We start from the raw sequence: 90698 nt of genomic DNA on the forward strand, positions 1-90698 counted from the left end.
CGACTTGCTGAGTATCACTGCCTGGAAACACCCGAAGCATCGCATCCGCCAGCAACCTGCCCGCCACTCGACTTTCCCCCAGCTCGAGTGCCAGCAATTGCTTGTCAGCCTGCATCCCGGACCAGATATCACGCATTACCGGCTCTGCCTGAGCGATGTCGTAATACTGCTCCAGCAGGTCCGAATAGGCCTCGTGCAACCCTTGCGCATCCTGGACCGCTACCAATGCCGTTTCTATGCAACGGCGACTCTCTGCGTTGAAACGCTCGGCCAGCGTGCGGATCACCGAGCTCTTGTCCGGAAAATACTGATAAAGCGAGCCGATCGAAATCTCCGAGCGTTCGGCAATTTCACTCATCTTCAGCGAATCGCTGCCCTTGGTTGCAATCAGCTTCGTTGCAACGGCCAGAATTCGCTCCTGCCGCTCGCGACTGCGCTGCTGCGTGGGGTTGCGTCGGGTCGGCTCTGAAACCCTCTGCTCGCGCTCTGTGGTGGTTTTCTTCGGCACTGACGCGCTCTCCGATCAATAACATGACATGCACTCACCTTAGCACCGCCCATCAACACACCCAAATAGGTATAGCCGTACGTCGGTTTCCGCTCTTTCGTTAGTTGACTGCATAACGTGAGCGTTTATCATCTTTATAACGTGAGTATCACTCACATTAACCCGATGGAGATGAACGCGATGAAGACCTCTCAAGACCGCATCCTCATTCTCGGTGCGACCGGTAAAACAGGGAGCAGGATTACTCAACGTCTGAAAAATGCAGGATTGCCCGTGCGCCGGGGCTCTCGCGGCGCCAATCCACCGTTCGACTGGGAGGATCGCAGCACCTGGGAGGCAGCGCTTGATGGCATCGACACCGTATACATTTCCTATCAACCGGACCTCGCCGTACCAGGTGCCGTCGAAACGGTGCAGGCGTTTACCGACCTGGCCGTGAAAAACGGCGTTGGCAAACTGGTGTTGCTGTCCGGACGCGGAGAGGCCGAAGCGGAGGACGCCGAACGCGTCATACAGAACAGTGGCGTCGACTGGACCATCCTGCGCTGCAGCTGGTTCTTCCAGAACTTCAGTGAGGCGCATTTTCTGGAGCCGAATATTCAGGGAGAGCTGGCCCTTCCCGTCGGCAGTATCGCCGAGCCCTTTGTCGACGTGGAAGACATCGCCGAGATTGCTGTGCTGGCGCTGACCCAACCCGGACACTCCGGCCAGCTTTATGAACTGACCGGGCCACGGGCGCTGACGTTTGCCGAGGCGGTCGATGAGATCGCCCGAGGGACCGGCCGCGATATCCGCTTCGTCGCTGTGCCGCCGAATGCCTATGAAGAGGCGTTGGAACAGGCGCAACTGCCAGCTGAATTGATCGACCTGGTGTTGTACCTCTTCACCACAGTGCTCGACGGGCGCAACACGCCCCTTGCCGATGGCGTCCAGCGCGCACTGGGCCGGCCCGCCCGGGACTTCAGCGATTATGTGCGGCGCACCGCGGATACGGGTGTTTGGGCGAACGAAGGTTTAGCTAAAAAATACGGCAAACATCACGAATGAGATCAATACTCATCCTGTCATGTTGTGGGCACTATGATGGGACGCCGATTTGGCTTGGCGCAGTAACACGCGAGGTGACGCCGTGTTCTTGAAAGTGATTTTCATCTACTGGCCTTTGCTGTCGGTCATCATCGCCGTAGCGCTGAGCCGACTTGTCCATAACGCCAAGGTTGCTGATCGGGCGCTAGGGGCACAGTAGTTTTCAAGCGTGATTGCGGAGCAATCTCTAAAATTGCGGACCAGAAACAAACAAGGGTTTGCATCAGCTTTCGCCCGCAAACCCTTGATTTTAAAATTGATTATTGGCGTTCCGAGGCGAGTCGTCAGTGCGTCACCCTCGACGGCCAAAACCTCCTGAGTCCATTCGATCCTGGCATTGATCTCGGCCAAGTCGGTCGCCAATTGCAGGTCATAGGTTCCCCACATGGTCGATGGCCTCATGCTGATAATCATCTCGAAAATTTGCCGTGCACGAGGCTCAAGCGTGCGAGTCGGCATCAAAGCAAGCGGCAACGCCTGCATCGACTCAACCTTGCGTTGATCGAAGTATCAGGTTCCTTACGGGTTTCTGCTTGTCTTCTGGCCATAAGCCCCCTCCGGATACAAACTCGCGTCAATAACTGAAGCATCAAGGACGATTCCATGCAGGACATACGCTGCGGCCACTGCTGCCGCAAACTCTGGTCGCAGGTTATCGACGAATGCCCCCCTTCGAGTTCCTGGCTGACGCCGCGCCAGTGGACGCAATACCTCCAGCGTCTCAATCGATCCAGTGGCCACGCCCCGCGGATGCCTGGGCTGCCAATACTCTACTGGCAGACAAAGCCGCTTCCCAAATCGCTATGGGCTGTACCACTTTCGTCGCTCACCCGAACGGATGGGATCAGATGGCTGAGCGGCAGCGAGCGTCTGAGGATGATGGGGTTTGCCTCGGACTGGATGCGGCCAACCTTGCAGAGGCTTTTGGTGCCGGAAACGCCGTTGTTACGCAGGTGGCGGAGTGGGTTGGGAGAAAGTTGATTCAGGCAGAGTGATAACAGGGCACCGGCGCGTTGAAGCGCTAGGCCGCAACGCGCAATAAGGTTAAGAAAAATTAAGCAGTGATTCGATGCATCTCCCTCGGTATCGAAATGTTTTACGAAGGTTTCCCGTATTTTGAGAATCTAACGATCAGCAGATCGAGGATAACTCGTGTTATTTCCGAACCTTCTCTGACACTCAACTTTATCAACAAAGCAATACAATCAACCGCCAAGTTTTATTGCAAGTACGCTTTGGATAATTATTAATTTTGATTTTATGTAACGCCATACCAGCGACGACGGCTCCTCACACATCATCGCTCTGACAAACGCCTCGTAATTCACCTGACCATCTCCATCGATATCCACCTCCCTGATCATTTCCTCGATCTCTTCGTCGGAAAGTCTTTCCCCTAAGTTTGTCATCACATGACGAAGTTCTGCCGCGCTGATGAAGCCATTGCCGTCCTTGTCAAACACTCTAAAAACTTCTCTTATCTCTTCTTCAGAATCAGTGCCTTCCATCTTAGCGGCCATCACCGAGAGAAACTCAGCAAAATCAAGGGTTCCATTACCATCAACATCCACCTCGCCTATCATATCCTGGAGTTCTGCTTCGGTAGGATTCTGACCTAAAGACCCCAGCACGCTGCCAAGCTCTTTAGTAGTAATAGTGCCACCACCATCTTTATCAATATAACTGAAGACTTTTTTAAATTCTGCTATCTGTTCTTCTGTTAGCTGATTCGCACCGGCGGCCATGTTATTAGTCCTCTATAAAAATGTTTTAACCTCACTTATTGTGGGCTCTAACACACCGTTGTCTACTGTTAGAAATAACAGGATAGCTATATCAATTCGCAGTAAAAAATAATTTTTTATATTGGTGCACCATGGATGCGACAACCGCTCACATCCGCTTCACTCCGAAAGCCTGCTGGAAGATTGGGGGTTTTACGGCGCACGTCTCCAGGTAATCAGTGACGACCTCTTCAAATAAATCTCGAAGCTCCCATAGCCCCCGGGATTTAGAGACTGCTGGACTTTTCAGAAAAAAAACCGCCTCAGTCGATACTGAAGCGGTCAATTTTTATGAGACGGCACATTCGTGTCTCAGCCAGCCTTACCGGGAACATCGGTGAAGTCGTAGATTCCCTTAAACAGATTCACGTGGATCCTGGCGCAGGTGTCTGGATTTTTACGGATGTAAACGACCTCATCTGCGACCGGACCACAGGTGGTCACCTTGGTCGCGTCGGCGAGCACTGCATATCGAAGCAAAACATCTGCCGGCGACAAGGCGAGCATTCCTAGGCCAAGGAGCGAGCCAACGAAGAATATTTCCAACGCAGGGACCCGCTCTTTTTCTCGGGTGTTGGGCTTCGCTTCAAGACCAGTGAGCTTTTTAGCTCCCAGCAGAAAAAACATGTAAAGGCTGATCAGTATCATTGATAAGGGAATGGAGTAAATGAATCCACCGATGGTGGATGCGTACCTGATGTTCTCCACTTCAATACCCGTTCTGGCATTGATCGACTTCTCAGCGATGATTTTGCAAACGTAGAGAATGACAGCGGTGTAAACGAGGGAGCTGGGCCAATTTCGTACAAAAACACTGAGCTTTCCACGGTTGCAAATGGCAAAAATCGCACCGCATGACAAAACTGTCGTGAAAATCAGAATGGTCTGCGTGTCATGCTCAAGGAATTGCGCGAGCCATAACGCAAGGATCAGCAAACAGGCCTTCACAATGCTCTTCAGTTCGATACTCATGACTCTGAAGAAACCTTGTGCACAAATTCCAACTCGATGCCAGCGTCACGTAAAACCGGCGTAGCGCGATCAATGAACGTCTCAGCTTCATTCGAAAGCGGGTATTTGCCGATGATGCGAATAACAGGCGCCTTCCCTTGTGCCGATGGCAGCGATTCGAAAACCTCCCCGCTTTCGTAAAAGGCGAGGTAGGTATTGATCTTTTCTTGCAGCATCAATAGATGCTCGCCCTCTTCGGCTTTCTCCCAGCCGAGGTGATCCGCAATCACAAGTATGACCTTATCGGGCTCCGCTTTTGGGACTGCGCAAATATCGACGACTTTTGTTTCCAGGATGGACATAGCTGTTCCCTCAGGGTGTCGGGTTTGGTCGAAGGCGACCTTACAGGAAGGATGGAAGCGGGGATGTAAGACATCTCTTAAAATGGCCGCGGGGTGACTTAAAACGCTTTATGCTCGGCCGTTAATTGCCTTCGGAGGTTGCGGGAAAAAGAGCAGCCCTTTACCTTCCCGCGTCACCGCAAACTCAGCGACCAGGCGTGGAAGCCCGAAGAAATCAAAGGCAATTAACCCAAACGCGCCCAATCCTCTGATGCGGGCTCAGTCCTGCATTATGCTTGGGCCATCTCTTTTCTAAGGTAGAGATTTTTTCAGGCATTGACCCGCCAAAACAGTAGTGCGTCAAGCATCTATCATAACGAGAAAGCTATATGCTTAATTCCAAAAAATTAGCATGCAATACCATTTTTTTAATTTTCAGGAGAGTTGTTATGTGGATGAAACACCTAAAAAAACTCCATCCCCAACAATAAAAAACCTCGACAAAACCCTCCACAGCTTCTTTACTCATTCTAAATTTCGTTTTAACTATTGCGCACACGATCAAAGATCCTCAACGACCTTAAAAATCGATATTTTGCCGTGGAAACATGCGCTTTTTATTTTCGGTAAATGACGAAGAAAATGCTGTTCCCATCACTTTTTTAGAGGAACAGAGGTCATGATACAGCTCGCTTGGGTTCTTGGACTGGGCATCATTGGGCAGCTTTTCTTCGGCTCCGTGGGTGGCACTGTTGGAGGCGCGTTGGGTTATGCAATTGGATTGATGATGGCCAGTCCATCGCCTCCTCAGTCGTCACCCGATAAGACTTCTCCCGCTCAGGCCTCCCCAGATCAGGCCTCACCTGACAGTAGCTCATACGACCAAGCTTCACCTAATAAGACCTCAACTGGCCAAGCAAGTGGGAAAGACCATGGAACAGAGGCGCTGCGGCTTTTTTTGTTGATTTGCATACTCGGTGGCGGCTTTCTTTTTGTACGGCAGTTTGTTTGGCCTGGCAATAACAATGACATGCCCATGCCTCCAACCCCGGATCTCCCCGTTGAGAAATTAAGACCAGAGGTTATACCAAGTGTAAATATCTGGTCCACACCAGCGTGCCTTGACCAATACTTCGGCCAGGCAATATCCACCGGACAGGCCATCCCACCAGAGGTTACCTACTTTTGCGCCTACCCTTGGCAAGCAAAAGAACTAGAACTGTTGATTAAGGCTCTAGAAACACATGGCGTGACATCAATAACGATATTGGAGCAGCTAAAGAACCCGCCCCCAGATATAGAACAATTAATCGAATATCGAAAAATGACACTAGATGCACCAATGCCATCGAGTGTGCGCTCAGCGTATCAAATTTTCCAAATTTTGCCACTCGTCTGGGGTGCGCAGCAAACTAAACCGGGTCATCTAAAAGTGCTTAATGACTACTTCAAGAACGATTTTGTAAAAAAGCTAATGGATGCTTCCAAGGATATAAAATGGTCTGCGCAGGTTACTGAGCAGGGATTAATAAGGGAACATGACTTTGGCGTCGAGGGCGAATCGGTACGTCTCTTTACCTCAGAAACTGTTGCTGTCTCGATCGGTGAAATGGCAGAAATCATATTAGGAATATCGGGTGGCGAGAGCATACAAAGTAGTATCAAGCAAAAGTTTCCAAGCAACGACAATAGCTTACAAAACATAGCGAGCAATCTTGCGTCGCAGGGGCTACACGCGAAGCACCTAGGCCAGCTGTACTTAATTGAGAGCTATATCCTTTCACTGCGGTCGGATGCACAAAAGGCACGTGCTAATAACGAACTGATGCCCGCCTTTCGTCCGGTTGATCGGCAGGGCCAACGCCAAAGTGCACCGCTAGAAATTTATTGGTTGAAGAATGCTCCCCTGGCTTGGTGTGGAGGCGCTAGCGTGACCGAGGCAGGACAATACTGCGAACATGAAGATCGCGTGTATTCTCGTGTCGCTGCGGAAGCAACTGCCGGTCCAGGATCAGTGAAAAGTATGTTTGATGGAGTCGGTGCCGTTCTTTTACATGAGTTGGCACATGCCTACTACAACCCGCAGCGATCTGATGACTATCCATTTGTGGTCGAGGGGCTTGTCACTGCCTTTGGAGAGAGATCCATGAGGGCGATGCTTGCTGCGGTCCCTTATATGCAATCCTTGAATGCGGACATATTGAAGTTCTATAGCAATGCTGTGGGGGAGTCTAGCGTGGTCGTGCAATCTGCCGGGGGCAAACACAACAAGGAGCTAGATCTTGCTGGAGTGTCAAAAAAATATATTGCAACTACAGACTATACACCGTACGCGAAAAAGGCGATGTGTACACTGATGTCGAATCCTATAGAAGTAGAAAAGGTCAAGGCATTCCTTTCAATGTCAAATGTAACCTTCAGATCACAGACAGTTGAGCACTTGAATCTGGCATATGCCTACGGTTGGGGAATTTTCAACTTTGGTCTTGATGCTGCAGAGTTGAATGCTAGTGTTTCGCAAGAACAGCGCGATGCAAGTGTAGTTCAGCGCGTCGCAATCGCCATGAAACAAAATCAAAAACCGGATACTGAGCTGAACACCAAACTTGTTGACCTTACTGTCGACATCAACGCGCTGATAAAGCGTGAATTTGCTAACAGGAGTATAAAATGCCCAAAAAATTAGCGACACCTCCGAAGTCGGAAAAAATTGGGTTAAAAGAGATGATAGTTGGTGGTGGAGCGGCCCTTGGATTTGTAGCCGCCTTGATTTCCAACTATCAAAATATCATCGACTTTGTCTTTAGGCCGGATAACGTTAAAGTAGGCTGGCTGTCCGTAGGGGACCCTGCGACATTGCAAAAATGTATTTTTGTAAATGGTTCAAATATTTTCAAATTGTCGGGTGGTCGAGAGGTTCAATTGGCAAATACGCCGTGCCTGACTGAACTTCGGGCCCTGCTTTCGGACGCAACGCAAAATGCCGAAATACAAGAGCAAAAAATCAACTCCAGCTATTTTCTACTTGTCGAAAACCAAGGTCAGCAGATTGATCAACTGCGTATCAAGCCTACTGATAGCAATAGTGATCAGGATATGATTTTTCGGGACGTAAACAAGGGAGCGTCAATAGCAATATGCATGGGCTACGATGGAAACGCTGGAACCCCTTCAAAAATGAACAGCGTTGTTGAAATCGAGGTTAAGCGCAACGCAACTAGAGAATTTGATGTTAACGTTCCAAAAAAGACACACGGCACGCCTATAGCCGTTTCAGATTGCGGGCCTATAGTGTGGAACTACCCGGATTGATACGCGTTTTGCCATTTACTACCCAGGGTACCGCCTAACGCCGACCGTATGAAGTCAAGATCCCTCGTCCGCGTCTGCTAATGTTGTTTGCGCAATAGACAGCATTGGCTAGCGTTTCGCAAACAATTGTTACGACGTGTGCCGATCACACCGATGCGGCGCGCCCAGACAAAACTCAAACAAAAACCCGGCGCTTGGCCGGGCTCCTTTGGCGCTATCAGCGCCATTCATTAAAATAGCTTTCCCTTATAACTCCAGCTATCCGAGCGCGCTCGCCAGCACCCGCGCAACATGACAGATATAATCCTGATCTAGCTCAGACACATCTCTATACCATGTAAGAAGATTCCACTCATCTTGGGTCAGCTCAGAATTTTCGCTATCGATTCTATCCCCGCGAATGTTCTCTTTATTATCCTGATCCAACATTTTCACTACTCCATTAAGTGTATTGCAGATGCAACGTTACTTAGGCGTGCGAAAAATAAAACTGAAATCCGTCGTAACGAATGTTGTAAATATCGACGAGTTATTTCCTGGTGTTCGAAAGAATGGTGACTTCGGACATGGCATTCACGATACGATGCACTGCTTTTTGGTCATATCCGGACAGCGTTCTGAACTGATAGATCATCTGTTTTTCTGCCTCGTCCAATCCTTCAGCAGCCCGCTTCAAACGTTCGTCTGTCAAGACGTACAGCACATCGACGCCTGCGTTTTCCACGGCGATGAGGTAAGCAGAATCGGGGTTTCGCTCGCCTTTTACATAGCTGCCTTGGGTGTTGCGAGTGATACCACCGAGCTGCGCAAAGGCATCCTGATTGAAGCCCAGCAATGTCCTTTCCTCGCGCAAGCGATCGCCTACGCCAACGTCAAAGTCTTCTTCAGATGCACAATTTCTCAAGCATTCACCCTTTGCAAGCACAACTGCTTGGTCATAACGGCGGCAAATAACCACGGATGCCCACGAATGGACGCTATGCCCGCCCCTCTTACCCCCGAGCAAGCCCGAGCAGCACTCGATCGAAAAGGGATTAGCCTTGCCGAGTTTTCCCGCCAGCACGAACTAAACAGCGACTTGGTCAGCGATTTACTCAACGGCCGAAAAAAGGGGCGCCGCGGTCAGGCGCATCGCGCCGTGGTGCTACTGGGTATCAAGGAAGGCTCAGTCAGTTGATGAGGTACACAGCGCAAGGAAGCACCCATTGAGCACTTATAAACTGGTTTGCCCTCACTGCCACTCTCGAATGCGGATACGCACCAGCGAAGGAACCCATATTTTTGCAATGCACCAAAGAAGCCTGCGGCTGGTCGGTACGCGCTGAATTCGAGATGACTCATGAGATGAGCCCCAGCGGTATCGCCAACCCTACCGTCAAGCTCGCACTGGCTGACACGGCGTTGCGTCGTGAAGCCATGAAACACGGCAGCGACCAGCTGGAACTGCTGCCAAGCCAAGGATTGGAGACCGCACAATGACCCTCACGCAAGATTCTTTTCAGGATTACCGCACCAGCATGCAGGAAGCCGCTCATGCGTATCTGCTACGTCACCAGGCGCAATACCTGTCGGACTCCGATCAGCTCTTTGAAAGCCGCGTACGCCATCTGATCGTGGCCCTTGAAGTGCCCACCAACACAGCAACAAAGCTGGTGCACTTGGCGTGGAGTGAGATCCAGGCAGCCGCCTGATAAACACCATGTCACCCCCAGTTCAACAAGCCTCACACCTATGCCGCAATAGGTATGGGTGAGGTGCGCCAAAAATTTGAGGTAAGCATGGAAAACGACGTGAATATCTTCACCACCCCGCCCCGTGAACAGGCGGGAATGTTGCTTGAAACGCTTCGAGCGGAGTATGCCGACCAGTTCAATGCGCACTGGTATGAGGAGCGCTTCATTGCGGTGTCCGAACATTTGCGGCATGACTCACTGATCGCTACCTGCGGTACCGCTCAAAAGACCGCCCCTGTCCGCGCAAATCGTGAGAGGCACTCCTCAGCTCGATTTGGAACTTCGCTCGCCAGAGCGGTTACACCTCACTGGCAAACCCTTGTTCAGGGATAAAAGGGAACAAAGAGACCGGGCGAGACATTTACGTCGAGGATGACCTTCTATTAAAGGTCTATCAGCACGCAGAGCAACCGCTGAAAGATGCCTTGGATCTGTTCTATCTCACGGCACAACGGGTTGCCGCTACGTTAAAGATGGACGAGCGAGACATTCGCGATGGACAGCTTTCGGTGCAACAAGGGAAAACAGGCGTAAAACGACGCATTGAGGTAGTCGGCGAACTGAAAGTTGTAATTTCCCGGATTATGGCGCGCAAAGCCGGCTACAAGATTCGATCTACTCGCCTTGTCGTCCTGGAAAACGGTCAGCCTTTGACGACCAGCATGCTCAGGAAGCGATTTGATGATGCGCGAGAAGCGGCGGGCATTCCGAAAGCTGACTTTCAGATGCGTGATTTGAGGGCGAAGGCGGCGACAGATAAGGAGGAGTCGACAGGCAATATTCGAGCAGCACGCGATCAACTGGGGCACACCACCGTTGGGATGACGGAACAGTACATTCGAATGCGCAAAGGGATGAAGGTCACACCCACAAAATGACGGGTGGTCGAGGATTGCGGAGCAGAGGTTAGTTTTTGCGGAGCAAAGAAATAAGGGCTTACGTGAGGTATATCACGTAAGCCCTTGATATTCATGGTGCCCGAAGCCGGAATCGAACCGGCACGCCCTTACGAGCGGGGGATTTTAAGTCCCATGCGTCTACCAGTTTCGCCATTCGGGCGGTAGCGCGGTGAAGCAGTCTGAGACTGACAAATGAAGACCTGGCAGTTCTGACGCTTGTGCAACAGAGGGGGAAATATATACACCCCGCCCCGGTGAAGCAAGTTCGCAGTTGACCCTTTCAAGACAAAATCTTGCAGGGCTGCGGAAATAAAAAAGCTCCGTAAATCATAGATCTACGGAGCTTGTTTATAGTGGAGGCCGAGGTCGGAATCGAACCGGCGTAGGTGGATTTGCAATCCACTGCATAACCATTTTGCTACTCGGCCTCAAACATTTGCTGTCAGTAGCACAACAACAAATGTGTTCAAACTTGGAGCGGGAAACGAGACTCGAACTCGCGACCCCGACCTTGGCAAGGTCGTGCTCTACCAACTGAGCTATTCCCGCGTCTTGGTGTGGCGCATTCTATAGAATCCAGAAGCCCCGTCAACCCCTTGATTCAAAAAAGTTTTATTTCTTTTCAACGTCGGTCTTCAGATGTGGCCAGGCAGCCCGCAAGTACTGGACCATGGACCACAATGTCAGGCCCGCAGACACCAGCAACAAGGCATAACCGATCAAGACCCAGAAGGTAAAGTCTGACGGATTGGCCAGCAGGATCACCAGCGCTAGCATTTGCGCGGCGGTTTTCCATTTGCCCAGGTTCGATACGGCGACGTGAGCACGGGCGCCGAGTTCGGCCATCCATTCGCGTAATGCCGAAACGACAATTTCGCGACCGATGATGACGGCGGCCGGCAGCGTGAGCCACAGGTTGCCATGTTCCTGCACCAGCAAGACCAGTGCGACGGCGACCATCAGCTTGTCAGCCACAGGATCAAGGAACGCCCCGAACGGAGTGCTTTGCTCCAGGCGTCGAGCCAGATAACCATCCAGCCAGTCTGTGGCGGCAGCAAAGGCGAAGACCGAGGCGGAGGCCACGTAGCTCCATTGGTAAGGCAGGTAGAACAGCAAAATGAAGATCGGGATGAGCAGGACGCGTAGAACGGTAATCAGATTAGGGATATTCATCGGCACAACTGGCTACGAGGTGAGTTGGCATTCTACTCGCTGTGCAGATTTGCATAAATCAACTCTGCGAGCTTTTTACTGATCCCGGGTGCTTTGGCGATCTCTTCGATGCTGGCACGAGACAGCTCCTGCAATCCACCAAAATGTTTCAATAAATCGCGACGTCGTGTCGGCCCGACGCCGGCGACGCCTTCCAGCGTGGACGTGCGACGGGTTTTGCCACGGCGAGCGCGGTGCCCGGTAATGGCGAAACGGTGAGCTTCGTCGCGTATTTGCTGAATCAAATGCAGCGCGGGGGAATCACCGCGCAAGGTGAATTCGTGGGCCGCGTCGTTGAGGTACAAGGTTTCAAAACCGGCCTTGCGCGTCGCCCCTTTGGCCACGCCCAACAGAATCAGGTCCGGCACCGCCAGCTCATTCAGCACATCACGCGCCATGGACAACTGACCTTTGCCGCCGTCCACCAACAGAATATCCGGCAGCTTGCCCTCTCCGTCCTTCAGCTTGCTGAAGCGACGGGTCAAGGCCTGATGCATCGCGGCGTAGTCATCCCCCGCCGTTACGCCTTCGATGTTGTAGCGGCGATAATCGGATTTGATCGGGCCTTCCGGGCCAAACACCACGCAAGACGCCACGGTGGCTTCGCCGCTGGAATGGCTGATGTCGTAGCACTCCAGGCGCTGCGGTGGCTCGTCCAGGTTCAAGACTTCCGCCAGCGCTTCGAAACGTGCCGCGACGTGCTGACGGTTCGCCAGGCGCGCACTCAAGGCCTGCTCGGCGTTCGTGACCGCCAGTTGCTGCCAGCGCGCTCGCGTGCCACGCACCCGATGACTGATGGTCAGTTCACGCCCGCGCAGGGCTTCGATGGCCTCAATCAGTGTCGGGAAGTCTTCATGAACCACGTTGACGATCAGTTCGCTCGGCAAATCGCGCTCGGGGCTGGTGATGAAGTATTGCCCGAGGAAGGCGGCCATGACTTCGGAAACGTCTTCGTCGATACCGGTTTGCGGGAAGAAGTTCTTGCTGCCCAATACCCGACCGCCGCGCACGCTGATCAAGTGGACGCACGCGCCACCCGGATTGACGAAGGCGGCGATCACGTCGATATCGCCGGTGCCGCCCTCCATGCTTTGCTGGTCCTGGACTCGACGCAACAATGAAATCTGGTCGCGCAATTCGGCGGCGCGCTCGAACTCGAGGTTGATCGCTGCCTCTTCCATGCCCGCGGACAACTCGTCCGTCAGCGCATTGCTGCGGCCCTCAAGGAACATCACCGAGTGGCGCACGTCTTCGGCATACACCTCGGGCTCGACCAGCCCCACACACGGCGCCTTGCAACGCTTGATCTGATATTGAAGGCAAGGTCGGGTGCGGTTCTTGTAATAGCTGTCTTCACACTGGCGGACAAAAAAGGTCTTTTGCAGAAGACTCAGGCTTTCGCGAATCGCCCCGGCGCTCGGGTACGGCCCAAAGTATTTGCCCTTGGCCTTCTTCGCACCGCGATGAATGCTCAAGCGCGGGAACTGGCCGTCCGAGAGAAAGACGTAAGGGTACGATTTGTCATCACGCAGCAGGATGTTGTACGGCGGGCGCCATTCCTTGATCAGCGTCTGCTCAAGCAACAGGGCTTCGGTTTCGTTGGCGGTGATGGTGGTTTCGACCTGAGCGATACGCGCCACCAGCGCTGCGGTCTTGGGTGCCAGACCGGATTTGCGGAAGTAGCTCGACAGGCGATTTTTCAGGTTCTTGGCTTTGCCGACGTACAACAGGCGCGCATCGCTGTCGAACATGCGATACACACCGGGGCGCCCACTGACCGTCGACAGAAAGGCGCTTGGATCGAAGACTTCAGTCATTGTCAGAGGCTGGCATCGACCATGCCGTGACGCACCGCCAACAGCGTCAGCTCGACATCACTGCTGATCGAAAGCTTCTCGAAAATGCGGTAACGGTAAGTGTTGACCGTTTTCGGTGACAGGCAAAGCTTGTCGGAAATGATCTGGACCTTCTGGCAGCCGACAATCATCAACGCGATCTGGATCTCGCGCTCGGACAATGCATCGAAAGGCGAATCGTTGGTTGGCTGAAAGGACTTGATCGCCAGTTGCTGGGCAATCTGCGGGCTGATATAGCGTTGACCGGCAAACACCAGGCGAATCGCCTGGACCATTTCCGGCAGCCCTGCGCCCTTGGTCAGGTATCCGGCGGCGCCCGCCTGCAGCAACCGCGTCGGAAACGGATCTTCCTCACAGACGGTGACCGCGACAACTTTGATATCCGGATGACTGCGCAACAGTTTACGCGTGGCTTCAAGACCGCCGATACCGGGCATCTTGACGTCCATCAACACCACATCGGGTTTCAACTCACGCGCTTTCAGCAGGGATTCTTCCCCTGATTCAGCCTGGCCGACTACTTGCAGGCCATCGATGTCAGCCAGCATTCGTGTAATGCCTGTACGAACGAGATCATGGTCATCGACTACTAGCACCCTAATCAAGCAGACACCTCGCGAATTGGTCTTATTGGGTTGCCGGACACCTTAGCAAAAAGCAACTGGCAGACCTAGCGGCAAGCGTCATATAAAAAGTATCAATACATCTTGAAAGGCTTGTCGCCAGCGCGTTTCAGCGATGAAGCCTGCCGATATCACGCTGCATTCTCAGGAAACACTCGTCCTGACCGACCACCTTCAGCCCTTTTCGTTCGTAAAGCTTTTTTGCCGGATTATTTTCAAAAACGGTAAGCCGTAACGCCGGGCGTCGCTCCTTGCACGCCAGCGCAAAGACTTGATCGATTGCCCAACCACCTGCGCCCTGCCCCTGATACGCTTCGAGCACATGCAGTTCGCGGATGTACAAGGCGTTCGCATCGCGACTCAGACTGACAAAACCCAGCACCGCGTCATCGAGCACAATCATGCGGCTCTCGCGCCCCGCCCAGGCGACATCAAACGCCTGATCCAGCCAAAGCAGATCGTGCTGGATGTAATAGCGCAGCATGTTGTCGCAGGTCAGTTTCCGGGCGAAGTCGAGATCGGAGGATGACGCCAGACGCCAGTCGAAACGCATTCATGCCTCCGTAACGTCAATAACTGTGCCGCTCCAGCTACCCGCCTCGCGGCGCGCCACCACTGTTACATTCCCAGTACCCGGCGCCGCAGCAATCAGCGAACCGTCCGACGCCCAGATGGCACTGCGTCCTGCAGACTCCCAGCCTCCGGTCGCACCACCGTGGTTGGCCATCAGCACCGTCATTGAATGCGTGCTGGCGTAACCTTGCAGAAGCGCGGTGTCCGGGACATAGCCGTTTTCCGTGATCAGCACACCGGCGGCATACAGGTCGGCGCCCTGCTCTGCGGCAGCGGCAGCGTGACTGGCGTGAGAAAAATCGGCACACACCGCCAGCGCGACGCTATCGCCACCGATGGTCAACATCGAGCCACCGGTGCCTGGCGCAAACGCCACTTCCTCGCCGGGGTGCAGATGCTGTTTGCTGTAGACCTCGAGTGAACCATCGGCGCCCAGCACCAACGCACCAATCAATACTGGCGAATCGTCCGACAGCCGAATCGGCATGCCGACCACACTGGTGACACCGACTTCCCGGGCGAAATCCCGCAACGGTTGCAACACCTCGGCATCCGGCGCGATGGCCAATTCGGCTGCCAGGCCCCGCTCATACCCGGTCAACGACAATTCCGGAAAAACCAGCAACTGAACGCCCTGCTCCGCGGCAACCTGCATGAAGCGCTGATGCAGGGCAATGTTGGCGGCGAGATCACCGGCGACCGAGATCGATTGAGCGGCGGCAATGGTCAATGGCGTCATGTTTCGTCCTTGTGACGTTCGAGGATGGGCAAAACACAAAGTGTGTCATAAAGCAGGATGCACTCAAGCGATAGAAAACGCCGTCTGCAATCGATAGCATTTTCTGATTGAAACCGCGCACCGGCCTCTAGTAAGCTCGGCGCATCCATCGGAGACAGACCATGTTCAACACCCTCTCACAGCTTCCAACTGCCAGCGCTCAGCGTTCGGTGGCGGCTGCGCGAGTGAATGACGTCTGTGCTTCGGTCAGCTTTTATTTTGGGTATTGGTTTAGCCACTGGCGCGCCTGATACCCACACGGCGCCCACTTTAAACGGGTCGCCGCCAGAGTTTTCCAAACCCCCGGTCGGCCTCCCGACCGGGGGTTTTGTTTTTTCAGCCCCGAACACTTTTGCGACACACCAGACACTTTGAGGATTCACGACATGAACTACGCCACTTATTACCGTTACGACAGTTTTACCGCCTGGCGATTTACCAGCCTCCGCTCGGGACAACCTGCCGCCTCCGATCGGTCACCCACAGGTGGCAAGCACACACACGCAGCCAATCCGGCCAATTGTCGAACACCCCAGTAGGGCCGAGCGCGCGGGAACGAACCCGCCGCCAGCCCAGGAAGCCATGCCATGAACTCGTCCGTCTCTGCTCTGCCGCTGTCCACCTTGAACCCTGCCAATGAAGCGCTGACCCTGCGTCTGCCCAGCTCATTGCAACTCAAGCAGCAACTGCCCCTCAGCAACGCCCTGAGCCGCCAAGTCGCCGCTCACCGCGACGCGGTCCGCGCGATCCTCAACGGTGAAGACTCCCGTTTGCTGGTGATCGTCGGCCCTTGCTCGATTCACGACCCGCAGTCCGCCCTCGAATACGCCGCCAACCTTGCCCGACTCGCCACCGACGTCAGCGATGAAATGTTGCTGGTGATGCGCGCCTACGTCGAAAAACCACGCACCACGGTCGGCTGGAAAGGCCTGGCCTACGACCCGCACCTGGATGGCAGTGATGACATGGCTGGCGGTTTGACGCTGTCGCGTGAACTGATGCGCGAAATGGTCCGCCTCGGTTTGCCGATTGCCACCGAACTGCTACAACCCATGGCCGCCGGCTACTTTGACGACCTGCTGAGCTGGGTGGCGATTGGTGCTCGTACCACCGAATCACAGATCCACCGGGAAATGGCCAGCGGCCTGAACATGCCGGTCGGCTTCAAGAACGGCACCGATGGCGGCGTGACCGTGGCCAGCGACGCCATGCGCTCGGCCGCCCATCCGCACCGACATTTCGGCGTCGACAGCCAGGGACATCCGGCAATCATTCAGACGCCTGGCAATCCCGACACGCACTTGGTGTTGCGCGGCGGACATCAGGGGCCGAACTACGACCGCGACAGCGTCGGCCAGGTGAACCGTGATTTGACCCGACTGAAGATCCCGGCGCGGATCATGGTCGACTGCAGCCACGCGAACAGTGGCAAAGACCCGGCGCGGCAGCCGGAAGTGTTCAATGACGTACTTGAACAACGCCTGCAAGGTGACCGTTCGCTGATCGGGATGATGATCGAGAGTCATCTGTTCGAAGGTTGCCAACCCTTGAGTGCATCGCTGCGCTACGGCGTCTCGGTGACCGACGGCTGTCTTGGCTGGAACGGGACAGAGGAATTGTTGCGCCAGGCCGCCGACCGGCTTCGAGCGCAGCGCGGGCAAATGCCAGTCAGCTAGCCTGACACTGACCTGTGGCGAGGGAGCTTGCTCCCTCGCCACAAGATCACCAGCACAGGACATCACTGACAGGCAAAACCGTTTCCTGAGTAGGCCATCGCAGGAAAACGCGCTGTTACAGATCAAAAGATGTCGAAACATTCAGAACAAGACCTCAACCACATTCGAACTTTCCTACATTTTCTATACCTTTTTCATCAGCTTACAGCGGACTCTTCATACATCGCCGACGCGCTGGGGTGCTTTAGAGTGAGCCCATCTGCACACCTCTGAACGACCGCGAAAAAGGAATGAACATGCTACGGAATGCAACTACTCAGTACCCTATCCTGTTGATCCACGGGCTTTTCGGCTTTGATCGCATCGGCACTGCCGAACTCTTCCATGACGTCAAGCAGTCCCTGCGAAGTGCGGGAGCCAGGGTGTTCATCCCGCACCTGTCGGCTACCCATAGCAACGAAGTACGTGGCGACCAGCTGCTGGCACAGATCGAACGGGTGCTGGAAGGTACCGGCGCCGGCAAGGTCAACCTGATCGGCCACAGCCAGGGAGCATTGGCGGCACGTTATGCGGCGGCGATAGCGCCCCATGCGGTGGCTTCGGTGACTTCGGTCAGTGGCCCGAACCACGGCTCGGAACTGGCCGATTTCCTGCGCAAGGCGCTGACGCCCGGCCGTCTTCCGGAACATGTCGCGGCGACGGTGGCGACACTGTTCGCCGATTTTGTATCGCTGCTCAGCGGCAATCTGCACTTGCCGCAGAACGCCGTCGCCGCGCTCAATGCGCTGACCACCGAAGGCGTCGGCGCTTTCAACGACAAGTACCCCCAAGGGCTGCCGAAAACCTGGGGCGGCAAGGGCCGCGATGTGGTGAACGGCGTGCGTTATTACTCGTGGAGCGGCACGTTACAGGGAACGTTTCTCGACGAGGGCCTGAAAGCGCTCGATCCACTGCACGGATTCCTCCGGGCCTTCTCCCACTACTTCACCACGGAAGCGGAGCAGAATGACGGTTTAGTCGGCCGCTACAGCTCCCACCTGGGGAAAGTCATCCGCTCCGACTACCCGCTGGATCACCTGAGCAGCCTCGGTCATACAGGCGGCCTGACTCGCAAAGCCATCGATCCCGTGACGTTGTATGTGCAGCATGCCGAGCGCCTGAGAAACGCGGGCCTATAATCTGTCCGGAACTTTGACGAGAAATAGGTCACTGAATCCGGTAGGCTCCGCACTTTACTGAATATTGAAAGGAGAATTTCCCATGGCTAAAGCCACTGCCCGTCACATCCTGGTTGCCTCGGAAGCCAAGTGCAACGAACTCAAGGCCCAGATCGAAGGCGGCGCTGATTTCGCCGAAATCGCCAAAGCCAACTCCACCTGCCCATCCAGCCGTCAAGGCGGCGACCTGGGTTCGTTCGGTCCTGGCCAGATGGTCAAGGAATTCGACACCGTGGTGTTCAGCGCTCCAATCAACGTCGTACAAGGCCCAGTGAAAACCCAGTTCGGTTATCACTTGCTGGAAGTGACCAGTCGTCAGGACTGATCGATCCGCCAGGCTTTACCCATAACGGCCCGCCTTTTGGTGGGCCGTTGTGTTTCGGATACGTTTTTAGACTGGCGAGGGAAGCGCCGCTAGCGTACAAATTGTGCTTTTCGATCCTCCGGCTCTAAGGCTGACAATGCGACTGGCTTTCCCCACTTTATTGTTCACTGCCGTGGCGCTGCTATTCGGCGCCGCTGGTGTGAATGCCGCACCGCAACATGCGTTGACCGTGTACGGAGAAGCCGCGAAGTATCCCGCCGGTTTCAGTCATTTTGCCTACACCAATCCGCAAGCCCCCAAGGGCGGCACGATGCGTCGCTCGGCGATTGAAATTGGCCACTTCGACCATATCCTGCCGTACATCGACAAGGGCATTGGCGTCACGCAAATCGACGGTTTGCTGTACGCGCCACTGGCCCAGCGCTCGCTGGATGAGCCTTACACCGTGTACGGCCTCGTCGCACAAAAGATGGAGCGCCCTGACGACGGTCTGTTCCTGCGGTTCTATCTCAACCCCAAGGCACGCTTTGCCGACGGCACGCCGATCACTGCCGAAGACGTGCGCTACACCTACGACCTGCTGATGACCCAGGGCAGCCTGCGCTATCGCACCCAGTTCGCGGACGTCAAAGGCGTGGAAGTTGAATCGCCTCTGGTCGTGCGGTTCGATTTCAAAAGCAACGAGAACCGCACCCTGCCTCTCGACATCGCGACGCTGCCGGTGTTTCCCGAGCATTGGTGGAAGACCCGCGACTTCGCCAACGGCGGCGGGTACGAGGCGCCTTTGGGCAGTGGTCCTTACAAAGTAGGCAAAGTCGACTCCGGTCGCAGCATCACCTTCGAGCGCGACGCCAATTGGTGGGGCAAGGATCTGCCGGTCAGCCGCGGCCTCTACAACTTCGATCATTTCAGCATCGAATACTTCGGCGACACCGACGTGGCGCGCCAGGTGCTGCGTGGCGGCGCCTATGATTACAACCGCGAATTCTCCGCCACCGGCTACTCCATCGGCTACGAGAGCCCGGCCCTGAGCGACGGCCGCCTGCAAAAGGCGCATCTGGCGCAAGACGCACCGCAACCGGCGCAAGGGTTTGTCTTCAACTTGCAGAACCCGATTTTCCAGGATCGCCGGGTGCGCCAGGCCCTGGCCATGCTCTGGGATTTCGAATGGAGCAACCGGCAGATGATGCGTGACATGTACATCCGCCAGCAGAGTTACTTTTCCAACACCGACCTGGCGGCGCAGCACCTTCCCGATGCGGCGGAACTGGCGATTCTTGAACCGTTGCGTGGCCAGATCCCCGACGAGGTGTTCACCCAGGTCTTCGAAGCACCGAAAACCGATGGCAGCGGTGTGATTCGCGACAAACAATTGCAAGCACTGGACCTGCTCGAACAGGCCGGCTGGAAACCCGATGGCGATCAACTGGTCAACGCCGAGGGCGAGCCGCTGAGCTTTACCTTCCTGGTCAGCCAGAACGGCATGGACCGACTGTTGCTGCCTTATAAACGCACCCTGAAGCAGATCGGCATCGACCTGAACATCCGCCGTATCGATTCGTCCCAGTACGTGAATCGCCTGATGAGCCGCGACTACGACATGATCGTCACCGGCTATCCGGTCACCACCTCCCCCGGCGGCGAGCTGTTCAATTACTTCGGCTCGATCTCGGCCAACGACCCCGGCGCCAATAACTACATGGTGCTGAAGAATCCGGCGGTCGACACCCTGATCACCGGCGTGGTCCGCGCCACCTCCCAGCCGGAGATGCTGCGTTACGCCCACGCGCTCGACCGGGTGCTGCAATGGAACTATTACTGGATTCCCAACTATTACCCGCCAGGCACCTCGACGGTCTGGTGGAACCGCTTCGGTCGGCCGAACGAGCAGGCCAGCAATGACGAAGCCATCGAGAGCTGGTGGGAAATCAGCACCACGCCGCTGACCAACCAGCAAATGACCGCCGAGCAAATCAGCCGTGGCAGACCCGGAGGACCACACTGATGTGGGCTTACATACTGCGGCGCTTGCTGCTGATCATCCCGACGCTGGTGATCATTCTGTTGGTCAACTTTGTCATCGTCCAGGCCGCGCCGGGCGGTCCGGTGGAACAGGCGATTGCGCACCTGCAAGGCATCGGCGGTGCGACGGTTGGCGGCGGTTCCGGCGAAACCATGCACGGCACCTCGCGCGCCAGCCGAGGCCTGGACCCGCAACTGATCAAGGACATCGAAAAACAATACGGTTTCGATAAACCTGCGCATGAGCGCTTGTGGCTGATGCTCACCAGTTACGCCCGGCTCGATTTCGGCAAGAGCTTCTTCCGTGGCGCCACGGTCACCGACCTGATCCTCGAAAAAATGCCGGTGACCATTTCCCTCGGGCTGTGGGCGACCCTGATCACCTACCTGGTGTCGATCCCCCTGGGTATCCGCAAAGCCGTGCACCACGGCAGCCATTTCGACATCTGGAGCAGCACCGCGATCATCATCGGCTACGCCATGCCGGCGTTTCTGTTCGCGATGTTCCTGATCGTGGTGTTTGCCGGCGGTACCTCGTTGAACTGGTTCCCGGTGCGCGGGCTGGTCTCGGACAACTTCGACTCGCTGTCCACCGTGGGCAAAATCGCCGACTACTTCTGGCACCTGGTGTTGCCAGTGACGTCGCTGGTGATTGGCGGTTTCGCCACCCTGACCATCCTCACCAAAAACTCGTTCCTCAATGAAATCACCCGCCAATACGTGATCACCGCCCGGGCCAAAGGCATGAGCGAACGCCGAGTGCTGTACGGACACGTGTTCCGCAATGCGATGTTGCTGGTGGTGTCGGGCATTCCGCAGGCGTTCATCAGCGTGTTTTTCGCCGGTTCCTTGCTGATCGAAGTGATTTTCTCCCTCGATGGCCTCGGCCGCATGAGTTACGAAGCCGCGGTCTCGCGCGACTATCCGGTGGTGTTCGGCTCGCTGTTTATCTTCACCCTGTTCGGCCTGCTGATAAAACTCGTCGGCGACCTCTGCTACACACTGGTCGACCCGCGCATCGACTTCGCCGCGAGGAATGCCTGATGTTCAAGCTCTCGCCGTTGGGGCGTCGCCGTTTTGAACGTTTCAAGAAAAACCGCCGGGGCTGGTGGTCGCTGTGGTTGTTCATTGGTCTGTTTGCGCTGACCCTGGGTGGCGAATTGATCGCCAACGACAAGCCGCTGGTGGTCAGCTATCAGGGGCAATGGTATTTCCCGGTATTCAAACGCCACACCGAGCAGGCGTTCGGCGGGCAATTGCCGTTCCAGGCGGATTACCGCAGCGACTATGTGCAGAAGCTGATTAAAAAGGACGGCGGCTGGATGCTGTTCCCACCGATCCCGTTCAGTGACGACACGCCCAACTATGACCTCAACAAACCGGCACCGAGCCCGCCCTCGAATGTGAACTGGCTGGGCACCGACGATCAGGCCCGGGATGTGTTGGCCCGGGTGATTTTCGGTGCGCGGGTGTCGATCCTGTTTGCACTGATGCTGACCTTCGTCAGCGCCCTGATTGGCATTGCCGCCGGGGCCCTTCAAGGCTACTACGGCGGCTGGGTCGACCTGATCGGCCAGCGCTTGCTGGAAGTCTGGTCCGGGCTGCCGGTGCTGTACCTGCTGATCATTCTGTCCGGGTTCGTCGAGCCGAATTTCTGGTGGTTGCTGGGGATGATGGCGCTGTTTACCTGGCTGGCGCTGGTCGACGTGGTGCGCGCCGAGTTCCTGCGCGGGCGCAACCTGGAATACGTCAAAGCCGCCCGGGCGCTGGGCCTGTCGGATCGCAAAGTGATCGTGCGGCACATTCTGCCCAACGCGATGAACGCGACCCTGAGTTACCTGCCGTTCATTCTGACCGGGGCGATTACCACCCTGACGGCACTGGACTTCCTCGGTTTCGGCATGCCGGCCGGCAGCGCATCCCTGGGCGAGCTGATCGGTCAGGGCAAGCAGAACCTGCAAGCGCCATGGCTGGGGCTGACGGCGTTTTTCACCCTGGCGCTGATCCTTTCTTTACTGGTGTTTATCGGCGAGGCATTACGTGATGCTTTCGATCCGAGATCCTGACGCGGACGGTTGATATGAGTACCCCCCTGATCGAAATCCGTGACCTCAGCGTCGCCTTCAGCGGTGAAACCGTGGTGCGCAACCTGTGCCTGGACATCCGCCCCGGCGAATGCCTGGCGCTGGTCGGCGAGTCGGGCTCCGGTAAATCAGTGACGGCGCATTCGATCCTGCAATTACTGCCCGAAACCGGTACCGAATCGACCGGCAGCATCCGTTATCGCGGCAAGGAATTGCTCGGTGCCTCGGCCAAAGTGCTGCGTGAGTTGCGTGGCAACCGCATCGCGATGATTTTTCAGGAGCCGATGACCTCGCTCAATCCGCTGCACAGCATCGAAAAGCAGATCGGCGAAACCCTGCTGCTGCACAAAGGCCTGACAGGCAAAGCGGCGCAAGCGCGGATCCTTGAGTTGTTGCACCTGGTCGGCATCCAGAAGCCCAAGGAGCGGCTCAAGGCTTATCCGCATCAACTCTCGGGTGGCCAACGTCAGCGGGTGATGATCGCGATGGCCCTGGCCTGCGAGCCTGAGTTGCTGATCGCCGACGAACCGACCACCGCGCTGGACGTCACGGTACAGCGCAAGATTCTGATCTTGCTCAAATCCCTGCAACAGCGGCTTGGCATGTCGCTCCTGCTGATCAGCCATGACCTCAATCTGGTGCGCAGTATTGCCCAGCGCGTGTGCGTGATGAAGGCCGGGGAAATCGTCGAGCAAGCCACTTGTGAAACGATCTTCACCGAGCCCAAACACCCCTATAGCCGCTTGCTGTTGAACGCCGAACCGGAGGGCGAAGCCCTGCCCCGCGACGAGCGCGAGAATGTGCTGGAGGTAGATAACCTGCGCGTGCAGTTTGCCCTCAGTGGCGGCTTGTTTCAGCGCAAGACCTACCTCAATGCCGTGGACGGCATCAGCCTCAATATTCAGCGTGGCAAGACACTGGGCATCGTCGGCGAGTCCGGCTCGGGCAAATCGACGCTCGGCCAGGCGATCCTGCGTTTACTCGACTCCCAAGGCAGCATTCGCTTTCAGGGCGCGGCGCTGGATGGCCTGACGCAAAAGCAGCTGCGGCCGTGGCGCAAGAAAATGCAGGTGGTATTCCAGGACCCTTATGGCAGCCTCAGCCCACGAATGTCGGTGGCGCAGATCATCAGCGAAGGCCTTGAGGTGCACAGTCAGTTGACCGATGAACAGTGCAAGGCCGAAGTGATTCGGGCGCTGGAAGAAGTCGGCCTCGACCCGCAAAGCCGTCATCGCTACCCGCACGAGTTTTCCGGCGGCCAACGTCAACGCATCGCCATCGCCCGGGCGCTGGTGCTGAAACCGGCGTTGATCCTGCTGGACGAACCGACCTCGGCGCTGGACCGTACCGTACAAAAGCAAGTGGTCGCCCTGCTCCGCCAGCTTCAGGAAAAACACGGCCTGACGTATTTGTTCATCAGCCATGACCTGGCGGTGGTGCGCGCCCTGGCCCACGACATGATCGTGATCAAGGACGGCAAAGTGGTGGAAAGCGGTGCCAGCCATGAGGTGTTTGAATCACCGCAGCATCCGTACACCAAAGAGCTGTTGGCGGCGGCGCATCCGCGGTAGGCATAGACCGCATCACGGCCTTCGCGAGCAAGCCCGCTCCCACATTAAACCGCGTTCGTCCTGATAACTCGGTCAACTGTGGGAGCGAGCCTGCTCGCGAAGAGGCCCGAACAGGCCATACACAATCAGGATCTGCCCATGAATACCACCGAAAGCCTCAAGGACTACCAGCGTGTCCGCCTGCTGGCAATCCGCTCGCTGTTCGAGATCATCGAGCAGTCCAGCGAAGGCACGGTGATCGTCGACCGCGATGCCAACATCGTGTGGATGAACGAACGCTATGCCCGGCGTTTCGGCCTGGAGTCGGCTGAAGTGGCCATCGGCAAAGCCTGCGAAAGTGTGATTCCCGGCAGCCTGTTGCGTGAAGTGGTGCGCACCGGACGCCCGATTTTGCTCGACATGCAGGACACCCCCAAAGAGCCGTTGGTGGTCATGCGCCTGCCGATCCATGACGATGCCGGCGTGGTCATCGGCGCGATTGGTTTTGCGTTGTTCGACGAATTGCGCAGCCTGTCGCCGATGCTCAAGCGCTACATGAGCATGCAGGAAGAACTGGCGTCGACCCGCTCGCTACTGCGGGCGCGCCAGACCAAGTACAACTTCGCCCACTTCATCGGCACCAGCGCGGCCAGCCTGGAAGTCAAACGCCGCGCCCGACGCAGTGCCAGTGCTGAGTCGCCCGTGTTGCTGCTCGGTGAAACCGGCACCGGCAAGGAACTGCTGGCCCAGGCGATTCACAGCGCTTCGCCGCGTGCGCACAAAGCCTTCGTCAGTATCAACAGCGCGGCGATTCCCGAATCGTTGCTGGAAGCAGAATTCTTTGGCACCGCGCCTGGCGCGTTTACCGGCGCCGACCGTAAGGGTCGCGCCGGCAAACTGCAAATCGCCCAGGGTGGCACCTTGTTTCTGGATGAAATCGGCGACATGCCGCTGCCGCTGCAAAGCAAACTGCTGCGGGTTTTGCAGGAAAAGGAGTTCGAGCCGGTCGGCTCGAATGACGTAATCCAGAGCGATGTGCGGGTGATCGCAGCCACTTCGACCGATCTCGAAGCAGCCATCAAACGCGGCGAGTTTCGCGCGGATTTGTATTACCGCCTCAACGTGTTGCCCATCCACGTGCCACCGCTGCGTGATCGCCTCGACGACCTGCCGGCGCTCAGCGAAGCGATTCTTGAAGAGTTACGCAGCCAACATGAGCTGAACCGCGAGGCGCTGGAGTTGCTGGGCCAGCACGCGTGGCCGGGGAACATTCGTGAACTGCGCAACGTCCTGGAGCGGGCGGCGTTGCTCAGTGATGATCTGCTGCTGGATGCCGACGAGATTCGTGCGGCGATTGGCACCTTCACGCCAGTGGAGCGCTCGACTCTGCTGGCGATTGCGCCGGTTGCGCACGAGACGTTTAGCCAGGCTCGGGAGCGGTTTGATCGGCAGTTGATTGAATCTGCCCTCGCGCAATGCGAGGGCAAGGTGATTGAAGCAGCGGCGCGGCTGGGGCTGGGTCGATCGACGTTGTACAAGAAGATGGTGGCGTTGGGGATTGCTGAGTCTCCATAAAGAGACACGAATCTCCATTGTTAGACAGACCTTCGCGAGCAGGCTCGCTCCCACAGGGACCGCGCTCCCAGGACGAACTCGGTCAACCTGTGGGAGCGAGCCTGCTCGCGAAGAGGCAATCACTGCCGAAAAGTCTCAATTAAGAGACGACACTCTCGAACACTCACCAAGAACAAACAAAATCTCCTTGTATTTCAACGAGATAACCAACTGGCACGAATCTCGCTAAAGCCCTCTCCCACAAAAGACCTACCCTACAAAAACAAAAATCCAGGAGACACACCATGAGTGTGATCATTGCCTTGGCAGCCCTCGCGCTGTTGATGCTCGCTGCTTACCGTGGCTACAGCGTTATCCTTTTTGCCCCGATTGCCGCCCTCGGCGCCGTCCTGCTCACCGACCCTTCCGCCGTCGCCCCTGCCTTCACCGGGGTGTTCATGGAAAAAATGGTCGGCTTCATCAAACTGTATTTCCCGGTGTTCCTGCTCGGTGCCGTGTTCGGCAAGCTGATCGAGTTGTCCGGCTTCTCGCGCTCCATCGTCGCCGCCGCCATTCGCCTGCTCGGCACGCGCCAGGCGATGCTGGTGATCGTGCTGGTCTGCGCCCTGCTCACTTACGGCGGCGTGTCGTTGTTTGTGGTGGTGTTCGCGGTCTATCCGTTTGCCGCTGAAATGTTCCGCCAGAGCGACATCCCCAAGCGCTTGATCCCGGCGACCATTGCCCTCGGCGCGTTCTCGTTCACCATGGACGCCCTGCCCGGCACCCCGCAAATCCAGAACATCATCCCCAGCACCTTCTTCAACACCACCGCCTGGGCGGCGCCGTGGCTGGGTTTGATCGGCACCATTTTCGTGTTCTGCACCGGCATGCTGTTTCTCCAGCGTCAGCGCAACAAAGCCCAACGGGCCGGCGAAGGCTATGGCACCGAGTTGCGCAACGAGCCGGAGACATCCGCCGACATCAAGCTGCCTAACCCGTGGATCGCTTTGTCGCCGCTGCTGGCCGTGGGCATCATGAACCTGCTGTTCACTCAGTGGATTCCGCAGTGGTACGGCAAGACCCACAGCCTCGCGCTGCCGGGCATGGCCGCGCCGGTCACCACCGAAATCGCCAAACTGACGGCGATCTGGGCGGTTCAGGCGGCGCTGCTGGTGGGCATCATCATGGTGCTGGTGTTTGGCTTCCAGGCGATTCGCAGCAAACTCGCCGAAGGCAGCAAAAGTGCGGTCAGTGGCGCGTTGCTCGCGGCGATGAACACCGCGTCGGAATACGGTTTTGGTGCGGTGATTGCGTCGCTGCCTGGCTTCCTCGTACTGGCTGACTGGCTCAAGAGCATTCCCAATCCGCTGGTCAACGAAGCGATTACCGTGACCTTGCTCGCGGGTATCACCGGTTCGGCGTCGGGCGGCATGAGCATCGCGCTGGCCGCCATGGCCAATGACTTCATCGCGGCGGCCCACGCGGCCAACATTCCGCTGGAAGTGCTGCACCGCGTGGCCGCGATGGCCAGTGGCGGCATGGACACCCTGCCGCACAACGGCGCGGTGATTACCTTGCTCGCGGTCACCGGCCTGACGCACCGCGAAGCCTATAAAGACATTTTCTGTATTACGCTGATCAAGACCCTGGCGGTCTTCGTGGTCATCGGCACTTTCTACGCCACTGGCATTGTGTGAGGTATTCATGACGACTCTTACAGGCAAGACCGCACTGGTCACCGGTTCCACTAGCGGCATCGGCCTGGGCATTGCGCTCAGCCTGGCCAAGGCCGGTGCCAACGTGGTGCTCAATGGTTTCGGTGATGCTTCCAAGGTGATTGCCGAGGTCCAGCAGTTCGGCGGCAAGGTCGGCCATCACCCGGCCGACGTCAGCGATCCGGCGCAGATCGCCGACATGGTCGCGTATGCCGAGCGTGAATTCGGCGGTATCGACATTCTGGTCAACAATGCCGGCATCCAGCACGTGGCGTCGGTGGAAGAGTTTCCGGTGGAGCGCTGGGACTCGATCATCGCGATCAACCTGTCGTCGGTGTTTCACAGCACCCGCCTGTGCCTGCCGCGCATGCGTGCGAAGAATTGGGGGCGGATCATCAACATCGCCTCGGTGCATGGCCAGGTGGGCTCGGTGGGCAAAGCCGCGTACGTCGCGGCCAAGCATGGGGTGATCGGCCTGACCAAAGTGGTGGGCCTGGAAACCGCGACGACACATGTGACCTGCAACGCGATCTGCCCGGGCTGGGTGTTGACGCCTCTGGTGCAGAAGCAGATTGATGACCGCGCGGCGACCGGGATCGACCCGCAGCAGGCGCAGCATGATTTGCTGGCCGAGAAGCAGCCGTCACTGGAGTTCGTTACCCCGCCGCAACTAGGCGAGCTGGTGCTGTTTCTGTGCAGCGAGGCCGGCAGCCAGGTGCGTGGTGCGGCGTGGAATATTGATGGTGGGTGGTTGGCGCAGTAACCCCCCAATAGACCGCGTTATCGTTCTTCGCGAGCAGGCTCGCTCCCACAGGGGATCGCATTTCAATGTGGGAGCGAGCCTGCTCGCGAATGGATCTGCAGATAGAAGAAGAGGCAAACCATGTCCGACATCCTCTGGCAACCCGGCGCCGAGCGCATCTCCAAGACGCGAATGGAGGCCTTTCGGCGTTCCATCAGTCAGCGCCATCACGTCCACGTCGATGACTACCCGGCCCTGCACCAATGGTCCATCGATCAGCGCGAAGACTTCTGGCAGGCCATCGTCGACTTCTTCGACATTCGCTTTCACGACCAGCCCGACGCAGTGCTGGTCGAGGGCTCGCAAATGCCCAGCGCCCAGTGGTTTCCCGGCGCCACCCTGAACTTTGCCGAACACCTGCTGCGCCGTCGCGACGATGCCATCGCGGTGGTTGCCATTGGTGAGAGCGGCCAGCGCGAACACCTGACCTGGGCGGAGCTGGCCGAGCATGTCGCCGGGTTTCAGCACAGTCTGATCGCTGCTGGCGTCGGCCTCGGCGACCGTGTCGCCGCGTGCATGCCCAACACCTGGCAAACCCTGGTAGCGATGCTCGGCACCACCAGCCTGGGAGCGATCTGGTCCTGCTCCTCGCCAGACTTCGGCACCCAAGGCGTGATCGACCGCTTCGGTCAGATCGAACCGAAAGTACTGATCACCTGCGCCGGTTACCGCTACGCCGGCAAGGACATCGACCAGACCGGCAAAATCAACGAAATACTTGAACGCCTGCCGTCCTTGCAGCAGTTAATTGTGGTGCCTTATGCACGGCCGCAGGCGCACATCGTCGACTTCCATACCCACGCCAATGTGACGTTGTGGGGGGATTTCTACGACGCCGGCGGCGAGCCGGATTTCGTCCCCGTGCCCTTCGCACACCCGCTGTACATTCTTTATTCCAGCGGCACCACCGGCGTGCCGAAATGCATCATCCACAGCACCGGCGGCGTGTTGCTGCAGCACGTCAAGGAACATGGGCTGCATTGCGATCTCGGCGCTGGCGACCGTTTGTTCTACTACACCACCTGCGGCTGGATGATGTGGAACTGGCTGGTCTCGGCCCTCGCCGTGGGCAGTGCCGTGGTGCTGTACGACGGTTCGCCGTTCCATCCAGGCCCGGAACGCTTGATCGACCTGATTGACGATGAGCAGATCAGCGTCTTCGGCACCAGTCCGAAATTCCTGGCGACCCTGGAAAGCAGCGGCGTGAAGCCACGGCAAAGCCATGACCTGAGCAACCTGAAAACCCTGCTGTGCACCGGCTCCGCGCTATCGCCCCAAAGTTACGACTACGTTTACCGCGACCTGAAACCCGACGTCTGCCTGGCTTCGATGTCCGGCGGCACCGACGTCGTTTCGTGCTTTGTGAACGGCAACCCATTTCAACCGGTGCGTCGCGGCGAAATGCAGGGCAAGAGCCTGGGCATGGCGGTTGAAGTCTGGAACGACGAGGGTCAACCGGTGATCGGCGAGAAAGGTGAGTTGGTGTGTACCCGGCACTTCCCGGCGATACCCATCGGTTTCTGGAACGACCCGCAGCAGGAAAAGCTGCACGCTTCGTATTTCAGCCAGTTCCCCGGCGTGTGGGCCCAGGGCGATTACGCCGAAGAACTGCCCCACGGCACGATGATGATCCACGGGCGTTCGGACGCGGTACTCAACCCCGGCGGTGTGCGCATCGGCACAGCGGAAATCTACCGTCAGGTGGAGAAAGTCCCGCAGGTACTGGACAGCGTGGCCATTGGTCAGCAATGGCAGGATGACGTGCGGGTGGTGCTGTTTGTGCATTTGCAGGACGGCGTTGAACTGGATGAAGCCTTGCAGCAGCAGATTCGCCAAGTCATTCGTGCCAACACCACGCCACGGCATGTGCCGGCGAAGATTGTCGTGGTGACTGATATTCCACGGACCATCAGCGGCAAGGTTGTCGAGCTGGCGGTGAGGAATGTGGTGCATGGTCAGAAGGTAAAGAACACCGACGCCCTCGCCAATCCCGAGGCGCTGGAACAATTCCGCAATCGCCCGGAACTCCAAAGCTGAAGAAAATCCCCTGTGGGAGCGAGCCTGCTCGCGAAAGCGGTGTGTCAGCCAACATTAATGGTGACTGATAAACCGCTATCGTCGGAACGCCGCCCGGAGCAGGCTCACTCCTACAAATTTAGATCTGTGTCAGTCCATGAGGCCCCACTCTCCTGAAGCGGGCGCTGATGCATCCGCGTGCAGCTTCAACCGCAACCTCAAGTTGTTCACCGAATCCGCATGCTTCAACGCCTCCTCCTCACTGATCGCCCCTTCCACGACCAACGCATACAGCGCACCGTCAAACGTCTGCATCCCCGACTCCGCCGACTTCTCCATGATGCCTTTCAACTCGGACAGCTCATTGCGCCGAATCAAATCACCAATCGTCGGCGTGCCCAGCATCACCTCCACCACCGCCCGGCGTTGACCGTCGCGGGTCGGCACCAGGCGTTGGGAGACGAACGCCTTGAGGTTGTTGCCCAGGTCATGCAGCAGTTGCGTGTGACGTTCTTCGGGGAAGAAATTGATGATGCGGTCCAGCGCCTGATAGGCGTTGTGTGCGTGCAACGTGGAAATTACCAGATGACCGGTGTCGGCAAACGCCAGTGCGTGCTCCATGGTCTCGCGATCACGGATTTCGCCAATCAGCACCACATCCGGCGCTTGGCGCAGGGTATTTTTCAACGCGGCATGAAAACTTCGGGTGTCGACCCCGACTTCGCGCTGGTTGATGATCGACTGCTGGTGCCGGTGGATGTACTCGATCGGGTCTTCAATGGTGACGATATGGCCGCTGCTGTGGCGATTGCGGTAATCGATCAGCGCCGCCAGCGACGTCGACTTGCCCGAGTCGGTGGCGCCGACGAACAGCATCAGGCCTTGCTTGAGCATCACGGTGTCCAGCAACACGGGCGGCAACTTGAGGTCTTCGAAACGCGGGATGTCGAGTTTGATGTTGCGAATCACAATGGACACGTCGTTGCGTTGCTTGAACACGTTGACTCGAAAGCGCCCGATCCCTGGCCGCGACAGGGCCAGGTTCATTTCCAGCTCACGGTCGAACTCAAGACGCTGTTCGGCGTCCATGATGTTCGCGGCAATCGCCGCCACTTCACCCGGTTTGAACGGCTGAGCGCTCAGGGGTTTGAGCTCGCCGTCGAACCGCGCGCTGGGTGGCGCTCCCGGGGACAGGTAAAGATCAGCGCCATTACGCTTGGCCAACTGTGTTAACAGTGCATCGATTTCCATGGCAAAAAGCACCCGCGAAGCATTCAATGAAAAAATAATGACCCAAAACGGGTCATTCAGCGTCTACTGCCCTACGAGGATAGTTGACGCCGCCACACCGACTTAAGCGCAGGACCACTTGATGAACGCATCACCCACCGGCAGCGATGCCCAGGCCTTGATTGCCCGACTGGACTGGACACAGACCCCTTTGGGCCCTGCCGGCACCTGGCCGCAAAGCCTGCGTACCGCCGTCGACATCGTGATTCACTCACCGATGCCGATGCTGTTGCTGTGGGGGCCGGAACTCACGCAGATCTACAACGATGGCTTTGCCCTGCTCGCCGGAAGCAAACACCCACACGCTTTCGGACAGCCGACGCACCAGATATGGCCAGAGTTTCGAGACTTTACCGACCCGATTTACAGCGCAGTCCTACAAGGCCAGGTGCGCACCTACAGCGAACAGCGCTTTACCCTGCAACGTGACGGTGGCGATTCCGACTTCTGGCTGGATTTGACCTACAGCCCGATCCGCGATGAAAGCGCCGAGGTGGCGGGCATTCTGGTCACCGCCATTGAAACCAACGAACGTCGCCGCATCGCCCTCGAACTGGAACAGCGCTCCGCCGCAAGCCTCAAGGCCCAGCGCGAAACGGAACAGCGCCTGCAATTGGCCTTGGCCGCGACAGACTCGGTGGGCACCTGGGACTGGGACATCAGCGAAGACCGCTTTCTCGCCGACGCCCATTTCGCCCAACTGCACGGCATCGATCCGGCGTTGGCCGGGGAGTTGCCGATCAGCGCCTACCTGCACGGCGTGCACCCGGAAGACCGGGCGATGATTGCGCGCAGCATCAAGCACTGCATCACCCATGGCACCGAGTACGCCGAGGAATATCGTCTGTTGCAACCTGATGGCCAGTTGAACTGGGTGTTTGCCCGGGGGCGCTGCTACAAGGATCACCACGGCCGGCCGATGCGTTTTCTCGGCGCCGCGCTGGACCTGACCGAGCGCAAACGCACCGAACAGGCCTTGCGCCAGAGCCAGACCGAGCTGCAATTGATCATCAACGCGATGCCGATCCTGATCAGCTACGTCGACAGCGAAGAGCGTTTCCGCCTGAACAACTCAGCCTACCTCGATTGGTATGGCCTGACGCCGCAGGAACTGTTTGGCAAAACCATCCGAGAGGTGTTGGGTGACGAGGCCTATGCCTTGCGCGCGGAACACATTGCCGAGGCGCTCAAGGGCAAGCCTTGTTGTTTCAGCATCAGCACGTCGCACCGTGACGGCAGCCTGCGGCATGCGTTGATGAACTACCTGCCGCGCCACGGCGGGGATGGCGCGGTGAATGGCTTCTACATTTTTGTGATTGACGAAACCGAGCGCAAACAGACCGAAGAAGCCTTGCGCAATCTCAACGAAACCCTCGAAGAGCGCGTCGCCGCCCGCACCCAGCAACTGGCCGAAACCAACCAGCGCTTGCAAAACGAAATGGTCGAACGCGAGCGTGCCGAGGACGCCTTGCGCCATGCACAGAAAATGGAAGCGGTCGGCCAGCTCACTGGTGGCATCGCCCATGACTTTAACAACATGCTCACCGGGATCATCGGCAGTCTCGACCTGATGCAGCGTTATATCGCCGACGGGCGCATCCACGAGATCGGCCGTTTTACCGAAGCCGCGGTGTCTTCGGCCAATCGCGCCGCCGCGTTGACCCATCGCCTGTTGGCGTTCTCGCGTCGCCAATCACTGGATCGCAAACCGCTGAACGCCAATGAACTGGTGCGCTCGCTGGAGGACCTGCTCAGCCGGACCAAGGGCGACCACATCGAACTCAAACTGCAACTGGCCGATGAGGTCTGGCCGATCAGCACCGATGTCAGCCAACTGGAAAACGCCCTGCTCAACCTGGTCATCAACGCCCGCGATGCGATGCCCGATGGCGGCCAACTGCTGATTGAAACGGCCAATGTGTACCTGGACGGCAGCGACATCACCACACTGGAGCCGGTCAAGGCCGGGGATTACGTGATGATTGCCGTCAGTGACAACGGCACCGGCATGACACCCTCGGTTCTGGCCAAGGCATTTGACCCGTTCTTCACCACCAAACCCATCGGCCAAGGCACAGGGCTGGGGTTGTCGATGATCTACGGTTTCGCCCAGCAATCGGGCGGCCATGTCAGCCTGTTCAGCCTGCCGGGCAAGGGCACCAGCGTGCGCCTGTACTTGCCGCGCTTGCATGCCATGGAGCCGGAAGACGTGCTGATGCCGGTCACGGGTGAGGCGCCGGCGGCGATTGCCGGTGAAACCGTGGTGCTGGTGGAGGACGATCCGGCGGTGCGCATGCTGGTACTCGACTTGCTCAATGAGCTGGGTTACCACGCTCACGAAGCCGAAGACGCGAAAACCGCCCTGCCTTTGCTGGAATCGGATTTGCGTGTTGATTTGCTGGTGACCGATGTCGGGCTGCCGGGCATGAACGGCCGACAACTGGCGGAGATCGCCCGCCAGCATCGGCCGGACCTCAAAGTGCTGTTCATGACCGGTTACGCGGAAACCGCCGCCGAACGCCAAGGCTTTCTGGAGGAAGGCATGGACATGGTGGCCAAGCCTTTTTCCATCGACTTGCTGGCCAACAAGATTCGCACGATGATCGGCCAACCCGAGTGACTTGAGGCATAATCGCCCGCCCCGCTGTCAGCACGTTGCAAGGTACGCCCCATGAAAGCTCAAGCCCGCCATATTCTGGTGAAAACCTCGGAAGAAGCCGAGCAGCTCAAACAACGCATTGCCAAGGGCGAAGCCTTCGATGTGCTGGCCAAAAAGTACTCCACCTGCCCGTCCGGCAAGCGCGGCGGCGACCTCGGTGAAGTGCGCCCGGGGCAGATGGTCGGCGTCATCGATGCGGTGATTTTCAAGAAACCGCTGCGGGTGGTGCATGGGCCGATCAAGAGCAAGTTCGGGTATCACCTGGTGCAGGTGTTTTACCGGGATTGATGGTTTGGCTTTCGGGCCTCATCGCGAGCAGGCTCGCTCCCACATTGGAATGCGTTCCCCTGTGGGAGCGAGCCTGCTCGCGATCCGATTGCGCAGCAAACGGCCATTCACCCCTTATCTAGGGATCAATGCACCGGGCACCTGTATCACCCGACTCGCCAACCGATGCCCCGCCTCAGCCGCTTCAACCGCGCTCCCGCCCTTGAGCCGACTGGCCAGGTACGCCGCGCTGAACGAATCCCCCGCCGCCGTCGTGTCCACAACACGCTCGACCTTCTGCGCCGGCACTTCAAACGACTCGCCATCACAGCGAATCAGGCACGCGTCTGAACCGCGCTTGAGCACCACTTCCGGCGTGCCGATCTGCTCGTAAGCGGCAAACACCGCCTCGCAACTGGAAAAATGAAACAGCGCCTGTTCATCCTCAACCGTCAGCAACGCCAGGTCCACATACGGCAACACACTGCGATACGCCGCACGCGCTTCTTCAACCGACGCCCACAAGCGTGGCCGGTAGTTGTTGTCGAAGACGATCCGCGCATCTCGCTGACGGGCTTCGATCAGGATTTCCAGCAGCTTTTCCCGACCTTGCACGCCGAGTACCGCCAGGGTGATGCCGCTGAAATACAGCACGTCGTAATCCGGCAGCGCGGCCAGAATCGGCGCGGCGGCGGGTGTGGTGAAGCAATCGCGCACGGCCGCTTCGTTGCGCCAGTAAAGGAAACGGCGTTCGCCGGCGGCGTCGGTCTGGATGCAATACAAACCGGGCAAACGTCCCGGTAAACGCTGGACCATGCCCAGGCCGATGTTTTCGCTGGCCCAGTTCTGGCACATCGCGTCGCTGAAGCTGTCGTCGCCCAGGGCAGTAACGTAATCGACGACGCCGCTCGCGCCCAGCTCACGGGACAGGTAGACGGCGGTGTTCAGGGTGTCACCGCCGAAGCTTTGTTGCAGGCTGCCGTCGGCGCGTTGTTGCAGCTCGATCATGCACTCGCCGATCAGGGCGATGCGCGGGGTGTTGGGGCCGAGGGTGTTGATGGTGTGCATTGTGTGGGGTCTCTGGTGTTTCTTTGTTGTCTGGGCGGGCCTCTTCGCGAGCAGGCTCGCTCCCACAAGGAAATGCATTCCAATGTGGGAGCGAGCTTGCTCCGGGCGGCGTTCCGACGATGGTCGCGCTTCGGTCTCAAGCCTTAGAAACAGGTGTCCATGGTTTCGATGACATTCATCTGATCATCCACCAGACACCCCGTGCGCCACTTGTCGAACGTCAGGCACGGATGCGAAGTACCGAACGAAATGATGTCGCCCACCCGCAATTCAACCCCCGGCGGCACGGTCATGAACGCGTGCTGGTCCATCACCGCCGTCACCTTGCAGGCACTGACGTCATCGCCCTTCGCCGGCACCACACCGGCCTTGTAACGCAGCAACGGCACCGGCAGACCGGCGTCGTAGGCGACATCGCGCTTGCCCAGGGCAATCACCGCAAAACCCGGCTCTGGCATCGACTGCACGTGTGCCCAGACTTCCAGCGCCGGGCGCAGGCCTTCATTCAGATCGCTGCGGCGGTCGAGCACGCAGCATTGCGCTTCCTTGTAGATGCCATGGTCGTGGGCCACGTAGCTGCCCGGACGCAACACACTGAGGAAACGCCCGGCCGCGTTCTGCGCTTCGAACTCCTCGGCAATCAAGTCATACCAGGCGGAACCCGATGCAGTGATGATCGGCTTGGCGATCGCAAACGCGCCGCTGTCCTGCAACTGCACGGCCAAACGCACCAGAGACCCGGCGAATGCGCGGATGCCGGTGACCGCATGATCACCATGGATCACGCCTTCGTAGCCTTCGATGCCGGTCAGGGCTAGCGCCGGTTGCGCGTTGATAGCCTTGGCCAGCGCGATGACTTCATCTTCAGTGCGGCAACCGCAACGACCGCCAACCACACCGTATTCGATCATCACATTCAGGCGCACGCCGCGTGAGGCGAAGTAGGCGCCGAGGTCAGCGACGTTGTCCGGATGATCGACCATGCAATGGAAATCGAACGTCGGGTCTGCCAGCAGATCGGCGATCAGCGCCATGTTCGGCGTACCGACCAATTGGTTGGCCATCAGCACCCGACGCACGCCATGGGCATACGCCGCACGGGTTTGCGTGGCGCTGGCGAGGGTGATGCCCCAGGCGCCGGCGTCCAGTTGGCGGCGAAACAAGGCCGGGGTCATGCTGGTTTTGCCGTGGGGCGCGAGTTCGGCGCCACTGTTGCTGACAAAGTCCTGCATCCAGCGAATGTTGTGTTCCAGCGCTTCGCGGTGCAGCACCAGCGCCGGCAGGCTGACATCGCGGACCAGGTTGGCGCCGGTCTGGGCAAAGCCCTTTTCCACAGCGGCAGTATTGTTGGCAGTAGACATGGTCGAACTCCTCACATTAGCGGCCGCAGGCAGCCGCATTTATTCGTTGATACGCCGGGCCAGGTGGTTGGCGTTGTCGATCAGCACCCGGCGATAGTCGTTGTAATGCGTCTTGGCATCGGCCCGTGGGGCCACGATGCACAGCGTCGCGATGGCCACGCCGTTGGGGTCTTTGACCGGGGCGGCGAAGCAATGGGTAAAGGTGTCGGCGACGCTATCGAAGGAGAAAAACCCGTCGATGCCGGCCTGACGGATTTCCGCCAGAAACTGTTCCAGCGGCAGGCGTTCGCCGTTGGGCAGGATGAAGTCGTCGTGGTCGATCAGGTCGACGATTTCCTCGTCGCTCAAATGCGCCAAGAGCAGGCGCCCGGAAGCGGTCCAGGGAATCGGCGCGTTTTCGCCGATGTCCGAGGAAATGCGGAAATGCCGCTCGCCCTCCTTCATTAGCGCCACGGTGTATTTGCGCCCGTTGAGCAGGCACATCTGGGCGGTTTCGTGGGTCTGGCTGACGATCTCCTGCAAGGCGTGATCGGCCTCGCGGGTCAGGTCGAAATGCCGCAAATGTGCCTGCCCGAGGAAGTACAGCTGACGGCCGAGGTAGACGTGACCATCCTTGCCCACGGCTTCCAGGATGCGTCGCTCCAGCAGGGACGCGACCAGTTCGTAAACCGTGGATTTCGGGCTGCCGATGCCGCTGGCGATTTCATTCGGGCGCAGGGGTTTGCCGATTTCCTTGAGGAAATCGAGGATATCGAACGCCCGGTCCAGACCGCGAGCCCGGCGCTTGATGGTGTCTTCGGTCATGTCTGTGGTTCCCATACAAAGTGCCGGGAGTTTACCTAGAGTGCGGTGGCGACTGTTAGGCCGCCATCGTCGGAACGCCGCCCGGAGCAGGCTCGCCCCCACAGGGGAATGCATTCCAACTGTAGGAGTGAGCCTGCTCGCGATGGAGTCACCGCAAGTCTCAGGCCTTTTTCTTGTACGCGATGCAGTCGATCTCGACCTTGCAGTCGACCATCATGTTCGCCTGCACACAGGCACGGGCCGGCGCGTGTTCGGGTTTGAAGTACTCGGAGAAAACCTTGTTGAAACTGGTGAAATCCCGCGGATCCTCCAGCCACACGCCAGCACGCACCACGTCTTCCAGGCCATAACCGGCCTCTTGCAGAATCGCGATCAGGTTCTTCATGGTCTGGTGGGTCTGTTCGACGATGCCGCCGGTAATGATCTCGCCATCCAGCGCCGGCACCTGCCCGGACACGTGCAACCAGCCATCGGCTTCAACGGCGCGGGCAAAAGGACGAGGCGTACCGCCAGCGGCGCTGCTGCCGGTGCCGTAACGAGTAATGCTCATGAGTGTTTCTCCTGATTGAATTCTGGAAAGTTAAAAGCGCGTATTTTTGAGAAACTCAGCCAGACGCGGTGATTGCGGGCGCTCGAACAGCTCCTTGGGTGGCCCCTGCTCTTCGATACGCCCCTGATTCATGAAGACGATCTTGTCCGAGACTTCGAACGCAAAACGCATTTCGTGGGTGACCAGCAACATGGTCATGCCTTCGTCGGCCAGGCCCTTGATCACGTTCAGCACTTCGCCGACCAGTTCCGGGTCGAGAGCCGAGGTGACTTCGTCGAACAGCATCAGGCTCGGGTTCATCGCAATCGCCCGGGCAATCGCCACGCGCTGTTGCTGACCGCCGGACAACTGGCCGGGATAGTGATCACGGCGTTCCAGCAAGCCGACGCGCTCCAGCCATTTTTCCGCCAGCGCGACGGCCTCGTCCTTGTGCAGTTTTTTCACCTTGAGCAAACCCAGGGTGACGTTCTGCAACGCCGTAAGGTGCGGGAACAGGTTGAACTGCTGGAACGCCATGCCGGTCATTGCACGGTGTCGGGCGATGACTTTTTCCGCATGGCGCACGCGCTTGCCGTTGACCTCGTCATACCCGATGGACTCGCCGTCGAGCATGATCTGCCCGCCCTGGAATTCTTCGAGCATGTTCACGCAGCGCAGCAGCGTGGTCTTGCCCGAGCCGCTGGAGCCGATCAGCGTGACGACGTTGCCGCGCTGCATGGTCAGGTCGACGCCCTTGAGCACTTCGAGCTGACCGTACTTTTTGTGCAACCCGCGAATGTCCAGCAGGGGCTGATCGTCTTGAGCTGCTTTTACGTTAGAGAGCGAAGGTTGAGTCATGGCAAGGCCACCCGCTTTTCAATGTGCCGGCCGAGTAATTCGATGGCGTAGTTGATGACGAAAAACAGAAATCCGGCGAACAGGTAAAACTCCAGGGTCATGAAAGTCCGCGCGATAATCTGCTGTGTACTGAGCAGCAATTCCGCCACGCCGATCACCGACAACAGCGTCGAGGCCTTGACGATCTCGGTCGACGAGTTGACCCAGGTCGGCAGGATCTGCCGCAACGCCTGAGGCAACAGCACGTAACCGAGGGATTGGAAAAACGTCAGGCCAATCGCCTTGCTCGCTTCCATTTGTCCACTGGGCAATGCTTGCAACGCACCGCGTACGATCTCGGCGACGTGAGAGCCGCAAAACAGCGTCAGCCCCAAGGCACCGGCCTGAAACGCACTGATCTGCCAACCCAGTGCCGGCGCCATATAGAAGCAGGCCAGCACCAACACAAACACCGGCGTGCCGCGAATCAGGTCGACGTAGAAGCGGAACGGCGCGCGCATCCAGAACTTGCCGTAGGTCAGCACCAGACCGGCGACGATGCCGACCATCGTGCCCAGCAAAATCGCCAGCGCCGACACCTGCACACTGGTCAGGAAGCCTTGCCACAACACTTCGCGGGCAACCCATAACTCATGCAACCAACTAGGGGATTCGTACATGGGGGCTCCTATCGGCGGATCGCCAGACGCTGCTCGAGGTAACGCAGCATCATGGCAATGAGGTAACAGGCCGCCACATAGAGCGCCGTGGTCACCAGCCAGGTTTCAATCACCCGGTAGCTCTCGACATTGATCTTGCGCGCGTAATAGGTCAGCTCCGGCACCGCAATCGCAGCGGCCAGCGAAGTGTCCTTGAACAGCGAAATGAAGTTGTTCGACAAGGCCGGCAGTACATTGCGCAACATCACCGGCACGGTGACGTACGCCTTGACCTGCCACTCGCCGAGACCGATAGCGAGTCCGGCTTCACGCTGACCCTTGGGAATGCTCAACAAGCCGCCACGGAACACCTCGGTCAGATACGCCCCGGCGTACAGCGACAGCGTAATGATGAACGACGGGATCTTGTCCAGACGGATGCCGAGGCTCGGCAAGGCAAAGTAGATCAACAGAATCAACACCAGAATCGGCGTATTGCGGATCACCGTCACATACACCGACGCCAGCACCCGCAATGCGCGGTGCTTGGACAGCAAAGCAAACGCCATCATCAGGCCGATCACGCAACCGATGGCGATCGACACCAGCGCCAGCTCAAGACCCAGGCCGAGCCCCGCCAGCAAGGTGTCGAAATCGCGCCACACGGCGGCAAAGTTCAACTGATAGTTCATGGTCAGCAGTACCTTGAGCGGGGCGCGTTATGGGCGCCCCGCTCTCACGGGATCATTTGAATTCGACAGGGAAACCAATCGCAGGAGTCGGCAGATCGACACCGAACCATTGCTTGAAGGAGGCCGCGTAAGTTGGGAACTCAACGCCGGTCATGGCTTCATGCAGGGTGGTGTTGACGAAGTTCAGCCAGTCCTGATCGCCGCGTTTAACCGCGCAAGCGTAGGTTTGCGGGCTCCAGGCGTAAGTCGGGCTGCGATAACGGCCAGGGTTCTGCACCATCAGGTATTTCACCGAAGACTGATCGGTGGCGGCGGCATCGGCACGGCCGGAGTTAACGGCCTGGTACATCAGGTCCACGCTGTCGTATTGATCGACCTTGGCCTTGGGCAGCGCCTGATGCACCAGCTCTTCGGCGTATACGTTCTGCAAGACCGCCACGGTCACGCTGTCGTTGGCAGCCTTGAGGTCTTCGATTTCCTTGTACTTGCTGTTGGCCGGCAGCAGCAGGCCGACGCCTTCGCGGTAGTACGGCAGGGTGAACGCCACTTGTTGCGCACGACTGGCGGTCACGGTGATGAACTGGCAACTGATGTCGACTTTGTCAGTCAGCAAGTTGGGAATCCGCGCGTCGGACGACTGCACCACAAACTCGACTTTGGTCGGATCGTTGAACAACCCCTTGGCAATCATCCGCCCGATATCGATATCGAACCCCTGCAACTTGCCATCCGCTCCCTGGAAGTGCCACGGCGCATTGGTACTGCCCGTGCCCACAATCAATTTCCCGCGGGCCAGCACGCTATCGAGCTTGCTGTCCGCCGCCTGGGCCACGCCCATGGCAGCGGCGGTAGCCGCGAGAACAAAAACACACGCTTTTAACAAGGAAGGTCGGCGATGCATGGCAAGCACTCCAGGATGATGTTTATTCCGCTATACCGGACGTAGGTATGTAACAACGGAATAGACAGCAGAAAGTGTGCCACAGGTTGTGGAGCAAATGTTGGGGAGAGTGAAAAACGATTTGAATCAACGGGATGGGAAAAACGCTGAGGGATCTGTTACCAAACGCACGCGGTGGGAAGCGCTACCGTTGGCTACAGCGTGCGGGTATGTGGTTCACAGTGGGGAATTTAACGAGTTAAATCGGTGCGAGAGCACCATTGGGGAAATAGTAGCGAATTGACTTAGAACCATCACATCAGCGTGCAGCGGCGTCCCTGTAAACATCACCGCGTTCTCTTTTTCCTACGGCTATTACTGTTACTACCAGTACTTCATCAATCACGCGATAGACCATTCGATATCCGGCACTCTGCAGCTTGATTTTGTAAGCATTCCCAAGCCCGCTCAGCCTGTCTGCAGGGACATGCGGGTCTGCAAGCCGCTCCTGAAGTTTCTTTTTGAACTGATCCCTCAGGGTTGCTCCAAGCTTCTTCCATTCCTTCCAGGCTTTTTCGGAGAACTCCAACTCATAGGTCATCAATCGAAACCTTTATCGTCGGGTCGTTTTCCCGCTCTTTACAAAGGGCAATCAGTTCCAGGTCTTCCATACGATTCATCAGCGCTTCGTATTCTTTGGCAGGGACGCAATAGAAGGCCGGCTCGTTACGGTTCAGAATTGCCACAGGCAGGCCTCCACCGGCAGCGACAGTCCCCATTGGGTTTTTCTTCAGTTCAGAGATGCTGGCTACCACCTGCGAAAGTACGATATGTGTCATGAACTCGTTCCTCAGAGTGCTTTTAGACGTGCTAAAAATAGCACTCCAAAGCGTATCTGCCTCCAACTTTTCGGCATACAGGCCATGTTCCTCCTGAGCTGTGTGCTGCCTATGATTTTTAGCACTGAGTGTGTGCTCCAGGTTTTCGCTCATCGATTTCAGCCCATCCCTTTTCAGCTCCATACCCATCGACATTGACGGACTGATAAAAAAGTAACACGCAACTCACTTCCGGATTTCCGTACTTCCTGTCAGTTTGATCTTGCGATTCAGTAGGCCGGATCGTTTACGGCGTAGGAGAAGGCGACCTGTAATTTCTGACAGTAGACCCGCCCTGCTCCCTCCTTTAACGTCGACAAACCTCGACGGTCGTTGTGAAAAGGAGATTTCAATGGGCTCGACAAACCACCTGGCATCGCTGGCCCCGGTCTACCGCAAGGCGCTGAAAACCTGGCGTCCGGTGATCTGGCTTTTCACCAATGAACACTGCCCGGCCTGTGAATGGGCAGAACCGATCTTTCGTGAAGTTGCCCAGCGCTATCGTCATCACGCGAACATCTATGTGTTGAGCACCAGCGAATCACCGCGGCACCCGAATGTTACCGGTACGCCGACTGTGCTGTTCTTCAAGGACGGGAGACTGTTGAAGAAGCTCAAGGGCATTGGCTCTCAGGAGACTCTGGAGGAGGATTTCGCCAGCCACGTCGGCAGGCTGAGGCCGCAATATGTGCCGCGTAAACCGAGTCACGATGTGGCGTGGTTGCGCCAGACGTTACGCGGGTTGTGTACGGTGCCTCGGGCGTTTGAGCGGTTGAATTGTCGTAGCGGGTGTTAGGGCTTGGGAGTGTTGGTGTCTGGCAAGACGCTATCGCGAGCAGGCTCACTCCTACAGATCCAGCTAGCTCGCTATGCTTTTGGTTTCAGGGATTTTTGATCTGCTCGATGTACCGCGCCACCGCCGCCGACTTTTCAAAGCGTCGATAAATCAGTGACAGCCACGACGTCGCCGCACAGCCCTTGATCGTGCGATACAGCACGCCGGGCAAACCCACATGCCCGACCACCGACTCCGGCACCACCGCCACGCCCTGCCCCAGCGACACCAACGCAATCACCGCCACCAACCCGCCCGGTTGCGCGCCTAATGTCGGGGAGAATCCCCCGGCAGCGGCCACTTGCAACGTGCCGCTGATTTGCTCCGGCAGGATGAAGGTCTCGTCTTGCAAATGCTGCGGTCCAATGTCCGGCAAACGGCACAGCCAGGACTCGGTCGGCAGCGCCAGGACGAAGCCCTCTTCGTCGAGGCGAATGGCTTCGAGTCCTTCGGGCAACGTCATCGGCGAACGGACGTAACCCACGTCGAATCGTCCATCGAGCACCATGGCCGGCAACGTGGCCATGGGACTTTCCCGCACATTCAGGCTCACGTCGGGGCATTCGCGGCTGAAGGCGTGTACCTGTTTTTGCAGCAAACCAGAGAACACTGCCGAGGCCACATACCCCAACTCGATGTGGCCAATATCGCCACGTCCCGCCCGTTGCGCATTGCGCTGAGCAAACTCGAATTGGCGCACCGTCGCCTCGGCTTCGATCAGCAGCGCAGCCCCCGCCTCGGTCAGCTTCACATCACGCTGCTGGCGCAGGAACAATCGAGTGCCCAGTTCGCTTTCCATGTCCTGGATCTGCCGGCTCAGGGTCGGCGGCGCGATGCCCAATTGTTCGGCGGCCCGGGTGAAATTGCGCTGCCGGGCAACGGCCAGAAAATAGCGAAAATGGCGAATATCCATTGATGCGTTAGCTCAAAGGTAATGAGATGGCGACTCGTGCCTAATAAAACAGGCGCTGTCCGACGATAAGCTGCTCGGACCTTCACCGTAAAGAGTTGCCGCCATGTCCGCCATACCCAAGGTGAGCCCGCGCCTTACATTACTCACAGCCTCAGGCGTTTGCTCGCTGATCGTGCTCGACACCAACATCGTCGCGGTCACCCTCCCGACCATCGCGCGGGACCTGGGCGCCAACTTTGCCGACATCGAGTGGGTGGTCAGTGCCTACATGCTGGCGTTCGCTGCCCTGCTGCTGCCAGCGGGAAGCATTGCCGACCGCTTTGGCCGGCAGAAAACCCTGCTCTGGGGTCTGGGTATCTTCATCCTCGCCTCCCTCGGTTGCGGTGCGGCGCCCAACGCGTTGTTCCTCGACATTGCACGGGCGATCAAGGGCGTGGGCGCGGCGTTGTTGCTGACCTCGGCCCTGGCCTCCATCGGCCACACCTTTCACGATGAGGTCGAACGGGCCAAGGCCTGGGCGTTCTGGGGCGCGTGCATGGGCGTGGCGATGACCGCCGCGCCGACGGTCGGTGGGCTGATCACCGAATACATCGGCTGGCGCTGGATTTTCTACCTCAACCTGCCGGTGGGATTGTTCTTGATGTTCATGGTCTGGCGCGCCGTGCCGGAATCCCGGGACGCCCAGTCCGCGCGCCTCGACCCCTGGGGCAGCCTGGCATTCAGTGCGAGTTTGCTGTGCCTGATCTGGGGCTTGATCGAGGCGAACCGCATCGGCTGGAGCAACCCGGTCACCTACGCCCGGCTCGTTGGCGGCGCGGTGTTGTTGGGGCTGTTCGTGGTGATTGAGCGGATGCAGCAGCGGCCGATGGTCGACCTGCAATTGTTCAAACATCCGCGCTTTATCGGCGCGCTGCTTGGTATGTTCGCCTACGCCGGTTGCGCTCAAGTGATGATGACCTTGCTGCCGTTTTATCTGCAAAACGGCCTTGGCTTTTCGGCCATCGCGTCAGGGCTCGGGATGTTGCCGTTTGCATTGACCATGCTGATTTGCCCACGCATCGGCGCGCGGCTGGCCGGACGGTTTTCGCCAGCCGCGTTGATGGCGGGCGGATTGACCCTCGTCGGCAGCGGCAACTTGCTCAGTGCCTGGGCCGTCAGCAGTGGCGGTTACCTGTCCTTTGCCCTGGCGATTGCTGTGACGGGTGCCGGCGCCGGACTGCTCAATGGCGACACGCAAAAGAACATCATGGCCTGCGTGCCCCGCGAGCGCACCGGCATGGCCTCGGGCATGAGCACGACCATGCGTTTCAGCGCCATCGTGTTGGCCATCGGTGTCTATGGTGCGTTGCTCTCCAGTCATACCGAACTGTTGTTGCGCAGCACTCTATCGACTCAGGGCACGGCATGGCTCGGCCAGACACAAGGCATCGCTTCGCGGGTGGTGGCGGGCGACATGACCGCGGCGCTGAATCTGCTCCCGGAAACCGCAAGACCGTTGATCGAGCCTTTGGCTCGCCAGGCCTTTGTCGGCGGTTTCAGTCTGTTGCTCTGCGTCGCAGGTTTACTGGCCTTGGCGGGGGCGCTGGTGGTGGGCACATTGATGCGCCATCCGGTCCCGTCGCCAAAAAACTTTGCCCTGGGCCTGGAATAAACCCTGACGGGGCTCGTCGTACTGCCACTGAAATCGTTCAGTAGCCACTACGAGAGCCCCGCCATGAAAAGTCTCCTGTCCGCGCTGTTTCTGATTGCCCTGAGCGGCACTGCGGCCGCCGCGTCTGCCGCCACCGCCAGCCCCTCGAACGTCGAGGACTACCGCTATTCGAAACCGCTGAACATTGCCAAGGTCGTCAACATCACCAGCGGCGATTATTGCGGCATCGGCCCACGGGAGCTGACTTACGTCGACACGATGGGCGCCACCCACGTTCTGCGCTACCAGGCGTTCGGTGATTCGTGCATCGATCAGAACTGATGCTTGAGCGACGCCATCACCCGCTCGGCATTCGCCTCACAGGCTATCCCGTCAGGTCGCGCCTGGATGCCTTCGACCACCACCAGCAACTTCGCCTTGCTCTGGGCCAGGTGAAGTTGCATTTGTTCGATCTGCTCGATCTTTCGCACCAGCCCCGCCACCAGCTCTTCGCGCTTGAACTCGCCTGTCACCGTGTCCGGTAGCAGCTGCTTCAGCTCTTCGAGGCTGAACCCGGCCTGCTGCGCGCATTGAATGATCATCAGTGTTTGCAGGACTTGTGCGGGATAGCGCCGGTAGCCGTTGGCCGAACGCTCTACCTGACGAATCAACCCCTGAGACTCGTAGAACCGAATGCGCGATGCATTCAACCCGCTCAACTGCGCCAATTCACCAATCTTCATCTCGGCCTCATTTGCCTGCTTGACATTAAAGTTAACTTTAAGCTTAGCCTCTGCTCTTTCCTGATGAGGAGTCAAGCATGTCGCCCTTCCAAGCGTTGAATCTGCCCAACGGCCAGACCGTCGGCAATCGTATTGCCAAAGCCGCCATGGAAGAAAATCTCGCCGACACCGGGCAAGCACCGTCAGGCGCGTTGTTTCAGCTGTATCAGGCCTGGGCCGAGGGCGAAGCGGGCCTGTTGCTGACCGGCAATGTGATGATCGACCGCCGCGCCATGACCGGCCCCGGTGGCGTCGTATTGGAGGACGAACGCGACCTCGAACGCTTTCGTCAGTGGGCAACCATCGGCCGATCGGGTGGTGCGCAGTTCTGGATGCAGCTCAATCATCCCGGCCGCCAGACCATGGCCAATCTCGGCCAGCAAGCCTGGGCACCGTCCGCCGTGGCGTTGGACCTGGGGGCGTTTTCGAAAATGTTCGCTGAGCCGAAGCCGATGTCCGAGACCGATATCGCCGAGGTGATCGCCCGCTTCGCCACCAGCGCGGCCCTCGCCGAAAAGGCCGGGTTCACTGGCGTACAGATTCATGCGGCGCACGGTTACCTGATCAGCCAGTTCCTCTCGCCATTGACCAATCGCCGCACCGACGGTTGGGGCGGATCACTGGAGAACCGCGCACGCTTGCTGCTGGAAGTGGTCAGCGCCGTTCGCCGCGTAGTCTCGCCACAGTTTTGCGTGGCAGTGAAACTCAACTCCGCCGACTTCCAGCGTGGCGGCTTTGACGCCGACGATGCCCGCCAGGTCATTCTGTGGCTCAACGAGCAACACATCGATCTGCTGGAGCTCTCTGGCGGCAGCTACGAAGCCCCGGCCATGCAAGGCGAAGCCCGCGACGGCCGGACCTTGGCCCGCGAAGCCTACTTCCTGGAAATGGCCGGTGAACTGGCCAGCGTGGCGAGCATGCCGGTGATGGTGACCGGCGGCATTCGGCGCCTGGCGATCGTGGAGCAGGTGCTCGACAGCGGCATCGCCATGGCCGGCATCGGCACGGCGCTGGCGGTTGAACCGCAATTGGTCAAACACTGGCGCGAAGGCCGTAACAGCCACCCGCAACTGCCGCCGATCCTGTGGAAACGCAAACCGCTGGCCGCACTGGCGAGCATGGCGGTGGTGAAGTTTCAGCTGCATCGATTGAGTCGCGGGCGCCAGCCTCGGCCGCAGGTGTCAGCGGTGTGGGCGTTGATTCTTGACCGGTTGTACATTGGCCGGCGTACGCGGCAGTACCGTCAAGCGATGGGCAAATAGATTTAGACCGAGTCGCGCCCTTCGCGAGCAGGCTCGCTCCCACAGTGGATCTTCAGTGTTCACAACACCTGTGGGAGCGAGCCTGCTCGCGAAGGGGCCAGCACAGGCAACCAATAATTCAACCAGGAATCAGCTCATCAATGTGCCGATAATCCACTCGTAATTCTGCCGCCATCTGCTTCGCCCGCCCCAGCCGGATCGGCCCGCGCTCGATATCAATCAGCAGGCCGGGACATTCCAGCGCAGGCAATAGCGACCACTCCTTCAACCGCCCATCGGTCAGCAACAACACACGCTGCTGCTCCGCCGGGAAGCGCTTCTTGCGCGTCGCCAACCAACGCCCCGCCTCACCCAGCGCCGCCAACACTGGCGTGCCACCGCTTGCGCCCAACCCATCCAGCCAGGTGCGTAATCCGCTGGATGCTTTCAAACCTTGCACCTGCCATTTCGGCACATTGCCGCTGGCCGTCAACAATGCCAACCGCGCGCGCTGGCGGTACGCATCGTCAAACAACTGCGCCAGTAAACCCTTGGCATCGCTCAATGCCTGATGACGCCGCGTCGAGGCCGAGGCATCGACAATCACCAGCCACAGCTCATGGGCGCTTCGAGTTCGCAGGTGAAACAGCACATCGCTGCGCTGACACGGCCGACCATTGAGCAAGGTACCGGGCCAGTTGATCGAGCCGCTGCGTGCGGCATGGCGTTTGCCCTGTTTGCCATTATCCAGCCGTCCTGCGCGGGGTCTGGCATTCGCCCCCGCGTCAGATCGAGGGCGAATGCCTAGGGCTTTTTTGGCCAGCTCGGCACTTCACGACGGGCGCCAACCGGCAGCGCCTGGGCGGGCATTTCACCCCATTGGCCCTGGCCTTCGCTCGGAGTGGAATGTTGCGGGGATGGCGCCTGGCTGTGCTGCGGCGCTGGCGGTGATTGCTCGCGGCGACGATGGCGCAAGGCGAATTCAGCGACGGCGTCGATATCGTCCTCAGTGATCGCGTTCGCACCGCGCCATGCCGCATGGGCGCGAGCGGCGCGCAGCCAGACCAGGTCAGCACGCAAGCCATCGACGCCGGCGGCAAAGCAGCGCTCGGTGATCAGCGCCAACGCTTGATCGTCGAGAGGGATGCTCGCCAGCACGCTACGGGCCTTCTCGCACTGTTCGCGCAGCGCCTGTTGCTGGAGTTCCCACTGTGCGCAAAAGCGCTGCGGATCGCTGTCGAAGTCCAGCCGCCGACGGATGATCTGGCCCCGTTCGGTCGGTGCGGTGTGACCGCTGAGGGCGACGTTCAGGCCAAAGCGGTCGAGCAGTTGCGGACGCAGCTCGCCCTCTTCCGGGTTCATGGTGCCGATCAGCACAAACTTCGCCGAATGCCGATGGGAAATGCCGTCGCGTTCGATCAGGTTGGTGCCGCTGGCGGCGACGTCGAGCAACAGGTCGACGAGGTGATCGGGCAACAGGTTGACTTCGTCGACGTAGAGCACGCCACCGTCGGCCTTGGCCAGTACACCGGGGGAAAATTGCGCACGGCCGTCGCTCAGAGCAGCGTCGAGGTCGAGGGTGCCGACCAGTCGTTCTTCGGTGGCGCCCAGCGGCAAGGTGACGAATTGACCGCTGGCCAGCAGGTCCGCGAGGCCCCGGGCCAGGGTGGATTTGGCCATGCCGCGCGGGCCCTCAATCAGCACACCGCCGATTTTCGGGTCGATGGCGGTCAGGTACAGGGCGAGCTTCAAGTCGTCGGCGCCGACCACGGCGGATAAGGGGAAATGCGGGGTGTCGGTCATTGTTAAATCTCGGTCATGGTCGGTGGCAGGCAACGTTTAACCTGTGGGAGCGAGCCTGCTCGCGAAGAGGCCATCACATTCAACATCATCGTTAGCTGAAAAATCGCCTTCGCGAGCAGGCTCGCTCCCACAGGGATTTGAGGTGCATCAGATGTCTTCTTCTATATCCAGCAGCAGGTTTTCGAGGGCCTCACGGTATTCGCCCGGCTCCTTCCACATCCCCCGCTGCTGCGCTTCCAGCATCCGTTCGGTCATGTCACGCAAGGCGTGCGGATTGTGCTCGCGAACAAACTTACGCGTCGCCGGGTCGAGCAAATAAGCGTCGGCCAGCAACGCGTACTGGTGATCGTCAATCAACTGCGTCGTAGCATCGAAGGCAAACAGGTTATCGACCGTCGCTGCCAGTTCAAACGCGCCTTTGTAGCCGTGACGCTTTACCCCCTCGATCCACTTTGGATTTGCCGCCCGGGAGCGGATCACCCGGTTCAACTCTTCTTTCAAAGTGCGAATCTTCGGCAAATCCGGCTGACTGTGATCGCCGTGGTAACTGGCCGCTGCTGCACCGCTGAGGCTTTCCACCGCAGCAAGCATGCCGCCCTGGAACTGGTAATAGTCGTTGGAATCGAGCAAGTCGTGTTCGCGGTTGTCCTGGTTTTGCAGCACCGCTTGCACCTGGCTCAGGCGCTGGGCGAATTGTTCGCGGGCGGCGGTGCCTTCGTCGGAACCGCCGTAAGCATAGCCGCCCCAATTCAGGTAAACCTCGGCCAGGTCATCACGGCTTTGCCACAGGCGCCCGTCGATGGCGCCCTGCACACCGGCGCCATAGGCACCGGGTTTGGCACCAAAAATTCGCCAGCCGGCCTGGCGATTTGCAGCGTCTTCATCCAGACCCGATTGCATCAGCGCTTCACGCTCGGCGCGCACTTTGGCGGCCAGGGGGTTGAGGTCGTCGGGTTCATCCAGCGCCGCGACCGCTTGCACCGCTGCGTCGAACAGACGGATCAGGTTGGCGAAGGCATCGCGGAAAAACCCGGAAACGCGCAAGGTCACGTCCACACGCGGACGGTCGAGCAGGCTCAGCGGCAGGATTTCGAAATCGTCGACCCGTTGACTGCCCGTTGCCCAGACCGGACGCACGCCCATCAGCGCCATGGCTTGGGCGATGTCGTCGCCGCCGGTGCGCATCGTTGCGGTGCCCCAGACGGACAGGCCGAGCTGGCGCAGGTGATCGCCGTGGTCTTGCAGGTGCCGTTCGAGGATCAGGTTGGCGGACTGGAAGCCGATGCGCCACGCGGTGGTGGTGGGCAGGTTGCGCACGTCCACCGAATAGAAGTTGCGCCCGGTGGGCAGCACGTCCAGGCGACCGCGACTGGGTGCGCCGCTCGGGCCGGCGGGGACGAAGCGGCCGTTCAAGGCGTCGAGCAGGCCGCGCATTTCGGCGGGGCCGCAGGCGTCGAGGCGTGGGGCGACGACTTCGTGCAGGCTGTCGAGGATGGCATGCACTTCGGTCCAGCGCGCCCCCTGTGGGAGGGTGCCTTTGTGGCGAGGGGGTTCTGGTTCGTTCAACAAAGTGTGGGTGATGAGTTGAGCGGCAAACAATTCCAGGCGTTCACGGGTATCACCGGCGGTTCGCCAGACTTCGTCACTGACAGTTTGCAATTCCATCGGACGCGGACCGCTCCAGGGATCAGCAAGCGCGCAATCCAGCGGATCGAACCCCAACTCAAACGCCTTCGCCAACGCCCGCAGCAAACTCGATTGCGCGCCACGCCCATCGCCACGGGGAATCCGCAGCAACGCCAGCAAGGTGTCGATGCGCAATCGCCCTGTCGGTGATTCGCCAAAGATGTGCAGGCCATCGCGAATCTGCGATTCCTTCAAGTCGCACAAATACGTGTCCAGGCGCGGCAGCCAGATCGCCGCATCGGCATCGCTGTCGAGTTTTTCGTCCAGTTGCAGTTCGCGATCGATGTGCGTATCACGCACCAGTTGCAGGATGTCGCGCTGCAATTCCCGGGCGCGGCGCGGATCGAGCAGTTGCGCTTCGTAATACTCGTCGGCCAGCAGCTCAAGGTTGCGCAGCGGCCCGTAGGTCTCAGCACGGGTCAGCGGCGGCATCAGGTGGTCGATGATCACCGCTTGGGTGCGGCGCTTGGCCTGCGCGCCCTCGCCCGGATCGTTGACGATAAACGGATAGATGTTCGGTAGCGGCCCGAGCAGCGCATCCGGCCAGCAGCTTTCCGAAAGCCCTACGCCTTTGCCCGGCAGCCATTCAAGGTTGCCGTGTTTGCCGACGTGGATCACGCCGTGGGCGCCGTAGGTGTTGCGCAGCCAGAAGTAGAACGCCAGATAGCCGTGAGGCGGCACCAGGTCCGGGTCGTGATAGACCGCACTCGGGTCCACCTGATAACCGCGTGCCGGTTGAATGCCGACGAAGGTCAGGCCGAAGCGCAGACCGGCAATCATCATCCGTTCGCCACGGTACATCGGGTCGTTTTCGGGTGGGCCCCAGCGTTCCAGCACGGCCTGACGATTGGCCTCGGGCAAGGCGTCGAACATGCGCTGGTATTCGTCCAGCGCGAGGCTTTGATGACACGGACGCTGGTCGAGGGTGTCGAGGTCGTTGCTGACGCCGCCGAGCAATTGCTGAATCAACGCGGTGCCGCTGCCCGGTAACTCGGCCGGCAACGGATAACCTTCTTGATGCAGCGCACGCAGGATGTTCAACGCAGCGGCCGGCGTGTCGAGGCCGACACCATTACCGATCCGCCCATCACGGGTCGGGTAGTTGGCAAGAATCAGGGCGATGCGCTTTTCGCGGTTCGGCACCCGCGCCAGATCAATCCAGCGTCGCGCCAGCTCAGCGACGAAGTCCATGCGTTCCGGTTGCGGTCGATAACACACCACGTCCGACTGACTGCGCTCGCTGCGCCACGCCAGGTCCTTGAAGCTGATCGGGCGGCTGATGATCCGGCCGTCCAGCTCCGGCAACGCGATGTGCATGGCCAGGTCGCGCGGGCCGAGGCCCTGCTCGCTGGCGCGCCAGCCGGGTTCGTTGTCCTGGGCGCAAATCGCCTGGATCACCGGAATGTTGCGGCGAAACGGTCGCAAATGCGGCGCTTCGGGGCTGGACTGGGCGAAACCGGTGGTGTTCAGAATCACCCCCGCCTCGACTTCATCCAGCCAATCCTCGACCACCGTCAGGCAGCCGGGCTCTTTCAAACTGGCCACGGCAATCGGCAAAGGGTTTAACCCGGCCGCTTGCAAACGCTGGCAGAAAACATCAATGAAAGCGGTATTGGCCGCCTGCAAATGCGAGCGGTAAAACAGCACCGCTGCCACCGGTTGATCAGCTTGCCAGTCGGCTTGCCAATCGCTCAGTTCGGCGGGGCTTTTTTGTGGGTGGTAAATCGCTGTGCGCGGCAGGACTTGCGGCTCGGCCCAGGCGTAATCGCGGCCCAGCCAGCGAGTGGCAAGGCAACGGAAAAAGTCCAGGGCATTGCTCATGCCGCCCTGACGCAAAAACTGCCAGAGCCGATCACGGTCGCAGGCCTCGACGGTGCTGAGGTCGCTGAGTTCCGGGTCCGGACGATCATCGCCCGGCACCAGAATCAGCTGCACGCCACGCTCGGACAATTGCACCAGCCGCTCGACGCCATAACGCCAATAGGCGATACCGCCGTGCAGCGAGATCAGGATCACCTTGGCGTGGCGCAGCACTTCATCGACATACAAATCGACCGAGGCGTGATTCTGCACCTGCATCGGGTTGGCCAGGCGCACGCTCGGGTAGTCGTCGGGCAGTTGCTGCGCGGCTTCGGCGAGCAGCGCCAGGCTGGAATCACCACTGCACAGGATCACCAGCTCGGCGGGGGTTTGTCCAAGGTCGGCGATGTTGTCATCCGACACGAAACCGCCGGGCTGGGTCCTGAGCAGGTGCATGGCTTAAACGCTGAGCGCGGCGCGCAATTGCGCTTCGAGCTGCACGGCGTCCAGTTCCTGGCCGATCAACACCAGGCGCGTGGTGCGCGCTTCCTCGGCGCCCCACTGACGGTCGAAGTGCTTGTCAAAACGTGTGCCCACGCCCTGAATCAGCAAACGCATCGGCTTGTTCGGGATCGCGGCGAAACCTTTGACGCGCAGGATGCCGTGCTTGACCACCAGTTGCGTCAGGGCGTCCATGAGCAGGCTTTCGTCGGCTTGCGGCAGCTCGATGGAGATCGAGTCAAACGCGTCGTGGTCATGCTCATCGTGATGGCCGTCTTCACCTTCATGGTGATGATCGTGATGGCTGTGACGGCTGTCGATGTGTTCTTCGGAGCCAGCACCGAGGCCGATCAACACGTCCAGTGGCACGCGACCGCTGCTGGCTTCGATGACTTTCACCGCAGGCGGCAGTTCTTCGGCGACTTCAAGGCGCACGCGCGCCAGGTCTTCAGGGCTGATCAGGTCAGCCTTGTTGAGGATCACCAGGTCGGCGCTGGCCAGTTGGTCGGCAAACAGCTCGTGCAGCGGCGATTCGTGGTCCAGGTTCGGGTCGAGTTTGCGCTGGGCGTCGACTTGATCCGGGAACGCGGCGAAGGTGCCGGCGGCCACTGCCGGGCTGTCGACTACCGTGATCACTGCGTCAACGGTGCAGGCGCTGCGGATTTCCGGCCACTGGAAGGCCTGGACCAGCGGCTTTGGCAGGGCCAAGCCCGAAGTTTCGATGAGGATGTGATCGAGGTCGCCGCGACGGGCCACCAGTTCGCGCATCACCGGGAAGAATTCTTCCTGGACGGTGCAGCACAGGCAGCCGTTGGCCAGTTCGTAGACGCGACCGTTGGCTTCTTCTTCGGTGCAGCCGATGGAGCACTGCTTGAGGATTTCGCCGTCGATGCCCAGCTCGCCGAACTCGTTGACGATCACTGCGATGCGACGGCCTTGAGCGTTGTCGAGCATGTGCCGCAGCAAGGTGGTTTTGCCCGAGCCGAGGAAGCCGGTAACGATGGTGACGGGGAGTTTGGCCAGTGTTTTCATCGGATGCCCTTTGGCAAGGTGGCGGGCATACGGGACGACGACCGCTGCAACACACGCTGCGCGGAAGATTTCGCCACCGGATCACCCCGCCCGGTTGAAAGTCAGAATCTGTGTCGAGGCAGGTCTCCTGGCTGACGGCTGGCCAGTCGTTTGACTGGCGGTTTTTGCGCCTTCCCGCTCGCGCCATGGCTGGCGCATGCAGTGGCATGGCAGAAACTGAACCGTTCACAGTTGCGGGGGCAGCCGCGGCATTGACCGCGTTCCCTTCTTAGCTTCGGCAATCGCCGAAGAACCTCGAAAGCGCAAGGCTACGCATCGGGCTGGGGCGGGTCAATGTTCACATGACATTGGCGGCGCTCCCTTCGCGAGCAGGCTCGCTCCCACAGGTGACCGCGTTCCAATGTGGGAGCGAGCCTGCTCGCGATGAAGTCAACAAGGCTTCGAGTTGAGAACCCTTGCCAATTGACGCGAATCCCCCGGCCATGCTCTCCTACGCACTTTGTTACGGGTGCCCTTCACAGGGTGAAACGGGAAACCGGTGAATCATGTGCTTTACTCAAAGCCATGTCAGTCCGGTGCTGCCCCCGCAACGGTAAGCGAGCGAAGCATCAAATCCACTGTGCCAGCAGTTCGGCATGGGAAGGTGATGCTTGCAGGTCAAGGCGAAAGCCAGCGCCCCTCGTGAGCCCGGAGACCGGCCCGCAACACAAAGTGACCGTTACGATCACTGAACAACAAACCCGCGGTGGGCGGGCGCTGTTTGAACGTCTGCGTGCCCGACTCGCAGGGGTTTTCCATGCGCTCTATTCACCCGCTGACAGACCAGAGGGATGCGCCATGTCGATCATCAGCAGCACCGGCCACACAACCACCAGCACCACTTCTACCCTGACTCAACGCCTGACCGCCGCCATCTGCGCGTCGATCCTGGGCGCCAGCCTTGTGTATTTCGCCGGTTTCTCGCACATCGAAGCGGTGCACAACGCCGCGCACGATACCCGTCACAGCTCCGCGTTCCCGTGCCATTGAGAGCTGACGACATGATCAAGCGTATTGCGCAAACCGCAGGGTTCACCGGGCTGCTGGCCGCCCTGCTGCTGACCCTGCTGCAAAGCTTCTGGGTCGCACCGCTGATTCTTCAAGCGGAAACCTACGAAAAATCCGAGCCGGCGGTGGTTCAACCCCATGAACACGCCGATGGCGCCATGGCCGCACACACCCACGACGCCGAAGCCTGGGAGCCGCAAGACGGCTGGCAGCGCGTGCTGTCGACCACTGGCGGCAATCTGGTGGTGGCCGTTGGTTTCGCCCTGATGCTCGCCGGTCTCTACACCCTGCGTGCCCCCAACAGCACCGCTCAAGGTCTGCTGTGGGGTCTGGCCGGTTATGCGACGTTTGTCCTCGCACCCACCTTGGGCCTGCCGCCTGAACTGCCGGGCACCGCTGCGGCGGACCTGGCGCAACGGCAGATCTGGTGGATCGGCACCGCCGCCTCCACCGCCGTCGGTATTGCGCTGATCGTGTTCAGCCGTCATTGGCTGATGAAAGTGCTGGGCGTGGCGATTCTGGCCGTTCCACACGTGATTGGCGCACCACAACCGGAAGTGCATTCGATGCTCGCGCCGCAAGCCCTGGAAGCTCAATTCAAAATCGCTTCGCAGTTGACCAACGTGGCGTTCTGGCTGGCCTTGGGCCTGATCAGTGCCTGGTTGTTCCGCCGCAAAAGCGATGGCCAATACCACGCATGACCGATGCGAGCACAGCGCCGACGCTAGTGGTCGGCCTGGGCTGCCAGCGTGGCTGCCCCGCCAGCACGCTGCGGGCACTGTTTGATCAGGCACTGCAGGCTCATCAAATCGGGCTTCACCAAATAAAGGCACTCGCCAGCATTGACCTGAAGCGCGACGAACCTGGCCTGATCGAACTCGCAGAACAACTCGCACTGCCGTTGATGTTCTTCAACAGCGAACAATTGGCCGGATATCAAGCCAGACTCAGCCATCGTTCCGACATCGCGTTCGAGCGCACCGGCTGCTATGGCGTAGCGGAAAGTGCCGCCCTGGCACTCGCCGAACAGCTGGCTCAGGCGCCGGTAAAACTGCTGATCCCCCGACAAAAATATGCGCAAGCGACCCTGGCATTGGCCGGCGCTGCGTAAAATCCCCGATAATCGCGCATTCGATCATGAGCAATCTTCATCTGAAGCGTTGCCCAGCCTCTTTTTTCACAGGAAACGACGATGACCGTCTACTTCATTGGCGCAGGTCCCGGCGACCCGGAACTGATCACGGTCAAAGGCCAACGGCTGATTCGCAGCTGTCCGGTGATCATCTATGCCGGCTCCCTCGTGCCGGCAGCCGTGCTGGAAGGCCATCGCGCCGAACAGGTGGTCAACAGCGCCGAATTGCACCTGGAACAGATCATTGATCTGATCAAAACCGCCCACGCCAACGGCCAGGACGTGGCGCGAGTGCACTCCGGAGATCCGAGTCTGTATGGCGCGATTGGCGAGCAGATTCGCTACCTGCGTGAACTCGACATTGCGTTTGAAATCATTCCGGGTGTGACGGCGACGGCGGCGTGTGCAGCGCTTTTAGGGGCTGAGCTGACCTTGCCGGACATTTCACAGAGCGTGATTTTGACCCGCTACGCCGACAAGACCGCCATGCCTGCAGGCGAAGAATTGGGTAGCCTGGCGCAGCATGGGGCGACCATGGCGATTCATTTGGGTGTGAATCATCTGGAGAAAATCCTCGTTGAGCTGCTGCCGCATTACGGCGCGGACTGTCCGATTGCGGTGATCCACCGGGCGACATGGCCCGATCAGGATTGGGTGGTGGGGACACTTGAGGATATTGCCGGAAAGGTTGCGGCCAAGGGGTTTCGGCGCACGGCGTTGATTCTGGTGGGACGGGTGTTGGGGAGTGATCAATTCAGCGAGTCGTCGCTGTATCGCGCTGGGCATGCGCATCTCTATCGCCAATAGGGCCTCTTCGCGAGCAGGCTCGCTCCCACAGGGGGATGCGGGTGTGTTCAAAATCCGGGGACGCCACTGAACCAATGTGGGAGCGAGCCTGCTCGCGAAAGGGCCAGTGAGTTTCACCCATAAAAAAACGGCACTCACGGGTGCCGTTTTTTCATATCGCAGCGAACACCTTAGTAGTAGGCGTTTTCTTTCTGCGTGTGGTCAGTCACGTCACGAACACCCTTGAGTTCGGGAATACGCTCAAGCAACGTGCGCTCGATGCCTTCCTTCAGGGTCACGTCTGCCTGGCCGCAGCCCTGGCAACCGCCACCGAACTTCAGCACGGCGATGCCGTCTTCGACCACATCGATCAGGCTGACCTGACCGCCGTGGCTCGCCAGCCCCGGGTTGATCTCGGTTTGCAGGTAGTAATTGATGCGCTCGTTGACCGGGCTGTCGGCGTTGACCATCGGTACTTTGGCGTTTGGCGCCTTGATGGTCAGCTGACCGCCCATGCGGTCGGTGGCGTAGTCGACTACCGCGTCGTCCAGGAAGGCTTCGCTGAAGTGATCGATATAAGCGGTGAAGCTTTTGAGCCCCAACGCCGTGTCTTCAGGTTTTTCTTCGCCCGGCTTGCAGTAGGCAATGCAGGTTTCGGCGTACTGGGTGCCAGGCTGGGTGATAAAGACGCGGATGCCGATACCCGGGGTGTTCTGCTTGGAGAGCAGGTCAGCCAGGTAATCGTGGGCGGCGTCGGTAATGGTTATAGCGGTCATGGAAACTCCTCGCAGGCTTGGGCGCAGTTTACGCCAATCAACGCGCCGCACAAAGTCCTAGTATTTTTGTCGGGAAAGATTCCGACGATCCCCTGATCCCCTGTGGGAGCGAGATCGCGGTGAGTCAGAGGTTTTCGTAGCGATTCATGTCCAGCACGCCCTCTTCCACCGGGTCGGTCTCGTGGACGTAGCGGCTGAGGTCGTGGAAATAGAACCAGAATTGCGGATGACTGCGACGAATTCCCCAGCGTTCGACGATTTTCTCAAAGCTGTCGGTGTCCCTGGCGTTTTCCATCGCATCAACGAAGGCCGGCACTTGGTCGGCCGGGATGTTGAACATGAAATTCGGGTAACTGCTGAGTACGCCCGGGAAAATCGTCAGCGTGTCGAGCCCCGGCTGGTAGCGCAGCGACTCACCCAGCAGGAACGCCACGTTGCTGTGCGCGCGGTTGCGCAGCAGGCTGTAGACCTCGCGTTTGCCGCTCGTCGTTTCGATGCGCAACATCGTCGCTTCCGGCAACTGGTCGATGACCTTCAAGCCGGCCGCCGGCCGCGATGTCAGGCTGCTCAGGGCCTGTTCGGCATTCTGCAAGTCAGGATCGATGTTCGGTCGCGAGCAATACGCGCCGTTGCAGCGGTTGATCGGGTCGGGTTTGGCATTCAGATCGCCGTAACGGGCCAGCAACTGCAGGGCGAAGTCGCGCTTGGGGTCTTTCTCGTCAAGCTTCAGCGCCGTCGGTGTGTCGTCGTCGATGGCCTCGTAATCCAGCCACATCTTGAATTTGCCGCTGTTCTGGTACCAATCGTCGAGGTAGCCATCCCGGGAATCGGCCGGCATCAGGCGCAGGAAGTTCTGCTCGGCGCCATTACGGATCAGGTCGAAGTACAGGCGGGTCTGGGCCTGATGGGAAACGTTGCCGAACACATCAAAATTGACCGCCAGTTGGTAATAGGTGCGCTCCAGCAACGGGAAGTCGAACAGCCACATGGTTTGCGGCACATCGCCGATCAGGCCCTTGTTCACCGATGCACTGTCGAAGTGGCGGAAGATGCTCAGCAGCGCGTTGTCATTCCCCGCCCACAAGGTCGACCAACTCGGCGCCGGAGCTTCGGCGTAGCTGTCCCGGCGCAGCGCTTCGTACTCGTTACGTTTGTCGCGGTAGTCATGCCACAGGCTCAAGACGCTGCCGACGTCATCGTTCTGCCCCGGCATGGCCAGCAACGGCGTGGCCTGGCCGCGGTAGTTCGGGTCGATGATATAGAGGTCGTGTTCCGGGGCCTGGAACAGCGCCCAGAAGTTGTCGCGGATCACGTCCGTGGCAATCTGGCCACGGCAGACCGGGCCACGAATAAAGGTGCGCACAAAGTATTCGGCGTTATCCAGCATGAACTGGTAGCGCGCCTGCGCCGGGATCGCCTCGAAGGTAGCGAACGGATTGGCCCGTCGTTCCGGCCCGTAGCCCGGCAAGGCGTTGACCTGCCAGTTACCGCTATAGAACAGGCTTTTGATCCGCGCCATCTTCGCCGCACTCAGCAGATAGGTGATGTGGGTTTTCTGCACAATCACCCCCTGCACCGGCCACAAGCGGTAATACACCTGGGTGCCTGGGTCATCATTCGGGCGGCGGGTGTTGATCAGGTCAATCGGCTGGCCGGTGGGCGTACGCGAGCGCACCCACTGAAAAAAGTGCCCCGGCTCGCCGTCCTTGAAGTAGATGTGCGCCAGAAACCAGTGCTCGAACAACCAGCGCGCCACCAGGCTTTGCCGGGAACCGGGTGCGTTGAGCAGGTTTTCCCATTGCACCACCTCCAGCGCTTCTTTCGCGCTCGGCATCAGCGCCTGCTCATCAATCGGCGCACCCGACGCCAACCAGCGTTGCAGTGTCTGGTATTGCTGATCGGTCAGGCCCGTGACCGCCAGCGGCATGCCCTCTTTGGGATGTGAACTGGCATAGCCGTCGAACTCCGCCGGCATGGCGCACATGTTTTCCCGGTTCAGACCGAGAACAATGTCTTCCGGCAATTTGGCATTGGGTTGCAACGGGGTTTTGTGGCCCAGCTCAAGCATCCGTGCCATCAGCGCAGCTTGGCTGCCTTGGGCATCGAGTACCGGATAGAAGCCTTTCTGTTGCCAGGCGTGCTTGCCGAATGCGTCGTAAAACAGCCGGGTCGGGGCGGCGGCAGTACTGCGGTCACCATCGTAGACCGGGACTTTCGTCGCGCCACGCGCGGCGCCTTCGCCACTGCCCAGATTGAGCTGACAGGCGGCGTCGTTGCACGCATGGCAGGCGACGCACTTTTCGGTAAAGATCGGTTGAATGTCGCGGCTGTAGGAAATCGCAGAGGAAATGGCCGGACCTTGCGCAGCGGCGCCCCAGCTTAAAAGCAGCATGAAAATGCTGGTGATGACGCGATACGACATATCCCTGGTCCCAAACATGAAAAATCGCCGCGATTCTACCGGTCAGGCACCCCCACCAACATGAACGATATTCATGCAAAACCGGGTGATGCTCTAAAAGCGCACAGGTTTGCTATGATCCCGCCCCTTCGTCATGGTCTTTCCGAGTAGTCCAAATGTCCGATCGCAGTGTTCGCCTTCAAGCTCTCAAGCACGCCCTCAAAGAGCGCATCCTGATTCTCGATGGCGGCATGGGCACGATGATCCAGAGCTACAAGCTCGAAGAGCAGGATTACCGTGGCAAACGTTTTGCTGACTGGCCAAGCGATGTCAAAGGCAACAACGACCTGTTGGTGCTGACTCGCCCGGATGTGATTGGTGGTATCGAGAAAGCCTACCTGGATGCCGGCGCCGATATTCTGGAAACCAACACGTTCAACGCCACCCAGATTTCCCTGGCCGACTACGGCATGCAGGGCCTGGCGTATGAGTTAAACGTAGAAGGCGCACGCCTGGCCCGCAAGGTCGCCGACGCCAAGACCCTGGAAACCCCGGACAAGCCGCGCTTCGTCGCCGGCGTACTGGGCCCGACCAGCCGCACCTGTTCGTTGTCCCCGGACGTGAACAACCCCGGCTACCGCAACGTGACCTTTGATGAGCTGGTGGAAAACTACACCGAATCCACCAAGGGCCTGATCGAAGGCGGCGCCGACCTGATCCTGATCGAAACCATCTTCGACACTCTCAACGCCAAAGCGGCGATCTTCGCCGTGCAAGGCGTGTTCGAAGAACTGGGCATCGAGCTGCCGATCATGATCTCCGGCACCATCACCGATGCCTCCGGCCGTACCCTCTCCGGCCAGACCACCGAAGCGTTCTGGAACTCCGTGGCCCACGCCAAGCCAATCTCGGTCGGCCTGAACTGCGCCCTCGGCGCCAGCGAACTGCGTCCGTACCTGGAAGAGCTGTCGAACAAGGCCGGCACCCATGTGTCTGCGCACCCGAACGCCGGTCTGCCGAACGAATTCGGTGAGTACGACGAACTGCCGGTGGACACCGCCAAGGTCATCGAAGAATTCGCTCAAAGCGGATTTCTGAACATTGTCGGCGGCTGCTGCGGCACCACCCCGGGCCACATCGAAGCCATCGCCAAAGCCGTGGCCGGTTACGCGCCGCGTCAAATCCCGGAAATCCCCAAGGCCTGCCGTCTGTCGGGCCTGGAACCGTTCACCATTGATCGCAGTTCGTTGTTCGTCAACGTCGGCGAACGGACCAACATCACCGGTTCGGCCAAATTCGCCCGCCTGATCCGCGAAGACAACTACACCGAAGCCCTGGAAGTCGCCCTGCAGCAGGTCGAAGCCGGCGCACAGGTGATCGACATCAACATGGACGAAGGGATGCTCGATTCGAAGAAGGCCATGGTGACCTTCCTCAATCTGATTGCCGGCGAGCCGGACATCTCCCGCGTCCCGATCATGATCGACTCCTCGAAGTGGGAAGTGATCGAAGCCGGCCTGAAATGCATCCAGGGCAAGGGCATCGTCAACTCGATCAGCATGAAAGAAGGCGTCGAGCAGTTCATTCACCACGCCAAACTGTGCAAGCGCTATGGCGCTGCGGTGGTCGTGATGGCCTTCGACGAAGCCGGCCAGGCCGACACCGAAGCGCGCAAGAAAGAAATCTGCAAACGCTCCTACGACATCCTGGTCAACGAAGTCGGCTTCCCGCCGGAAGACATCATCTTCGACCCGAACATCTTCGCCGTGGCTACCGGTATTGAAGAACACAACAACTACGCTGTGGACTTCATCAATGCCTGCGCCTACATCCGCGACGAGCTGCCGTATGCGCTGACCTCGGGCGGCGTGTCCAACGTGTCGTTCTCGTTCCGGGGCAACAACCCGGTGCGTGAGGCGATCCACTCGGTGTTCCTGCTGTATGCGATCCGCAACGGCCTGACCATGGGTATCGTCAACGCCGGCCAGCTGGAGATCTACGACCAGATCCCGCAGGAGCTGCGCGACGCCGTCGAAGACGTGGTGCTCAACCGCACCCCACACGGCACTGACGCCCTCCTCGCCATTGCCGACAAGTACAAGGGCGACGGCAGCGTCAAGGAAGCCGAGACCGAAGAATGGCGCGGCTGGCCGGTCAACAAGCGTCTGGAGCATGCGCTGGTCAAGGGCATCACCACGCACATTGTTGAAGACACCGAAGAATCGCGTCAGTCGTTCGCCCGTCCGATCGAAGTCATCGAAGGCCCGCTGATGTCCGGCATGAACATCGTCGGCGACCTGTTTGGCGCCGGCAAAATGTTCCTGCCGCAGGTGGTGAAATCCGCCCGCGTAATGAAGCAGGCCGTGGCCCACTTGATCCCGTTCATCGAACTGGAAAAAGGCGACAAACCGGAAGCCAAGGGCAAGATCCTGATGGCCACGGTAAAAGGCGACGTGCACGACATCGGCAAGAACATCGTCGGCGTGGTGTTGGGCTGTAACGGCTACGACATCGTCGACCTCGGCGTGATGGTCCCGGCAGAAAAAATCCTGCAAGTGGCCAAGGAGCAGAAGTGCGACATCATCGGCCTGTCCGGCCTGATCACGCCTTCGCTGGACGAAATGGTCCACGTCGCCCGTGAGATGCAGCGCCAGGACTTCCACCTGCCGCTGATGATCGGTGGCGCAACCACCTCCAAAGCGCACACGGCAGTGAAGATCGAGCCGAAGTACAGCAACGACGCGGTGATCTACGTGACGGACGCCTCCCGCGCCGTGGGCGTGGCAACACAGTTGCTGTCCAAAGAACTGAAACCGGCGTTTGTCGAGAAGACCCGCCTGGAATACATCGACGTTCGCGAACGCACCGCCAACCGCAGCGCGCGCACCGAACGCCTGAGCTATCCGGCCGCCATCGCCAAGAAGCCGCAGTTCGACTGGAGCACTTACGCGCCGGTCAAACCGACGTTCACCGGCTCCAAGGTGCTGGACAACATCGACCTCAAGGTGCTGGCCGAGTACATCGACTGGACGCCGTTCTTTATCTCCTGGGACCTGGCCGGCAAATTCCCGCGCATCCTCACGGACGAAGTGGTCGGCGAAGCCGCAACCTCGCTGTACGCCGATGCCCAGGAAATGCTCGCCAAGCTGATCGACGAGAAGCTGATCAGTGCCCGTGCCGTGTTCGGCTTCTGGCCGGCCAACCAGGTGCGCGACGATGACATCGAAGTCTACGGCGATGACGGCAAGCCGATTGCCAAGCTGCATCACCTGCGCCAGCAGATCATCAAGACCGATGGCAAGCCGAACTTCTCCCTGGCCGACTTCGTGGCACCGAAGGACAGCGAAATCACCGACTACGTGGGTGGCTTCATCACCACCGCCGGGATCGGCGCCGAAGAGGTGGCCAAGGCTTATCAGGACGCTGGCGATGACTACAACTCGATCATGGTCAAGGCCCTGGCCGACCGACTGGCGGAAGCCTGCGCCGAATGGCTGCACCAGCAAGTGCGTAAAGACTACTGGGGTTACGCCAAGGACGAGACGCTCGACAACGAGGCGCTGATCAAAGAGCAATACACCGGCATCCGCCCTGCTCCGGGCTACCCGGCGTGCCCGGATCACACCGAGAAATCCACGCTGTTCAAACTGCTGGACCCGGAAGCTGAAGAGCTCAAGGCCGGCCGCAGCGGCGTGTTCCTCACCGAGCACTACGCAATGTTCCCGGCGGCTGCGGTCAGCGGCTGGTATGTCGCTCACCCGCAGGCGCAGTATTTTGCCGTGGGCAAGATCGACAAGGATCAGGTGCAAAGCTACACCTCGCGTAAAGGTCAGGAACTGAGCGTGACCGAGCGCTGGCTGGCCCCTAACCTGGGTTACGACAACTAACCAGCCGACTGGCCACAATAAATGTGGCTAGCAGTAATCCCTGTGGGAGCGAGCCTGCTCGCGAAAGCGGTGTGTCAGGCGACATTAATGTCGACTGATACGGCCTCTTCGCGAGCAGGCTCGCTCCCACAGTTGTTTGTGTCCGCCGTAGGTCTATGCTTACGGCTCACACACACGGGGCGAGGGATTTATGGACGATCCAGTCGACAACAAGCCGCCGACTTTCTGGCAGATGCTGCAGAGCGTGATGGCGGCGGCGTTCGGGGTGCAGAGCGGGAAGAACCGGGCCCGGGATTTCACCCACGGCAAACCGAGTCATTTCGTGATTTTGGGGATTTTGTTCACAGCAGTGTTCGCCTTGACCCTATACGGCATCGTGCAACTGGTGCTGCATCTGGCCGGGGTTTAGCGCATCAGCGTTTGCAGGCTGAACGGGTAGCGATAGGAGATCGGCCGCCCTTTGGCCGAGAGTCGACGGAAGTTCACGCCGTAGTCCGGCGCGGCCCCCAACGCAAGCAGGCGTTTGGCTTGCGTCTTGTCGATCAGTTGCAATAGCGGGATCAACCGGTGACGGCCGCCGTACAGATCGAGATCGACGCCCTGGTCATAGTCATGCAACTCCACCAGCGCCCATCCACCCAAGGTGAAGTGACCACCCAGCAGCACGCTCAGGCGTCCATCGATCATCGCTTGCAAGGCGGCGGGAGAACTGTTGACGGCGCCGAACAACACGTCTTTTCCGGGTTTTCCACCGGTCTCTTCAAACGCCTGCATCGCACCAAACGCCATTTCATCATTGGCTGACCATACCAGCGAGATCTGCGGATAACGCCGGAACAACAGCTTGGCCTGCTCATAAGCGCGGTCCCGGGTCCAGCCGCTGTAGACCAACTGGCGCAAACGCACTTCAGGATGCTCGGCCAACGCACGCATCATCCCTTGCTCGCGCAACTGCGCAGACGGAGTGATTTTCAGGCCGGAGAATGCCAACAGTTCGATAGGTTTGCCGGGGGCTGCCGGCGGATGCTGACGGATCAGCTCCTTGAGCATCAGGTACCCGCCCTCCTCGTCGTTGGGCACCAGGCTGCCTAGTTGATCGGGGCGCTCACCCAACAGGCTCTGCTGGTTGGCCGTCAGTGAGGCATTGACCATGAACAGCTTTACACCGCTGCCCTCGGCCAGGCGCAGGATCTGCGGGGCGACATACTGTTCATTGACGAACATCAGGTAGTCCGGGCGATCAGGACCTTGCAGCGCCAGGCGGGCTTGCGCCACCGTGAGTTCTGGCATGCGCTGGGCATACAGGATTCGCAGGTCAATGCCCAAATCCCGGGCGGCGGACTGCATGAATTGCGCATAACTGAGCCAGAAAGCTTCCTGAGTAGTGCCGGGGCTCAGGAACAGCACCGATTCCGCACGCGCAGCCGGACCATAGACCACGCCAAGCATGAGCAGAAAGGTGTAGAAAAACTTCAACATTAACGTCCGAGCCCCCGGAATTTTCGCCGCGCATTATAGCCAGCGAAATTCCGTAAAACGGCGTTTATTCCGGTTCTTGTCCGACAATCGTCGGAACCGGGCCCGGACGGGGTCGGTTATTGATGGCTGACCCAAAATACCGCAGTGCCCACGACCAGAATGATCAGGAACAGAATCGCCCAAGCATCGACCGTGCTATCAGGTTTTGTCGCTTTGGTAGGGTTGCTCATTGCATCGCCTCTTGTCGGTTTTATCGGTGATTGCATAAAGACTCGACCACAGTAAAGACGACGATTGCCCGCACCACAAATAAGGGTTTAGCAATAACGGTTCTTGTTAGGCGTTTTGGTTCTTTATATATACTCAAACATCACTTTTGCGCATAACTGCAAACTGGTATCTTGCCCCGGCTCCGTAGGGAGTGCGCGGCCGTGCGCGCAGAATTGCAGAGGCTCTTTCGGACTCCGGCAAGCACAAAAACGCAGCTGTATCCGAGCGACCCAAGCCTGAGAACAGGACTTATATGTACGTATACGACGAATACGATCAGCGGATCATCGAGGACCGCGTCAAGCAGTTCCGTGATCAGACCCGACGCTATCTGGCAGGCGAGCTGAGCGAAGAAGAATTCCGCCCCCTGCGCCTGCAAAACGGGCTTTATATCCAGCGTTTCGCGCCGATGTTGCGTGTGGCGGTGCCTTACGGCCAACTGACTTCGCGTCAGATACGCATGATGGCCAAGATTGCCCGCGACTATGACAAGGGCTATGCCCACATCAGTACCCGGCAGAACGTGCAGTTCAACTGGCCGGCCGTGGAAGACATTCCGGACATTCTGGCTGAACTGGCGACCGTGCAGATGCACGCGATCCAGACCAGCGGCAACTGCCTGCGCAATGTCACCACCGACCAGTTCGCCGGTGTCGCCGCCGATGAATTGATCGATCCGCGCCCATGGTGCGAGATCGTCCGTCAGTGGACCACGTTCCACCCGGAATTCGCCTACCTGCCGCGCAAGTTCAAGATCGCGGTCAACGGTTCGACGTCTGACCGTGCCGCCATTGAAGTCCATGACATTGGCCTTGAACCGGTGCACAACGCCGCTGGTGAATTGGGCTTCCGTGTATTGGTTGGCGGCGGCCTCGGTCGTACGCCAGTGGTGGGCGCGTTCATCAATGAATTCCTGCCGTGGCAAGACCTGTTGAGCTACCTCGACGCCATCCTGCGGGTCTACAACCGCTATGGCCGTCGCGACAACAAGTACAAGGCGCGGATCAAGATTCTGGTCAAGGCGCTGACGCCTGAAGTCTTCGCCCAAAAGGTCGACGCGGAAATGGAACACCTTCGCGGTGGCCAGACCACGCTGACCGAGGCTGAACTGCATCGCGTTGCCAAGCATTTCGTCGACCCCGACTACAAGGCCCTGGAAAACCAGACCGCCGAACTGGCCGAGCTCGACCAGCAGCACCCTGGTTTCGCACGCTGGCGTACCCGCAACACCCTGGCGCACAAGAAGCCGGGTTATGTGGCTGTGACCCTGTCCCTGAAGCCGACCGGTGTAGCGCCGGGCGACATCACCGACAAGCAGCTCGACGCCGTGGCCGACCTGGCCGATCGTTACAGCTTCGGTCAACTGCGCACGTCGCACGAACAGAACATCATCCTGGCCGACGTGGAACAGTCGCGACTGTTCGCGATGTGGGGCGAGTTGCGCGAGCAAGGTTTCGCCACGCCGAACATTGGCCTGCTGACCGACATCATCTGCTGCCCTGGCGGTGATTTCTGCTCGCTGGCCAACGCCAAGTCGATCCCGATTGCCGAATCGATCCAGCGTCGCTTCGACGACCTGGATTACCTGTTCGACATTGGTGAACTGGACCTGAACATCTCCGGTTGCATGAACGCCTGTGGTCATCACCACGTCGGCCACATCGGCATCCTCGGGGTGGACAAGAAAGGCGAAGAGTTCTACCAGGTGTCCCTCGGCGGCAGCGCCAGCCGTGACGCCAGCCTGGGTAAGATCCTTGGCCCGTCCTTTGCCCAGGAAGCCATGCCTGACGTGATCGAAAAGCTGATCGACGTGTACATCGAACAACGTACCGAAGACGAGCGTTTCATCGACACCTACCAGCGTATTGGCATCGACCTCTTCAAGGAACGCGTCTATGCAGCGAATCATTAAGAACAACGAGGTCGTCGACGAAACCTGGCACTTGCTGCCCAAGGATTTCAACATCGACGAGATCAGCAACTGCGATGACCTGATCGTCCCGTTGCAACTGTGGCGCGAACACAGCCGTATGCTCAAGGCCCGCGATGGCGGCCTTGGCGTTTGGCTGGATGCCGACGAGGAAGCTGAAGAAATCGGTGAAGACGTGGAGCAGTTCAAGGTGATTGCCTTGAACTTCCCGGCCTTCACCGATGGCCGCAACTACTCCAATGCCCGTCTGCTGCGTGACCGTTACGGTTTCAAAGGCGAATTGCGGGCGATTGGTGATGTGCTGCGCGACCAGTTGTTCTACATGCATCGCTGCGGTTTTGATGCGTTTGCAGTACGCCCCGATAAAGACCCGTACGAAGCCCTGGAAGGTCTCAAGGACTTCTCGGTGACGTATCAGGCCGCCACCGACGAACCGCTGCCGCTGTTCCGTCGCCGCTGATGGTCAACCCTTGAACCCCTTGCGGGGTTCAAGGCTCCCCTCCTGCTTCAATTCAAAGATTGGCCCTCTCCTCCAGTGCCCTGAAAGCCGCCATCGGATGATCAAAGCGCCCGCTGCTGTGACTTAGTCGATTGCACATTTCCTCAGACGCATCGGCCTCGTTCAACAATCTCCAGACTCGTGTTTGTAGCGGCAGATAGCTGACTTGAAAATCGGCCGTCAGACTCAGCCTGTCCATGACCGCTAAAAACCGGGTGCCGGAAGGTTTGCCTGCCAGTCGTTGCCAAAGTGCTTGTCGGGACTGCTGCAACGCCGGGTCGTAATCTCGCAGCCATACCCTCGGCGAGCCATAGCCGGCGCCGGGCGCGTTGAGCCATAAATTGATGCCTGTCTCCTCTCGATGGCTGACCAACCGGCGTAGCGTGTCTTCGTCTGTCAGCGGATTCCCCAAGAGCAACACACGATCATCTTCGATTGCCTGGTTTATGATCGCTGGCGGTACCCGGGTGATCTGGTTATCCCGTAAATCCAGGGTTGTCAGATAGGGCTCGTCCTTGATACCGATCGGGCACCGGCTGATGTGTGTATTTCTCAGGTTGAGCTGGCGTAGTTCGTTCATGCCCAACACCAGAGGGGGCACAGCCAGCGGGTTGTCACTTAAATCCAGCGATTGCAGATGGGTCAGGTCACGCAGCTGTGAAGCGGCACTTTCAGTGAATACCAACTCAGTTGCTCGCAGGTTCAGAGTGCGAAGGTGTGTCAATTGACCGATGGCGGGCGGCAAAGAGCGACCCGCATCGCCGGCCACGAAGTAGTGACGCAAGTCCACGCTTTCCAGATTCAATATCTCAAGATTTGGAAAGCTCTCGAGAAACCCGTTAAGGCTGTCTTGCTCGGTCAGATGGAAGCCCTGCATCAAAAGCTCGGTCACGTCGTCGAAACGCACATTCAACGTTGGCAATCGGTGATAGTTTTCGAAATTCATACCCAGCGTGATACGTGGGGAACCGCCACGCTTTTGCCATATGTTCATCAATTCTTCGGCGAGCTCCGTCCTCAGGGCTCGCTCGTCCTGCATCTCCTCCATCAGCAGCTGGACGTTATAGGCCGCGATTTGTGCAGGGTTCAAACCCTGAGCCGCCACATCGCCAACAGCCAGAAAAGCAAGGTCCATGTCATCGACATCCTGGGGAACCTGATCTATCCAGCCGTTTAAATCAGTGTGGAGTTGCCGTAATTGCTGTTTTAGCCCATCAATATAAGCTTGCGCAGTATTGCCCACCCGCTGCAGGGTTTCATCGGCCTGCGCTGAGGTGAAGTCGGGATAAATATCCTTGAGCTGCAACCTCATCATCTCGTGGGTCATGGCTGTGCCTTGCGGTGTCGTCGGATAACCTCCGCCACGCAACCCCTGAGGCTCAAACGTCAGTCCGCTGTCCATCCTTTGCAACCCGAGCAGGGTTTGCGAACGAGGCAGCGCGACTGCGCCGACCTTGAGCCGCAACTCATTGGCGGGATCGTCTGACGTCAGGTGTAACGCCGAGCGTTCGTCCTTGGACAAAATGGCGAGCACAGCCTCATAGAAGTCCGATGGCATGGTTGGAGGCTCATAGCGGTTTTGCGCGCTGATGAGGATGCGAGTATTAGCTGCATCGAGTGGACCGCAGCTGTCCAGAACCCGCCCAGCGGGCGAATGGTCAAGAATGTTTATCCGCAGGTTTTTGGGCCATCCGGGCACATTCTGGAGGGAGTGCAACGCCAGCGTATCCGTCTCGGCATTGGCAACCGACCCAAGGTAAAGGCCTTCGTAGGCACGATTCAGGCGCACATGCTGCTGGTACTGACGGGCCTTGCTGTCGAGACGCTGGAATACTGTCCTGACCTCGACAGCGTCGGGCGTCGTGCTGATGTCTACGCCGTCGCGGTCAAGCATTTGCTCAATGGCACTTTTTGGAAGCCCCGGATACTGGCGCTGAAACAGCCGGACCCATTCATGCTCTGATTGCTGCAGCGCGGCATAACGACTGTTGAACAACTCGGTTTGCCCAGCCCCACCCAATTCCTGATCGAGCTTGAAGCGGCTGATCGTGTCGGCCAACAACGGCGTCGGTGGCCGACCGGCGTTCATCAACCGCAGCATGTCGTCATCTACCGCACTGACCTTGCCGATCTGCGCCAGGACTTCATCGCTGAATGACGCGACCGAGGGGCCAATGCCGCGGATCAGTTCCAGCCGCGATAGCCTGGAAGGCGCTGCCACACTTTCCTCGACCGGCGTTACGAGGGCGACGTGTTCACTTGGCCCAATTGCCTCGTTCTCGGCGCTTCCAACGTTAACTTCCGCCCCCGCGCCGGCCAGCGGCAGCGCATTGAGCAAACCAAATACTGTGCGGGATATGCCTTCCTTGCGCTCGCTGGGCGTTTTACCGTTCACGGCCTGATCCAGCCCGTAACCAGCGTCGATGAGTCCGGCCAGCGCCAATACTCCCTCTCCCCCCGGCACAAACAGGGCCAACGGCCCAAACCGGTTTATCCATTGCACGACTGGTTCGACCACCGCGCTCAAATTGTCGCGGTTGACTTGCGCGTCGTCCCGGATGGTTTTGGCGCTTTCCCGGGCAGCCTGCTTCATCGTCAAAACCCACCGTGCAAACGGATCGGTCGCAGGTGGCTGATCGTCGAAGCCAATGTACTCGGCTGGGTCCCAATACCCGTCATTGTTGAAGAAACCGGCATTGCTCTTCAGCCAATGCTTTTGCGGGTAAATCGCCATGCCGTCCAGCGCTGTCAGTACACCGGCATGGAAGGTGCCGTCCTGGCGATCCTCGTCGGTAAAGTGAGCCGCCAACGCTTGCTTCGTTGCATTGTCCTTGCTCTGTGCGACCACCCATTGGTGCAACTGCGAGACGTCGGCGAAGTCATGCAGGGGTGAGGAGTTGCCCGGGATGTACATCAACACCTGGGGGCCGGCGGCGAGACGAAAGGTCCAGATGTCGATTGCGATGTAGCCATACAGCTTTAAACGGCTCGCCGTAACCGTGGAGGGGATTCGGGTGGGCGCTTGCAATGATTCGATCGTCAGCGTTTCCCATGCCTGATCCACCGGTAAACCGGCTGCCTGCATCGCAAGCTCCAGTCCCTTTTGACTCAAGCGTTGCTCATGCCGCTGCAGCCAGGCAGTCATGACAAATGCCGCTTTGACCGACGTCCTCAATGCATAGGATTGCGGCGCGACAATCGCCTCGTCGGACGGCCAGGCCTGATCGAGATACGCCTTGTACAAACTCTGTAAATCCAGCTCCCAGACCCACTTTTTGAAGTCTGCGGGCTTCAAGGGGATCTGCGTTGATGGCCCATAGGTTTGCGGGGTCGTCTGGCGATAAATGCCTTCGTAGGTCTGGTGATTGCCGCTGCCGTGATCAGCGAACTCATCGACATGCGGCACGATGCGAACGGATGGCCCGATGTCCGGTGCCGTGTACAGGCCAAACACGGTTTCTGCAAAACGTCCGTCGCCCACCGTTTGATAATTGGAAAGCAGCACTTGCAACAGCGATTGCGAGCTCGCCACTTGCCCCTGCTGGATGCCGTCCTGTGCAGGATGGCCTTTGTAGTTGTAATCGAGCGTGACCAGCAGCGCCGCCTGCGGATCGATATCCGCCCCCCACTTTTCCTTGATCAAGCGTGCCCCAAACTGATCAGGGGTTTGTGGCAGCGCGATGTTCACGGCGGCGTTGAGCTCGTCGCGCATTCGTAGCGGGCCGGAGTAGTGGCCTTGATTGAGGTCGGTCATGTGCATTCCATTGCGAACATTTGGAACACCACCCTAACCAGCCGCTGTTCCATTGGATGCAGGACAGCGACGACGGCCGCCTTAGGAGATTTCCCCATTTCAGGAAGGAATGTGGACGGAGCCAAAGCAAAAAAAACCGGGACATGAGCCCGGTTTTTTCTTCAAGACAATTTGCGCTGACGATTACCAGAAGCGTTGCTGGGTCAACCGGCTCCACCAGGTCAGCAAAACGCGATCGACCGAACCGCTGGCCGCCATGCCAATGCGCTCTTGCAGACTTTTTCGCTCGGCGTAGTGCAGGTGAAAGAGCTCGGCATTTTTTGCCCGTTCGGCGAGGTATTCATCGCTGGTCTTGAGTTCGTCGACCAGTTGCTTGTCGAGGGCGGCGACACCGAGCCAGATCTCGCCGGTGGCCACTTCATCAATGGCCAGTTGCGGGCGATAGCGCGCGACGAAGTTCTTGAACAGCTGATGAGTAATGTCCAGGTCTTCCTGGAATTTCTCGCGGCCCTTCTCGGTGTTTTCGCCAAACACGGTCAGGGTGCGTTTGTACTCGCCGGCGGTCAGCACTTCGAAATCGATGTCGTGTTTCTTCAGCAAGCGATTGACGTTAGGCAACTGTGCCACCACACCAATCGAGCCGAGGATCGCGAACGGCGCGCTGATGATCTTCTCGCCGATGCACGCCATCATGTAGCCGCCGCTGGCCGCGACCTTGTCGATGCAGATGGTCAATGGCACGCCGGCATTGCGAATCCGCGCCAGTTGCGAGGACGCCAGGCCGTAGCTGTGAACCATGCCGCCGCCGCTTTCCAGCCGCAGCACCACTTCATCCTTGGGCGTGGCCAGCGTCAGCAGCGCGGTGATTTCGTGGCGCAGGTTCTCGGTGGCAGACGCCTTGATGTCGCCGTCGAAATCCAGCACAAACACGCGTTGCTTGGCCTCGGGGACTTTCTTTTGCTTTTTCTCGGATTTGACCTGGGACTTGCGCAAGGCCTTGAGCTGATCCTTGTCAAGCAAGGTTTGCTCCAGGCGTTCACGCAGCCCTTTGTAGAAATCATTGAGCTTGCTGACTTGCAACTGGCCGGCCGCCTTGCGTCGACCTTTGCTGCGCAATGCCGCAAAACTGGCCAGGACCACCAGAATGGCGATCACCAGTGTCACGGTCTTGGCCAGAAAGCTGGCGTACTCGGTGAGAAACTCCACATTGACTCCTTCATGACGATGCGCGACTTAAATCACGCGCGGGATGTGTTCAGCATACCCATGCGCCAGCCCGACGACCAGCCGTGAAACCTCTGGCAACAGGCCTGTAACGGCCATTTCAAACAAGCGTATGTTTTTTCATTGACAGCTCAGCGCCATCCTCATAACCTCGCCAAACCTTCAACGTACCGGGATGACGCGGACGTGGGCAGTATCTATTTGATTCGACATGGCCAGGCCTCCTTTGGTGCAGACGACTATGACGTCCTGTCGCCGACCGGTATTCGCCAGGCAGAAATCCTCGGCCAACACCTGGCCGAGCTGGGTATCAGCTTCGATCGCTGCCTCTCGGGTGACCTGCGCCGTCAGCAACATACCGCCAACAGCGCGCTGGAACAGTATGCCGCCGTGGGCCTGCCAGTGCCGACCCTGGAAATCGATCCTGCCTTCAATGAGTTCGACGCCGACGCGGTCATCCGCGCGCTGCTGCCGGCCATGCTGGAGGACGAACCCGAGGCGCTGGACATCCTGCGCAACGCCGCGCAAAACCGCGCCGAATTCCAGCGCATCTTTGCCCTGATCATCGAACGCTGGCTAGCTGGCACCTATGACACGCCGGGCCTGGAAAGCTGGCTGGGTTTTGTTGAACGCGTGCAAGCCGGCCTGCAACGAATCCTGGAAAGTGCCGACAGCACCCATAAAATCGCCGTGTTTACCTCCGGTGGCACCATCACTGCCCTGCTCCACCTCATTACACACATGCCTGCCCGGCAGGCATTCGAACTGAACTGGCAAATCGTCAACACCTCGCTCAACCACTTGAAGTTCCGTGGTCGCGAGGTGGCGCTGGCTTCCTTCAACAGTCATGCACACCTGCAACTGCTGAAGGCCCCGGAACTCATCACGTTTCGTTGAGTCCGGACTATTGTGACCCTGGCTGTAATCACCCAGCTGTAATTACCCTGCTCTTATTACCCAAGAAAGGATCGAACCATGACCTCCGTAGCTGATGCCGTACAAGCAATGAAAGCCAAGTTCAACCCAGCCGCTGCTGCCGGTCTGGACCTGGTATTCGGTTTCCGCATCGACGACACCAAGAACTTCTCGCTGATCGTCAAAAACAGCACCTGCGAGCTGCAAGAAGGCGAAAACCCTGACGCTCAGGTCACCCTGGTGATGGACGGCGAAACCCTGGAAGGCATCGTTGACGGTTCGACCGACGGCATGCAAGCGTTCATGGGCGGCAAACTGCGCGCTGAAGGCGACATGATGCTGGCGATGAAACTGTCCGAGCTGTTCCCAGGCTAAGACGGCGGCTCCCGACCTTCGGGAGCCTGTCTGGCTATCAACGAATCCCGCCCCTTGTGGCGGGATTCGTCGTTTTCCGACCGCGGAAAACGCCCCCCTGCGGATTCACCGTCTATATTCCTTCTGGCCGCATGCGTCAGACATCGGCTGTTTGCCCCCGACCCCATTGCGCGGAGCACGGCCATGAGCCCACCTGACGACCCTGACGGTTTTAACCGCCGACGTGTACTGCAAGGCCTTTCGGCAGGTGCTGTCGGTGCCTGGATCAGCCCGCTTTTCGCAGGGAGTAAAACCATGCCCGATACCCCCGCCGACCTCATTCTGTACAACGGACGCCTGCACACCGTTGACCGCAAAAAACCCCAGGCCAGCGCCGTCGCGATCAAGGACGGACGCTTTGTGGTGGTTGGCAGCGATGCCCAGGCCATGGCCCTGCAAGGCCCTGGTACGCACATCATCGACCTGCACGGTCGCACAGTGATTCCCGGCCTCAATGACTCGCACCTGCACCTGATCCGTGGCGGCCTCAATTACAACCTCGAACTGCGCTGGGAAGGCGTGCCGTCACTGGCCGATGCCTTGCGCATGCTCAAGGACCAGGCCGATCGCACACCCACGCCGCAATGGGTGCGGGTGGTTGGTGGCTGGAACGAATTCCAGTTTGCCGAGAAGCGCTTGCCAACGATTGATGAATTGAACAAGGCCGCGCCAGATACCCCGGTGTTTGTCCTGCACCTCTACGACCGCGCCCTGCTCAATCGCGCCGCACTGAAAGTGGTCGGTTATACCCGCGACACCCCGAACCCGCCGGGCGGTGAAATCCAGCGCGACGCCAACGGCGACCCGACCGGCATGTTGATCGCCCGACCCAATGCGATGATCCTGTATTCGACTTTGGCCAAGGGGCCGAAACTGCCTCTGGAATACCAGGTCAACTCGACCCGCCAGTTCATGCGCGAACTCAATCGCCTGGGCATCACCAGCGCCATCGATGCCGGCGGCGGTTACCAGAACTACCCGGACGACTATCAGGTCATCCAGCAATTGGCCAAAGACCAACAACTCACGGTGCGCGTCGCCTACAACCTGTTCACCCAGAAACCCAAGGAAGAACTGACCGACTTCAAGAACTGGACCAGCACTTCACATTACGGCCAGGGCGACGATTTCCTGCGGCACAACGGTGCCGGGGAAATGCTGGTGTTCTCGGCGGCGGATTTCGAAGACTTCCTCGAACCGCGCCCGGACCTGCCGCAAACCATGGAGCAGGAACTGGAACCGGTGGTTCGGCATCTGGTGGAGCAACGCTGGCCGTTTCGCTTGCACGCCACATACAACGAATCCATCAGCCGCATGCTCGATGTGTTCGAGAAGGTTAATCGCGACGTTCCATTCAACGGTCTGCCGTGGTTTTTCGACCACGCCGAAACGATCACGCCGCAAAACATCGAACGGGTCAAAGCCTTGGGCGGTGGTATTGCGATACAGGACCGGATGGCGTTTCAGGGCGAGTATTTCGTCGACCGTTACGGTGCCAAAGCCGCCGAACACACCCCGCCCATCGCGCGCATGCTCGCCGAAGGCCTTCCGGTTGGCGCCGGCACCGATGCCACCCGCGTTTCCAGCTACAACCCCTGGACGTCGATGTATTGGCTGGTCAGTGGCCGCACGGTCGGTGGCCTGGAACTGTACCCGCAAGGCTTGAGCCGCGACACGGCGCTGGAGCTGTTCACCCATGGCAGTGCCTGGTTCTCTTCCGAGCAGGGCAAGAAAGGCATGATCAAAGTCGGGCAACTGGCGGATTTGATTGCACTGTCGGCGGACTATTTCCACATCGAGGATGAAGCGATCAAATGGATCGAGTCGGTGCTGACCATTGTCGACGGCAAGATTGTCCACGGCACCCATGAGTTCGAAAAACTCGGGCCGCCGCCGATTCCTGTGGTGCCGGAGTGGTCGCCGGTGACCAAGGTGCCGGGGCACTGGAAACACCTGACACCGATGACCGCACAGGTTCATCAATGCGCAGGTGCCTGCGCGGTGCATGCGCACAGCCATGAGCGGGCGCGGATGTCGTCAGCGCCGGTCAGTGACTTTCAGGGATTCTGGGGCGCGTTTGGCTGTTCGTGTTTTGCGTTTTGAACAATGATCCCGCAAACACCATCAATCCCCTGTGGGAGCGAGCTTGCTCGCGATAGCGGTCTGACATTCAATATTGATGTTGACTGACAGGGCCTCATCGCGAGCAAGCTCACTCCTACAGGGGGGCTGCGTTGGGCGGGAATCAGGGTTGCAGCAACAACGCGATCAGCGCGCTCCATCCCGTCTGATGGCTCGCCCCCATCCCGCGTCCGGTTTCCCCATGAAAATACTCATGGAACAACACCAGGTCGCGGCTGGCAGCATCCGCCTGCAGCTGTGGATACGCCGCCATTGACGGCCGATTGCCCGCGTCATCGCGAAGCACCAGCCCGGTCAGTCGCTGGCTCAAGCGGTCGGCGACTTCTTCCAGTGACGCCAGGAATCCTGACCCCGTCGGGTATTCCACTGAAAAGTTCTGATCGTAATAACGATGAAACTCGCGCAAGGATTCGATCAGCATGTAGTTGATCGGCATCCACACCGGCCCGCGCCAGTTGGAATTGCCGCCATAAAGCCTGGACTCTGATTCTGCTGGCTCGTAATGAGCACACAGTTGGTCACCGTTGATCAGCAATCCAAAGGGCTGTTCAGCAAAGGCTTTGGACAACGAACGAATCCCGAATGGAGAGAGAAACTCGCTTTCATCGAGCATGCGCCTGAGCAGGTCCTTGGTGCGCTCGCCACGCAACAAAGCCAGGAGGAACCGGTTGCCTTCGCCCGGTTCCGTCCAGCGTGAAACCAGGCTGGCGAGGTCCGGGCGATGGCGCATGAAACCGAGCAGACGCTCACGCAGTCCGGGTAGCCCTTCATGCTCGTGTTGCTCCAGCACCTGCACGGCAAACAGCGGCATCAGGCCGACAATCGAGCGCAAACGCAGCGGTTCGTTTACGCCATCGGGACGATGCAGCACGTCGTAGAAGAATTGATCCTGTTCGTCCCACAATCCTTCGGCGTCGGAGTCAACCCGGTTGATTGCCCCGGCGATGTAGAGGAAATGTTCGAAGAACTTCACCGCAATGTCGACGTACACACTGTTGCGCTTGGCCAACTCCAGCGCGATGCGCATCAGGTCCAGCGCATAAGCGGCGACCCACGCCGTGCCGTCGGCCTGATCCAGTTGATAACCGGGTGGCAATAACGCCGAACGGTCGAACAATGCGATGTTGTCCAACCCGAGAAATCCACCCTGAAACAGATTGCGACCTTCCGCGTCCTTACGGTTGACCCACCAGGAAAAGTTCAGCAGCAGTTTGTGGAAGATCCGTTCAAGAAAGTCCATGTCGCCGACGCCCGTCAGCGCCTTGTCCTGCTGATACACCCGCCAACACGCCCAGGCATGCACCGGCGGGTTAGCGTCGTCGAATCGCCATTCGTAGGCTGGTAACTGGCCATTGGGGTGCATGAAGCGGTCTTTGACCAGCAGCAATAATTGATGCTTGGCGAATCCAGGGTCGATCAGCGCGAACGCCACCGCCTGAAAGCCCAGGTCCCACGAGGCGTACCACGGGTATTCCCACGTATCGGGCATGGAGACGATGTCGAAATTCGACAGGTGCCGCCAATGCGTATTGCGAATGTGCGAGCGCCCGGCAGGTGGCGGCGGTTGCGCCGGGTCGCCGTCGAGCCACTGGTTGACGTCGAAGTAATACAGCTGTTTCGACCAGAGCAACCCGGCCAGCGCCTGACGCTGAACATTGCGCGCATCCGCATCAGCGATACCGGTTTGCAGCGCCGCGTAAAACTCATCGGCTTCAGCGCGACGCCGCTCGAACAGTGTTTTGGCATTGACCCGGGCCGCGTCGGTCGGGGCAAAACGCAGGTAGACGCATCGGCTCTGACCAGCCTCGAACGCCAGGATAAAATGCGCGGCCACGCGAGTTCCCGTGTCATCGCGGATCGCATCGTTGTGGCCATCGACGATGAAGTCGTTGATGCCGTCCTTGAACGGACCACTCGCAGCCACGCCGTCCAGTTTGGGGAAGTTGCTCTCGTTGTTGCAGAACAGCCATTGGCAGTCTTCCTCGCCCCAGGCGCGGGCCTGCCGATCGGCGAGTTGCGGGTGCCGGGCCAGGACCTCATCGCCGCTCAGCGTGAGGCTCGGTTGCGGCACGTCCGCCGCCCAACTCCAGGTGTTGCAGGCCCAGAGTTGCGGCAACACGTGAAGCCGTGCTGGCTGATCGGATCGGTTATGCACGGTGACGCGCATGAAAATGTCATCTGCCGCCTGTTTGGCGTATTCCACCGTCACGTCGAAATAACGGTTGTCTTCAAACACGCCGGTGTCGAGGATTTCATACTCGGTATCGGCCAAGCCACGGCGGCCATTTTCGGCCACCAGGTCTGCATAGGGGAATTCAGCCTGCGGATACTTGTAGAGCATGCGCATGTAGGCATGACTGGGCACGCCATCGACGTAGAAATACAGCTCTTTGACGTCCTCGCCATGATTGCCTTCGGCGTTGTTCAAGCCAAACAGACGCTCCTTGAGAATCGGGTCACGCTCATTCCATAAGCCCAGCCCCAGACACCAGTGCTGAGCCTTGTCACTGAACCCGGCCAGCCCGTCCTCGCCCCACCGATAGGCCCGGCTGCGGGCGTGTTCGTGAGGAAAATAGCGCCAGGCATCACCGTCGGCGCTGTAGTCTTCGCGCACCGTGCCCCATTGGCGTTCGCTCAAGTAAGGCCCCCATTCGCGCCAGGCCTCGGCATGGCTGCCAGCCAGACGCAGGCCTTCAGTGGTATCGAGGATGTTTGCTGCGTGCTTTACCGTCATGGGTCGGGCCGTTGGGCTGGAGACGGTTGCAGTGTAGTGCGCACGCCCCACCAGCAATGTGAAAACCATGACACCTCGCCACAGGGTGGGAGTGCTCCTACAATGCTCGCACTTCCCGCACCGGCCGCCCCATGGACATCGACCTCGCCCGCACCTTTCTGGAAATCGTCCGCCACGGCAGCCTCGCTGCCGCCGCCGAGAAGCTCCACGTCACCCAGACCGCGATTACCGCGCGCGTGCAGAAGCTTGAAAGCCAGCTGGGCAGCACGCTGTTCGTGCGCAACCGCGCAGGCGCGCGCCTGACGCCGAATGGCGAGGCCTTTGTGGTGTACGCCAATCAACTGGTCGAGACCTGGGAAGCGGCGCGTCGGGATTTGCCGTTGCCTGAGGGTTACCGCGATGTGCTGCACATCGGTGGCGAAGTCAGCCTGTGCAACCCGTTGATGCTCAGTTGGGCCGGCGAACTGCGCGAGAAGATTCCCAGCCACGCCTTGCGCATGGAAATCCGTGACGGCGAAAACCTCTTGCGGCAACTCGAACTGGGCGTACTCGATGCCGCGCTGGTCTATCAGCCGGAGTACTGGCCGCGACTGCAAGTCGAGCAGGTACTGGAAGAAAAACTGGTGCAGGTGCGCCTCGCCGGCAAACCCGATCCTTACGTGTACATCGACTGGGGTGCGGACTTCCGACGCCAGCACGATGCCGCCCTGCCGGAAAAAGCCAAAGCCCCGCTGAGCTTCAACCTCGGCCCGCTCGGCTTGCAGTACATCCTGGAAAATGGCGGCAGCGGCTATTTCCGCACGCGCGTGGTCCGTAGTTACCTGGAAAGCGGTGTACTGGAAGCCGTGCCCAAGGCCCCGGAGTTCAGTTACCCGACCTACCTGGTGTACTCGCGTGATCGTGACTCGGCGACCCTGCAGCGGGCCTTCGATTTGTTGCGTGAATTGATCCAGTCCGATGAAGACTGGTCGCAGCGCTGGAATCCGCTGACCTGAGCACACCGGATCATGGCGTTTGTGTCCTCTAAGTAGCGCCAGCCTTTGCAGGGAGATCAGCTAATCTGCTGGTTATAACAATAAGCACAGGTGAACGCAGTGAGGCAAACCACCCAAGACTTCCGCAGCCGCTACCGCGCCGCTATACACCCCCTCTACAACCCCTGGCTGCACGGCGCGTTTGTGCTGGTTTTCGGGGTGCTGGCCATCGGCGGATTCTGGAGCACCGTGCATCAGGTGACTCCACTGGAATGGCTGGCGGTGCCGATCACGCTGCTGTTCTTCAACTTCGGCGTGTACAAGGTGCACCGAGAGTTGGGGCATCACAAAAAGAGCTTCGCGCGGATGTTCTACGCTCGTCATGCCGGCGACCATCACAGCTTTTTCGCCCCTGGCCACATGACTTACGACAGCGCCCGGGATTGGCGGGTGATTCTGTTTCCAGCCTGGCTGATCGTGGTGCATACCGTGGTCATTACCCTGCCCCTGTGGTGGCTGCTGGGTCGCTTCGACACCAACGTCGCCGGCTTGTTTGGCGGTTGTCTGGTGCTCGGCTACCTGACCTATGAAGTGTTTCATGCCTGTGAACACCTGCCGCCCGGCAACCCGGTCACGCGCTTGCCATGGATTCGCCAGATGCGTCGCCTGCATGAGCTGCATCACCGCCGCGAGCTGATGCAGGAGCGTAACTTCAACATCGTGTTTCCGCTGATGGATTACCTGTTCGGCACCCTGTACTGGGAACCGGATCATGACCCCTTGCCCTTGACGAGAACGCCCATGACCCGCATGCAGCACCAGATCGTTATCGCTGGAAACCCGATTGACGTGCTGGCCTACGCCAGCAGCGTCACCCGTTGGCCGGAGTGGCATCCGTCGTCGCTCAAGGTCGACGGTCAGCCCGGGCCACTGCACGCCGGCTCGCGGTTCGAGGAAGACATCAGGGCCGGCGGGCGCGACGGGCACTTGAGCTGGGAGGTCAATGAATACCTGCCGGGGCGCCGTTGGAGTGCCCAGGCGCGGGGCGATCACGGCTTGTCGCTGGTGGTGACTTACGAATGCGCGGCCGACGCCGACGGCACACAATTTATCCGCACGCTGGAGTATCAATTCGCGGGGGTAGCGATGCGCATCGCCAATCAGCTATTGCTCAAGCGGCGCATCGAGCGTGAATCCGCCGAGTCCATGCTGGCCTTGCGCGAGATGGCGCAACAACAACTGACACTCGCCGGAGCCCCTGTGTGAGAAGACTTATCAAATTCCGGCATCTGGTGTTACTGCTCTTGATTGCCCTGTGTGCCTTCCTGTTGCTGTTCCCGACCAAAGTCCGCCCCGTGGCCTGGAATCCGCCGCCGGCGCCCTCCCTCACCAGCGGCGTCTACGCCGACAATGAACGCCTCAAAGGCGTGGAGCGTGTCGGCCCGGCTGACATCGAGGGACCGGAGGCACTGCTGCTGGAGAGCGATTCGCTGATTACCGGCCTGCATGACGGCCGGTTGATTCGCACGAGCATCGACGGCAAACAAACCAAAGTGCTGGCCGATACCGGCGGCAGACCATTGGGCCTGGCGCGTCACCCCAATGGCTTGCTGGTGGTCGCGGACGGGGTCAAAGGGCTGCTTTCGCTGGATGCCCAAGGCCAGTTGATTCCGTTGAGCACCACGGCGGGCGGCGTGCCTTTTGGCTTTACCGATGACGTGGCCATCGACAAGGCCGGGCATTTCGCCTATTTCAGCGACGCTTCCAGCCGTTGGGGTTACGGCAAGGATGGCGAGGCGATCATCGAACATGGCGGCGACGGGCGTTTGCTGCGGTATGACTTTCAGACCGGCAAGACCGATGTGTTGCTGGACAAGCTCGAGTTTGCCAACGGTGTGACGCTGGGGCCGGACGACGCCTTTGTGCTGGTCAACGAAACCGGCGCTTACCGCATCAGCCGCTTCTGGCTGACCGGACCGAAAGCCGGCACGCACGACCTGTTTATCGACAACTTGCCGGGGCTGCCGGATAACCTTTCGTTCAACGGCCGCGACCGGTTCTGGGTCGCGCTGTATTCACCGCGCAACGGCTTGCTCGACCGCACGGCACCGCACCCGTTCGTGCGCAAGATGATTGTCCGGGCGCTGAAGGTGCTGCCTAAACCGGTGGAGAACCGGGCCTTTGCTCTCGGGCTGGATGTGGATGGCAAGGTGATAGCCAATCTGCAGGACGGCAGCAGCGGCAATTATTCGCCGATCACGACGGTGCGCGAGTACGGAGACTGGCTGTATTTCGGGTCATTGAAGGCGAAAAACATGGCGCGATTGCCACTCGCCACCGCCCTCCAGAAATAACACCAACCCTTGTGGGTTACTCAGGATCTGGGGCGTCCGCCGTTTCTTCACGCTCGCGCAACGGGTCGTCATCCTCGGCATCCGGATGGGTCGTGATGTGGTTCGGGCTCAACGGCTCGGGATGAGTCGGGATCGGGTCGTACCCGCCCTGCTCTTCGCTCGGAAATCTGGGATTGGACATAAGGCACCTCTCAGTGAGTCGTTAACGATGACTCATGACATTCGAGGTGCCGGTTTTGACGCCGTTCCACTTTTCAGTCACCGGTCGTCGGTGACTCGGTACGACGCATCAGGACGATGCCTGCAATTGCTGGACGATCTTGTCCTTGACCAACAAGCGATGTTCCTTGAGTTTCTTCAACTGGTCATCACTGGGCGCATCGGATTTCGCGGTCTCGGCCTTCACCACTTCAGCGTCCGCCTGGGAATATTTGTTGATCAGCGAATCCAGTAACGGATCCTTGGTGCGTCTTTGCTGGATCTCTTCCTTTGAAACCTTCAAGTCCTGATACAGGTCATGGTTCACCGGCATGGAACACCTCCGTTTGATGATCGGTAGCAAACGCGATCGATTGCGTTCACCAACTATCAGAATGGCCTTGGTTTGCGCGTTCTGTCGACCACCTGTCAGACCAGCGGTGTCCGTTCGTCGTCCTGTCGCAAATGCGATAAAACCTTTGCTCCGGCGCCAACCTCCACTGAGTAACGATCCACCGGATCGCCTACCCAAACCTGTGTGGAGAATGACCAATGGACGGATTCACCCTGCGCCACCTCGCCCTGGCCGTCGCCTTGAGCAGCAGCATGGGCACGGCATTTGCCGCCACCTCCAATGATTTCGTCGACAAAGCGGCCGCTGGCGGCATTGCCGAGATCGAAACCAGTCGCCTGGCGCTGGAAAAAAGTTCTTCAGCCGACGTCAAGGCCTTCGCCAACATGATGATCACCGATCATTCCAAGGCCAACGATGAACTGGCGGCCCTGGCGAAAAAGAACGACATCGAGGTGCCGGACTCGACGACGCTGGTCAAGCAGGCCAAGGAGAAAATTCTCGACATGCGCGACGAGTCCTTTGACGCGGCGTATGCCAACAACCAGGTAAAAGCCCACGAAGACACCATCGAGCTGTTCAAGAAAGAAGCCAACACCGTGACGGACGACAAGGTTAAAGGCGCCACAGCGTTGAAAGGTTTCGCACAACAAATGCTGCCCGCCCTGGAAAAACACCTGGAAATGGCGAAAAAACTCCAGGCCGCCCACCCCGACAAATAACACCACACAAACCTGTGGCGAGGGAGCTTGCTCCCGCTGGACTGCGCAGCAGGCCCATCTGTTGGGGCCGCTTCGCTGCCCAGCGGGAGCAAGCTCCCTCGCCACGATTTGATCTGCGCAGGTGGCCCGAAAACAGGTGTGGCGCCTCCCGCATTCCAGTCAAAAAATCGCCGCCTGAAGCAGTGCCGACTAGAGTTACCGGGCAACTTACCGCCGTAACGAAAAAAACCTGGGCAAAACGAACAACTATTTCATTCGGCAAAGGTCACTGACTTCACGCCGGTCGTTTTTCACAGGGAACCGGCAAAGACTCATTCAGGAGCGCAAGGACATGGCAGCACTGCAAATCAGCACACTCGATGCGATGAAAAACAATCAGGCACAACTGCTTACCGAATGGATCAAGGGACTGGAAGCCAATGGCGCTGCCCGTAACCTTAAAGAACAGGACCTCAAGCAACAAACCGCCGAGTTTCTGCATCTGGTGGTCAGCGGCCTGGAAAAGGGCAACGGGCAGAATGTCGCCGCGCCGGGTTGGGACGAGGCGCGTCAATACCTCGAAAAACTCTCCCACAGCCGCGCCCTGCTCGGCCAGGACTCCCACCAGACCGCCAGCTTCATCTTCTCGCTCAAAGGCCCGCTGTTCGGCCTGTTGCAAAGCCACTACAAAGACAACCCGGCCGTACTCGCCGAGCAACTCTGGGAAGTCTCCGAACTGCTCGATGCCTTGGGCATGCACACCATTCGCACTTTCCAGAAATCCCGCGAAGCAGTGATCAAGCGTCAGCAGGAAGAATTGCTGGAGCTGTCGACCCCGGTGGTCAAGCTCTGGGACGGCGTTCTGGCGCTGCCGATGATCGGCACCCTGGATTCGCAGCGCACCCAAGTCGTGATGGAATCGCTGCTGCAACGGATCGTCGACACCGGTTCGGAAATCGCCATCATCGACATTACCGGCGTGCCAACCGTCGATACCCTGGTGGCTCAACACCTGCTCAAAACCGTGACCGCCATTCGCCTGATGGGTGCCGACTGCATCATCAGTGGCGTGCGTCCGCAGATCGCCCAAACCATCGTGCACCTGGGCCTGGACCTGCAAGGCGTGGTGACCAAGGCCAACCTGGCCGATGCCCTGAAACTGGCCCTGACCCGCCTGGGAATCACCGTCAGCAAGACGGTATAAGCCCATGGATCGAATTCCAATTCTGCAGATGGGCGACTTTCTGCTGGTGACCATCCAGGTCGACATGCACGACCAACTCGCCCTGACCCTTCAGGACGATTTGTCCGAGCGCATCAGCCGGACATCGGCGCGTGGTGTGTTGATCGACATTTCCGCACTGGACATGGTCGATTCGTTCATTGGCCGGATGATCGGGACCATTTCCGGCCTGTCGAAAATCATGGACGCCGAAACCGTGCTGGTGGGCATGCAGCCGGCGGTAGCGATCACCCTGGTCGAGCTGGGCCTGACCCTGCCGGGCGTCAGCACGGCGTTGAACGTCGAGCGCGGGATGAAATTGCTGCTGGCACGAGTGCGCGAGCAATGACCCCGCGCAGCAGTGGCACTCATCCCATTCACATTGAGCAGGACGTGGTGCTGGCCCGGCAATTGGCGCGCAAGCTCGCTACCGAATGCGGCATGCGCCTGATCGACCTGACCAAACTGGTGACCGCCGTCAGCGAGCTGGCGCGTAACACCATGGTCTATGGCGGCGGTGGCGACATGGACTGGCAAATCATCGACGAAAATTCGCGCGTCGGTCTGCGCCTGACCTTCCGCGACGAGGGCCCGGGCATTCCCGACATCAAACTGGCAATGACCGACGGCTGGACCTCCGGCAGCGGTCTCGGGCTGGGCTTGACCGGGGCCAAACGGTTGGTCGACGAGTTCGAACTGGACACCGCGCCCGGCCAGGGCACTCGCATAACGATCACCCGATGGACATGAACATAACAGGCACCCTGACCGAGGTGCTGATGATCGAAGACAGCAGCCAGATCGGTCATGCCCGGCGCACCGCGCAAAAACTCGCCGAAACAATCGGCTTTGACGCCACCGATGCCGGGCGCGTGGCGCTGGTGGCCACGGAACTGGCGAGCAACGTGCTCAAGCATGCCACCCGTGGCGAATTGCACCTGCGGACCCTGCCGTTTAAAGACGGTCAAGGCATCGAGATGCTGGCGGTGGATCGCGCACAGGGCTTTGATGTGCACGCGTGCCTGACGGACGGCTTCTCCACTGGCGGCACTCAGGGCATTGGCCTGGGTGCGGTGTCACGTCAGACCGACGTGTTCGATGTATACGCCGATTCAAGGGGCGCCGTGCTGTTGGCCCGTTTGTATCCGCGCACCCACAAGGTCGTGGACCTGCGATTGGGCGTCAGCCAGCACTCGCTGGCCAATGACCCGGCGTGCGGCGATGTCTGGCACCTGGCGATTGACGGGCAGAATCTAAGCGTCTTGGTGATTGACGGCCTCGGCCATGGCGAAGAAGCTGAACGCGCCGGCCGTGCCGGTGAAAAAGCCTTCGCGCACGCGCCATTCGCCTCACCAGTGCTGCTGCTTGAAGACATTCACCAAGCCATGATCGGCACCCGTGGTGGGGCGTTGGCCTTCGCCCAGTTCGACGCGCAACTCGACAAACTGACCTTCACCGGCATTGGTAACATTGGTGCCAGCCTGATCGCAGCGGACAAGTCCCGTGGCCTGGCGTCCCATCCCGGCATCGTTGGCGGCCAGTATCGAAAAGCCCAACCCTTTGACTATGCTCACGTGAATGGACATCTACTGATCATGTACAGCGACGGCTTGCAGTCCCGATGGAATTTGCATGACTACCCCGGCCTGGTGCACCGGCATCCCGCCGTGATAGCCGCCGTCCTGCACCGCGACTTCTGTCGCGGGCGGGACGATGTGACGGTATTGGTCGTCGCCCTGGAGGCCGCCCATGGCTGAGTCACCCACCCTCACGCCCGACGATCCTTCGGCACTGATCGCACGTCTGCAAAGTGAAACTGCAGCCTTGCGCGAGGAGCTCGATGAAACCAATCAAGGCGTGCTCGCGCTGTACGCCGAACTCGACACCCAGGCCGAAGAGTTGCGTCAGGCCTCGGACCTTAAAAGCCGTTTCCTGTCGTACATGAGTCATGAATTTCGCACGCCGCTGGGCTCGATCCTGAGCATTGCCAGCCTGTTGAGCGATGAACTTGATGGCCCACTGAGCCCCGAGCAACACAAGCAGGTGACCTTCGTCAGCACCGCCGCGCGGGAGTTGAGCGACATGGTCGACGATTTGCTCGACCTGGCGAAAATCGAGGCCGGGCGGATCACCATTTCCCCGGCGTGGTTCGACATGTTCGACTTGTTCTCCGCCCTGCGCGGCATGTTTCGCCCGATTGTCGACGCCAGCGCCGTGGACCTGATCTTCGAAGAACCGGTGGGTTTGCCGCGCCTGTACACCGATGACAAGAAGCTCGCGCAAATCCTGCGCAACTTCATTTCCAATTCGCTGAAGTTCACCACGCGCGGTGAAGTGCGCGTGTCGGCCCGGCTCCAAGGCACCGACCACGTGCGCTTCGCCGTCAGCGACACCGGAATTGGTATCGCTGCCGAGCTACATGGCGCATTGTTCGAGGACTTCTCCCAAGTCGATTCGCCCTTGCAAAAGCGCTTGCGCGGCACCGGCCTGGGATTGTCGCTGTGCAAACGCTTCGCCGCGTTGCTGGGCGGCGAAGTCGGGGTCGAGAGTACACCGGGGGTCGGTTCGACCTTCTTCGTGATCATCCCGCTGGCCATCGCCATGGAGCCTGCCGATGAAACGTGACATCCGCCTGCTGATCGTCGACGACAACGTTGCGACGCGCTATGCCTTGCGCCGGCGCCTGGAAGCTCACGGTTACCTGGTGCTGGAGGCCGGGACCGGTGGCGATGGCCTGGCGCTGATCGACAGCGAAACCATCGACGCGCTGATTCTGGACGTCAACCTGCCGGACATGAGCGGGTTCGACATCGTGCGCAAGCTACGCTCCGAGGCTGCCACCGCGCTGCTGCCGGTGATTCACGTATCGGCCGCCTCGATCCAGACCGGCGACATCATCACCGGCCTCGATGCCGGGGCCGATGCCTACCTGATCCACCCCGTGGACCCGGACGTGTTGCTGGCCACACTGCGCACCCTGCTGCGGGTGCGCGACACTGAAAACGCCCTGCGTGAAAGCGAGGCGCGGTTCCGCGAGATTTTCGTCAACGTGTCGGCACCGATCGCGGTGCTGGACGCGGATTTCAAAGTGCACGAATGCAACCACGCTTTTTCCCGATTGATTCAGGACAATGTTGACCCGGATACGCTGGGTGAATGCTTCGCCGAGGACCAGGAAGCGGTGATCGAGGAACTGCGCCTGCGCCTGATCGCGGGCGAGCGCTGGAAAGGCATTTTGAATATGCGCGTGGAAGGCGAATTGCGCGAAACCGAGTGGCAGATTTCGCCGTACCGCACACCGGGTTTGAGCCTGGTGTTCGTCGAAGACGTCACCGAACACCGCCATCGCGAACGCTCGCACCTGGCCCGACTCGACGACGCCACTTCACAACTGGAACGTGAAATCGCCGAGCGCGTGCGCACCGAAGCCCAGTTGCTGCAAGTGCAGAAGATGGACGCGTTGGGCAAGTTGACCGGCGGCATCGCCCATGACTTCAACAACCTGCTGACCGGCATCATCACCAGCCTGGAGCTGATCCAGAAACGCGTCGCCGATTCACGCACCGACAAGGTTGCGTTCTATGCCGATGCGGCGTTGAACTCGGCCATGAGCGCCGCCGCCCTGACCCATCGGTTGTTGGCTTTCGCCCGTCAGCAACCGCTGGATACGCGGCCGGTGGACATCAACGAACACATTCGCTCCCTCGAAGAATTGCTGGTGCGCACCATCGGCGAACACATTGCGCTGAAACTCGAGCTGACCTCCAAAGCGGCGATTGCGCTGGTCGACCCGATTCAGCTGGAAAGCGCCGTGCTCAACCTGGTGATCAACGCCCGCGATGCGTTACCGCAAGGCGGGAACATCTGGGTCAGCACCTATGCGGCGTATTCCCACGGCGACCTGAAACTGGCGGATGGCGCCTACGTTGCACTGTCGGTTCGAGATGACGGTACCGGCATCGAGCACAGTGTGATCGACAAGGTGTTCGACCCGTTTTTCACCACCAAGCCGCTGGGCCAGGGCACCGGTCTGGGACTATCGAGTATTTACGGTTTCGCCCGGCAATCAGGCGGCGATGCGCACATCCGCAGCGTCGCCCGACGCGGCACCGAAGTGACCATCATGCTGCCAGCCAGTTCGGACCCGACCACGGCCGATGTCGTCTCAGAGACGGTGGATCAACAAGGCTCGGGTGAACATGTGCTGATTGTCGAGGACATGCCTTCGGTGCGCATGTTCGTCGCCGAGGTGCTGGCGGATGCGGGTTATCGCTGCACTCAGGCGGGCGATATCGAGGCGGCCCTGGAGCGCCTGCAGAACGATCCGTCGATCGATCTGATGCTGACGGACGTTGGCCTGCCGCGCATGAACGGCCGCGAATTGGCGGATGTAGCGCGAGGGTGGCGGGAGGGATTGCCGATCCTGTTCATGACCGGTTATGCGGAAAACGCGATCAACCGCCAATTGTTCCTCGGGGACGGCATGGAAATGCTGATCAAGCCGTTCCAGATCAGTGAATTGCTGGACAAGGTCAGACGCACACTCGGTTACGCCTGACAGACCGCCTTCGCGAGCAGGCTCGCTCCCACAGTTGACCGCATTCCAATGTGGGAGAGAGCCTGCTCGCGAAGGGGCCAGCAAAAACAACCCATCAACCCCTGCCCAGCTCATCCCCCACAGCCAACCACATTCCAATGTGGGAGCGAGCCTGCTCGCGAAGAGGCCAGCAAAAACAACCCATC

General features: G+C 59.1%; 79 protein-coding genes, 3 tRNA genes, 2 pseudogenes and 2 riboswitches (1 of these 86 cut by a window edge). Of the genes and pseudogenes, 45 read left to right on the top strand and 39 right to left on the bottom strand.

The features are described from left to right. A protein-coding gene (locus ACWKV5_RS17880) for a TetR/AcrR family transcriptional regulator (protein ID WP_483842369.1) crosses the window boundary here: on the bottom strand, positions 1-508 show its 5' portion. The gene continues 185 nt to the left of window position 1, outside the view; only the first 508 of its 693 coding nucleotides appear in the window; the start codon lies at positions 506-508; its stop codon lies off the left edge, out of view. A 180-nt stretch (positions 509-688) separates the two neighbouring features. Between ACWKV5_RS17880 and ACWKV5_RS17885 the strand changes: the two genes are divergently transcribed. Further along, positions 689-1555, top strand: a complete 867-nt coding sequence (locus ACWKV5_RS17885) for an NAD(P)H-binding protein (RefSeq protein WP_483842439.1) — start codon at positions 689-691, stop codon at positions 1553-1555. A gap of 105 nt (positions 1556-1660) precedes the next feature. On the opposite strand, the gene ACWKV5_RS17890 is transcribed toward ACWKV5_RS17885, so the two are convergent. The 4 genes from ACWKV5_RS17890 to ACWKV5_RS17905 all read right to left on the bottom strand — a co-directional run bounded on the left by ACWKV5_RS17890 (position 1661) and on the right by ACWKV5_RS17905 (position 4691). Then, the gene (locus tag ACWKV5_RS17890; RefSeq protein ID WP_483842370.1) at positions 1661-2077 is read right to left on the bottom strand and encodes a hypothetical protein; all 417 of its coding nucleotides are present in this window, start codon (positions 2075-2077) and stop codon (positions 1661-1663) included. Positions 2078-2799: 722 nt separating this feature from the next. Then, entirely contained in the window at positions 2800-3339 is a 540-nt protein-coding gene (locus tag ACWKV5_RS17895) for a calmodulin (protein WP_483842371.1), read from the bottom strand. Between the two features lie 351 nt (positions 3340-3690). Beyond that, the gene (locus ACWKV5_RS17900) at positions 3691-4350 is read right to left on the bottom strand and encodes a hypothetical protein (protein ID WP_483842372.1); all 660 of its coding nucleotides are present in this window, start codon (positions 4348-4350) and stop codon (positions 3691-3693) included. Then, on the bottom strand, positions 4347-4691 hold the full coding sequence (locus tag ACWKV5_RS17905; RefSeq protein WP_483842373.1) for a DUF6572 domain-containing protein: 345 nt from the start codon (positions 4689-4691) through the stop codon (positions 4347-4349). The genes ACWKV5_RS17900 and ACWKV5_RS17905 overlap by 4 nt, the downstream gene beginning before the upstream one ends. A gap of 658 nt (positions 4692-5349) precedes the next feature. Between ACWKV5_RS17905 and ACWKV5_RS17910 the strand changes: the two genes are divergently transcribed. Beyond that, on the top strand, positions 5350-7356 hold the full coding sequence (locus tag ACWKV5_RS17910; RefSeq protein WP_483842374.1) for a hypothetical protein: 2007 nt from the start codon (positions 5350-5352) through the stop codon (positions 7354-7356). Beyond that, a complete protein-coding gene (locus tag ACWKV5_RS17915; RefSeq protein ID WP_483842375.1) occupies positions 7341-7982 on the top strand; it encodes a hypothetical protein in 642 nt (213 codons plus the stop codon). Before ACWKV5_RS17910 ends, ACWKV5_RS17915 begins: the two co-directional genes overlap by 16 nt. A 529-nt stretch (positions 7983-8511) precedes the next feature. On the opposite strand, the gene ACWKV5_RS17920 is transcribed toward ACWKV5_RS17915, so the two are convergent. After that, positions 8512-9045 carry a helix-turn-helix domain-containing protein gene (locus ACWKV5_RS17920; protein WP_483842376.1) on the bottom strand — a complete coding sequence of 178 codons (534 nt, stop codon included), beginning with the start codon at positions 9043-9045 and terminating at the stop codon, positions 8512-8514. On the opposite strand from ACWKV5_RS17920, the gene ACWKV5_RS17925 reads away from it, so the two are divergent. The 4 genes and pseudogenes from ACWKV5_RS17925 to ACWKV5_RS17940 all read left to right on the top strand — a co-directional run. Next, positions 8962-9159, top strand: coding sequence for a DNA-binding protein (locus ACWKV5_RS17925; RefSeq protein ID WP_483842377.1), 198 nt, complete (start codon positions 8962-8964; stop codon positions 9157-9159). The genes ACWKV5_RS17920 and ACWKV5_RS17925 overlap by 84 nt on opposite strands. A 28-nt stretch (positions 9160-9187) precedes the next feature. Next, positions 9188-9461, top strand: a pseudogene (locus ACWKV5_RS17930) (ogr/Delta-like zinc finger family protein). Further along, the gene (locus tag ACWKV5_RS17935) at positions 9458-9673 is read left to right on the top strand and encodes a hypothetical protein (RefSeq protein WP_483842378.1); all 216 of its coding nucleotides are present in this window, start codon (positions 9458-9460) and stop codon (positions 9671-9673) included. The pseudogene ACWKV5_RS17930 and the gene ACWKV5_RS17935 overlap by 4 nt, the downstream one beginning before the upstream one ends. 264 nt (positions 9674-9937) lie before the next feature. Next, a pseudogene (locus ACWKV5_RS17940) lies at positions 9938-10593 on the top strand (tyrosine-type recombinase/integrase); the annotation flags it as partial. Positions 10594-10687: 94 nt separating this feature from the next. Here the strand turns inward: ACWKV5_RS17940 and ACWKV5_RS17945 are convergent. The 8 genes from ACWKV5_RS17945 to ACWKV5_RS17980 form a co-directional block, all read right to left on the bottom strand. Next, positions 10688-10774 (bottom strand) — tRNA-Leu (locus ACWKV5_RS17945). Between the two features lie 194 nt (positions 10775-10968). Continuing rightward, positions 10969-11042 (bottom strand) — tRNA-Cys (locus tag ACWKV5_RS17950). Positions 11043-11087: 45 nt separating this feature from the next. After that, positions 11088-11163: transfer RNA gene (locus ACWKV5_RS17955), tRNA-Gly, on the bottom strand. A 63-nt stretch (positions 11164-11226) separates the two neighbouring features. After that, the gene (gene pgsA, locus ACWKV5_RS17960; RefSeq protein WP_483842379.1) at positions 11227-11787 is read right to left on the bottom strand and encodes a CDP-diacylglycerol--glycerol-3-phosphate 3-phosphatidyltransferase; all 561 of its coding nucleotides are present in this window, start codon (positions 11785-11787) and stop codon (positions 11227-11229) included. A 32-nt stretch (positions 11788-11819) separates the two neighbouring features. Continuing rightward, positions 11820-13643 (bottom strand): excinuclease ABC subunit UvrC, encoded by a 1824-nt coding sequence (uvrC, locus tag ACWKV5_RS17965; RefSeq protein WP_483842380.1) that lies wholly within the window; start codon positions 13641-13643, stop codon positions 11820-11822. A 2-nt stretch (positions 13644-13645) separates the two neighbouring features. Further along, a complete protein-coding gene (gene gacA / locus ACWKV5_RS17970; RefSeq protein ID WP_008015884.1) occupies positions 13646-14287 on the bottom strand; it encodes a response regulator transcription factor GacA in 642 nt (213 codons plus the stop codon). A gap of 127 nt (positions 14288-14414) precedes the next feature. Continuing rightward, entirely contained in the window at positions 14415-14858 is a 444-nt protein-coding gene (locus ACWKV5_RS17975; RefSeq protein WP_483842381.1) for a GNAT family N-acetyltransferase, read from the bottom strand. Further along, entirely contained in the window at positions 14859-15617 is a 759-nt protein-coding gene (locus ACWKV5_RS17980; RefSeq protein WP_483842382.1) for a carbon-nitrogen hydrolase family protein, read from the bottom strand. It abuts the gene before it with no gap. A gap of 626 nt (positions 15618-16243) precedes the next feature. Here ACWKV5_RS17980 and ACWKV5_RS17985 point away from each other — a divergent pair. The 11 genes from ACWKV5_RS17985 (at position 16244) to ACWKV5_RS18035 (ending at position 30638) form a co-directional block, all read left to right on the top strand. After that, complete coding sequence (locus tag ACWKV5_RS17985; protein WP_483842383.1) at positions 16244-17332, top strand: 3-deoxy-7-phosphoheptulonate synthase; 1089 nt, start codon at positions 16244-16246, stop codon at positions 17330-17332. A 296-nt stretch (positions 17333-17628) separates the two neighbouring features. Further along, positions 17629-18510, top strand: a complete 882-nt coding sequence (locus ACWKV5_RS17990; protein ID WP_483842384.1) for a lipase family alpha/beta hydrolase — start codon at positions 17629-17631, stop codon at positions 18508-18510. Between the two features lie 82 nt (positions 18511-18592). After that, entirely contained in the window at positions 18593-18874 is a 282-nt protein-coding gene (locus tag ACWKV5_RS17995) for a peptidylprolyl isomerase (RefSeq protein ID WP_027923796.1), read from the top strand. Positions 18875-19010: 136 nt separating this feature from the next. Next, positions 19011-20879, top strand: coding sequence for an extracellular solute-binding protein (locus ACWKV5_RS18000; protein ID WP_483842385.1), 1869 nt, complete (start codon positions 19011-19013; stop codon positions 20877-20879). Then, a complete protein-coding gene (locus ACWKV5_RS18005) occupies positions 20879-21940 on the top strand; it encodes a microcin C ABC transporter permease YejB (protein WP_059182860.1) in 1062 nt (353 codons plus the stop codon). Before ACWKV5_RS18000 ends, ACWKV5_RS18005 begins: the two co-directional genes overlap by 1 nt. Then, a complete protein-coding gene (locus ACWKV5_RS18010) occupies positions 21940-22962 on the top strand; it encodes an ABC transporter permease (protein ID WP_483842386.1) in 1023 nt (340 codons plus the stop codon). Before ACWKV5_RS18005 ends, ACWKV5_RS18010 begins: the two co-directional genes overlap by 1 nt. A 14-nt stretch (positions 22963-22976) precedes the next feature. Next, entirely contained in the window at positions 22977-24551 is a 1575-nt protein-coding gene (locus tag ACWKV5_RS18015) for an ABC transporter ATP-binding protein (protein WP_483842387.1), read from the top strand. Between the two features lie 138 nt (positions 24552-24689). Further along, positions 24690-26105 carry a sigma-54 interaction domain-containing protein gene (locus ACWKV5_RS18020; RefSeq protein WP_483842388.1) on the top strand — a complete coding sequence of 472 codons (1416 nt, stop codon included), beginning with the start codon at positions 24690-24692 and terminating at the stop codon, positions 26103-26105. 284 nt (positions 26106-26389) lie between these two features. Next, entirely contained in the window at positions 26390-27781 is a 1392-nt protein-coding gene (locus ACWKV5_RS18025; RefSeq protein ID WP_059182858.1) for a GntP family permease, read from the top strand. Positions 27782-27788: 7 nt separating this feature from the next. Beyond that, a complete protein-coding gene (hbdH, locus tag ACWKV5_RS18030; protein ID WP_483842389.1) occupies positions 27789-28562 on the top strand; it encodes a 3-hydroxybutyrate dehydrogenase in 774 nt (257 codons plus the stop codon). A gap of 120 nt (positions 28563-28682) precedes the next feature. Next, positions 28683-30638: an acetoacetate--CoA ligase gene (locus ACWKV5_RS18035; protein WP_483842390.1), complete on the top strand. Its 1956-nt coding sequence runs from the start codon at positions 28683-28685 to the stop codon at positions 30636-30638. A gap of 129 nt (positions 30639-30767) precedes the next feature. Here ACWKV5_RS18035 and ACWKV5_RS18040 read toward each other — a convergent pair whose 3' ends face one another. Continuing rightward, a complete protein-coding gene (locus tag ACWKV5_RS18040) occupies positions 30768-31868 on the bottom strand; it encodes a PilT/PilU family type 4a pilus ATPase (protein WP_483842391.1) in 1101 nt (366 codons plus the stop codon). A gap of 121 nt (positions 31869-31989) precedes the next feature. On the opposite strand from ACWKV5_RS18040, the gene ACWKV5_RS18045 reads away from it, so the two are divergent. Together ACWKV5_RS18045 and ACWKV5_RS18050 are read left to right on the top strand one after the other, a co-directional pair. Further along, the gene (locus ACWKV5_RS18045; protein WP_483842392.1) at positions 31990-34527 is read left to right on the top strand and encodes a hybrid sensor histidine kinase/response regulator; all 2538 of its coding nucleotides are present in this window, start codon (positions 31990-31992) and stop codon (positions 34525-34527) included. Positions 34528-34578: 51 nt separating this feature from the next. Continuing rightward, the gene (locus ACWKV5_RS18050; RefSeq protein WP_007898282.1) at positions 34579-34854 is read left to right on the top strand and encodes a peptidylprolyl isomerase; all 276 of its coding nucleotides are present in this window, start codon (positions 34579-34581) and stop codon (positions 34852-34854) included. A gap of 114 nt (positions 34855-34968) precedes the next feature. Here ACWKV5_RS18050 and ACWKV5_RS18055 read toward each other — a convergent pair whose 3' ends face one another. From ACWKV5_RS18055 to ACWKV5_RS18100, 10 genes are all read right to left on the bottom strand, one after another. Next, the gene (locus ACWKV5_RS18055; RefSeq protein ID WP_483842393.1) at positions 34969-35901 is read right to left on the bottom strand and encodes a sugar kinase; all 933 of its coding nucleotides are present in this window, start codon (positions 35899-35901) and stop codon (positions 34969-34971) included. Between the two features lie 143 nt (positions 35902-36044). Then, positions 36045-37262 (bottom strand): amino acid deaminase, encoded by a 1218-nt coding sequence (locus tag ACWKV5_RS18060; RefSeq protein ID WP_483842394.1) that lies wholly within the window; start codon positions 37260-37262, stop codon positions 36045-36047. Between the two features lie 39 nt (positions 37263-37301). Continuing rightward, entirely contained in the window at positions 37302-38066 is a 765-nt protein-coding gene (locus ACWKV5_RS18065) for an IclR family transcriptional regulator (protein ID WP_483842395.1), read from the bottom strand. 160 nt (positions 38067-38226) lie between these two features. Beyond that, positions 38227-38616: a RidA family protein gene (locus ACWKV5_RS18070; protein ID WP_027923783.1), complete on the bottom strand. Its 390-nt coding sequence runs from the start codon at positions 38614-38616 to the stop codon at positions 38227-38229. A 30-nt stretch (positions 38617-38646) separates the two neighbouring features. Next, a complete protein-coding gene (locus ACWKV5_RS18075; protein WP_483842396.1) occupies positions 38647-39453 on the bottom strand; it encodes an amino acid ABC transporter ATP-binding protein in 807 nt (268 codons plus the stop codon). Continuing rightward, positions 39450-40112, bottom strand: coding sequence for an amino acid ABC transporter permease (locus ACWKV5_RS18080; RefSeq protein ID WP_140682616.1), 663 nt, complete (start codon positions 40110-40112; stop codon positions 39450-39452). The genes ACWKV5_RS18075 and ACWKV5_RS18080 overlap by 4 nt, the downstream gene beginning before the upstream one ends. 8 nt (positions 40113-40120) lie before the next feature. Further along, complete coding sequence (locus ACWKV5_RS18085) at positions 40121-40783, bottom strand: amino acid ABC transporter permease (RefSeq protein WP_008015908.1); 663 nt, start codon at positions 40781-40783, stop codon at positions 40121-40123. Between the two features lie 52 nt (positions 40784-40835). Beyond that, complete coding sequence (locus ACWKV5_RS18090; protein WP_027923780.1) at positions 40836-41684, bottom strand: transporter substrate-binding protein; 849 nt, start codon at positions 41682-41684, stop codon at positions 40836-40838. 298 nt (positions 41685-41982) lie between these two features. Next, the gene (locus ACWKV5_RS18095) at positions 41983-42264 is read right to left on the bottom strand and encodes a type II toxin-antitoxin system RelE family toxin (protein ID WP_483842397.1); all 282 of its coding nucleotides are present in this window, start codon (positions 42262-42264) and stop codon (positions 41983-41985) included. Further along, complete coding sequence (locus tag ACWKV5_RS18100; protein ID WP_483842440.1) at positions 42254-42502, bottom strand: type II toxin-antitoxin system Phd/YefM family antitoxin; 249 nt, start codon at positions 42500-42502, stop codon at positions 42254-42256. The genes ACWKV5_RS18095 and ACWKV5_RS18100 overlap by 11 nt, the downstream gene beginning before the upstream one ends. 391 nt (positions 42503-42893) lie before the next feature. On the opposite strand from ACWKV5_RS18100, the gene ACWKV5_RS18105 reads away from it, so the two are divergent. Then, a complete protein-coding gene (locus ACWKV5_RS18105; RefSeq protein WP_483842398.1) occupies positions 42894-43337 on the top strand; it encodes a thioredoxin family protein in 444 nt (147 codons plus the stop codon). Between the two features lie 85 nt (positions 43338-43422). Here ACWKV5_RS18105 and ACWKV5_RS18110 read toward each other — a convergent pair whose 3' ends face one another. After that, on the bottom strand, positions 43423-44289 hold the full coding sequence (locus tag ACWKV5_RS18110; protein ID WP_483842399.1) for a LysR family transcriptional regulator: 867 nt from the start codon (positions 44287-44289) through the stop codon (positions 43423-43425). A 112-nt stretch (positions 44290-44401) separates the two neighbouring features. Between ACWKV5_RS18110 and ACWKV5_RS18115 the strand changes: the two genes are divergently transcribed. Together ACWKV5_RS18115 and ACWKV5_RS18120 are read left to right on the top strand one after the other, a co-directional pair. Next, the gene (locus tag ACWKV5_RS18115) at positions 44402-45940 is read left to right on the top strand and encodes an MFS transporter (protein WP_483842441.1); all 1539 of its coding nucleotides are present in this window, start codon (positions 44402-44404) and stop codon (positions 45938-45940) included. A 63-nt stretch (positions 45941-46003) separates the two neighbouring features. After that, positions 46004-46261, top strand: coding sequence for a DUF2790 domain-containing protein (locus ACWKV5_RS18120; protein ID WP_483842400.1), 258 nt, complete (start codon positions 46004-46006; stop codon positions 46259-46261). Here ACWKV5_RS18120 and ACWKV5_RS18125 read toward each other — a convergent pair. Next, positions 46252-46662: a MerR family transcriptional regulator gene (locus tag ACWKV5_RS18125; RefSeq protein ID WP_483842401.1), complete on the bottom strand. Its 411-nt coding sequence runs from the start codon at positions 46660-46662 to the stop codon at positions 46252-46254. The two genes, ACWKV5_RS18120 and ACWKV5_RS18125, sit on opposite strands and share 10 nt — an antisense overlap. 77 nt (positions 46663-46739) lie before the next feature. On the opposite strand from ACWKV5_RS18125, the gene ACWKV5_RS18130 reads away from it, so the two are divergent. Next, positions 46740-47963, top strand: a complete 1224-nt coding sequence (locus tag ACWKV5_RS18130) for an NADH:flavin oxidoreductase/NADH oxidase family protein (RefSeq protein WP_483842402.1) — start codon at positions 46740-46742, stop codon at positions 47961-47963. 118 nt (positions 47964-48081) lie between these two features. Here ACWKV5_RS18130 and ACWKV5_RS18135 read toward each other — a convergent pair whose 3' ends face one another. The 4 genes from ACWKV5_RS18135 to cobW all read right to left on the bottom strand — a co-directional run bounded on the left by ACWKV5_RS18135 (position 48082) and on the right by cobW (position 54764). Continuing rightward, a complete protein-coding gene (locus tag ACWKV5_RS18135; RefSeq protein WP_483842442.1) occupies positions 48082-48693 on the bottom strand; it encodes a vWA domain-containing protein in 612 nt (203 codons plus the stop codon). Between the two features lie 53 nt (positions 48694-48746). After that, entirely contained in the window at positions 48747-49745 is a 999-nt protein-coding gene (locus ACWKV5_RS18140) for a magnesium chelatase ATPase subunit I (protein ID WP_483842403.1), read from the bottom strand. Positions 49746-49892: 147 nt separating this feature from the next. Further along, positions 49893-53687 carry a cobaltochelatase subunit CobN gene (cobN, locus tag ACWKV5_RS18145; RefSeq protein WP_483842404.1) on the bottom strand — a complete coding sequence of 1265 codons (3795 nt, stop codon included), beginning with the start codon at positions 53685-53687 and terminating at the stop codon, positions 49893-49895. A gap of 3 nt (positions 53688-53690) precedes the next feature. Beyond that, on the bottom strand, positions 53691-54764 hold the full coding sequence (gene cobW / locus ACWKV5_RS18150; RefSeq protein ID WP_483842405.1) for a cobalamin biosynthesis protein CobW: 1074 nt from the start codon (positions 54762-54764) through the stop codon (positions 53691-53693). Between the two features lie 100 nt (positions 54765-54864). Next, positions 54865-55076: riboswitch (cobalamin riboswitch) on the bottom strand. A gap of 177 nt (positions 55077-55253) precedes the next feature. Further along, positions 55254-55481, top strand: a riboswitch (cobalamin riboswitch). Positions 55482-55601: 120 nt separating this feature from the next. On the opposite strand from cobW, the gene ACWKV5_RS18155 reads away from it, so the two are divergent. The 4 genes from ACWKV5_RS18155 (at position 55602) to cobM (ending at position 57750) form a co-directional block, all read left to right on the top strand. Then, positions 55602-55793 carry a CbtB domain-containing protein gene (locus tag ACWKV5_RS18155; RefSeq protein ID WP_483842406.1) on the top strand — a complete coding sequence of 64 codons (192 nt, stop codon included), beginning with the start codon at positions 55602-55604 and terminating at the stop codon, positions 55791-55793. Between the two features lie 11 nt (positions 55794-55804). Then, positions 55805-56512, top strand: coding sequence for a CbtA family protein (locus tag ACWKV5_RS18160; protein ID WP_483842407.1), 708 nt, complete (start codon positions 55805-55807; stop codon positions 56510-56512). Continuing rightward, positions 56509-56922, top strand: a complete 414-nt coding sequence (locus ACWKV5_RS18165) for a cobalamin biosynthesis protein (RefSeq protein ID WP_483842408.1) — start codon at positions 56509-56511, stop codon at positions 56920-56922. The genes ACWKV5_RS18160 and ACWKV5_RS18165 overlap by 4 nt, the downstream gene beginning before the upstream one ends. Positions 56923-57003: 81 nt before the next feature. Then, complete coding sequence (cobM, locus tag ACWKV5_RS18170; RefSeq protein WP_483842409.1) at positions 57004-57750, top strand: precorrin-4 C(11)-methyltransferase; 747 nt, start codon at positions 57004-57006, stop codon at positions 57748-57750. Positions 57751-57920: 170 nt separating this feature from the next. On the opposite strand, the gene nfuA is transcribed toward cobM, so the two are convergent. Beyond that, a complete protein-coding gene (gene nfuA / locus ACWKV5_RS18175; protein ID WP_007941757.1) occupies positions 57921-58505 on the bottom strand; it encodes a Fe-S biogenesis protein NfuA in 585 nt (194 codons plus the stop codon). 124 nt (positions 58506-58629) lie between these two features. Further along, positions 58630-60927 carry a fatty acid cis/trans isomerase gene (locus ACWKV5_RS18180; protein ID WP_483842410.1) on the bottom strand — a complete coding sequence of 766 codons (2298 nt, stop codon included), beginning with the start codon at positions 60925-60927 and terminating at the stop codon, positions 58630-58632. Between the two features lie 155 nt (positions 60928-61082). On the opposite strand from ACWKV5_RS18180, the gene metH reads away from it, so the two are divergent. Both metH and ACWKV5_RS18190 read left to right on the top strand, forming a co-directional pair. Then, positions 61083-64793 (top strand): methionine synthase, encoded by a 3711-nt coding sequence (metH, locus tag ACWKV5_RS18185; protein WP_483842411.1) that lies wholly within the window; start codon positions 61083-61085, stop codon positions 64791-64793. 190 nt (positions 64794-64983) lie between these two features. Continuing rightward, a complete protein-coding gene (locus tag ACWKV5_RS18190; RefSeq protein WP_483842412.1) occupies positions 64984-65202 on the top strand; it encodes a DUF2970 domain-containing protein in 219 nt (72 codons plus the stop codon). Here ACWKV5_RS18190 and ACWKV5_RS18195 read toward each other — a convergent pair. After that, positions 65199-66272 carry an ABC transporter substrate-binding protein gene (locus ACWKV5_RS18195; RefSeq protein ID WP_483842413.1) on the bottom strand — a complete coding sequence of 358 codons (1074 nt, stop codon included), beginning with the start codon at positions 66270-66272 and terminating at the stop codon, positions 65199-65201. The two genes, ACWKV5_RS18190 and ACWKV5_RS18195, sit on opposite strands and share 4 nt — an antisense overlap. A gap of 523 nt (positions 66273-66795) precedes the next feature. On the opposite strand from ACWKV5_RS18195, the gene ACWKV5_RS18200 reads away from it, so the two are divergent. Further along, positions 66796-68454, top strand: a complete 1659-nt coding sequence (locus ACWKV5_RS18200) for a nitrite/sulfite reductase (RefSeq protein WP_483842414.1) — start codon at positions 66796-66798, stop codon at positions 68452-68454. Next, a complete protein-coding gene (locus ACWKV5_RS18205; protein ID WP_483842415.1) occupies positions 68438-68932 on the top strand; it encodes a DUF934 domain-containing protein in 495 nt (164 codons plus the stop codon). The genes ACWKV5_RS18200 and ACWKV5_RS18205 overlap by 17 nt, the downstream gene beginning before the upstream one ends. A gap of 52 nt (positions 68933-68984) precedes the next feature. Here the strand turns inward: ACWKV5_RS18205 and ACWKV5_RS18210 are convergent, their stop codons facing one another. Together ACWKV5_RS18210 and sohB are read right to left on the bottom strand one after the other, a co-directional pair. After that, on the bottom strand, positions 68985-72725 hold the full coding sequence (locus ACWKV5_RS18210; protein WP_483842416.1) for a dermonecrotic toxin domain-containing protein: 3741 nt from the start codon (positions 72723-72725) through the stop codon (positions 68985-68987). A 183-nt stretch (positions 72726-72908) separates the two neighbouring features. Further along, entirely contained in the window at positions 72909-73931 is a 1023-nt protein-coding gene (sohB, locus tag ACWKV5_RS18215; protein WP_483842417.1) for a protease SohB, read from the bottom strand. A 204-nt stretch (positions 73932-74135) separates the two neighbouring features. On the opposite strand from sohB, the gene ACWKV5_RS18220 reads away from it, so the two are divergent. The 3 genes from ACWKV5_RS18220 (at position 74136) to ACWKV5_RS18230 (ending at position 77381) form a co-directional block, all read left to right on the top strand. Next, positions 74136-74846 carry a histidine phosphatase family protein gene (locus ACWKV5_RS18220; protein WP_483842418.1) on the top strand — a complete coding sequence of 237 codons (711 nt, stop codon included), beginning with the start codon at positions 74136-74138 and terminating at the stop codon, positions 74844-74846. Positions 74847-74924: 78 nt separating this feature from the next. Continuing rightward, positions 74925-75239 (top strand): SCP2 sterol-binding domain-containing protein, encoded by a 315-nt coding sequence (locus ACWKV5_RS18225; RefSeq protein WP_483842419.1) that lies wholly within the window; start codon positions 74925-74927, stop codon positions 75237-75239. Positions 75240-75533: 294 nt separating this feature from the next. Continuing rightward, complete coding sequence (locus ACWKV5_RS18230) at positions 75534-77381, top strand: amidohydrolase (RefSeq protein ID WP_483842420.1); 1848 nt, start codon at positions 75534-75536, stop codon at positions 77379-77381. A gap of 142 nt (positions 77382-77523) precedes the next feature. Here ACWKV5_RS18230 and ACWKV5_RS18235 read toward each other — a convergent pair whose 3' ends face one another. Beyond that, positions 77524-80154, bottom strand: coding sequence for an MGH1-like glycoside hydrolase domain-containing protein (locus ACWKV5_RS18235; RefSeq protein ID WP_483842421.1), 2631 nt, complete (start codon positions 80152-80154; stop codon positions 77524-77526). Between the two features lie 131 nt (positions 80155-80285). On the opposite strand from ACWKV5_RS18235, the gene ACWKV5_RS18240 reads away from it, so the two are divergent. The 3 genes from ACWKV5_RS18240 (at position 80286) to ACWKV5_RS18250 (ending at position 83482) form a co-directional block, all read left to right on the top strand. After that, entirely contained in the window at positions 80286-81149 is an 864-nt protein-coding gene (locus ACWKV5_RS18240) for a LysR family transcriptional regulator (RefSeq protein ID WP_483842422.1), read from the top strand. A 99-nt stretch (positions 81150-81248) separates the two neighbouring features. Continuing rightward, positions 81249-82394 (top strand): sterol desaturase/SRPBCC family protein, encoded by a 1146-nt coding sequence (locus ACWKV5_RS18245; protein ID WP_483842423.1) that lies wholly within the window; start codon positions 81249-81251, stop codon positions 82392-82394. Continuing rightward, positions 82391-83482 (top strand): SMP-30/gluconolactonase/LRE family protein, encoded by a 1092-nt coding sequence (locus ACWKV5_RS18250; protein ID WP_483842424.1) that lies wholly within the window; start codon positions 82391-82393, stop codon positions 83480-83482. Before ACWKV5_RS18245 ends, ACWKV5_RS18250 begins: the two co-directional genes overlap by 4 nt. Positions 83483-83498: 16 nt before the next feature. On the opposite strand, the gene ACWKV5_RS18255 is transcribed toward ACWKV5_RS18250, so the two are convergent. Beyond that, complete coding sequence (locus ACWKV5_RS18255) at positions 83499-83663, bottom strand: hypothetical protein (protein ID WP_483842425.1); 165 nt, start codon at positions 83661-83663, stop codon at positions 83499-83501. A 108-nt stretch (positions 83664-83771) separates the two neighbouring features. Further along, positions 83772-84014 carry a DUF465 domain-containing protein gene (locus ACWKV5_RS18260; protein WP_027923752.1) on the bottom strand — a complete coding sequence of 81 codons (243 nt, stop codon included), beginning with the start codon at positions 84012-84014 and terminating at the stop codon, positions 83772-83774. A 218-nt stretch (positions 84015-84232) separates the two neighbouring features. Between ACWKV5_RS18260 and ACWKV5_RS18265 the strand changes: the two genes are divergently transcribed. From ACWKV5_RS18265 to ACWKV5_RS18295, 7 genes are all read left to right on the top strand, one after another. Beyond that, on the top strand, positions 84233-84754 hold the full coding sequence (locus ACWKV5_RS18265) for a DUF4142 domain-containing protein (protein WP_483842426.1): 522 nt from the start codon (positions 84233-84235) through the stop codon (positions 84752-84754). A 331-nt stretch (positions 84755-85085) separates the two neighbouring features. Continuing rightward, positions 85086-85937 carry an STAS domain-containing protein gene (locus ACWKV5_RS18270; protein WP_483842427.1) on the top strand — a complete coding sequence of 284 codons (852 nt, stop codon included), beginning with the start codon at positions 85086-85088 and terminating at the stop codon, positions 85935-85937. Between the two features lie 4 nt (positions 85938-85941). Continuing rightward, entirely contained in the window at positions 85942-86304 is a 363-nt protein-coding gene (locus tag ACWKV5_RS18275) for an STAS domain-containing protein (RefSeq protein WP_483842428.1), read from the top strand. Next, positions 86301-86705 (top strand): anti-sigma regulatory factor, encoded by a 405-nt coding sequence (locus ACWKV5_RS18280; RefSeq protein WP_483842429.1) that lies wholly within the window; start codon positions 86301-86303, stop codon positions 86703-86705. Before ACWKV5_RS18275 ends, ACWKV5_RS18280 begins: the two co-directional genes overlap by 4 nt. After that, complete coding sequence (locus tag ACWKV5_RS18285) at positions 86702-87712, top strand: ATP-binding protein (RefSeq protein WP_483842443.1); 1011 nt, start codon at positions 86702-86704, stop codon at positions 87710-87712. Before ACWKV5_RS18280 ends, ACWKV5_RS18285 begins: the two co-directional genes overlap by 4 nt. Then, positions 87705-88580 (top strand): sensor histidine kinase, encoded by an 876-nt coding sequence (locus tag ACWKV5_RS18290; protein ID WP_483842430.1) that lies wholly within the window; start codon positions 87705-87707, stop codon positions 88578-88580. Before ACWKV5_RS18285 ends, ACWKV5_RS18290 begins: the two co-directional genes overlap by 8 nt. After that, entirely contained in the window at positions 88570-90513 is a 1944-nt protein-coding gene (locus ACWKV5_RS18295) for a response regulator (RefSeq protein WP_483842431.1), read from the top strand. The genes ACWKV5_RS18290 and ACWKV5_RS18295 overlap by 11 nt, the downstream gene beginning before the upstream one ends. The last annotated feature ends 185 nt before the right edge of the window (positions 90514-90698 follow it).

It is taken from the genome of Pseudomonas oplopanacis (assembly GCF_057128725.1).

Coding starts and splice junctions, on each gene's coding strand:
- nfuA (WP_007941757.1), bottom strand. CDS start 58,505: ATGACCGCTATAACCATTACCGACGCCGCCCACGATTACCTGGCTGAC.
- ACWKV5_RS18160 (WP_483842407.1), top strand. CDS start 55,805: ATGATCAAGCGTATTGCGCAAACCGCAGGGTTCACCGGGCTGCTGGCC.
- ACWKV5_RS17980 (WP_483842382.1), bottom strand. CDS start 15,617: ATGACGCCATTGACCATTGCCGCCGCTCAATCGATCTCGGTCGCCGGT.
- uvrC (WP_483842380.1), bottom strand. CDS start 13,643: ATGACTGAAGTCTTCGATCCAAGCGCCTTTCTGTCGACGGTCAGTGGG.
- ACWKV5_RS18270 (WP_483842427.1), top strand. CDS start 85,086: ATGGCAGCACTGCAAATCAGCACACTCGATGCGATGAAAAACAATCAG.
- ACWKV5_RS18070 (WP_027923783.1), bottom strand. CDS start 38,616: ATGAGCATTACTCGTTACGGCACCGGCAGCAGCGCCGCTGGCGGTACG.
- ACWKV5_RS18125 (WP_483842401.1), bottom strand. CDS start 46,662: ATGAAGATTGGTGAATTGGCGCAGTTGAGCGGGTTGAATGCATCGCGC.
- ACWKV5_RS17900 (WP_483842372.1), bottom strand. CDS start 4,350: ATGAGTATCGAACTGAAGAGCATTGTGAAGGCCTGTTTGCTGATCCTT.
- ACWKV5_RS18290 (WP_483842430.1), top strand. CDS start 87,705: ATGGCTGAGTCACCCACCCTCACGCCCGACGATCCTTCGGCACTGATC.
- ACWKV5_RS18275 (WP_483842428.1), top strand. CDS start 85,942: ATGGATCGAATTCCAATTCTGCAGATGGGCGACTTTCTGCTGGTGACC.
- ACWKV5_RS18230 (WP_483842420.1), top strand. CDS start 75,534: ATGCCCGATACCCCCGCCGACCTCATTCTGTACAACGGACGCCTGCAC.
- ACWKV5_RS18235 (WP_483842421.1), bottom strand. CDS start 80,154: ATGACGGTAAAGCACGCAGCAAACATCCTCGATACCACTGAAGGCCTG.
- ACWKV5_RS18120 (WP_483842400.1), top strand. CDS start 46,004: ATGAAAAGTCTCCTGTCCGCGCTGTTTCTGATTGCCCTGAGCGGCACT.
- ACWKV5_RS17995 (WP_027923796.1), top strand. CDS start 18,593: ATGGCTAAAGCCACTGCCCGTCACATCCTGGTTGCCTCGGAAGCCAAG.
- ACWKV5_RS18225 (WP_483842419.1), top strand. CDS start 74,925: ATGACCTCCGTAGCTGATGCCGTACAAGCAATGAAAGCCAAGTTCAAC.
- ACWKV5_RS18060 (WP_483842394.1), bottom strand. CDS start 37,262: ATGTCTACTGCCAACAATACTGCCGCTGTGGAAAAGGGCTTTGCCCAG.
- ACWKV5_RS18095 (WP_483842397.1), bottom strand. CDS start 42,264: ATGACCTATGAGTTGGAGTTCTCCGAAAAAGCCTGGAAGGAATGGAAG.
- ACWKV5_RS18200 (WP_483842414.1), top strand. CDS start 66,796: ATGTACGTATACGACGAATACGATCAGCGGATCATCGAGGACCGCGTC.
- ACWKV5_RS18080 (WP_140682616.1), bottom strand. CDS start 40,112: ATGTACGAATCCCCTAGTTGGTTGCATGAGTTATGGGTTGCCCGCGAA.
- ACWKV5_RS18165 (WP_483842408.1), top strand. CDS start 56,509: ATGACCGATGCGAGCACAGCGCCGACGCTAGTGGTCGGCCTGGGCTGC.
- ACWKV5_RS18040 (WP_483842391.1), bottom strand. CDS start 31,868: ATGGAAATCGATGCACTGTTAACACAGTTGGCCAAGCGTAATGGCGCT.
- metH (WP_483842411.1), top strand. CDS start 61,083: ATGTCCGATCGCAGTGTTCGCCTTCAAGCTCTCAAGCACGCCCTCAAA.
- pgsA (WP_483842379.1), bottom strand. CDS start 11,787: ATGAATATCCCTAATCTGATTACCGTTCTACGCGTCCTGCTCATCCCG.
- ACWKV5_RS18105 (WP_483842398.1), top strand. CDS start 42,894: ATGGGCTCGACAAACCACCTGGCATCGCTGGCCCCGGTCTACCGCAAG.
- ACWKV5_RS18260 (WP_027923752.1), bottom strand. CDS start 84,014: ATGCCGGTGAACCATGACCTGTATCAGGACTTGAAGGTTTCAAAGGAA.
- ACWKV5_RS18090 (WP_027923780.1), bottom strand. CDS start 41,684: ATGCATCGCCGACCTTCCTTGTTAAAAGCGTGTGTTTTTGTTCTCGCG.
- ACWKV5_RS18130 (WP_483842402.1), top strand. CDS start 46,740: ATGTCGCCCTTCCAAGCGTTGAATCTGCCCAACGGCCAGACCGTCGGC.
- ACWKV5_RS18100 (WP_483842440.1), bottom strand. CDS start 42,502: ATGACACATATCGTACTTTCGCAGGTGGTAGCCAGCATCTCTGAACTG.
- ACWKV5_RS18240 (WP_483842422.1), top strand. CDS start 80,286: ATGGACATCGACCTCGCCCGCACCTTTCTGGAAATCGTCCGCCACGGC.
- ACWKV5_RS17985 (WP_483842383.1), top strand. CDS start 16,244: ATGAACTCGTCCGTCTCTGCTCTGCCGCTGTCCACCTTGAACCCTGCC.
- cobW (WP_483842405.1), bottom strand. CDS start 54,764: ATGAAAACACTGGCCAAACTCCCCGTCACCATCGTTACCGGCTTCCTC.
- ACWKV5_RS18075 (WP_483842396.1), bottom strand. CDS start 39,453: ATGACTCAACCTTCGCTCTCTAACGTAAAAGCAGCTCAAGACGATCAG.
- ACWKV5_RS17975 (WP_483842381.1), bottom strand. CDS start 14,858: ATGCGTTTCGACTGGCGTCTGGCGTCATCCTCCGATCTCGACTTCGCC.
- hbdH (WP_483842389.1), top strand. CDS start 27,789: ATGACGACTCTTACAGGCAAGACCGCACTGGTCACCGGTTCCACTAGC.
- ACWKV5_RS18140 (WP_483842403.1), bottom strand. CDS start 49,745: ATGACCGACACCCCGCATTTCCCCTTATCCGCCGTGGTCGGCGCCGAC.
- ACWKV5_RS18190 (WP_483842412.1), top strand. CDS start 64,984: ATGGACGATCCAGTCGACAACAAGCCGCCGACTTTCTGGCAGATGCTG.
- ACWKV5_RS18010 (WP_483842386.1), top strand. CDS start 21,940: ATGTTCAAGCTCTCGCCGTTGGGGCGTCGCCGTTTTGAACGTTTCAAG.
- ACWKV5_RS18020 (WP_483842388.1), top strand. CDS start 24,690: ATGAATACCACCGAAAGCCTCAAGGACTACCAGCGTGTCCGCCTGCTG.
- ACWKV5_RS18265 (WP_483842426.1), top strand. CDS start 84,233: ATGGACGGATTCACCCTGCGCCACCTCGCCCTGGCCGTCGCCTTGAGC.
- ACWKV5_RS18295 (WP_483842431.1), top strand. CDS start 88,570: ATGAAACGTGACATCCGCCTGCTGATCGTCGACGACAACGTTGCGACG.
- ACWKV5_RS18055 (WP_483842393.1), bottom strand. CDS start 35,901: ATGCACACCATCAACACCCTCGGCCCCAACACCCCGCGCATCGCCCTG.
- ACWKV5_RS17885 (WP_483842439.1), top strand. CDS start 689: ATGAAGACCTCTCAAGACCGCATCCTCATTCTCGGTGCGACCGGTAAA.
- ACWKV5_RS18180 (WP_483842410.1), bottom strand. CDS start 60,927: ATGTCGTATCGCGTCATCACCAGCATTTTCATGCTGCTTTTAAGCTGG.
- ACWKV5_RS17925 (WP_483842377.1), top strand. CDS start 8,962: ATGCCCGCCCCTCTTACCCCCGAGCAAGCCCGAGCAGCACTCGATCGA.
- ACWKV5_RS17905 (WP_483842373.1), bottom strand. CDS start 4,691: ATGTCCATCCTGGAAACAAAAGTCGTCGATATTTGCGCAGTCCCAAAA.
- ACWKV5_RS18035 (WP_483842390.1), top strand. CDS start 28,683: ATGTCCGACATCCTCTGGCAACCCGGCGCCGAGCGCATCTCCAAGACG.
- ACWKV5_RS17895 (WP_483842371.1), bottom strand. CDS start 3,339: ATGGCCGCCGGTGCGAATCAGCTAACAGAAGAACAGATAGCAGAATTT.
- ACWKV5_RS18025 (WP_059182858.1), top strand. CDS start 26,390: ATGAGTGTGATCATTGCCTTGGCAGCCCTCGCGCTGTTGATGCTCGCT.
- ACWKV5_RS17935 (WP_483842378.1), top strand. CDS start 9,458: ATGACCCTCACGCAAGATTCTTTTCAGGATTACCGCACCAGCATGCAG.
- ACWKV5_RS18085 (WP_008015908.1), bottom strand. CDS start 40,783: ATGAACTATCAGTTGAACTTTGCCGCCGTGTGGCGCGATTTCGACACC.
- ACWKV5_RS18280 (WP_483842429.1), top strand. CDS start 86,301: ATGACCCCGCGCAGCAGTGGCACTCATCCCATTCACATTGAGCAGGAC.
- ACWKV5_RS18005 (WP_059182860.1), top strand. CDS start 20,879: ATGTGGGCTTACATACTGCGGCGCTTGCTGCTGATCATCCCGACGCTG.
- ACWKV5_RS18205 (WP_483842415.1), top strand. CDS start 68,438: ATGCAGCGAATCATTAAGAACAACGAGGTCGTCGACGAAACCTGGCAC.
- ACWKV5_RS17915 (WP_483842375.1), top strand. CDS start 7,341: ATGCCCAAAAAATTAGCGACACCTCCGAAGTCGGAAAAAATTGGGTTA.
- ACWKV5_RS18045 (WP_483842392.1), top strand. CDS start 31,990: ATGAACGCATCACCCACCGGCAGCGATGCCCAGGCCTTGATTGCCCGA.
- ACWKV5_RS18110 (WP_483842399.1), bottom strand. CDS start 44,289: ATGGATATTCGCCATTTTCGCTATTTTCTGGCCGTTGCCCGGCAGCGC.
- ACWKV5_RS17990 (WP_483842384.1), top strand. CDS start 17,629: ATGCTACGGAATGCAACTACTCAGTACCCTATCCTGTTGATCCACGGG.
- ACWKV5_RS18155 (WP_483842406.1), top strand. CDS start 55,602: ATGTCGATCATCAGCAGCACCGGCCACACAACCACCAGCACCACTTCT.
- ACWKV5_RS18255 (WP_483842425.1), bottom strand. CDS start 83,663: ATGTCCAATCCCAGATTTCCGAGCGAAGAGCAGGGCGGGTACGACCCG.
- ACWKV5_RS17910 (WP_483842374.1), top strand. CDS start 5,350: ATGATACAGCTCGCTTGGGTTCTTGGACTGGGCATCATTGGGCAGCTT.
- ACWKV5_RS18285 (WP_483842443.1), top strand. CDS start 86,702: ATGAACATAACAGGCACCCTGACCGAGGTGCTGATGATCGAAGACAGC.
- ACWKV5_RS18050 (WP_007898282.1), top strand. CDS start 34,579: ATGAAAGCTCAAGCCCGCCATATTCTGGTGAAAACCTCGGAAGAAGCC.
- ACWKV5_RS18000 (WP_483842385.1), top strand. CDS start 19,011: ATGCGACTGGCTTTCCCCACTTTATTGTTCACTGCCGTGGCGCTGCTA.
- ACWKV5_RS17890 (WP_483842370.1), bottom strand. CDS start 2,077: ATGCAGGCGTTGCCGCTTGCTTTGATGCCGACTCGCACGCTTGAGCCT.
- ACWKV5_RS18195 (WP_483842413.1), bottom strand. CDS start 66,272: ATGTTGAAGTTTTTCTACACCTTTCTGCTCATGCTTGGCGTGGTCTAT.
- cobM (WP_483842409.1), top strand. CDS start 57,004: ATGACCGTCTACTTCATTGGCGCAGGTCCCGGCGACCCGGAACTGATC.
- ACWKV5_RS18210 (WP_483842416.1), bottom strand. CDS start 72,725: ATGACCGACCTCAATCAAGGCCACTACTCCGGCCCGCTACGAATGCGC.
- ACWKV5_RS18065 (WP_483842395.1), bottom strand. CDS start 38,066: ATGACCGAAGACACCATCAAGCGCCGGGCTCGCGGTCTGGACCGGGCG.
- ACWKV5_RS18015 (WP_483842387.1), top strand. CDS start 22,977: ATGAGTACCCCCCTGATCGAAATCCGTGACCTCAGCGTCGCCTTCAGC.
- cobN (WP_483842404.1), bottom strand. CDS start 53,687: ATGCACCTGCTCAGGACCCAGCCCGGCGGTTTCGTGTCGGATGACAAC.